The sequence below is a fragment of the Sanguibacter inulinus genome (assembly GCF_013415325.1).
GTDB lineage: Bacteria > Actinomycetota > Actinomycetes > Actinomycetales > Cellulomonadaceae > Sanguibacter > Sanguibacter inulinus.
The window spans coordinates 57,672-165,859 of record NZ_JACBYE010000004.1; the positions used below are offsets into that span (position 1 = coordinate 57,672).

100 protein-coding genes, 3 tRNA genes and 1 other RNA gene (1 of these 104 only partly in view) are annotated in these 108,188 nt (G+C 69.9%); 54 read left to right on the forward strand and 50 right to left on the reverse strand.

The window, feature by feature from the left end; translation table 11 throughout:
- On the reverse strand, nt 1–1,796 hold the 5' portion of the coding sequence (locus tag HZZ10_RS02685; RefSeq protein WP_373367311.1) for a glycoside hydrolase family 13 protein. 28 nt of this gene lie to the left of the window's left edge; only the first 1,796 of its 1,824 coding nucleotides appear in the window; it begins with the start codon at nt 1,794–1,796; the stop codon falls past the left edge of the window.
- Nucleotides 1,797–1,850: 54 nt separating this feature from the next.
- On the reverse strand, nt 1,851–2,924 hold the full coding sequence (locus HZZ10_RS02690) for a LacI family DNA-binding transcriptional regulator (RefSeq protein ID WP_056131694.1): 1,074 nt from the start codon (nt 2,922–2,924) through the stop codon (nt 1,851–1,853).
- Between the two features lie 316 nt (nt 2,925–3,240).
- On the opposite strand from HZZ10_RS02690, the gene HZZ10_RS02695 reads away from it, so the two are divergent.
- The 6 genes from HZZ10_RS02695 (at nt 3,241) to HZZ10_RS02720 (ending at nt 11,095) form a co-directional block, all read left to right on the forward strand.
- Complete coding sequence (locus tag HZZ10_RS02695; RefSeq protein WP_179912308.1) at nt 3,241–4,488, forward strand: sugar ABC transporter substrate-binding protein; 1,248 nt, start codon at nt 3,241–3,243, stop codon at nt 4,486–4,488.
- Nucleotides 4,489–4,627: 139 nt separating this feature from the next.
- Nucleotides 4,628–6,235 carry an ABC transporter permease subunit gene (locus HZZ10_RS02700; RefSeq protein WP_179912309.1) on the forward strand — a complete coding sequence of 536 codons (1,608 nt, stop codon included), beginning with the start codon at nt 4,628–4,630 and terminating at the stop codon, nt 6,233–6,235.
- Nucleotide 6,236: 1 nt separating this feature from the next.
- Nucleotides 6,237–7,136, forward strand: a complete 900-nt coding sequence (locus tag HZZ10_RS02705; RefSeq protein ID WP_179912310.1) for a sugar ABC transporter permease — start codon at nt 6,237–6,239, stop codon at nt 7,134–7,136.
- Nucleotides 7,133–8,956, forward strand: coding sequence for a glycoside hydrolase family 13 protein (locus HZZ10_RS02710; RefSeq protein ID WP_179912311.1), 1,824 nt, complete (start codon nt 7,133–7,135; stop codon nt 8,954–8,956). The genes HZZ10_RS02705 and HZZ10_RS02710 overlap by 4 nt, the downstream gene beginning before the upstream one ends.
- A 393-nt stretch (nt 8,957–9,349) precedes the next feature.
- A complete protein-coding gene (locus tag HZZ10_RS02715; RefSeq protein ID WP_179912312.1) occupies nt 9,350–9,712 on the forward strand; it encodes a hypothetical protein in 363 nt (120 codons plus the stop codon).
- A gap of 90 nt (nt 9,713–9,802) precedes the next feature.
- The gene (locus HZZ10_RS02720; protein WP_179912313.1) at nt 9,803–11,095 is read left to right on the forward strand and encodes a deoxyguanosinetriphosphate triphosphohydrolase; all 1,293 of its coding nucleotides are present in this window, start codon (nt 9,803–9,805) and stop codon (nt 11,093–11,095) included.
- Nucleotides 11,096–11,257: 162 nt separating this feature from the next.
- Here the strand turns inward: HZZ10_RS02720 and HZZ10_RS02725 are convergent, their stop codons facing one another.
- Genes HZZ10_RS02725 through cofG form a run of 4 tightly spaced genes read right to left on the reverse strand, consistent with a single transcriptional unit; the run spans nt 11,258 to nt 16,663 of the window.
- Entirely contained in the window at nt 11,258–11,899 is a 642-nt protein-coding gene (locus tag HZZ10_RS02725) for an NUDIX hydrolase (RefSeq protein WP_308507467.1), read from the reverse strand.
- On the reverse strand, nt 11,896–13,377 hold the full coding sequence (locus HZZ10_RS02730; protein WP_179912314.1) for a flavin-containing monooxygenase: 1,482 nt from the start codon (nt 13,375–13,377) through the stop codon (nt 11,896–11,898). The genes HZZ10_RS02725 and HZZ10_RS02730 overlap by 4 nt, the downstream gene beginning before the upstream one ends.
- On the reverse strand, nt 13,374–14,147 hold the full coding sequence (locus HZZ10_RS02735) for an alpha/beta fold hydrolase (RefSeq protein WP_179912315.1): 774 nt from the start codon (nt 14,145–14,147) through the stop codon (nt 13,374–13,376). The genes HZZ10_RS02730 and HZZ10_RS02735 overlap by 4 nt, the downstream gene beginning before the upstream one ends.
- Entirely contained in the window at nt 14,147–16,663 is a 2,517-nt protein-coding gene (gene cofG, locus HZZ10_RS02740; protein ID WP_179912316.1) for a 7,8-didemethyl-8-hydroxy-5-deazariboflavin synthase CofG, read from the reverse strand. The genes HZZ10_RS02735 and cofG overlap by 1 nt, the downstream gene beginning before the upstream one ends.
- 411 nt (nt 16,664–17,074) lie before the next feature.
- Between cofG and dnaG the strand changes: the two genes are divergently transcribed.
- Both dnaG and HZZ10_RS02750 read left to right on the forward strand, forming a co-directional pair.
- Nucleotides 17,075–19,045 carry a DNA primase gene (gene dnaG, locus HZZ10_RS02745; protein ID WP_179912317.1) on the forward strand — a complete coding sequence of 657 codons (1,971 nt, stop codon included), beginning with the start codon at nt 17,075–17,077 and terminating at the stop codon, nt 19,043–19,045.
- 155 nt (nt 19,046–19,200) lie between these two features.
- A complete protein-coding gene (locus HZZ10_RS02750; protein WP_179912318.1) occupies nt 19,201–19,929 on the forward strand; it encodes a phosphatase PAP2 family protein in 729 nt (242 codons plus the stop codon).
- Here the strand turns inward: HZZ10_RS02750 and HZZ10_RS02755 are convergent.
- A complete protein-coding gene (locus HZZ10_RS02755) occupies nt 19,904–20,179 on the reverse strand; it encodes a hypothetical protein (protein ID WP_156382727.1) in 276 nt (91 codons plus the stop codon). The genes HZZ10_RS02750 and HZZ10_RS02755 overlap by 26 nt on opposite strands.
- A 172-nt stretch (nt 20,180–20,351) precedes the next feature.
- Between HZZ10_RS02755 and HZZ10_RS02760 the strand changes: the two genes are divergently transcribed.
- On the forward strand, nt 20,352–21,140 hold the full coding sequence (locus tag HZZ10_RS02760) for a methyltransferase domain-containing protein (RefSeq protein WP_179912319.1): 789 nt from the start codon (nt 20,352–20,354) through the stop codon (nt 21,138–21,140).
- A 144-nt stretch (nt 21,141–21,284) separates the two neighbouring features.
- Here HZZ10_RS02760 and HZZ10_RS02765 read toward each other — a convergent pair.
- The 4 genes from HZZ10_RS02765 to HZZ10_RS02780 form a co-directional block, all read right to left on the reverse strand.
- Nucleotides 21,285–21,360: transfer RNA gene (locus HZZ10_RS02765), tRNA-Asn, on the reverse strand.
- A 16-nt stretch (nt 21,361–21,376) separates the two neighbouring features.
- Nucleotides 21,377–21,898 carry a hypothetical protein gene (locus HZZ10_RS02770; protein WP_179912320.1) on the reverse strand — a complete coding sequence of 174 codons (522 nt, stop codon included), beginning with the start codon at nt 21,896–21,898 and terminating at the stop codon, nt 21,377–21,379.
- Nucleotides 21,899–22,095: 197 nt separating this feature from the next.
- On the reverse strand, nt 22,096–22,728 hold the full coding sequence (locus HZZ10_RS02775) for a M15 family metallopeptidase (RefSeq protein WP_179912321.1): 633 nt from the start codon (nt 22,726–22,728) through the stop codon (nt 22,096–22,098).
- Nucleotides 22,729–23,054: 326 nt separating this feature from the next.
- Nucleotides 23,055–23,128: transfer RNA gene (locus tag HZZ10_RS02780), tRNA-Ile, on the reverse strand.
- A 198-nt stretch (nt 23,129–23,326) separates the two neighbouring features.
- Between HZZ10_RS02780 and def the strand changes: the two genes are divergently transcribed.
- From def to HZZ10_RS02795, 3 genes are all read left to right on the forward strand, one after another.
- Entirely contained in the window at nt 23,327–23,815 is a 489-nt protein-coding gene (gene def / locus HZZ10_RS02785; protein ID WP_056131733.1) for a peptide deformylase, read from the forward strand.
- Between the two features lie 233 nt (nt 23,816–24,048).
- Nucleotides 24,049–24,549, forward strand: a complete 501-nt coding sequence (locus HZZ10_RS02790) for a DUF3145 domain-containing protein (RefSeq protein WP_056131735.1) — start codon at nt 24,049–24,051, stop codon at nt 24,547–24,549.
- A gap of 116 nt (nt 24,550–24,665) precedes the next feature.
- Complete coding sequence (locus HZZ10_RS02795) at nt 24,666–26,720, forward strand: acyltransferase family protein (protein ID WP_228086935.1); 2,055 nt, start codon at nt 24,666–24,668, stop codon at nt 26,718–26,720.
- A gap of 256 nt (nt 26,721–26,976) precedes the next feature.
- On the opposite strand, the gene HZZ10_RS02800 is transcribed toward HZZ10_RS02795, so the two are convergent.
- The 5 genes from HZZ10_RS02800 to HZZ10_RS02820 all read right to left on the reverse strand — a co-directional run bounded on the left by HZZ10_RS02800 (nt 26,977) and on the right by HZZ10_RS02820 (nt 32,031).
- Nucleotides 26,977–28,221: a beta-ketoacyl-[acyl-carrier-protein] synthase family protein gene (locus HZZ10_RS02800; protein WP_056131740.1), complete on the reverse strand. Its 1,245-nt coding sequence runs from the start codon at nt 28,219–28,221 to the stop codon at nt 26,977–26,979.
- 128 nt (nt 28,222–28,349) lie between these two features.
- On the reverse strand, nt 28,350–28,598 hold the full coding sequence (locus tag HZZ10_RS02805) for an acyl carrier protein (protein WP_012866416.1): 249 nt from the start codon (nt 28,596–28,598) through the stop codon (nt 28,350–28,352).
- A gap of 61 nt (nt 28,599–28,659) precedes the next feature.
- On the reverse strand, nt 28,660–29,664 hold the full coding sequence (locus HZZ10_RS02810) for a beta-ketoacyl-ACP synthase III (RefSeq protein WP_056131743.1): 1,005 nt from the start codon (nt 29,662–29,664) through the stop codon (nt 28,660–28,662).
- Nucleotides 29,661–30,650, reverse strand: a complete 990-nt coding sequence (locus HZZ10_RS02815; protein ID WP_179912323.1) for an ACP S-malonyltransferase — start codon at nt 30,648–30,650, stop codon at nt 29,661–29,663. Before HZZ10_RS02815 ends, HZZ10_RS02810 begins: the two co-directional genes overlap by 4 nt.
- A gap of 187 nt (nt 30,651–30,837) precedes the next feature.
- Complete coding sequence (locus HZZ10_RS02820) at nt 30,838–32,031, reverse strand: PucR family transcriptional regulator (RefSeq protein ID WP_056131748.1); 1,194 nt, start codon at nt 32,029–32,031, stop codon at nt 30,838–30,840.
- Nucleotides 32,032–32,221: 190 nt separating this feature from the next.
- Here HZZ10_RS02820 and HZZ10_RS02825 point away from each other — a divergent pair, with 190 nt between their 5' ends.
- Nucleotides 32,222–32,908 carry a hypothetical protein gene (locus HZZ10_RS02825; RefSeq protein ID WP_056131752.1) on the forward strand — a complete coding sequence of 229 codons (687 nt, stop codon included), beginning with the start codon at nt 32,222–32,224 and terminating at the stop codon, nt 32,906–32,908.
- Between the two features lie 253 nt (nt 32,909–33,161).
- Here HZZ10_RS02825 and aceE read toward each other — a convergent pair whose 3' ends face one another.
- Nucleotides 33,162–35,906 carry a pyruvate dehydrogenase (acetyl-transferring), homodimeric type gene (aceE, locus tag HZZ10_RS02830; RefSeq protein WP_179912324.1) on the reverse strand — a complete coding sequence of 915 codons (2,745 nt, stop codon included), beginning with the start codon at nt 35,904–35,906 and terminating at the stop codon, nt 33,162–33,164.
- Nucleotides 35,907–36,351: 445 nt separating this feature from the next.
- Between aceE and HZZ10_RS02835 the strand changes: the two genes are divergently transcribed.
- From HZZ10_RS02835 to uxuA, 8 genes are all read left to right on the forward strand, one after another.
- The gene (locus HZZ10_RS02835) at nt 36,352–36,765 is read left to right on the forward strand and encodes a DUF3052 domain-containing protein (RefSeq protein ID WP_056131759.1); all 414 of its coding nucleotides are present in this window, start codon (nt 36,352–36,354) and stop codon (nt 36,763–36,765) included.
- A complete protein-coding gene (locus HZZ10_RS02840; RefSeq protein WP_179912325.1) occupies nt 36,762–37,247 on the forward strand; it encodes a peroxiredoxin in 486 nt (161 codons plus the stop codon). The genes HZZ10_RS02835 and HZZ10_RS02840 overlap by 4 nt, the downstream gene beginning before the upstream one ends.
- A gap of 145 nt (nt 37,248–37,392) precedes the next feature.
- Nucleotides 37,393–37,469: transfer RNA gene (locus tag HZZ10_RS02845), tRNA-Val, on the forward strand.
- A gap of 7 nt (nt 37,470–37,476) precedes the next feature.
- Entirely contained in the window at nt 37,477–37,659 is a 183-nt protein-coding gene (locus HZZ10_RS02850; protein ID WP_179912326.1) for a hypothetical protein, read from the forward strand.
- A gap of 77 nt (nt 37,660–37,736) precedes the next feature.
- Entirely contained in the window at nt 37,737–37,979 is a 243-nt protein-coding gene (locus tag HZZ10_RS02855) for a type II toxin-antitoxin system Phd/YefM family antitoxin (RefSeq protein ID WP_218928379.1), read from the forward strand.
- Nucleotides 37,976–38,251 carry a Txe/YoeB family addiction module toxin gene (locus HZZ10_RS02860; RefSeq protein WP_056131764.1) on the forward strand — a complete coding sequence of 92 codons (276 nt, stop codon included), beginning with the start codon at nt 37,976–37,978 and terminating at the stop codon, nt 38,249–38,251. The genes HZZ10_RS02855 and HZZ10_RS02860 overlap by 4 nt, the downstream gene beginning before the upstream one ends.
- 290 nt (nt 38,252–38,541) lie before the next feature.
- A complete protein-coding gene (locus HZZ10_RS02865; RefSeq protein WP_179912327.1) occupies nt 38,542–41,547 on the forward strand; it encodes a glycoside hydrolase family 2 TIM barrel-domain containing protein in 3,006 nt (1,001 codons plus the stop codon).
- A 102-nt stretch (nt 41,548–41,649) separates the two neighbouring features.
- Nucleotides 41,650–42,816 carry a mannonate dehydratase gene (gene uxuA / locus HZZ10_RS02870; protein ID WP_179912328.1) on the forward strand — a complete coding sequence of 389 codons (1,167 nt, stop codon included), beginning with the start codon at nt 41,650–41,652 and terminating at the stop codon, nt 42,814–42,816.
- A 101-nt stretch (nt 42,817–42,917) separates the two neighbouring features.
- Here uxuA and HZZ10_RS02875 read toward each other — a convergent pair whose 3' ends face one another.
- Nucleotides 42,918–43,817: an aldo/keto reductase gene (locus HZZ10_RS02875; RefSeq protein ID WP_056131773.1), complete on the reverse strand. Its 900-nt coding sequence runs from the start codon at nt 43,815–43,817 to the stop codon at nt 42,918–42,920.
- Nucleotides 43,818–43,899: 82 nt separating this feature from the next.
- Here HZZ10_RS02875 and HZZ10_RS02880 point away from each other — a divergent pair, with 82 nt between their 5' ends.
- Complete coding sequence (locus HZZ10_RS02880; protein WP_179912329.1) at nt 43,900–44,472, forward strand: YdeI/OmpD-associated family protein; 573 nt, start codon at nt 43,900–43,902, stop codon at nt 44,470–44,472.
- Here the strand turns inward: HZZ10_RS02880 and HZZ10_RS02885 are convergent.
- Complete coding sequence (locus tag HZZ10_RS02885; protein WP_179912330.1) at nt 44,463–45,014, reverse strand: TetR/AcrR family transcriptional regulator; 552 nt, start codon at nt 45,012–45,014, stop codon at nt 44,463–44,465. The two genes, HZZ10_RS02880 and HZZ10_RS02885, sit on opposite strands and share 10 nt — an antisense overlap.
- 76 nt (nt 45,015–45,090) lie before the next feature.
- On the opposite strand from HZZ10_RS02885, the gene HZZ10_RS02890 reads away from it, so the two are divergent.
- On the forward strand, nt 45,091–46,269 hold the full coding sequence (locus HZZ10_RS02890; RefSeq protein WP_179912331.1) for an alcohol dehydrogenase catalytic domain-containing protein: 1,179 nt from the start codon (nt 45,091–45,093) through the stop codon (nt 46,267–46,269).
- Nucleotides 46,270–46,787: 518 nt separating this feature from the next.
- On the forward strand, nt 46,788–48,299 hold the full coding sequence (locus tag HZZ10_RS02895; RefSeq protein ID WP_056131787.1) for a dicarboxylate/amino acid:cation symporter: 1,512 nt from the start codon (nt 46,788–46,790) through the stop codon (nt 48,297–48,299).
- A gap of 201 nt (nt 48,300–48,500) precedes the next feature.
- Here the strand turns inward: HZZ10_RS02895 and HZZ10_RS02900 are convergent, their stop codons facing one another.
- Both HZZ10_RS02900 and HZZ10_RS02905 read right to left on the reverse strand, forming a co-directional pair.
- Complete coding sequence (locus HZZ10_RS02900) at nt 48,501–48,797, reverse strand: DUF3253 domain-containing protein (protein ID WP_179912332.1); 297 nt, start codon at nt 48,795–48,797, stop codon at nt 48,501–48,503.
- Between the two features lie 168 nt (nt 48,798–48,965).
- Nucleotides 48,966–49,607: a maleylpyruvate isomerase family mycothiol-dependent enzyme gene (locus HZZ10_RS02905; RefSeq protein WP_308507468.1), complete on the reverse strand. Its 642-nt coding sequence runs from the start codon at nt 49,605–49,607 to the stop codon at nt 48,966–48,968.
- 122 nt (nt 49,608–49,729) lie between these two features.
- Here HZZ10_RS02905 and HZZ10_RS02910 point away from each other — a divergent pair, with 122 nt between their 5' ends.
- Nucleotides 49,730–50,182, forward strand: coding sequence for an AAA family ATPase (locus HZZ10_RS02910; protein ID WP_179912333.1), 453 nt, complete (start codon nt 49,730–49,732; stop codon nt 50,180–50,182).
- An 86-nt stretch (nt 50,183–50,268) separates the two neighbouring features.
- Here the strand turns inward: HZZ10_RS02910 and HZZ10_RS02915 are convergent, their stop codons facing one another.
- Complete coding sequence (locus HZZ10_RS02915; protein WP_179912334.1) at nt 50,269–51,714, reverse strand: hypothetical protein; 1,446 nt, start codon at nt 51,712–51,714, stop codon at nt 50,269–50,271.
- 99 nt (nt 51,715–51,813) lie between these two features.
- Nucleotides 51,814–52,494 carry a GOLPH3/VPS74 family protein gene (locus tag HZZ10_RS02920; RefSeq protein ID WP_179912335.1) on the reverse strand — a complete coding sequence of 227 codons (681 nt, stop codon included), beginning with the start codon at nt 52,492–52,494 and terminating at the stop codon, nt 51,814–51,816.
- 102 nt (nt 52,495–52,596) lie between these two features.
- On the opposite strand from HZZ10_RS02920, the gene HZZ10_RS02925 reads away from it, so the two are divergent.
- A complete protein-coding gene (locus tag HZZ10_RS02925) occupies nt 52,597–53,181 on the forward strand; it encodes a dihydrofolate reductase family protein (RefSeq protein ID WP_179912336.1) in 585 nt (194 codons plus the stop codon).
- Nucleotides 53,171–54,379, forward strand: coding sequence for a hypothetical protein (locus tag HZZ10_RS02930; RefSeq protein ID WP_179912337.1), 1,209 nt, complete (start codon nt 53,171–53,173; stop codon nt 54,377–54,379). Before HZZ10_RS02925 ends, HZZ10_RS02930 begins: the two co-directional genes overlap by 11 nt.
- Before the next feature lie 87 nt (nt 54,380–54,466).
- Here HZZ10_RS02930 and HZZ10_RS02935 read toward each other — a convergent pair whose 3' ends face one another.
- Nucleotides 54,467–54,934, reverse strand: coding sequence for a DUF6389 family protein (locus HZZ10_RS02935; protein WP_179912338.1), 468 nt, complete (start codon nt 54,932–54,934; stop codon nt 54,467–54,469).
- A 102-nt stretch (nt 54,935–55,036) separates the two neighbouring features.
- On the opposite strand from HZZ10_RS02935, the gene HZZ10_RS02940 reads away from it, so the two are divergent.
- From HZZ10_RS02940 to HZZ10_RS02960, 5 genes are all read left to right on the forward strand, one after another.
- Nucleotides 55,037–55,969 carry an endo-beta-N-acetylglucosaminidase H gene (locus HZZ10_RS02940; RefSeq protein ID WP_179912339.1) on the forward strand — a complete coding sequence of 311 codons (933 nt, stop codon included), beginning with the start codon at nt 55,037–55,039 and terminating at the stop codon, nt 55,967–55,969.
- Nucleotides 55,970–56,110: 141 nt separating this feature from the next.
- Nucleotides 56,111–59,263: a glycoside hydrolase domain-containing protein gene (locus HZZ10_RS02945; protein WP_179912340.1), complete on the forward strand. Its 3,153-nt coding sequence runs from the start codon at nt 56,111–56,113 to the stop codon at nt 59,261–59,263.
- A 93-nt stretch (nt 59,264–59,356) separates the two neighbouring features.
- Nucleotides 59,357–60,511: a DUF418 domain-containing protein gene (locus tag HZZ10_RS02950; protein ID WP_179912341.1), complete on the forward strand. Its 1,155-nt coding sequence runs from the start codon at nt 59,357–59,359 to the stop codon at nt 60,509–60,511.
- A 137-nt stretch (nt 60,512–60,648) separates the two neighbouring features.
- On the forward strand, nt 60,649–61,203 hold the full coding sequence (locus HZZ10_RS02955) for a TetR/AcrR family transcriptional regulator (protein ID WP_179912342.1): 555 nt from the start codon (nt 60,649–60,651) through the stop codon (nt 61,201–61,203).
- Nucleotides 61,200–61,754, forward strand: coding sequence for a dihydrofolate reductase family protein (locus HZZ10_RS02960; protein WP_179912343.1), 555 nt, complete (start codon nt 61,200–61,202; stop codon nt 61,752–61,754). The genes HZZ10_RS02955 and HZZ10_RS02960 overlap by 4 nt, the downstream gene beginning before the upstream one ends.
- 34 nt (nt 61,755–61,788) lie before the next feature.
- On the opposite strand, the gene HZZ10_RS02965 is transcribed toward HZZ10_RS02960, so the two are convergent.
- Together HZZ10_RS02965 and HZZ10_RS02970 are read right to left on the reverse strand one after the other, a co-directional pair.
- A complete protein-coding gene (locus HZZ10_RS02965; protein ID WP_179912344.1) occupies nt 61,789–62,037 on the reverse strand; it encodes a hypothetical protein in 249 nt (82 codons plus the stop codon).
- A gap of 27 nt (nt 62,038–62,064) precedes the next feature.
- Nucleotides 62,065–62,463, reverse strand: coding sequence for a VOC family protein (locus tag HZZ10_RS02970; protein WP_179912345.1), 399 nt, complete (start codon nt 62,461–62,463; stop codon nt 62,065–62,067).
- A 107-nt stretch (nt 62,464–62,570) separates the two neighbouring features.
- Here HZZ10_RS02970 and HZZ10_RS02975 point away from each other — a divergent pair, with 107 nt between their 5' ends.
- The 3 genes from HZZ10_RS02975 (at nt 62,571) to HZZ10_RS02985 (ending at nt 64,657) form a co-directional block, all read left to right on the forward strand.
- Nucleotides 62,571–63,545, forward strand: a complete 975-nt coding sequence (locus HZZ10_RS02975) for a helix-turn-helix transcriptional regulator (protein ID WP_179912346.1) — start codon at nt 62,571–62,573, stop codon at nt 63,543–63,545.
- A gap of 108 nt (nt 63,546–63,653) precedes the next feature.
- Entirely contained in the window at nt 63,654–63,887 is a 234-nt protein-coding gene (locus tag HZZ10_RS02980) for a cold-shock protein (RefSeq protein ID WP_179912347.1), read from the forward strand.
- 263 nt (nt 63,888–64,150) lie between these two features.
- Nucleotides 64,151–64,657: a DUF6301 family protein gene (locus tag HZZ10_RS02985; protein WP_179912348.1), complete on the forward strand. Its 507-nt coding sequence runs from the start codon at nt 64,151–64,153 to the stop codon at nt 64,655–64,657.
- Nucleotides 64,658–64,666: 9 nt separating this feature from the next.
- On the opposite strand, the gene HZZ10_RS02990 is transcribed toward HZZ10_RS02985, so the two are convergent.
- From HZZ10_RS02990 to HZZ10_RS03005, 4 genes are all read right to left on the reverse strand, one after another.
- Nucleotides 64,667–65,608: an ABC transporter substrate-binding protein gene (locus HZZ10_RS02990; protein WP_179912349.1), complete on the reverse strand. Its 942-nt coding sequence runs from the start codon at nt 65,606–65,608 to the stop codon at nt 64,667–64,669.
- A 116-nt stretch (nt 65,609–65,724) separates the two neighbouring features.
- Nucleotides 65,725–66,714, reverse strand: a complete 990-nt coding sequence (locus HZZ10_RS02995; RefSeq protein WP_179912350.1) for an alpha/beta hydrolase — start codon at nt 66,712–66,714, stop codon at nt 65,725–65,727.
- Nucleotides 66,707–68,185, reverse strand: a complete 1,479-nt coding sequence (locus tag HZZ10_RS03000; RefSeq protein ID WP_179912351.1) for an MFS transporter — start codon at nt 68,183–68,185, stop codon at nt 66,707–66,709. The genes HZZ10_RS02995 and HZZ10_RS03000 overlap by 8 nt, the downstream gene beginning before the upstream one ends.
- 257 nt (nt 68,186–68,442) lie before the next feature.
- Complete coding sequence (locus HZZ10_RS03005) at nt 68,443–69,507, reverse strand: LacI family DNA-binding transcriptional regulator (RefSeq protein WP_228086916.1); 1,065 nt, start codon at nt 69,505–69,507, stop codon at nt 68,443–68,445.
- 198 nt (nt 69,508–69,705) lie between these two features.
- Between HZZ10_RS03005 and HZZ10_RS03010 the strand changes: the two genes are divergently transcribed.
- From HZZ10_RS03010 to HZZ10_RS03030, 5 genes are all read left to right on the forward strand, one after another.
- Nucleotides 69,706–70,980 (forward strand): extracellular solute-binding protein, encoded by a 1,275-nt coding sequence (locus tag HZZ10_RS03010; RefSeq protein ID WP_179912353.1) that lies wholly within the window; start codon nt 69,706–69,708, stop codon nt 70,978–70,980.
- Between the two features lie 9 nt (nt 70,981–70,989).
- Nucleotides 70,990–71,943, forward strand: coding sequence for a carbohydrate ABC transporter permease (locus tag HZZ10_RS03015; RefSeq protein WP_218928364.1), 954 nt, complete (start codon nt 70,990–70,992; stop codon nt 71,941–71,943).
- On the forward strand, nt 71,940–72,863 hold the full coding sequence (locus tag HZZ10_RS03020) for a carbohydrate ABC transporter permease (RefSeq protein WP_179912354.1): 924 nt from the start codon (nt 71,940–71,942) through the stop codon (nt 72,861–72,863). Before HZZ10_RS03015 ends, HZZ10_RS03020 begins: the two co-directional genes overlap by 4 nt.
- Before the next feature lie 181 nt (nt 72,864–73,044).
- Nucleotides 73,045–74,337, forward strand: a complete 1,293-nt coding sequence (locus HZZ10_RS03025) for a glycoside hydrolase 5 family protein (protein ID WP_218928365.1) — start codon at nt 73,045–73,047, stop codon at nt 74,335–74,337.
- 183 nt (nt 74,338–74,520) lie between these two features.
- Complete coding sequence (locus HZZ10_RS03030; protein ID WP_179912355.1) at nt 74,521–77,529, forward strand: alpha-mannosidase; 3,009 nt, start codon at nt 74,521–74,523, stop codon at nt 77,527–77,529.
- 190 nt (nt 77,530–77,719) lie between these two features.
- On the opposite strand, the gene HZZ10_RS03035 is transcribed toward HZZ10_RS03030, so the two are convergent.
- A complete protein-coding gene (locus tag HZZ10_RS03035; protein WP_179912356.1) occupies nt 77,720–79,258 on the reverse strand; it encodes an MFS transporter in 1,539 nt (512 codons plus the stop codon).
- Between the two features lie 138 nt (nt 79,259–79,396).
- Between HZZ10_RS03035 and HZZ10_RS03040 the strand changes: the two genes are divergently transcribed.
- On the forward strand, nt 79,397–80,098 hold the full coding sequence (locus HZZ10_RS03040; RefSeq protein WP_218928366.1) for a TetR/AcrR family transcriptional regulator: 702 nt from the start codon (nt 79,397–79,399) through the stop codon (nt 80,096–80,098).
- Nucleotides 80,099–80,114: 16 nt separating this feature from the next.
- Complete coding sequence (locus HZZ10_RS03045) at nt 80,115–80,972, forward strand: sulfite exporter TauE/SafE family protein (protein ID WP_179912358.1); 858 nt, start codon at nt 80,115–80,117, stop codon at nt 80,970–80,972.
- A gap of 86 nt (nt 80,973–81,058) precedes the next feature.
- On the opposite strand, the gene HZZ10_RS19780 is transcribed toward HZZ10_RS03045, so the two are convergent.
- Nucleotides 81,059–83,971, reverse strand: a complete 2,913-nt coding sequence (locus HZZ10_RS19780; protein WP_179912359.1) for a glycosyl hydrolase 53 family protein — start codon at nt 83,969–83,971, stop codon at nt 81,059–81,061.
- Nucleotides 83,972–84,423: 452 nt separating this feature from the next.
- Between HZZ10_RS19780 and HZZ10_RS03055 the strand changes: the two genes are divergently transcribed.
- Nucleotides 84,424–84,705 carry a hypothetical protein gene (locus tag HZZ10_RS03055; protein WP_156382738.1) on the forward strand — a complete coding sequence of 94 codons (282 nt, stop codon included), beginning with the start codon at nt 84,424–84,426 and terminating at the stop codon, nt 84,703–84,705.
- 13 nt (nt 84,706–84,718) lie between these two features.
- On the opposite strand, the gene HZZ10_RS03060 is transcribed toward HZZ10_RS03055, so the two are convergent.
- Nucleotides 84,719–85,399 carry a hypothetical protein gene (locus tag HZZ10_RS03060; protein ID WP_179912360.1) on the reverse strand — a complete coding sequence of 227 codons (681 nt, stop codon included), beginning with the start codon at nt 85,397–85,399 and terminating at the stop codon, nt 84,719–84,721.
- 227 nt (nt 85,400–85,626) lie between these two features.
- The gene (locus HZZ10_RS03065; protein ID WP_179912361.1) at nt 85,627–86,196 is read right to left on the reverse strand and encodes a TetR/AcrR family transcriptional regulator; all 570 of its coding nucleotides are present in this window, start codon (nt 86,194–86,196) and stop codon (nt 85,627–85,629) included.
- Between the two features lie 96 nt (nt 86,197–86,292).
- On the opposite strand from HZZ10_RS03065, the gene HZZ10_RS03070 reads away from it, so the two are divergent.
- The 6 genes from HZZ10_RS03070 (at nt 86,293) to HZZ10_RS03095 (ending at nt 91,679) form a co-directional block, all read left to right on the forward strand.
- The gene (locus HZZ10_RS03070; protein ID WP_179912362.1) at nt 86,293–87,243 is read left to right on the forward strand and encodes a saccharopine dehydrogenase family protein; all 951 of its coding nucleotides are present in this window, start codon (nt 86,293–86,295) and stop codon (nt 87,241–87,243) included.
- A 58-nt stretch (nt 87,244–87,301) separates the two neighbouring features.
- Complete coding sequence (locus tag HZZ10_RS03075; protein WP_179912363.1) at nt 87,302–87,967, forward strand: hypothetical protein; 666 nt, start codon at nt 87,302–87,304, stop codon at nt 87,965–87,967.
- A 53-nt stretch (nt 87,968–88,020) separates the two neighbouring features.
- Nucleotides 88,021–89,103 carry an RDD family protein gene (locus HZZ10_RS03080; protein WP_179912364.1) on the forward strand — a complete coding sequence of 361 codons (1,083 nt, stop codon included), beginning with the start codon at nt 88,021–88,023 and terminating at the stop codon, nt 89,101–89,103.
- Between the two features lie 73 nt (nt 89,104–89,176).
- The gene (locus tag HZZ10_RS03085) at nt 89,177–90,127 is read left to right on the forward strand and encodes a Nif3-like dinuclear metal center hexameric protein (RefSeq protein WP_179912365.1); all 951 of its coding nucleotides are present in this window, start codon (nt 89,177–89,179) and stop codon (nt 90,125–90,127) included.
- On the forward strand, nt 90,124–90,873 hold the full coding sequence (locus HZZ10_RS03090) for a zinc ribbon domain-containing protein (RefSeq protein ID WP_056131943.1): 750 nt from the start codon (nt 90,124–90,126) through the stop codon (nt 90,871–90,873). The genes HZZ10_RS03085 and HZZ10_RS03090 overlap by 4 nt, the downstream gene beginning before the upstream one ends.
- A gap of 2 nt (nt 90,874–90,875) precedes the next feature.
- Entirely contained in the window at nt 90,876–91,679 is an 804-nt protein-coding gene (locus HZZ10_RS03095) for a histidine phosphatase family protein (RefSeq protein ID WP_179912366.1), read from the forward strand.
- A gap of 4 nt (nt 91,680–91,683) precedes the next feature.
- Here HZZ10_RS03095 and HZZ10_RS03100 read toward each other — a convergent pair whose 3' ends face one another.
- Nucleotides 91,684–92,439 (reverse strand): phosphotransferase, encoded by a 756-nt coding sequence (locus HZZ10_RS03100; RefSeq protein WP_179912367.1) that lies wholly within the window; start codon nt 92,437–92,439, stop codon nt 91,684–91,686.
- A 115-nt stretch (nt 92,440–92,554) separates the two neighbouring features.
- Between HZZ10_RS03100 and ppk2 the strand changes: the two genes are divergently transcribed.
- Nucleotides 92,555–93,475, forward strand: a complete 921-nt coding sequence (gene ppk2 / locus HZZ10_RS03105; protein WP_082543949.1) for a polyphosphate kinase 2 — start codon at nt 92,555–92,557, stop codon at nt 93,473–93,475.
- Between the two features lie 58 nt (nt 93,476–93,533).
- Here the strand turns inward: ppk2 and HZZ10_RS03110 are convergent, their stop codons facing one another.
- The 5 genes from HZZ10_RS03110 to HZZ10_RS03130 all read right to left on the reverse strand — a co-directional run bounded on the left by HZZ10_RS03110 (nt 93,534) and on the right by HZZ10_RS03130 (nt 98,164).
- On the reverse strand, nt 93,534–94,310 hold the full coding sequence (locus tag HZZ10_RS03110) for a YaaA family protein (protein WP_179912368.1): 777 nt from the start codon (nt 94,308–94,310) through the stop codon (nt 93,534–93,536).
- A 48-nt stretch (nt 94,311–94,358) separates the two neighbouring features.
- Entirely contained in the window at nt 94,359–94,688 is a 330-nt protein-coding gene (locus tag HZZ10_RS19785) for a YbdD/YjiX family protein (protein WP_179912369.1), read from the reverse strand.
- The gene (locus HZZ10_RS03120) at nt 94,685–97,051 is read right to left on the reverse strand and encodes a carbon starvation CstA family protein (protein ID WP_179912370.1); all 2,367 of its coding nucleotides are present in this window, start codon (nt 97,049–97,051) and stop codon (nt 94,685–94,687) included. Before HZZ10_RS03120 ends, HZZ10_RS19785 begins: the two co-directional genes overlap by 4 nt.
- A gap of 94 nt (nt 97,052–97,145) precedes the next feature.
- Complete coding sequence (locus tag HZZ10_RS03125; RefSeq protein WP_056131951.1) at nt 97,146–97,697, reverse strand: NUDIX domain-containing protein; 552 nt, start codon at nt 97,695–97,697, stop codon at nt 97,146–97,148.
- Nucleotides 97,698–97,708: 11 nt separating this feature from the next.
- Nucleotides 97,709–98,164 carry a DUF7832 domain-containing protein gene (locus tag HZZ10_RS03130; RefSeq protein WP_179912371.1) on the reverse strand — a complete coding sequence of 152 codons (456 nt, stop codon included), beginning with the start codon at nt 98,162–98,164 and terminating at the stop codon, nt 97,709–97,711.
- Between the two features lie 48 nt (nt 98,165–98,212).
- Between HZZ10_RS03130 and HZZ10_RS03135 the strand changes: the two genes are divergently transcribed.
- The 4 genes from HZZ10_RS03135 (at nt 98,213) to HZZ10_RS03150 (ending at nt 99,827) form a co-directional block, all read left to right on the forward strand.
- Nucleotides 98,213–98,599, forward strand: coding sequence for a tautomerase family protein (locus HZZ10_RS03135; protein ID WP_179912372.1), 387 nt, complete (start codon nt 98,213–98,215; stop codon nt 98,597–98,599).
- Nucleotides 98,600–98,677: 78 nt separating this feature from the next.
- Nucleotides 98,678–99,057: RNase P RNA component class A (gene rnpB / locus HZZ10_RS03140), an RNA gene on the forward strand.
- Between the two features lie 246 nt (nt 99,058–99,303).
- Entirely contained in the window at nt 99,304–99,444 is a 141-nt protein-coding gene (locus HZZ10_RS03145) for a hypothetical protein (protein ID WP_179912373.1), read from the forward strand.
- A gap of 65 nt (nt 99,445–99,509) precedes the next feature.
- Nucleotides 99,510–99,827 (forward strand): hypothetical protein, encoded by a 318-nt coding sequence (locus tag HZZ10_RS03150; RefSeq protein WP_179912374.1) that lies wholly within the window; start codon nt 99,510–99,512, stop codon nt 99,825–99,827.
- Between the two features lie 494 nt (nt 99,828–100,321).
- On the opposite strand, the gene HZZ10_RS03155 is transcribed toward HZZ10_RS03150, so the two are convergent.
- The 10 genes from HZZ10_RS03155 to HZZ10_RS03195 form a co-directional block, all read right to left on the reverse strand.
- Nucleotides 100,322–100,876 (reverse strand): deoxynucleotide monophosphate kinase family protein, encoded by a 555-nt coding sequence (locus tag HZZ10_RS03155; RefSeq protein WP_179912375.1) that lies wholly within the window; start codon nt 100,874–100,876, stop codon nt 100,322–100,324.
- Nucleotides 100,849–101,412, reverse strand: a complete 564-nt coding sequence (locus tag HZZ10_RS20155) for an endonuclease VII domain-containing protein (RefSeq protein WP_179912376.1) — start codon at nt 101,410–101,412, stop codon at nt 100,849–100,851. Before HZZ10_RS20155 ends, HZZ10_RS03155 begins: the two co-directional genes overlap by 28 nt.
- 41 nt (nt 101,413–101,453) lie before the next feature.
- On the reverse strand, nt 101,454–102,662 hold the full coding sequence (locus HZZ10_RS03165) for a hypothetical protein (protein ID WP_179912377.1): 1,209 nt from the start codon (nt 102,660–102,662) through the stop codon (nt 101,454–101,456).
- Between the two features lie 222 nt (nt 102,663–102,884).
- Entirely contained in the window at nt 102,885–103,307 is a 423-nt protein-coding gene (locus HZZ10_RS03170; RefSeq protein ID WP_179912378.1) for a hypothetical protein, read from the reverse strand.
- Between the two features lie 5 nt (nt 103,308–103,312).
- Nucleotides 103,313–103,441 carry a hypothetical protein gene (locus tag HZZ10_RS19340; protein WP_257152663.1) on the reverse strand — a complete coding sequence of 43 codons (129 nt, stop codon included), beginning with the start codon at nt 103,439–103,441 and terminating at the stop codon, nt 103,313–103,315.
- Nucleotides 103,441–104,319: a peptidoglycan recognition protein family protein gene (locus HZZ10_RS19345; RefSeq protein WP_179912379.1), complete on the reverse strand. Its 879-nt coding sequence runs from the start codon at nt 104,317–104,319 to the stop codon at nt 103,441–103,443. The genes HZZ10_RS19340 and HZZ10_RS19345 overlap by 1 nt, the downstream gene beginning before the upstream one ends.
- Before the next feature lie 38 nt (nt 104,320–104,357).
- Nucleotides 104,358–104,693 carry a hypothetical protein gene (locus HZZ10_RS03180; RefSeq protein WP_179912380.1) on the reverse strand — a complete coding sequence of 112 codons (336 nt, stop codon included), beginning with the start codon at nt 104,691–104,693 and terminating at the stop codon, nt 104,358–104,360.
- A gap of 2 nt (nt 104,694–104,695) precedes the next feature.
- A complete protein-coding gene (locus HZZ10_RS03185) occupies nt 104,696–105,118 on the reverse strand; it encodes a hypothetical protein (RefSeq protein ID WP_179912381.1) in 423 nt (140 codons plus the stop codon).
- Nucleotides 105,119–105,206: 88 nt separating this feature from the next.
- Nucleotides 105,207–106,067: a hypothetical protein gene (locus HZZ10_RS03190; RefSeq protein WP_179912382.1), complete on the reverse strand. Its 861-nt coding sequence runs from the start codon at nt 106,065–106,067 to the stop codon at nt 105,207–105,209.
- Nucleotides 106,067–108,188: peptidoglycan-binding domain-containing protein (locus HZZ10_RS03195; RefSeq protein ID WP_218928367.1), on the reverse strand; the 2,122-nt coding region annotated here is incomplete at its 5' end. The genes HZZ10_RS03190 and HZZ10_RS03195, both read right to left, overlap by 1 nt.

A 108,188-nucleotide genomic window follows, 5' to 3' on the forward strand; every position in this document is an offset into this window, starting at 1 on the left:
TGCGGCACGGCAGTCTGCTCGCCGACCGTGGTCAGCGGACCGCTCGTGATGAGCACCTGGGCGCCAGCGGGCAGAGCGATCGGCGACTCGCCGAAGTTCGTCAGCACGAGCACGTCGTTGTTGACGAAGGCGAGCACCGAGGCCGACCCTGCGAAGTCCTCGACCCAGCCGAGCGACCCGAGACCGAGGTCCTTCGCACGACGCGTGGCGAGAGCCGCCTTGTACATGGAGTACGTCGAGCCCTCGGTCGTGCGCTGCACGTCGGCCGCGCACTCCTTGTAGGTGTCGGGCTGGGGCAGCCAGGTCTTGCCGGTCGGGCCGAAGCCGTAGCCGGGCGCGTCGGCGACCCAGGGGAGCGGCACGCGGCAGCCGTCGCGGCCGGCCTCGGTGTAGCCGGAGCGCCACCAGGCCGGGTCCTGACGGAGGTCGTCGTCGAGGTCGGTGTGCTCTGGCAGCCCGAGCTCTTCACCCTGGTACACGTACGCCGAGCCGGGGAGGCCGAGCATCTGGAGGGTCGCGGCGCGGGCGCGGCGCAGACCGAGCTCGGCGTCGGGCTGCGGGTCGGTCTTGCCGATCCCGTTCGGGCGCACCGCAGCACCGGTGAGGCCCATGCGGGAGGCGTGACGGACCACGTCGTGGTTCGACAGCACCCAGGTGGTCGGCGCGCCGACGGCGTCCGAGGCCTCGAGCGACGCGGTGACGACGCCGCGCAGCGCGGCGGCGTCCCAGGCCGTCGTCAGGTACGAGAAGTTGAAGGCCTGGTGCATCTCGTCGCTGCGCACGTAGCGTGCGAGGCGGCTCAGCGGCTCGACCCACGCCTCGGCGACGAGGGCACGGTCGCCCTCGTAGGGTGCGAGGACCTTGTGCCAGGCGCGGTAGATGTCGTGGACACCCTCCTGGTCGAACATCGGCCCGGAGTTGCCGGCACCCGTCGAGCCGTCGTCGGCGGCCTCGTGGGAGTCCTCGGGGCCGGGAGCCTCGGAGGAGCCCTCGACCATCGCGACCTCGCCGTCCCAGTCGGGCAGACCCGGGGCCTTGACCATGCCGTGGGCGACGTCGATGCGGAAGCCGTCGACCCCGCGGTCGAGCCAGAACCGCAAGATGTCCTCGAACTCGCTGCGCACCTCGGGGTGGTTCCAGTCGAGGTCGGGCTGGCGCGTGTCGAACATGTGCAGGTACCACTGGCCGTCGGTGATGCCGTCGGTCGCGGCTGCGGCGCGCTCGCTGACGCGCGTCCAGGCCGGTCCGCCGAAGATCGACTTCCAGTTGTTCGGCGGGAGCTCGCCGTGCTCGCCCTGGCCCTCGCGGAACAGGTAGCGGGCCCGCTCGGGGCTGCCGGGGCCGGCGGCGAGGGCGGCCTGGAACCAGGCGTGCTCGTCCGAGGTGTGGTTCGGGACGAGGTCGGCGATCACCTTGAGGCCACGCTCGTGCGCGCCGGCCAGGAGAGCCTCGAAGTCGTCGTTCGTGCCGAACAGCGGGTCGACCTCGCGGTAGTCGGCGACGTCGTAGCCGGCGTCGGCCTGCGGGGAGCGGTAGAACGGCGAGAGCCAGATCGCGTCGACGCCGAGGTCGACGAAGTGGTCGAGCTTCGAGGTGATGCCGGGGATGTCACCGATGCCGTCGCCGTCGGCGTCGGCGAAGGAGCGCGGGTACACCTGGTAGATCACGGCGGTGCGCCACCACTCACGGGCTGCGTCGCTCGCCGCGTGGATCACGGAGACTGTGGGGCTGGTGCTGGTCAGCTCGAGGGCGTCGGCGGCCGGGGCGGCAGCTGAGGTCGAGTCGAGGTTGGTCACGGCGGAGAGGTCCTTCGTGGTCGGAGACGGTGGATCGGGGGGTGGCGTGGGGGCTCAGCTCGGGCGCTGGGCGGCGTGGATCCGCATGTCGGGCGAGGCGCCCGTGGAGTTGCGGACGATGAGCTCGGGGTGGAACAGCAGCTCGGACCTCGGTGCGCTGCCCCCGTTGAGGAGGGCGACGAGAGCGCTGATGGCCGCGTGGCACATGGCCGAGACGGGCTGGCGCACCGTGGTCAGGGGCGGGTCGGTGAAGGCGATGAGCGGCGAGTCGTCGTAGCCGACGACCGACAGGTCGTGCGGTACCGTCAACCGGCGCTGGTGGGCGGCGCGCACGACGCCGAGGGCCATGAGGTCGGAGCCGCAGACGATCGCGGTGTGCCCGGAGTCGATGAGGTCGCCGCCGGCGGCCTGGCCGCCCTCGACGGTGAACAGCGAGGTCGCGACGTGCGGGCTGGCGTCCTCGATGCCGAGGTGGCGCTGCACGGCGTCCTGGAAGCCCTCGAGCTTGCGGCGGGCCGTGATGAAGCGGTCCGGGCCGGTGGCCAGGCCGATCTTCTGGTGCCCGAGCGAGACGAGGTGGCGCACGGACAGCTCCATGGCGGCGGTGTCGTCGGCCGAGACGAAGGGAGCCTCGATGTCGGAGGCGAAACCGTTGATGAAGACGAGCGGGATGCCCCGGGCCAGCAGCCTGTCGTAGCGCTCGCGGCTGGCCTGGGTGTCCGCGTGCAGACCGGAGACGAAGATGATGCCGTCGATCGAGTGGTCGAGCAGCATCTCGATGTACTCGTCCTCGGTCGTACCGCCGGGGGACTGGGTGCACAGCAGCGGGGTGTACCCGCGCTGGGACAGCATGCTCTCGATCGTCTGCGCGAAGGCCGGGAACACGGGGTTGGTGAGCTCTGGGACGATCAGCCCGACGAGCCCCGCGGACCGGTTGCGCAGCTTCTCGGGGCGCTCGTAGCCGAGCACGTCGAGGGCCGCGAGCACGGCCTGTCGCGTCTCGGACGCGACGCCGACCTTGCCGTTGAGGACGCGCGACACCGTCGCGGTGCTGACCCCGGCCTGCTGGGCGAGGTCGGTCAGGCGGGTCTTGCCGGCACCTGAGCCTTCGGGCGGGATGAGAGACACACCAGACCTCCTTGTCGTGCGTCAGGGCTGTCGTAGCGCTGATGGGCGTGGCCACGGAGGGTGGCCCCCGAGGCATGTTGCAAGACGTTGCAGAGCGACGACCGGCGCCTCATGCTACGACAGATCCGCGTGATCAGTGAAGAACTGGGTGATCTCACCCTCTCGCCTGCAAGGACTCTCGCATCGTTGCCTGAAAGTTACTGCAACGGCTTGCAAGGGGACGCCGGGACGGGCTACGGTCTGGTCCATCAGGGCCAAGGACGGTGGATCTCGCCGGAGGAGGCCGGGTTCATCACTCATCTTTGGGAGCACAACGATGCGACGGAGCATCCTTCTCGCCGGTGCGCTGGTCACCAGCCTCACCCTCGCGGCCTGCGGGTCGAGCGACGACAGCAACGACGACACGGCCTCGGGCGACGCGACGACGGCTGCCGCCGGCGGCGCCGGTTCGCTCACGATCTGGGTGGACGAGACCCGTGAGGCAGCCGTCGGTGCTGCCGCCGAGTCCTTCACTGAGGAGACCGGGGTCGAGGTCGACCTCGTCCAGAAGAACTTCGCGGACGTCCGCCCAGACTTCCTCGCCCAGGTGCCGACCGGTGAGGGCCCCGACATCACCGTCGGTGCGCACGACTGGCTCGGAGAGTTCGTCAACAACGGCGTGGTCGCGCCGATCGAGATCGGTGAGAAGGCCTCGGAGTTCGACGAGGTCGCGCTCCAGGTCTACACGCTCGACGGCCAGCTCTACGGTCTGCCCTACGGCGTCGAGAACGTCGCGCTGATCCGCAACACCGCACTCGCTCCCGAGGCTCCGGCCACCTGGGACGAGATGGTCGCTGCTGGCCAGGCCGCCGGGACGAAGTTCCCCGTGCTCATCCAGAGCGACGGCGAGGCAGGCGACCCGTACACGCACTACCCGATGCAGACGTCCTTCGGCTCGAAGGTCTTCGCCCAGGACGCTGACGGCCGCTACACCTCCGAGCTCACGCTCGCCGGCGAGGAGGGCCAGGCCTACGCCGCATGGCTCGCCGAGCAGGGTGCTGCCGGGATCCTCGACGTCGACACCACGTACGACATCGTCCTCGAGGAGTTCAAGAACGGGAACTCGCCGTTCATCATCGGCGGACCGTGGATGGTCGACTCCTTCGAGGGCCTCGAGCTCGCGATCGACCCCGTCCCGTCCGCCGGTGGACAGCCGTCGCAGCCGTTCATGGGTGCCCCCGGGTTCTTCGTCAACGCGCAGAGCGAGAACCAGCTGCTCGCCAACGAGTTCCTCGTCGACTACATGTCGACCACCGAGGCCCAGGTCGCCCTCTACGAGGCCGGCAACCGTCTCCCGGCGCTGACCGCTGCTGCCGACGAGGTCGCTGCCAAGGACCCGATCGTCGCGGGCTTCCGTGACGCTGCCGCCGACGCCGTCCCCGCACCGTCCATCCCCGAGATGGCATCGGTCTGGACCTTCTGGGGCAACACCGAGGCCGCGATCGTCTCCGGCAAGGCCGCCCCGGCCGAGGCCTGGGACAAGATGGTCAGCGACATCCAGGGCGCGATCGACGCCACGTCCTGATCCTCCGTACCACCTCCGTGGCGCGGGCTCCTCGTGGGCCCGCGCCACGCCTGGGCTCACGCAGCCGTGACCCCCACCCCCGAACTCCCGCTCCACCTCGTGTGCGACGCGGTCCGCAGCACGTCGCACGGAGGAACAGATGAGCTCGACCCAGCAGAAGCCCGAGGCGCAGGTGGACGGCCCTCGGCGGACGCCCTCGTCCCTGCTCTCGCACGCGCGAGACTTCCGTCCAGGATTCCTCGTCAAGCTGGCGGTCATGGCCGTCCTCGACGCCCTCGGCGTCTACGTCGTCATCACCGCCTTCACGGTCGGGTCGACGATCATCGCCTGGAGCATGATCGTGCTCCTCCTCGTGGCGAACGTCGTGTACTTCACCAAGCGCGCGCTGCCGATGAAGTACCTGCTGCCAGGCCTCGCCTTCCTCTTCGTCTACCAGGTGTTCACGATCGCCTACACGGGCTACATCGCGTTCACCAACTACGGTGACGGCCACAACGGCACCAAGCCGCAGGCCATCGAGGCTCTCCTCGCGCAGAACGAGAAGCGGGTCGAGGGCACCGACGCCTACCCGCTCGTCGTGGTGCGCGACGGGGACGAGCTCGGCTTCGCGATCATCGACGGCGACGAGGTCCGCGCGGGCACGGCCGAGGAGCCCCTCGCCGAGGTCGACGCCGAGGTCTCCGACGGTGCGATCACCTCGATCTCCGGCTTCGACATCCTCGACCGTCAGGGTGTGCTCGCCGAGCAGAAGGCCGTCGCTTCGCTGCGGGTGGCCTTCTCCGACGACCCGAACGACGGCTCGATCCGCACGCAGGACGGCCGCAACGGCTACATCTACGAGTCGATCCTCGAGTACGACGAGGCCGCCGACACCATGACGAACACCGAGACCGGAGTGGTCTACTCCGAGAACGACTCGGGTCAGTTCGCCTCGCCCGACGGCGAGACGCTCAACGTCGGCTGGCGCGTGTTCACAGGGCTCGACAACATCAAGACGGCCTTCGGCGACGAGCGCTACTCCGTGCCCTTCGTCAAGGTGCTGATCTGGACCTTCGTCTTCGCGATCACCTCGGTCGTCGGGACCTTCCTCATCGGTCTCTTCTTCGCGATCGTCCTCAACGACCCGCGCCTGAAGTACCGGCGCATCATGCGCTCGCTGCTGATCCTGCCGTACGCTTTCCCGGCCTTCATGTCCTTCTTGCTCTGGCGAGGGATGCTCAACACGAAGTACGGCTTCATCAACGAGACGTTCTTCGGCGGTATGGACATCAACTGGCTCGGCGACCCGACGCTAGCGCGGCTGGCAGTCCTCGGCGTGCAGATGTGGGTCGGCTTCCCCTACATGTTCCTCATCGCGACGGGCGCTCTGCAGTCGATCCCGGGGGAGACCATCGAGGCGGCCAAGATCGACGGCGCCGGCGCGCTGCGCATCTGGCGCTCGGTGACGATGCCGCTGCTCCTCATCGCCGTGACACCGCTGCTCATCGCGTCGTTCTCGTTCAACTTCAACAACTTCAACATCATCGAGATGCTGACAGCAGGTGGTCCGATGTTCTCGGACGCCTCGGTGCCGATCGGCTCGACCGACATCCTCATCACGATGGTCTACTCCATCTCCGGGCTGGACGGAGGAGCGCCGAAGAACTACGGCCTCGCCAGCGCCCTCTCGATCATCATCTTCGTCATCGTGGCGACGATCTCGGTGATCAGCTTCAAGAAGTCGCGGACCCTCGAGGAGATCAACTGACATGTCGACCACCACAGCGTCTCAGACTGCCCTCGCCCCGGACCGCGTCCGCTCCTCCCGCCGCCGCTGGTGGCGCGAGGTCGGGTGGCGCTACATCGTGGGTGTGCTCGCGATCGCCTACGCCGGCTTCCCGATCCTCTACATCATCTCGGCCTCCGTCTCCGACGGCGGCACGCTGACAGGCTCGACCACGCTGTTCAGCTCCTTCTCGACCGACAACTTCACCGCGCTCGGGGACACCCGGTTCTGGACCTGGGCCGTCAACACCCTGGTCATCGGCACCGTGACGGCGATCGCGACGGTGCTCATGGGCGCGGCTGCCGCGTACTCCTTCTCGCGCTTCCGCTTCAAGGGCCGTCGTCTGGGCCTGACCAGCCTGCTGGTCATCCAGATGTTCCCGCAGGTGCTGGCCTTCGTGGCCGTGTTCCTGCTGCTCATCAGCCTCGGAGAGGTCGTCCCGCTGCTGGGGCTCAACTCCCGGGTCGCGCTCATCATGGTGTACCTGGGTGGGGCGCTCGGCGTGAACACCTTCCTCATGTACGGGTTCTTCAACACGATCCCGGGGGAGCTCGACGAGGCCGCGAAGATCGACGGCGCGACCCACGCCCAGATCTTCTGGACGATCATCCTGCGCCTGGTTGCACCGATCCTCGCTGTCGTCGCGCTGCTGTCCTTCGTCGGGACCTTCTCCGACTTCCTGCTGGCCAAGCTGATCTTGCAGTCCGAGAAGAACTGGACACTCGCGGTCGGTCTGTACCAGTGGGTCTCGGACCAGCTCTCGGCCAACTGGGGTCTGTTCGCGGCTGGCGCCGTGATCAGCGCGATCCCCGTCGTCGCTCTCTTCATCTTCCTGCAGAAGTACATCGTCTCCGGCCTGACGGCCGGCTCCGTCAAGGGATGACCGTGCCGCACCTCCTCGACCACCCGCACCACGACGGCTCGGCGCTCTACGTCTCGAACCAGACGCCGAGCCTGGGGGAGACGGTCACCGTGCGGGTGCGTGTCCCGCTCGCCTGCACCGAGCGCGGCATCCACCTGCGTGTCGTGCGGGACGGCGAGCCGCGCATGTCGGCCGCCGCGCTCGTGGAGACCACGGCGACAGACCGGTGGTACGAGGCCCAGGTGCTGGTGCACAACCCCGTGACGAGCTACAGGTTCTTCGTCGACGAGCCCGGTGGTTACCGCTGGCTCAACGGCAAGGGGCTCTTCGCGCGCGAGGTCCCCGACGTCTCGGACTTCAGGCTGACCGTCTACGAGCCGGCGCCGTCGTGGATGACCGGGTCGCTCGTCTACCAGGTGTTCCCGGACCGCTTCGCACGCGGCATTGCCGAGAAGCCGACACCCGCGTGGGCGCAGGACGCCGACTGGGGCGACGAGCCGATCGGCTCGGGCCCTGGCGTCGGCACGCAGCTGTACGGCGGCGACCTGCCCGGCATCGAGCAGCACCTCGACCACCTCGTCGACCTCGGCGTCAGCACGGTCTACCTCACGCCCGTGTTCCCGGGGAGGTCCAACCACCGGTACGACGCGAGCAGCTTCGACCACGTCGACCCGCTGCTCGGCGGCGACGAGGCGCTCGTGTCGCTCTCGGCAGCCGTGCACGAGCGTGGCATGCGGATCATGGGCGACATCACCACGAACCACACGGGCGACGGGCACGAGTGGTTCGTCCGTGCGCAGGCCGACAGGTCCAGCCCCGAGGCGTCCTTCTACTACTGGCAGGACGCCGAGCCCGGCTACGTCGGCTGGCTCGAGCACGCCTCGCTGCCCAAGCTCGACTACACCTCGGAGGAGCTCGCGCGCCGGATGATCGAGGGTCCCGACTCCGTCATCGGTCGGTGGGTCGCCCAGCCCTTCGCCCTCGACGGCTGGCGGGTGGACGTGGCCAACATGACCGGCCGCTACGCCGACCAGGACATGACCCACGAGGTCGCCCGGACCGTGCGGCGCACGATGCAGGCCATCAACCCGGACGCCGTGCTCGTCTCCGAGCACTTCCACGACTCCGGCCTCGACATGATGGGCGACGGCTGGCACGCCAACATGAACTACTCGGCCTTCACCCGACCTGTGTGGTCCTGGGTGGTCGCCGAGGACAGCGAGGTGCCCGCGCTCGGGCTCCCCAGCACGCTGCCGCGCCGGTCCGGCCACGACATGGTGGCCGCCATGCGCGACTTCGACTCGGTCGTCCCGTGGAAGGTCGTCGCCTCGCAGTGGAACATGCTCGGCTCGCACGACACCCCGCGGCTTCGCTCCCTCGTCGGGAGCCTCGAGATGGTCGAGGTCGCAGCAGGTCTGCTGTTCACGTACCCAGGGACGCCGGTGGTCTTCGCCGGCGACGAGATCGGGGCCGAAGGGGTCAACGGCGAGCACGCGCGCGTCACCATGCCGTGGGACGAGCCCGAGCGCTGGGACGGTGACACCCTCGACGTGTACCGCCGCCTCGTCGCTCTGCGCAGGTCCAGCGTCGCGCTGCAGACCGGTGGTCTGCGCTGGGTCCTCGTCGAGGACGACGCCGTCGCGTTCCTGCGCGAGTCGCCTGAGGAGACCGTGCTCGTGCTCGTGGCCCGTGCGCCGTGGGGCGGGGCGGTGCTGCCCGAGGCCGTCGCTCCTGGCGCGCTGCCCGTGACCGTCTACGGCGACGTGCAGCTGGTCGGGGATGGCGACGGGTACAGGCTTCCCGGCGACGGTCCTGGTGTGCACGTGTGGCGGTTGCGCTAGCCCGTCGTCGGGCGGAGCGCTGAGACGAATCTCGTCGTCCCCAAGGGCGAGGTTCAGACAAGTATCCACAGCGAGGGTTTTGCCTTGATATGTCTCGACAGGGGCGAATCATGCTATTAGCATGTCGATCATCTGGAGCTCCGCAGCAGACAAGCACGGGATCCCCCGTGACGAGGCGATCTTCGCGATGAGTCGTGCTCACCTTGTCGTCGACCCGTTCGGCCCGCGACCGAGAGGGCGTCTTCGGCCCCCAGCGCTGTATATCGGGCCGTCACGAAGCGGGACGTTGGAGATCCTCGCGATGCACGAGCCACCCCGTCACGTCTTCATCTTCCACGTGATGCGCCTACGACACTCGACCGCTGCGGCTGTCGGCTACGAAGGAGAAGGAACATGAACGGCTCTCACCCCCAGGGGCTGTCGTCAGACGATGTGGCAGAGCTCGAGGCCTGGGCCGAGGCTGGAGACTTCGTCGGAGTCTCCGCGGGTCATGCTCTCGTCGGCGACGAGGCTCGCTCTGCTGGCCGGGCGCTCCTCGCAGCGGCAGGGATCGATGTCGATGCGCTGGACCACGAGCGGCTGTCGACGGCGTCATCGGAGGAGGCCGCAGCGCAACCCGTCACCCCAGGACCGGAATGGCATGTCCAGGCACCCGGTCCTCTCGATCGAGCTGCTCGCGAACGGGCGGCCAGGGAGGGCAAGGACCTCTCGACCTTCGTCCGTGACGTCGTCGACCAGTATCTGGCTGCGAGCTGAGTGCCGGGTCGCCCCGTGCCCGAGAACAGTCCGTGAAGTGCTGCAAGACGCGCGTCGACCAGCCGTCCATCGCGTCGTTAGGCTTGTCTCGTGCCCCACACCACCGAACGTGAGACTGCCGAGTCCGGCTACACGCAGGCCGACCGTCTGCGCTGGGTCGACGAGGCGCCCAAGAGCAAGGCGCGGACCCCCTTCGAGCGGGACCGTGCGCGGCTCGTGCACTCCTCAGCGCTGCGACGGCTCGGCGCCAAGACGCAGGTGCTCGGCCCTGCCTCGGACGACTTCATCCGCACCCGGCTCACCCACACTCTCGAGGTCGCGCAGGTCGGGCGAGAGCTCGGCAAGGCGCTCGGCTGCGACCCTGACGTCGTCGACACAGCATGCCTCGCGCACGACCTCGGTCACCCGCCCTTCGGGCACAACGGCGAGCGTGCCCTCGCCGAGATCGCCAAGGACATCGGCGGCTTCGAGGGCAACGCCCAGACCTTGCGGCTGCTCACCCGCCTCGAGGGGAAGGTCTTCGCCGAGGACGGCCGGGCTGTGGGCCTCAACCTCACGCGCGCCAGCCTGGACGCCTCGGTCAAGTACCCGTGGGCGTACCGGCAGGGACCGCTGCGCCTCGACGGGCGCCCGACGCACAAGTTCGGCGTCTACGCCGACGACATGCCCGTGTTCGAGTGGCTGCGCGACGGCGCCCCGGACGGTGTGAAGTGCCTCGAGGCGCAGGTCATGGACCTCGCCGACGACATCTCGTACTCCGTGCACGACGTCGAGGACGGGATCGTCGGCGGCCGCTTCGACCTCAAGATCCTCGAGGGCGACGAAGAGCGGGCTCGCGTCATCGACGCCGTGCAGACCTGGTACGGGCACCTCGTCTCGCCCGAGGGCCTGCGCGACGCGATCGACCGCCTCGACGCTGCCGGTCTGCTGGTGCAGGGCTTCGACGGGTCGCGCCGGGCGCTCGCGACGCTCAAGGACACCACGAGCCAGCTCATCGGGCGCTTCGCGAAGGCTGCCGAGCGTGCGACCCGGGCGCAGTACGGCGACGGTCCGCTCACCCGCTATGCGGCCATGCTGATCGTGCCTGAGGAGACCCTCGCCGAGATCCTCGTGCTCAAGGGGCTGGCCGTCGCGTACATCATGGCGCCGCGCGAGGGCGAGCCGCTGTACATCCACCAGCGCGAGCTCATCGCCGATCTCGTCGAGGTGCTGAGCGACCGGGCCCCCATCGCCCTCGAGCCGGCCTTCGCGATCGACTGGAAAGAGGCCGACGACGACGCCGCACGGTTGCGCGTCGTCGTGGACCAGGTGGCGTCGCTCACCGACGTCTCGGCAGCCCAGTGGCACGCTCGCCTCGTCCAGCCTGGGAAGCTCGACGACTGACGGCTGACGGCTGACGGCTGACGGCTGACGGCTGACGACTGAGGACTTACGACTGACAGCGGACCGCGGTGGACTGGCGTCCGACGACTGACGGGTGACCGACCACAGGCCGCAGCTGCCGGGAGTCTCGCTGCTGACGGCGTGAGACGGACGACTGACGGCTCAGAGACCGATGCTGAGCTCTGCGAGGACGCGGGTCAGACGCCCGACGAACTGTTCTGGCACCTCGACAGGCAGAGCGTCGACGGGCCACCAGGCGACGTCGTCGCTCTCGTCGCTGACCACCGGGACGCTGTCCGCGGGGGCGAACGCCACGTAGCCGACGTCCCAGTGAACGGCGCAGCGGCCGAAGCCGTCGCCGAGACTGTGCCGGTCCAGGTCGACCGGGACGAGGCCCGTGAGCTCGAGACCTGTCAGGCCGCTCTCCTCGTGGGCCTCGCGCGATGCTGCCGCAGCGACCGACCTGTCGCCGGGCTCGACGTGACCACCGAGCTGGACCCAGAACCGGCCCTTGCGGTGATAGCACAGCAGCACGTGCCGCAGGTCGGGGCTGAGCACGAAGGTGCTCGCGGTGAGGTGCTGGGGCGACGCGTCCCGGTCAGCGGTCCCGCCGCCGGCGAGGTACGCGAGGTACTCGGTGCGCAGCACCTGGAGGTGCTCTGCGCGAGGTTCCCAGGACGTGAGGACGTCGGCGAGGGCGTCGGTGCGCGGGTCCGGCTGATGGGCGTCGCCTGCGACGTGGGTGGGCGGCGCCTCCGCGACGGGAGCAGCGGTGGGGGAGTCGTCGGGGTGGGTCGCGTTCACCCCAGGACACTACCTGTGCCGGCGTACCCGGCCGGGTCGAAGGTGCCGAAGCGCTCGCGGAACGTGAAGGCGAAGTCCGGCCACAGCAGTGTGAGGCGCCCGTTGCGGTCGTCGCGGTACCAGCTCGTGCAACCACCGGTGCGCCACACGGTGCCCTCTCCAGCCTCGTCGAGCCACGCGGAGTACTCCTCCTCGGCGGTGCGCGACACCTCGAGCACCCCGGAGGACCGCACGTGCTCGAGCGCCCCGAGGACGTGCTCGATCTGCGTCTCGATCATGAACACGGCCGAGTTGTGCCCGAGGCTCGCCTGCGGTCCGTTGATGACGAACAGGTTCGGGAACCCGTGCACGCTCGTCGACGCGTAGGCGCTCATCCCCGCGGCCCAGTGCTCGGCGAGCGTCCCGCCGTCCCGTCCGACCACACGCTCAGCCCACGGTGGGCGGGTCGACTCGAAGCCTGTGGCGAGCACCAGGACGTCGAGCTCGTGCTCGCTGCCGTCTTCAGCCACCACGGTCGACCCGTGCACCTCGCGCAGGGCTGCCGGGACCACGGTGACGGTGCTCGACGCGACGGCGGGGTAGTAGTCGTCGGAGAGCAGCACGCGCTTGCAGCCGATCTCGTAGTCCGGGGTGAGGACGGCCCGCAGCGACTCGTCGGGCACCTGCTGGGCGAGGTGCCCGAGCGCGGTCGCCCGGAGGCTGTCGATGAAGCCTGGGACGGCGCGACGAGCCGCCAGGCCTTGCTCCATGTCCCAGAACATCCGGGACCGCAGCCGTTCGACAGCACCCGGGACCCTGCTCAGACCCCGGCGCTCGGCGGGTGAGTACTGACGGTTCTGCCGCGGCACGACGTACGGAGCGCTGCGCTGGAACAGCACCACCGAGCCGGCATCCCGGGCCACCTGCGGCAGGATCTGCACTGCAGACGCCCCGGACCCGACGATCCCGACCCGCTTCCCTGCCGTCTCGACGCTGTGGTCCCACCGGGCGGAGTGGAACACGGGCCCGTCGAAAGACCCCAGGCCAGGAGCCGCCGGGACACGCGGCTCGGACAGTCTCCCCGCGCAGACCACCACGGTGCGGCAGCTGTACGCGCCTGTCGTCGTCTCGACCGACCACCGCTGGGCGTCGGCGTCCCAGCGCATCGACAGGACCTCGGTGCCGAGCCGCAGATACGGGGCGAGACCCTCGTCCTCGACAGCCTCGGTCAGGTACTCGCGGATCTCCTCACCTGGCGCGAAGACCGCCGACCACTCCGCACGTGGCCTGAAGGAGTACGAGTAGAGGTGCGACGGCACGTCGCACCCGACCCCTGGGTAGTGGTTGTCCCGCCAGGTGCCGCCGACGCCCTCGCCGCGCTCGAGCACGACGAAGTCCGTGCGCCCGGACCGCAGGAGCCGGATGGCTGTCCCCAGGCCTGCGAAGCCAGCGCCGACGATCACGGTCTCGACCTGCGTCACGGTCGCAGCGGTGCTCATACCTGGGCCGCCTGGACAGGACCTGGCGCGAGTCGGCCGTCGACGAAAGCCTCGACGAGGGAGAGGACCTCGGCGGGACGTTCCGCGAGCAGCGCGTGACCGGCGTCGAGCTCCGCGTGACGGACGTCGTCGAAGGTGCCGACCAGCTCCTGCGAGAGGGCGGGGGAGACGAGCGCGTCTGCTCGCCCGGTCACGACGAGGACCGGGGCCGTCACATGCACGTGGCGCAGGTCTACGGAGCGTGCCCACGCCAGGCGTCGGGCTGTGAGCTCGCCTGCTGGGATGAGAGGAGGCGCCGCACCGCTCGGAGCCGACGGGCTCAGCAGCAGGAGACGCGCGACGGCATCGAGAAGGTCCGGGGTGCGCTCGCGGACGGTGAGCAGGTGGTCGAGGGCGTCTCGGAGACGGTCGTCCGGCGCGAGCCACCCGCCGAGCAGGACCAGCCCGGTCACACGCGGGTCGGCCGCAGCGACGGCCGTCGCGACGAGCGCACCGAAGGACGAACCGACGAGGACGATCGGGTGCGGGCCGTCGTCCTCCTGCTCTCCGATCCCGCCGTCGTGCTGGTGGCGCTGGTCGGCGAGGTCGTCGATCGTGCGGCGGACGTGCTCGACCTGCGCGTTGAAGGAGACACCAGCAGCCTCTGTCGAGAGGTCGACGGTGACCACGCGGCCGCGGCGAGCCAGCATCGGGTGGACGAAGGCGAAGTCGTCAGGGCTCCCGGAGAGGCCGGGCACCAGGACGACCGTGCTCGGCCGAGGGTTCGCCATCACGGCAGGCGTGCCCCGCTGATGAGGTCGGTGCGCTCGCGGTCTGCGGGCGCGGCGACCCCTGCGCCGCCGTCTCCTCCGTGTGCTCCGGTGCCGGTCGAGCCAGCTGCGCCAGCCTCTCGACCGGCATCTGTCCCGCGTGCCGTGGTCGGATCCCGGTCCGCAGAGGCAGCCCCAGACGTGGAGACGGAGGGCGTGGTGACCGGACCGTAGTCCGTCGTGCGCTGACGGACCGGGCGACCGATCTCGTCGGCGAGGCGGGCGACGTCGCTGCGGTCGAGCGCCCTGTAGGCCTCTGCACCGGCCTCGGGATCGAGCGTGCCGTCGAGCAGCAGCCCGCCGAGGTCGTTCGCCCCGCCGAGCAGCAGCGTCTGGCTCGTGCGCATGCCGAGCTTGGTCCACGCCGTCTGGATGTTGTCGATCCGACCGGTGAGGACGAGCCGCGCGACGGCGTGCAGCGCGCGTGTCTCACGCAGCGACGGCCCGCCTCTCGTCCCGGTGACGCCCGGGGCGTCCAGCGGGACGAAGGGCATCGCGATGAGCTCGGTGAACCCGCCCGTCGCGTCCTGCAGCGCGCCGAGACGACGCAGGTGCGCCAGCTGCTGCTCGGGCGACTCGACGTGCCCGTAGACGATCGTCGCGGTCGACCGCAACCCCGCCCCGTGGGCTGTCGTGATCGACCGCTCCCACTGCTCGACCGTGAGGACCGACGGACCACCGAGCACCTCACGGACGCGCTGGTCGAGCACGAAGGCACCCGTGCCGGGCACGGTGTCGACCCCGGCTGCTCGCAGCGCAGCGAGATACTCAGCGAGCGAGAGCCCGAGCCGTGCCGCACCCTCGTGCACCTCGGGTGGTCTGAAGGCGTGCAGGTGCATCTCGGGTGCCTGGGCGCGGATCGCCTCGACCAGGTCGAGGTAGTCGTAGCCGGGTCCGCCGCTCACGGCGCCCTGCGCGCAGATCTCTGTCGCGCCGAGCGAGCGTGCCTCGGCGACGAGGGCACCCACCCGCTCGACCGTCAGACGGTCCGGGGAGAACAGCGACGCGTCGATGTTCCGGTTCACCACGAAGGTCACGTCGTCACCGACGGTCTCGCGCCGGACCTCGTCGGCGAGGGCCGCGAGGGCGTCGAGGTCGGCTCCGTCCGCCTCGAGCAGCAGGAGGTAGTCGTCGTCCGACAGACCGGCGGGCGCGCTCGCGGCCCGGGAGAGGACGTCGGCGACAGCGGGGCTGAGTGCGGCTGTCGACGCGCGGGTCGGCAGGACAGGGAGGACCCGTGGGTCGAAGGGCCGACCGACGACGGGCGCGTCCTCGATCGCGAGGTAGGTGTCGGGGTCGACGAGCGGGTCGAGGTGCGGGCGGATGCGGTCGTCGACCCAGGTCCTGGCGTCGGCGAGATAGGGCGGGTGGGCCGTGAGGCGTTCGCGCAGCTCGAAACCGGCGGTCGCGGTCAGGGCTGCGAGGTCGCCGATGTGCGGCCAGGGACGCTCAGGGTTGACGTGGTCGGCGGTGAGCGGGCTGACGCCGCCCCAGTCGTCGATCCCGGCGCGGACGAGCAGCCCGAGCTCGTGCGGGTCGGTGAGGTTCGGCGGTGCCTGGACCGTCGCGTCAGGACCCATCACCACACGCGCCACGGCGACCGCGGCGATGTACTCCTGGAGCTCGAGGTCAGAGTCGTTCTGCATCGCGGTCCGCGGCTTGGCGCGGAAGTTCTGGACGATCGTCTCCTGGATGTGCCCGTACCGCTCGTGCGACGCACGGATCGCGAAGAGCGCCTCGGCGCGGTCGGCGTGGTCTTCGCCGATGCCGAGCAGGACACCGGTGGTGAAGGGGACCTTCGAGCGGCCGGCATCCTCGAGCACACGCAGCCGCAGCGCCGGGTCCTTGTCCGGGGAACCGTAGTGCACGCCGCCCTTCTCCGACCACAGCCGGGTCGCGGTGGTCTCGAGCATCATGCCCATCGAGGGTGCGACGGGCCGCAGCCGCTGGAGCTCGGCCCACGACATGACCCCGGGGTTGAGGTGGGGGAGCAGACCGGTCTCCTCGAGGACCAGGACAGCCATGGCCCGCACGTACTCGAGGGTCGAGCCGTAGCCGTGCTCGTCGAGCCACTCTCGCGCCGACGGCCACCGGTCCTCGGGACGGTCGCCGAGGGTGAAGAGCGCTTCCTTGCAGCCGAGCGCGGCCCCGGCGCGCGCCACGGCGAGGATGTCCTCGGGCTCCATGAAGGACTGCTCACCCGAGGCGCGCAGGCTCCCGGGCGTCTCGACGAACACGCAGTAGTGGCAGCGGTCCCTGCACAGCTTGGTGAGCGGGACGAAGACCTTCTTCGAGTACGTGATGATGCCCGCGCGACCGTTGCGCTCGAGGCCCTCGTCGCGGATCCGTGAGGCCAGGACGAGCAGCCGTTCGAGGTCGTCGCCGCGCGCGCCGAGCAGCAGGGCAGCGTCTGCCTGCGTCGTCGTGCCGGTCTGCTCGGCCCGGTCCAGGGCTCCGCTGATCGCCTCGCACGTCATGTGTCCTCCGCTCCCGGGCGCGCCCGGCCTTCTCTGTCTGTCGTGCTGCCGGCGGGCCGCGGAGGGCACCTGCTCGCGGCCTGTGACGACCGCTCCAGAGCACTCGGGAAGGCTCTGGGCAGGTGCCTGCGACGGCGAGGGCAGCTCTGAGCGACTGTACCTGCGCCGACGTGCCGAGGTCGGACGAGACGAAGGCCCTGTGGACTCAGCGCGATGTGCACAAGGAGGGCGCGAGCCGGAGCGAGGGCTGTGCTGCCCCGCGAGCGTAGACGTCTCTCCGGGCAGGCGCGGAAGCTCGAAGGGCCGGACGTGTGTTCCAGCCGCGTCCACAGGGGAACTTGGACGACTCGGCGTCCACAGGCCGCAGCGACGAGGTCATCCGGAGCGTCGGGGACGCCTAGACTCGACGACGTGGCTGGTCTCATCAAACGCGAAGACGTGGACGCTGTCCGTGACAAGGCGCGCATCGAGGAGATCGTCGGCGAGCAGGTCACCCTGCGTCCCGCTGGCGTGGGCTCCATGAAGGGCCTGTGCCCCTTCCACGACGAGCGCTCCCCGTCGTTCCACGTGCGCCCCCAGGTGGGCCGGTGGCACTGCTTCGGCTGCAACGAGGGCGGCGACGTCATCTCCTTCGTGCAGAAGATCGACGGGCTCGGGTTCTCTGAGGCTGTCGAGTACCTGGCCGGTCGTGTCGGCATCCAGCTCCGCTACGACGAGGGCAGCGGCCCGCGTCGCACCGAAGAGCCGGGCAAGCGCCAGCGCCTGCTCGAGGCCAACCGCATCGCCGGGGCCTTCTTCGCCGAGCAGCTGCTCAGCCCCGAGGCAGCCACCGGGCGCGCCTTCCTCGCCGAGCGCAGCTTCGACCGCAACGACGCCCTGCACTTCGGCATCGGTTATGCCCCCAAGGGCTGGGACGGGCTCCTCAAGCATTTGCGCGGCAAGGGTTTCACCGAGGCCGAGCTCACTGCCTCGGGTCTGGTCAGCCAGGGCAACCGGGGGATCTACGACCGCTTCCGGGGCAGGCTCATCTGGCCGATCCGCGACGTCACCGGCGAGACCATCGGCTTCGGGGCACGCAAGCTCTACGACGAGGACCAGGGTCCCAAGTACCTCAACACCCCCGAGACCGCGCTCTACAAGAAGTCGCAGGTCCTCTACGGCATCGACCTCGCCAAGCGCGACATCGCCAAGAACAAGCAGATCGTCGTGGTCGAGGGGTACACCGACGTCATGGCCGCGCACCTGTCAGGTGTGACCACAGCGGTCGCGACCTGCGGCACGGCCTTCGGCTCCGACCACGTGCGCTTCGCGCGCCGCCTCGTCGGTGACACCAGCGCTGGCGGCGGCGTCCAGCTCGCCGGGGGTGGCTCCTCGGGTGGCGAGATCATCTTCACCTTCGACGGAGACGCCGCCGGGCAGAAGGCCGCCATGCGCGCCTTCGGCGAAGACCAGAAGTTCTACGCGCAGACCTTCGTCGCCGTCGAGCCCTCCGGCATGGACCCCTGCGACCTGCGCCAGGCTCGCGGCCCCCAGGCCGTCCAGGCTCTTGTCGAAGGACGCCAGCCGCTCTTCGAGTTCGTCATCAAGACCACCCTCGCGACCTACGACCTCGACACGGCCGAGGGGCGGGTCGCAGCACTGCGGGCCGCCGCGCCGGTCGTCGCAGGAATCCGGGACACTGCCCTGCGCCCCGAGTACGCGCGCATGCTCGCCGGGTGGCTGGGCATGGACGGAGAGTCTGTGCTGCGCGCCGTCCAGTCCGCCGGCCGCGGTCAGGGCGGGCAGAGCTCACAGCAGCGAGGCAACGACCGTGGCCGCCCGTCGGGCACCGAGCAGAGCGGCGACGGTGGCTCACGTCTGCCGGGAGCCGACACCGGCGACGGGTTTCAGCGCCCGAGCCAGTCTGACCCGATCGCCCGCCTCGAGCGCCAGACCCTCGAGGTGATCCTCCAGTACCCCCACCACATCCCGGCTGCTGCTGTCGACGACCTCCCCGGCGACGCCTTCACCGTGCCTGCCTGGCGAGCCGTCCACGAGGCGATCCGCGCGGCTGGCGGGCTGGCGACCGCCGCTCAGCGTCAGGACTCCGAGTGGGTCGGCCTGATCACCGAAGAGTGCTCGCCACCCGTGCTCGCCCTCGTCAACGAGCTCTCGGTCGCGCCCCTGCCCGAAGACCGCCCCGGGGCGATCGACGACTACGTCCAGGGCGTCGTCCGGGCTTTCGTCGAGCTCGGCATCACGCGCAAGATCGGCAACGCCCGCAGCCGTCTCCAGCGCCTTGACCCCGTCGCCGAGGCTGAGGCCTACAACCAGGCCTTCACCGACCTGCTCACCCTCGAGCAGCAGCGCCGCGAGATCCGCGAGCAGGGTGCCCGGGACTGACGCGCGTTCTCCCGAGGTCGTCGGGAAGGGTTCGGCCTCGTCAGGACAGGCACGGCCTCTTCCAGACGGGTGTGACCGAGCGGATGTGCAGACCCTTCGCAGGCACGACACCGACTCTCCCGAGCACCTGTCGACGGCCCTCGTAGCCTCGCGCCATGACCCAGCCACACCGGGGGGACCGGCTCGCCCCGATGCATGACGCCGACAAGAGTCCGGACAGGACGCCGACCCGGACCTGGACACGGAAGTCTGCCCGTACCCGCGTGCTGGACGTCACGGCGCTCCTGGTCGTGTGCGCGGCCGGGATGGGACTCGCCTGGGCACTGCGCGGACCCAGCAGCGAGCTTGCCCGGAGCATCGCCCCGACGACTGCAGGCATCTGGGGTGCCGGCCGTCTCGCCGAGGTCCTCGTGATCGTGCTGGGCCTGGTTGCTGTCACCGTCGGGTGGCGTGCACTGCGCTCCGGCGTCCACCGTGCGGCGCTCGCGGTCTCTGCCGCGGTTGGGGCCGTCGCGGCCTACGCCGCCAGCGAAGGGATCAAAGTCGTCGTCGCGGCGGACCGTGTGTGCAGGGACATCACGGCGGTCGACTGCCCGGCCCCGGGGGACTGGGGCTTCCCCAGCAGCCACACGGTCGTCGCCGTGGCGGGTGCGACGGCGATCCTGCTCCTCGTGCGCAGGTGGCCTCCAGCAGCGCGCTGGGCCGTCGTGGCGCTCGCCGTGGGTTCGGGTGCGGGACGTGTGCTCCAAGGCGTCCACGCGCCGCACGAGGTCATCGCAGGCGCCGTGCTGGGTTGCGTCACGGTCCTCGTGGTCGTGCTGCTGCTCACGCCTGTCGTCGAGCGGGTTGGTCTGGGTCTCAGTACCCGTCAGCTCGTTCGATGACGTTGCGGAGCTCCGCGATCACCTGGAGCCTGTCGACCTCTCGTGCATGGCTGAGCATGGTCACCGCAGCCTCGAGCGCGATGAAGCCCCCGAAGAACACCGTGCTGGTGTCCGGGGTCGGGGTGATGAACGACTCGAGGCCCGACATCGCCGTGGCGATCCCGAGCACCGAGGCGTCGTGGTCGCTGTCCTTGGCGGTCAGCGCGTCGAGGTAGACCGTGCTGGCCTTCAACGGGTCACTGGCGCTCATGGGCCGACAGTAGCCGTGGCTCGCGGAGCACGACAGGCGAGACAGAGGTGAGAGGGAGGTGAGATCGGGGTGATGTCGGGGTGAGAGTGTGACGACGGCCCGTCCCAGCACAGACGTCCCACACTTCGAGGCCACGAGGGGGAGGTGACGGCCACTGGTCTAGCCTCCCGGCATGACGACGACAGGCCTGGCCAGAGGATGGAACGACGCGACGACCTACGCACGGACCTTCGGGCGGCTGTGCGACGGGACGATCGACCCGATCCTCGACGAGGTCGAGCCCTCCGGCGGCAGGTTGCTGGACGTCGGCACGGGGCCTGGGCGTCTGCCGCTGGCAGCGGCCGGGAGGGGATGGGACGTCACAGCCGTCGACCCCGAGGCACAGATGCTCGCGATCGCGTCGGTGACCGCTCCTCCCGCGACGTGCATCGAGGCGGCGCTGCCTGATCTGCCCTTCCACGACGACAGCTTCGACGCCGTGGTCGCCGGATATGTGGTCAACCATCTCCGTGACCCACGAGCAGGTGTCGCGGAGATGGTCAGGGTGCTGCGTCCCGGTGGTGATCTCGCTGTGACGATCTGGCCCTCCGAGCTCACGGCGATGAACGCGATGTGGGCCGAGGTCGTGGAGCGCGCAGGCGTCGAGCGGCCTGCGTCGACCGCGACGCCCGCGCGGGACGACTTCGCCCGTACCGAGGACGGGCTCACCCAGCTGCTGGCCGGGGCCGGGCTGGAGGCCGAGGCGCACGTGGTGACCTGGGACTTCGAGATGGACGCAGATCTGCTGTGGACAGGGGTCGAGGCAGGGATCGCGGCCATCGGCGCGACCTATCTGGCGCAGGACGACCGCGGACGCTCAGCGATGCGCGCCGCCTACCGAGAGATCGTCGACGCGAGGTTCGGGACGGCTCCGCTCCGTCTGGCCTCGCGTGCGCTCCTGGGGCGAGGGACACGCCGCTGAGAGAACGCGATGGTGACCAAAGCCACTCGGGGCAGTGTCGCGGTGGTGACTCCGGCGCCGTTCTGACCTCACCATAGGGCCGATGCTCGGCGGACACGACGAAGGCCCTTGATCAGCAGTGCTGCTGATCAAGGGCCTTCTGTGTGGCTCCCGCGACTGGACTCGAACCAGTGACCGTCCGATTAACAGTCGGATGCTCTGCCAACTGAGCTACGCGGGATCGACCGGAGAAAACACTACCAGGCTTCAGGTGGTGCTCCTGACGCCGACCTCAGACGGGCCAGCGCGGACCGCACCGCGGCCTGGGCGAGCGGGGCAGACAGGTCTGCTCCCGCGTCTCCGACGACCTGGGTGAGCAGGTTGCCGACGTGATCTTTGCGCACGGCGACACGTGCGGTCAAACCGGCGCCCAGAGGAACCGTCTCCGACATCACGACCGAGGCCTGGACCCGCTCCCGGAAGACCCGCATCAGGGAGGTCTTCGTGGGTTCGGCGATGCGCAGCCGGAGCGGGGCGTGGCCGTCAACCCACGTGACCGTCAGGGTCGACGACTCGGGGTCCCACGAGCCACGATCGACGTCGCACCACGTGCACGAGGCGGTCGAGGTGCCGTCGGACCGGATCAGCGAGGCGCTGGTGGCGACGACCCATGAACCGTCATGGAGCCGCCCTTGAGCCAGGACCCGATCTGCGCGTTCGAGGTCGAGCGCAGCACGGACGTCGGCGGGGAGTTTCTCGGGACGTGACAGGAGACCCATCCCGCCAACCTAGCGTGCGGGTGGGAGCCGTGCTCGATCGTGAGCCGGCTGCCGACCGAGACGCCCGGCACGCCACGGCGAGTCAGACCACCGCAGTGCTCTGACTCGCTCGACGCAGGGAGCGGTGCCCCGCGCACCATGGGTGGGCGGGGCACCGTGGTCGACGAACGACGCTGTCGATCGTCTCTGAGGTGGGCCTACTTCTGGCGGAGCACGGAGTCGTGGACCGTGGCGACGTCTGCGCGGGTGCGAACGGCGGTGTCTTCGATGCGGGCGAGTCGCTTGAAGATGTCACCGTCGAACTTCACGCCTGCGACGCCGGGGGTGAGCAGGTCGAGGATTGCGGTGAGCTGTGCTGCCTGAGTGGGTGTCATGTCGTCCTCCTGGTTGAGTGTGCTGGCCGCGTCTGCGACCTGCTGTGCTGTGGTGCTGGGTCGGATCTCGAAGTGCATCTCGTCGACTGAGGCGTCGTCCCAGTCGCCGCCCCAGTCGATGACCTTGGTGGCTGCGAGGATCGTGCGGATCTGAGCAACCTGGGCTGCTGTGAACGTGCCTCGGCGGAACTGCGGGTGTCGACCGCCGTTGAGGTCGACCGCCGTTGCTGAGGCATGGTTGGAGTACCAACCGGTGGAGCCGATCTTGGCGCCGGGCCTGTGCGAGCTCGTCGAGGTGATCGCCTCGACCCGGGCGTGGAACTCCGTGGCGACGTAGCCGAGAAGTGTCGCTACGGGCCCGGCCAGCGCGACCGGTCCGGTGGGGACCCCTGGGAGCTGCGCCAGCTGTGGTGAGCCAGCGGGCACCAGGGGCCAGCCGTTGACTGATGTGGCCATGTCTCTCCTTCGTTGAGTAGTAGTGGTGGAAAGAAGTCGTGTTCGAACACATGTACGAATCTAGGGTGCGGGGCAGCGGGGCCCTAGACCCTGGTGGGCTGCTGCTCGGCCCTGGGGCTTCGGCGTGCTCGGCCGAGAGCAGCCTCGGCGGTCGCTCATCACCCGCGGAGGGAGCGGGGAGTGCGCATGACGCAAGAAGCCCCCGACCTCGCGGAGAGGTCGGGGGCTTGGTCGTGCGGAGGCCCATGTCGGAGACCGCGCACGAGTGCGGCGGGCGTGAAGACTGATCGACGGTCGGACCACCGCGGGTTCCGGGTCGTCTTCGGTGCCCCGTGCCGGGCTTGAACCGGCGACCAGCCGATTATGAGTCGGACGCTCTGACCATCTGAGCTAACGGGGCTCGCGCACGATCCTAGCGGGCGGGTGCAGGAGTCGGCGCAGGTCGGCGGGTGCGTGACGCGCGGCCCACCGGGTGTGGGCACGCCGTGGACAGGGCTGGACGGCGTTCGCTCGCGAGTTCGCGGTGGCATCGCTGGGGACGCGCCGGTGCGCGCGGTCAGTGATGCAGACGCTGGTGCTGTCGTGGGAAGATACAGCCATGGCTATCCGAGAGATCCGCGTCGTCCCCGACCCCGTGCTCCGCACCCCGTGCGAAGAGATCACGACGATCGACGACAGGGTCAGGGGCCTCGTCGAGGACCTCCTCGACACCGTGAACGACGACGGACGCGCAGGCCTCGCCGCGAACCAGATCGGTGTCAGCCTCCGGGCGTTCTCGTGGAACATCGACGACGAGATCGGCTACGTGCTGAACCCGAAGATCGTCGAGCTGTCCGAGGACGAGTACCAGGACGGCGACGAGGGCTGCCTCTCGGTCCCCGGTCTCTGGTACCCGACCGAGCGCGCCTGGTACACCCGCGTCGAGGGGACGGACCTCGACGGCAACAAGGTCGTCGTCGAGGGCACGGAGCTCATGGCGCGCTGCCTGCAGCACGAGGTCGACCACCTCGACGGCTACCTCTACCTGGACCGCCTGGACAAGGCCGTCCGGAAGAAGGCGATGCGCGCGCTCCGCGAGTCGCTCTGACATCTATGCCGGACCCGGCCAGCGCCCCGCGCTCACAGACTGTCGCGTGACGCTGGCGTAGGCCGGCGAGCCTGGTGCGCTCTGTGCACAGGGTGCGCCGCCCTGCTGGTCAACCGCGGGTCCGTGAGGCATGATGTCCTCAGCAGTACATATATGTCGTGGAGCATGTGACTTCTCGTCCAGATGCTCGAGGTCGTTGGGGAAGACGAATCTCGACTCTAGGAGGGACACACATGGCTGGTGCCATCACCCGCGGCGTGCTTTTTGTGCATTCATCACCGCGCGCGCTCTGCCCGCACCTGGAGTGGGCGGCGAGCAACGTCCTCGACTCCAGTGTGTCTTTCGACTGGATCGAGCAGCCTGCTGCGCCCGGACTCTTCAGGTCCGAGTACTCGTGGCAGGGCCCCCAGGGCACGGGTTCGCGCATCGCCTCGGCGCTGCGCGGATGGACTCACCTGCGCTACGAGGTCACTGAGGAGGCCAGCCCTGGCGTCGACGGTTCACGCTGGAGCCACACCCCTGAGCTCGGCATCTTCCATGCTGCGACCGACGCTCACGGGAACGTCGTCGTGCCCGAAGACCGCATCCGTGCGGCCCTCGTGCACGCTCACGACCCGCACCGCCTGCAGGAAGAGCTGGGCCTCGCGCTGGGCCAGGCCTGGGACGACGAGCTCGAGCCCTTCCGCTACGCCGGTGCGGGTGCACCGGTCCGCTGGTTGCACCGCGTCGGCTGACGCACGCGGCCCGGGAGGGCGTCATCGCTAGCGCTCTCTCGCGTCCCGACCCGGACGCCACGACAGCCGTCGGCGTCCCGCGGCGGTCGACGACGATCGTCCCGGAGATCCAGGCGCTGCGTGCCCTCGCCGTCGCCGGGGTGGTGCTGTACCACCTGTGGCCGACTCTGCTGCCTGCTGGTTTTGTCGGTGTCGACGTCTTCTTCGTCATCTCCGGCTACCTCATCACCTCGCACATGATCGGCGAGGTCGAGCGGACCGGACGGCTCGGCCTCGCCCGCTTCTACGCCCGACGCGCCCGACGGATCTTGCCGGCCGCCACCCTCGTGGTCGTCTCCACGACAGTCGCGGCTCTCGCGCTGCTGCCCGAGCTCCGCTGGGCCGAGGTCACCCGCCAGGGCACGGCCTCGCTCCTGTGGGTGCAGAACTGGTTGCTCGCCTCCGACTCGGTCGACTATCTCGCCGAGGGCACCGCACCGAGCCCCTTCCAGCACTTCTGGTCTCTGTCGATCGAAGAGCAGTTCTACGTGGTCTGGCCCGTGCTGCTCGTCGCGCTGCTGTGGTGGAGGTCCCGGACCCGCACGGCACGCGCGGCCTGGGGATCTGCCGACGCCCGCAGAGCCGCTCTGACCCTGGTCCTGGTGCTGACCGTCGTCTCCTTCGCCTGCTCCGTGGTGATCACCCGGAGCGGCGACCCTGCGGCGTACTTCGTCAGCCACACCCGGTTCTGGGAGCTGGGCGTCGGTGCTCTGCTCGCGCTGAGCGCCCTGCGCACGCCCGGGGCTGCAGCCCGCGCCGTCTCTGCGTGGGTCGGTCTGCTGCTCATCGCCGGTGGCATGGTGCTCGTCCCGCTCGACGGCTTCCCGGGGGCCCTCGCGCTCGTCCCCACCGTGGGGGCCGTACTGGTGATCTTCTCCGCGCGCGCTGGCAGCACCCCGGCCGTCAGGCGCCTCAGCTCTGTCCGGCCGGTGCTGTGGCTGGGTGACGTCTCCTACTCGGTGTACCTGTGGCACTGGCCGCTCCTCGTCCTGGCCCCCTACGCGGTGGCTCGGCTGGTCGGGAGCTCGACCACGAGCGAGGCCTCGACCGTCGTCCTGGGCGTGGTGCTCGTCCTCTCGCTCGTCCTCGCGGGGGTGTCCCGCAGGGTCGTCGAGGTGCCCTTCCACCGAGGGCTCGCCCCGCAGGCCAGCGCTCGGCGGGTCCTCGCTGTCGCCGCAGCGGTGCTCCTGGTCAGCGTGGCTACCGTGCAGGTTCCGGGGGCGCTCGGGGCCGCACGCGCCGAGGAGCGTTCGGCGCTGGCCGAGACCCTGCTCGCCTCGGCGCCGACGGAGCTGGGGGCCGGATCGCTCTCGTCGGCCGGGATCGTCTCCTTCGCCCCGGGAGACCCTGTGATCGTCCCGGCACCGGAGGACGCCCGCGACGAGCTCCCTGAGGGCGCTGAGGGGCGCTGCAAGGCGTCCGAGAGCCCCGAGCCCGCCCCACGCTGCGAGTTCGGTCCGGCAGATGCAGAGCACGTGGTCGCGCTCGTCGGCGACTCGCACGCCGAGCAGTACCTGCCAGCGCTCCAGGAGGTCGCCGAGCAGCAGGGTGTCCGGGTCGTCACGTACCTCCGCAGCAGCTGCCCGTACACGACTGCCCAGCCGGTCTCCGACGTGGAGCGTGACGGGGTCTGCGAGCGGTCGAACGAGGCGACCACCCAGGCGCTCCTCGACGACGCGAGCATCGACGTCGTCGTCACGTCCAACCGGACCGACGTGGACTTCGTCGTCGGTGACGGAGCTGTCGGGCCTGTCGAGGGCTTCGTCGAGGCCTGGACCGGGCTGGTCGACGAGGGCCTGCCGGTCGTCGTGCTCGCTGACAACCCCCAGATGCTCCAGGAGGACGCGACGACGGAGTGCGTGGTGGCCAACGCCGACGACCCGACGGTCTGCGCACGGCCTGCTGCGGAGGCACTGCCGCTCGACCTCCAGGTCGAGGCTGCGGCGGAGGCCGACGTGACGCTGGTCGACACCCTCGGCTGGTTCTGCGCCGACGACACCTGCCCGGCCGTCATCGGCAGCGTGCTGGTCTACCGCGACTACCACCACATCACGCCCGCGTACTCACGGACGCTCGCACCGCTGGTGTGGGAGAGCATCAGCGAGGTCGTCGACCCGGCCTCGGCCGGCTGAGAGAGCCGAGCGCGCCTCCGAGGCTGGTCCGGCCCCCCGGGCCATAGGTCGTGCCTCGCAAGACCACGGGGACAGTCCCTCGAGAAGCGGAGGGGCGTCCAGACGGGTTGCCCAGGGGCCCGGGCAACCTGGCTGCGGCACTTGCTCCCGACGACGAGAGCGGCCCCGACCTCGAAGGTCGGAGCCGCTCTCGTGTCGTGACGCCGTGGGTGCCGTCCGGGCTGCTAGCCCCCTCGTCGGCCGACCGCGTCAGGTATCAGGCGTTGCGGACGATCAGCGCGACGTTGTGGCCGCCGAAGCCGAAGGAGTTGTTGATCGCCGCGATGTCGCCCTCGGGCAGCGCACGCGGGGTGTCGCGCACGAGGTCGATGTCGAGCTCGGGGTCCGGGTCGGACACGTTGATCGTGGGCGGGGCCGTCCGGTTGTGGACTGCGAGGACTGTGAAGACCGTCTCGAGCGCACCCGCGCCACCGAGCAGGTGGCCGGTCATCGACTTCGTCGCCGAGAGCGCGACGTGGTCCGCCTCGTCGCCGAGGAGCGTGCGGATGGCGCGGGCCTCGATGAGGTCGCCGACCGAGGTCGACGTCGCGTGGGCGTTGACGTGCACGATGTCGCGCGTCGTCTGGTCGGCGTCGGCGAGAGCGGACCTCATGGCTGCGATCTGGCCACGACCCGTGGGCTCGGGGGAGGTGATGTGGTACGCGTCCGAGCTCAGGCCGACACCCGTGAGACGGGCGTAGACGCGGGCTCCGCGGGCCGCGGCGTGCTCGGCGCTCTCGAGCACGACGACAGCCGCACCCTCTCCGAGCACGAAGCCGTCACGGTTGACGTCGTAGGGCCGCGAGGCAGCCGCCGGGTCGTCGTTGCGGAGGGAGAGCGTGCGCGAGGCCGCGAAGGCTGCGAGGGGCATCGGGTGGATCGCTGCCTCGGTGCCGCCGGCGACGACTACGTCGGCGCGGCCCGAGCGGATCATCTCGATGCCGTAGCCGATGGCCTCGGCACCCGAGGCGCACGCGGAGACGAGAGCGTGAGCACCCGCACGGGCACCGATCTCGAGCTCGACGTACGCGGTCGGGGAGTTCGGCATGAGCATGGGCACGGTCATGGGCAGCACACGACGGCCGCCGCGCTCGCGCAGCGTGTCCCACGCGTCGAGGGTCGTCCAGATGCCGCCGATGCCCGACGACACGACAGCGCCGATGCGCTCGGGGTCAGTGTCCGGGCTGCCGGCGTCGGCCCAGGCCTCGCGGGTCGCGATGATCGCGTACTGCGCGGACGGGTCCATGCGCTTGATCTCGGGACGGGGGAGGACCTGGTCGGGGGTCACCTTGAGCTGCGCGGCGAAGTCCACGGCGATGCCGTACTTCTCGGCCCAGTCGTTGTCGAGGGTGCGTGCGCCGGACTCACCAGCCAGAGCGGCCTTCCAGGTGGACTCCACGTCGCCGCCGAGAGGCGTGGTGGCGCCGAGACCGGTGACGACGACATCGCGGGCGTTGCTCATGAAGTGCTCCTGGGTGACGGGGGGAGAGGGGCGAAGTGTGGGGGGCGGCGCCGGCGCTGGTGTGCTGCCAGGGCGACCGCTGGGCGCGGGGCCGGAGGTGGACCTCCGACCCCGCGGTCAGGCGTTCGTCAGGCCTGTGCGCCGTTGATGAAGCTGACGGCGTCGCCGACGGTCGAGAGGTTCTTGACCTCGTCGTCGGGGATGGTGACGGAGAACTTGTCCTCGGCGTGCGTGACGATGGTCATCATCGAGAGCGAGTCGATGTCGAGGTCGTCCGTGAAGGACTTCTCCGACGTGACGGAGTCGGCCGGGAGGCCGGTCTCCTCGGCGACGATCTCGGCGAGGCCCGCGAGGATGTCCTGCTCGGTGTAAGCCATGGGTGTGTCTCCTTGTGTTGGTGAACTGCTGGGGGGTCGAGAAAAGAGGTACTGGTGAAACCTACGGCAGGACGACGACCTGCGCGGCGTAGACGAGGCCGGCGCCGAAGCCGATCTGCAGCGAGAGGTCGCCGGACTTCGCCTGGCCCTCGGCGAGCAGCCGGTCCGTCGCGAGCGGGATCGAGGCCGCCGACGTGTTGCCGGTGTCGGCGATGTCACGTCCGACGACAACCGTGTCAGGGAGCTTCAGCTGCTTGATGAACTGGTCGATGATCCGCATGTTGGCCTGGTGGGGCACGAACACCTGGATGTCGTCGGCCGTCACACCGGCGGCGTCGAGCGCCTGCTGGGCGACGACGGGCATCTGGAACGCGGCCCACTTGAAGACCGTCTGGCCCTCCTGGCGCAGCGTCGGCCAGCCGAGCTCGGGCTGCGTGCGCAGGTCCTGCCAGGAGTGCGTCTGGCGGATCGTCTGGGCCTTCGAGCCGTCCGAGCCCCAGATGGTCGGGCCGATGCCGGGCGTGTCGGAGGGGCCGACGACTGCAGCGCCGGCGCCGTCGCCGAGGAGGAACGAGATCGACCGGTCGGTCGGGTCGATGAAGTCGCTCATCTTCTCGGCACCGATGACGAGCACGTTGCGGGCGCCGCCGGACCTGACGAGCGCGTCGGCCTGCCCGATGCCGTAGGAGTACCCGGCGCAGGCGGCCGAGATGTCGAAGGCCGCGGCGGGGGTCGCGCCGATGCGGTCCGCGACGAGCGCGGCGCCGGCGGGCGTCTGGTGGAAGTACGTGACTGTCGAGAGGATCACGGCGTCGATCTCCTGCGCCGTGATGCCCGCTGCGGCGATCGCCTTGAGGGCGGCCTCCTCCGCGAGGTCGATGACCGTGACGTGGGCGTCCGAGCGGCGGCGGGTGATGATCCCGGTGCGCTGCTGGATCCACTCGTCGGAGGAGTCGATCGGGCCGGCGATGTCGTCGTTGGTGACGACGTTCGTGCCGCGCGCGGCACCGAGGCCGAGGATGCGGGAGAACTCGGGACCTGTCGACTGCTTGATCTGGAGGGTCACTGCGCGTCCTCTGCGGTGGGGAGGGTGGTCGTGCCGGAGTGGCGGGCGACGAGGTCACGGGCTGCGTCGAGGTCGGCGGGCGACTTCACGGCGACTGTCTCGACACCGGGCAGCGCGCGGCGCGCCAGGCCTGTGAGCACCCCGCCCGGCATGAGCTCGAGCAGACCGGTGACACCGGCGGCCGCGAGGCTCTCCTGGCAGAGGTCCCAGCGGACCGGCGCGGTGATCTGCGCCGTGAGGCGGTCGAGCACGTCCCGGCCGCTGCCGAGGGGCAGCGAGGCGTCGTCGGCGATGCCCGCGTAGGACGCACCGTCGGCGTTCGACAGGAAGGTGACGCGCGGGTCGGCGGCGGCCCACCCGGCAGTCACCTCGGCGAAGGCGGCACGAGCCGACTCCATGAGGGGGGTGTGGAAGGCACCGGCGACCTTGAGGGCGATGACGCGCGCCTTGGCCGGCGGGTTCGCCGCGAAGGCCGCGAGGCCGTCCAGGGAACCGGCGGCGACCACCTGGCCGCCTCCGTTGACGTTGGCGGGCCAGAGCCCGGCTGCCTCGATCGCGGCGAGCACCTCGTCAGGGTCTCCGCCGAGCACGGCGGACATCCCCGAGGGGTTGGCGGCTGCGGTCTCGGCCATGACGGCGGCGCGGCGCGTCACGAGGGCGACGGCGCTCGCGTCGTCGAGGACCCCGGCGACAGCCGCAGCGGCGAGCTCGCCGACCGAGTGGCCAGCCGTGACGTCGACGACGTCCGCGGCGTCACGACCGTCGAGGACGGCGCGCAGCGCGATGATCGACGAGGCGACGATGAGCGGCTGGGCGACGCGCGTGTCACGGATGGCGTCGGCGTCGGCCTCGGTGCCGAGGGCACGCAGGTCGAGCCCGTCGGTCGAGAAGGAGGCGAGCTGGTCGGAGACACCCGGCAGCTCGAGCCACGGGGCGAGCATGGCGGGGGTCTGGGAGCCCTGTCCAGGGCACACGATGGCAAGCACGGTATTACTCTGCCCGATTCTCTGTGGGTCCGGGCCGTCACGACCCGCACGAAGTGTCTCTGCGGTCCTTGTGCACACCCTACAAGTCGAGGGTGATCAGGTGGCCGGGCCGCTCACGGGGCGGTCGCCGACGGCTGGCCTCGGTGCGTGCGCTCTGGCCGAGGGCCGTGGCGCACGCACGCGAGGGTCAGCGCGCTGCGGCGAGCCTGCCGACGGCCAGGGCCACCTGCAGGACGAAGGACTCGCGCGCGTCGAGGGGATCCCAGCCCGTGAGCTCGGCGACCTTGCGCAGGCGGTACCTCACCGTGTTGGGGTGCACGTAGAGGTCGCGCGCCGCGGCCTCGAGCGAGCGCCCGTTGCCGAGGTAGGCCGAGAGGGTGTCGAGGACCGAGCCCGTCGCCTCGGACAGCGGTGTGTAGGCCAGGCGCACCAGGGTGCGGCGCGCCTCGTGGTCTCCGGTGAGCAGACGCTCTGGCAGCAGCTCGTCTGCGAGCACAGGCCGTGGGGCCTGCGGCCACGCAGGGACGGCGCGCAGCCCGGCGAGGGCCGCGGTCGCCGAGCGCCAGGCGTCGTCGAGGTTCTGCATCGACGGGCCGATGATCACGGGGCCGGGACCAAAACGCGGGAGGAGCGAGTTCGCGACCCCGATGAGGTCGCCCTCGCCGCCGAGGACCAGCACCACACGGTCGCCCTGGATGCCGACGAGCACGTCGCACGCCGCGCGGCTCGTGGCCCTGCGGAGCTCGGCCGCGCGGATGTCGTCGAGCGGGGAGACCGTCGTGCCGACCATGACCAGCACCTCACCGAGGCCGGACCACCCGAGGGCGGAGACCCGTGACCGCAGCGAGTTGTCCTGGTCGCCGCGGATGATCGCGTCGACGACGAGCGCCTCGAGGCGGGCGTCCCACGCGCCGCGGACCTCGGCGGCCCGGGCGTAGACCTCTGCCGCCGAGAAGGCCACCTCGCGGGAGTACCGGAGCACTGCCTCGCGCAGGTCGCGCTCGCCGCCGGGGGCCGCGAGCTGGTCAGAGTGGGTCTCGACGACCTCCACGACGATCCGGACGAGCTGGAGCGTGTGCTGGAGCGAGATGGACCGCGTGAGGTCTGTCGGCGCCGCAGCGAAGATGTCCCCGACCCCGTGGGGTGTCATCGTCCGGTCGGCGTACCAGGTGACGAAGGACGTGATGCCGGACTGCGCGACGAGCCCTACCCACGACCGCTCGTCGGCAGGCAGGGCTCGGTACCAGGGGAGGTCTTCGTCGAGACGTCGCAGCGCGGCGGCGGTGAGCAGCCCGCTGCCGTCACGGACGCGTTGCAGGTTCGCGGCAGTCCCGGGGGTGCTGGCCGCCGGGACGTTCGCGTTCTGAGCAGCGGGTGGCATCCCCAGAGCATACGACCTGCGAGGTCGCAGGCGGGAGCAGAGTTGTGGGGAAGCGACAAAGCCGGGGCCCGTCCGGCCTCGCGGTGACGGCCCCACGACTCGTGCCTGCGGGCGCGTCGCGAGCCTCTGACGAAGACCGGCCACAGCCTTCCGACCGGTGCTCTCGGCCCTCACCGGCTATCGTCGGCGTATGGCACTCATGCCCAGACTCCGTCAGCTCATGCGCCGCAACCACTCGGCGTCCACGATCGGTACCCGTCGACCGACCAAGGGTGACCGCCGCGGCGACACCCTCCACGAGGACGCGCTGCGCGCGATGCTCGTCGACGACCCCAACAACATCCGCGCCTTCCAGGCGCTGTCCGAGGTGGTGCGCCGTCGTGCGGCGGACAGCACCCACAACGAAGACCCGCTCGCGGCCGAGGTCGCCGACCACGAGAAGCAGCGCGCTGCTGATCTCGCGGTGTGGGCCCTCGCCGAAGAGCTCGCGGGCAACCCGCGTGCCTGGTACCCGCTCGTCGAGCTGGCCCGGCTCTCCCTCGACGACGACCCTGAGGCAGCGATCCGTCGTCTCGCGACGGCCGCAGACCGGGACCCGAGCGGCGAGGCTCTCGTCGAGGCCATCTCGACGCTCCGTGATGCCGGTCAGCCCGTCGAGGGGCTCGGGCTCGGTGTCGGCCACTGGCGCGCGAAGGAGCACACGCCCGAGGTCGGCCGTCAGGTGGTCCTGGCAGCCCTCGAGGCCGACAGGCTCTTCGACGCCCGTCACCACCTCGACTCGCTCTCGTACAGCCCCGACAAGCGCGCCGTCGCGAAGATCCGTCCGGAGCTCGAGAAGGCCATCGCCCAGGCCGAGCAGAAGCTCTCCGGGACCTGAGACTCTGATGGCTCAGCTCGGCCGCGGTAGCTCCGCCGGCCAGCTGGGTCGGCTGGTTTTGATGTCCGGGTAGGCAAACGTGCGAGATCGGCACTTCGGAGCGAGATCGGTCCTTATGAGGGTCGATCTCGCTCCGAAGTGCCGATCTCGTCGTGCGTGAGCGGGCTCGGGCATGCCCGGTGCCCGGCACGAACGCAGAAGGCCCGCATCCTCCGAGGAGGGTGCGGGCCTTCGCGCTGTCAGCGGGGACCGGTCAGGCGTCGCCGCCCGCGTTGCCGGAGGTGCCGGCGTTCACGTCGTGGAGCTTGTACTTCTCGATCGCCTGGGCGGCTGCCTCAGCGGGGACCTCGCCGCGCTTGGCGAGCTGCTGGAGCGTGCGCACGACGACCGAGGGGCCGTCGATCTTGAAGTAGCGGCGTGCTGCTGCGCGGGTGTCGGAGAAGCCGAAGCCGTCCGCACCGAGCACCGCGTAGTCGCCCGGGACCCACTGGCGGACCTGGTCGGGCACGAGGTGGTCGAAGTCGCTCGTGGCCACGAACGGCCCCTGGGCGTCCTTGAGCTTCTCCGTGAGGTACGCCTCGCGGGCCGGCTCGGACGGGTTGAGGAAGTTGTGCTGCTCGGCGGCGAGACCGTCGCGGCGCAGCTCGTTCCAGCTCGTCACCGACCACACGTCGGCCTGGACTCCCCAGTCCTTGGACAGGAGCTCCTTGGCCTCGAGGGCCCACGGCACACCCACGCCGGACGCGAGGATCTGGGCCCGGGGGCCCTCGCCCTCGGCGGTCGCGACCTTGTGGATGCCGCGCAGGATGCCCTCGACGTCCACGTCCTCCGGCTCGGCCGGCTGGACCATCGGCTCGTTGTACACCGTGAGGTAGTACATGACGTTCTGGTCGCGGGACTCGTCGGTGCCGTACATGCGCTGCATGCCGTCGCGGACGATGTGGCGCAGCTCGTAGCCGTAGGCCGCGTCGTACTGGACGATCGCGGTGTTCGTGCCGGCGATGAGCGGCGAGTGGCCGTCGGCGTGCTGCAGACCCTCACCCGTGAGGGTCGTGCGGCCTGCGGTCGCGCCGATGATGAACCCGCGGGTGAGCTGGTCGCCTGCGGCCCAGAACTGGTCGCCCGTCCGCTGGAACCCGAACATCGAGTAGAAGATGTAGAACGGGACGGTGACCTCGCCGTGCGTGGCGTACGAGGTGCCCACGGCCTGGAAGGCCGCAGCCGAGCCGGCCTCGTTGATGCCCGTGTGCAGGATCTGCCCGGCCTCGGACTCCTTGTAGGAGAGCATGAGGTCGCGGTCCACAGCCAGGTAGTTCTGCCCCTGGGTGTTGAAGATCTTCGCGGACGGGAAGATCGAGTCCAGACCGAAGGTGCGGGCCTCGTCGGGGATGATCGGCACGATGCGCTTGCCGAACTCCTTGTCCTTGATGAGGTCCTTGAGCAGGCGCACGAAGGCCTGCGTCGTGGCGACCTCCTGCGTGCCCGACCCCTTCTTGAGGATGTCGTAGCGCGAGGCGTCCGGGAGCGTGACCGGGGTCGAGACCGAGCGACGCTCGGGGACGAACCCGCCCAGCTTCTTGCGGCGGTCCAGCATGTACTGGATCTCCGGCGCGTCAGCACCCGGGTGGTAGTACGGGGGTGCGTACGGGTCGGCGTCGAGCTGCTCGTCCGTGATCGGGATGTGCAGCGAGTCGCGGAGGGTCTTGAGGTCCGCGAGGGCGACCTTCTTCATCTGGTGCGTCGAGTTGCGGCCGGCGAAGCCGGAACCGAGACCGTAGCCCTTGATGGTGTGCGCGAGGATGACCGTCGGCTGGCCGGTGTGGGCCGTCGCCGCCGCGTACGCCGCGTACAGCTTGCGGTAGTCGTGGCCACCACGCTTGAGAGCCCAGATGTCGTCGTCGGAGAGGTTCTCCACGAGCTGCTTGGTGCGCGGGTCGCGACCGAAGAAGTGCTCACGGATGAACGCGCCGTCCTCGGCACGGTACGTCTGGTAGTCGCCGTCGGGCGTCTCGTTCATGAGGTTGACGAGAGCGCGGTCCTTGTCGGCGTTGAGCAGCACGTCCCACTCGCGGCCCCAGATCACCTTGATGACGTTCCAGCCGGCGCCGCGGAACTGCGCCTCGAGCTCCTGGATGATCTTGCCGTTGCCACGGACCGGGCCGTCGAGGCGCTGCAGGTTGCAGTTGACCACGAAGGTGAGGTTGTCGAGCTGCTGCTGGGCAGCGAGCTGCAGCATGCCGCGGCTCTCGGGCTCGTCCATCTCGCCGTCGCCGAGGAAGGCCCAGACGTTCTGCTGGCTGGTGTCCTTGATCCCGCGGTTGTGCAGGTAGCGGTTGGTCCACGCCTGGTAGATCGCCGACGCCGGGCCGAGGCCCATCGAGACCGTCGGGAACTCCCAGAAGTCGGGCATCTGGCGCGGGTGCGGGTACGACGGCAGGCCGCCACCCTCGTGCGAGTGCTCCTGGCGGAACCCGTCGAGGTCCTCCGCCGAGAGGCGACCCTCGAGGAAGGCACGCGAGTACACACCGGGGGAGGCGTGACCCTGGAAGTAGATGTGGTCTCCGCCGCCCGGGTGGTCCTTGCCGCGGAAGAAGTGGTTGAGGCCGACCTCGTACAGCGTCGCGACGGACGCGTAGGACGAGATGTGCCCGCCGACGGCGATGCCGGGGCGCTGGGCGCGCGTCACCATGACGGCTGCGTTCCAGCGGTTCCAGGAGCGGTACTTGCGCTCCATGACCTCGTCGCCGGGGAAGTACGGCTCCTCGTGGACACCGATGGTGTTCACGTAGGGGGTGTTGATCGAGGTCGGGATGGCGACGTTGCGCTCCCGAGCCCGCTTCAGCAGGTTGAGCAGGATGTACCGAGCCCGCGGCCCGCCACGCTCCTCGAGCAGCCCGTCGAAGGAGTCGATCCACTCCGAGGTCTCAGAGGGGTCGATATCAGGGACTTGGCTCAACAGGCCGTTGATCAACGGCCTCGTCTCGTCATGCGTTGCCACCAGCAACCTCACATCGTGTTCAGAGCATTGTGGGGCGGTGTGCCCCGTCGCTCGCCTGGCCCGGTCGTCGCTCCCTCGCGCTCGTGTGTGCTGCGCGCAAAGGCTTCGTCAACTCCGGTCGATCCGTCCATTCTCATCGCATCGCGAGGGGTAAAGCCACCTGCCGGGCTGTGGAGAGCACGTGACGTTCGTGACAGCGGGTGTTCTGGGATGATCTGCGGTGATTCCGCGCTTGAGGCACGGGCTGCGGGCTCGTCGGCGCGCCCGGGCTCCCCGGGTCGGGCGACGTCTCGAGAGGGGCGATCTGCTTGCCAGGTGGGCGACACGTTCGCGATCCTTGAGGCATACCGGGAGCGACGTGGCGTGAGGTGGGCTACGTTTGCCACCATCGATCTATCCGGCGCGGACCTGCGACCGGCACTCGCGTGAAGGGAACGACATCACCGTGGTAGCGACCACTGAGCCTCAAGATGCGGACCGTCTCGGTTTCGCCTCAGGGCTCGTTGTCCAGGAGTTCGGCTGGGGCGAGGACGTCGACGACGACCTCCGAGAGGCCATCGAGGAGATCACGCAGACCGATCTTGTCGACGAGGACTACGACGACGTCTGCGACGGGGTCATCCTCTGGTGGCGCGAAGACGACGGTGACCTCACCGACGCCCTCGTCGACGTCCAGACCGTCCTCGACGACGGCGGGATCATCTGGATCTTCACGCCCAAGCCCGGACGCGAGGGCCACGTGGGTCACAGCGACATCCAGGAAGCCGGCACCACGGCAGGCCTGCACGCCACGACCACCTTCGCGATCGCACCCGACTGGGCGGCGACCAAGCTCGCCACCCGCGGCCGCGGCAAGTGAACCAGACGACCAGCACGGAAGACGTCGCAGCCCCCGTCGTCGGTGACCTCGCTCCCGACTTCGAGCTGAAGGACACGCACGGCACCCCCGTGCGCCTCAGCGCACTGCGCGGCACACCCGTGCTGGTCGTGTTCTACCCCTTCGCCTTCTCGGGCATCTGCACAGGAGAGCTGTGCGAGCTCCGCGACAACCTGTCGTCTCTCGAGACGGCCGGGGTGCGGCTGCTCGCGATCTCCTGCGACGCGATGTACTCGCTCAAGGCGTGGTCCGAGCAGGAGGGCTTCGGCTTCGACCTGCTGTCGGACTTCTGGCCGCACGGGGAGGCCGCCCGGGCGTACGGCGTCTTCGACGCGGAGCGCGGGCGATCGGTGCGGGGGAGCTTCCTCGTCGACGCCGAGGGTGTCGTGCGGTGGGCTGTCGTCAACGGCAGCGGGGAGCGACGGGATCTCTCGGGGTATCTCGATGCTGTCGCGGCGCTCTGACGGCACCGAGGCGGTGCTGCTCGGCTGCTGCGACGCCTCAGTCGGTCCGGCATCGCCAGTCGGGTGACGAGAGGTACTGATCGTCGTACGGGTGGTGGCTGCCGCAGAGCCGTCCGACCAGGTAGTGTGTCGACCGCTCGTTCAAGGGCCTGTAGCTCAGCTGGTTAGAGCGCCACGCTTACACCGTGGATGTCGGGGGTTCGAGTCCCTCCGGGCCCACCATCACGTCGTGCTCGATCCACTGGCCTGCTCCGAACGTCCGGAAGTCGCCCTTGGTGATGTCGGCACAGAAGCCGAGGACCGCTGGACCGCCGACGAACCGGACGTGTCCGGAGTGGCCTTCGCCGCCGGAGGACGTCACGAGGCTCTCACTGAGCTCCAGGATGTCAATCGCTCACTGCGCTTGTGGTGATCGTGCCGGAGAAGAGCTGCCGAGCCCTGGTCTGCCGACGTACAATATCCTGTACCCAGGAGGTGCTCGTGAAGACCATGACCTACTCGCACTCCCGTGCGCACTACGCAGAGACTCTCGACGCGGTCCTCGACGACCGGGAGGAGGTCGTCATCACCAGGGCTGGGCGTGAGCCCGTGGTGATCGTGTCCTTGGCGGACTACGAGTCGCTCAAGGAGACCGCGTACCTCCTGCAGAACCCGGCGAACGCGCGGCGGTTGCTGTCGTCGATCGAGAGGCTCGAGTCAGGCCAGGGGGCCGAGGGCGAGCTGCTCGAGTGAGGTACGTGTGGGACCAGGACGCCTGGTCCGACTACCTCTACTGGCAAGGTCAGGACCGACGCGTCCTCCGGCGGATCAACGATCTGCTCCGGGACATCGCCCGCGGTGCCGCGGACGACTCCCCGAATGTCGGCATCGGCAAGCCCGAAGCCCTCAAGCACGGGCTGCACGGCTACTGGTCGCGACGCATCACGGACGAGCACCGGCTCGTCTACAAGGTGGTCGGAGACGAGATACGTGTCGCCGCATGCCGGTTCCACTACTCCTCCTGACAGTCTCGACCCACCGCGTGCCGGACGGCGGCGGTGCTGCCGGGAACTCCTCGACGAGGTCTTGACCCCGTAGCTCGCGGACGTGACGGGCTGTCTCTCTACGGTCGATCGGATCGAGTCGCCAGTCTCGATCAGAGAGACGTGCCGGTTGAGCGCTGTCGACGAACCCGGATAGTGTTCATCGTTGAACACGGCGACGACGCCCTGGCTCTCTCTGCTCTGACCTGCGGCACCATCTGGTGCGGTCGACTCGGGTGGTCGTCGCTGACGCCGACCTCTGAGGAGCGCCCGTGACCCGTCACGACACCGTCAGCCTGCCGACCGGGACCGTTCCCGCGAGGTTCCGCCCGCCGATCGGAGCTTCCGATGCCGCTTCGGTGAGTCTCGACGGGTCATGGCGCTTCCGGCTCTTCCCGTCGGCGGAGACTGGTGCGGACCCGGCGGACCGTGGCGACGGATGGGACACCATCGAGGTCCCCGGACACTGGCAGCTCGCCGGTGCGCCGGACGCCTGGCCCTACGGCACCCCGGCGTACAGCAACGTGCTCTACCCCTTCCCGGTCGAGCCGCCCTTCGTCCCGGACGCCAACCCGACGGGGGAGTACCGCCGCACCTTCGAGCTCCCCGAGCGGTGGGCGACCGGCGGGCGCGCCTACCTGCGCTTCGAGGGTGTCGACTCGTGGTTCAAGGTGTCGCTCAACGGGACCGTCATCGCCACCTCCCACGGCTCCCGACTTCCCACCGAGATCGACATCACCGACGTCGCCGTCCCGGGCGAGAACCTGCTCGCGGTGCGCGTGACCCAGTGGTCGGCGCTCAGCTATGTCGAGGACCAAGACCAGTGGTGGCTGTCGGGGATCTTCCGTAGCGTCACGCTCGAACACCGTCCCGAGGCTGGTGTCGCGCACGCCCGCGTGCTCGCAGGCTTCGACCCCCTGACCGGCACGGGTTCGTTGACGGTCGACGTCGAGGGACCGACCGGCGCACGCGTCACCGTGCCCGAGCTCGGGATCGACGTCGCTGCGGGGGAGGCCGCCACGGCGAGCGTCGAGCCGTGGAGCGCCGAGCGCCCGCGACTCTACGACGTCATCGTCACAGCACCGGGGGAGACCATCACGCTCCGCGCCGGCTTCCGCACCGTGTCGATCGAGGACGGCGTCTTCCTCGTCAACGGCGCCCCCGTGAAGCTCCGCGGCGTCAACCGTCACGAGTTCGACCCGCTGCGCGGACGGGCTGTGACACCCGAGCGCATGCTCGAGGACGTGCTCCTCATGAAGCGCCACAACGTCAACGCGGTCCGCACCAGCCACTACCCGCCGCACCCGCACTTCCTCGACCTCTGCGACGAGCACGGGCTCTACGTCGTCGACGAGAACGACCTCGAGACCCACGGCTTCATCGACGGCGGATGGACCGGTAACCCCGTGGACGACCCCGCGTGGGAAGAGGTCCTCGTCGACCGCGTGACCCGCACGGTGCGCCGAGACGCCCACCACCCGAGCATCATCCTGTGGTCCCTCGGCAACGAGGCCGGCAGCGGTCGCAACGTCAGCGCCATGACGGCTGCGGTGCGCGCCCTCGACCCGACCCGCCCGGTCCACTACGAGGGCGACTGGTCCTCGGACGACGTCGACGTCTACTCCCGCATGTACGCCACGAGCGAGGAGACCGAGCTCATCGGGCAGGGTATCGAGGCGCCGCTCGCCCGCGCCGAGGCCGACGCGCGCCGACGGCAGATGCCCTTCCTGCAGTGCGAGTACGCGCACGCCATGGGCAACGGGCCGGGTGGCCTGAGCGACTATGACGCGATCTTCGACCGCTACCCGCGCCTCATGGGCGGGTTCATCTGGGAATGGATCGACCACGGCCTCACGCGCCGCGACGCCGACGGCACAGAGTTCGCGGCCTACGGCGGGGACTTCGGCGAGGCCTTCCACGACGGCACCTTCATCGCCGACGGTCTGGTGCTGCCCGACCGCACACCCGCACCGTCGCTGATCGAGGTGGCTGCGGTCTTCGCGCCCGTCCGGATCGACGAGGTCCCGGGTGGTGACGCGCTGCTCGTCCGGAACCGCTACGCCTTCCGGGACACCTCGCACCTGACCTTCGAGTGGACGCTGCACCACGGCGACGACGTCCTCGCGTCGGGCACCCTCGACGACCTGCGGCTCGCGCCGGGTGAGGAGACGCGCGTCCGCCCACCGACCGACCTGCCGCTGCCGACCGAAGACCACACACCGACGTGGTGGACCCTGCGAGCCGTGCAGCACACGGCCGACGCGCTCGACGAGCCGTGGTTCGACGACGCGGCCGGACCCTTCGTCGTCTCGACCGGGCAGGTCACGGTGACCCCGGCCGTCGCCCAGCCCGTCGCGACAGGTCGAGCGCACCAGGCAGCCGACGGAACCGTGACCGTCGGGCACGCGCGCTTCGACGCGCGTGGCACCCTCCTGGAGCTGCACGGTCGTCCGGTCGCCGAGCTGCGCGTCGACGCGTGGCGGGCACCGACCGACAACGACCGCCGCGAGGGCAGCTGGACCGATCTCTCCGACGAGAGCGTCTGGAAGGAGAGCGGGCTGCACCTTCTCGCCGAGCGGAAGATCTCCGCCGAGATCACCGACGACGGTGCGTTTGTCGTCACCGCCCGGACTGCGGGACCGCGGACGCGCAACGGCTTCCGGACCGTCTACACCTGGCGTCCCGTCACGCCCAGCGCTGAGGGGCCCGACGGAGCCGACGGCTCTGGCAACGTCGACCTCCACGTGTCGATCGTCCCGGAGGGGCGCTGGGGCCAGAGCATCGCCCGCCTCGGTGTGCTGCTCGTCCTCGACGAGCCCGGGGCCGAAGACGTCGAGGTCCGGTGGCACGGCCTCGGGCCTGAGGAGTCCTACGCCGACTCGCGCCTGGCCGCGGTCGGCGGGTCCTACGAGCACACGGTCCGCGAGCTGCAGACGCGGTACACGCACCCGCAGGAGAACGGCGCGCGGCGTGGCGTCACGCATGCGGCGCTGCTGTTCCCCGACGGCTCTGACCTCACGCTCGACGCGAGCCCGAGCCGGGTCGGAGGGCAGAGCGTGGCCGGGGTCGAGCTGTCGCTGCGCCCATGGTCGGACACCGCCCTCGACGCAGCCGCGCACCCGCACGACCTGGTCCCGGACGGGAAGCTCTGGGTCCACCTCGACGCCGCCCAGCACGGACTCGGCAGCGCGGCCTGCGGGCCAGGTGTGCTGCCGAACGCGCGGCTGCGTGCGACGACGGCTGAGGTGTCCGTGCGGTTCGTGTCGCGACAGGGCTGAGGACCCAGCTCCACCACCCCGCACCACAGGCCGGACGGTCGCCCCGCGCGACTGTCCGGCCTCATAGGATCAGGACATCCCCGCCACAAGGAGAACTCTGCGATGAAGCACACCTGGCGCTGGTTCGGGCCCACCGACCCGATCACCCTGGCCGAGGTCCGGCAGACCGGCGCGACGGGCATCGTCACCGCCTTGCACCACCTGCCCAACGGGGCGGTGTGGCCCGTCGAGGAGATCCGGGCCCGCCAGCAGGAGATCGAGGCAGCGGGGCTCACCTGGTCTGTCGTCGAGAGCGTGCCCGTCCACGAGGACATCAAGACAGGCGGCCCGCGCCGCGACGAGGCCGTCGCCGCGTACCAGCAGTCGCTGCGCAACCTCGCGGCCTGCGGGCTCGACACGGTCTGCTACAACTTCATGCCCGTCCTCGACTGGACCCGCACCGAGCTCGCCTTCCCGATGCCCGACGGCGCCCTCGCGCTGCGCTTCGACGCGACGGCGCTCGCGGCCTTCGAGCTCTTCGAGCTGCGCCGTCCCGGCGCGGAGGCCGACTACACCGACGCCCAGCTGGAACGAGCCTCTGCGCTGCACGCCTCCCTCGACGCCGAGGCGCGAGCCCGACTGCAGGCGACGATCCTCGCCGGGCTCCCCGGGGCTGAAGAGCACTACGACCTCGTGCGGTTCCGTGAGGCGCTCGCCACCTACGACGACGTGCCGGCCGAACGGCTGCGCACCCACCTCGCGGAGTTCTTGCAGGCCGTCGTCCCCGTCGCCGAAGAGGTCGGCGTCCGGATGGCCATCCACCCGGACGACCCGCCCCGGCCGATGTTCGGGCTGCCGCGCGTGGTCTCGACCGCTGACGACGCCCAGCAGGTGCTCGACGCTGCGCCCTCGCCGAGCGACGGGTTGACGATGTGCGTCGGGTCGTACGGGTCCCGTGCGGACAACGACGTCTCTGCGATGACGACGCGCTTCGCCGAGGACATCCACTTCGCGCACCTGCGCAGCGTGCTGCTCGACCCGGACGGGTCCTTCACCGAGGCGCCGCACCTCGACGGTGACGCCGACATGGTCGACATCATCACCACCCTGGTGGTCGAGGAAGAGCGGCGCGGCGAGCAGATCCCGATGCGGCCCGACCACGGTCACGTGCTGCTCGACGACGCGACGCGCGTGACCAACCCGGGCTACTCGCTCGTCGGTCGGCTCCGCGGCCTCGCCGAGCTGCGCGGGGTCGAGCGCGCGGTCCGCCGGTCGCTCGGGCTGGCCTGAGCCGTGCCCGCGGTCCCTCCGGTACCCGCGACAGCATCGGGGCACGACGGCGACGAGGACACGCTCGCGCCGCGCCTCAGTTCCTGACGTTCCAGGCGCGCTCAGGCCTCCGGGATCTCGAGGTGGTACCTCTCGAGCGTCATCGTGGCGGGGTCTGGACCGCCGCGCACGCCGGTGTCGAGTGCGTCGATCGAGGCCAGCTCTGCTGCGGTGAGCTCGATGCCGGTGACTGAGAAGTTCTCGGTGATGCGGTGCGGCGTGACCGACTTGGGGATCGCCGAGCGACCCTGCTGCAGGTGCCACGCGAGCATCACCTGGGCCGGGGTCACGCCGTGCGCCTCGGCGACGGCGGTGATGGCCGGGTCGTCGAGGGTGCTGCGGCGCTGCTCGCCCCAGCCTGGGTAGAAGGTGATCCCACCGATCGGTGACCACGCCTGGGTGAGGATCCCGTGCTTCTCGCCGAGAGCGCGGACCTCGGGCTGGCTGAAGTACGGGTGCACCTCGATCTGGTTGACGGCCGGGACGACCGTCGTCGCCTCGAGGAGGGCCGTGAGGTCTCGCTCCATGAAGTTGCTGACGCCGATCGCCCGGACCTTGCCGGCCTCGAGCAGCGTCTCCAGAGACTTGTAGGCCTCGAGCGTCAGGTCGAACCGGGTGGTGAGCGGCTGGTGCAGGATCAGCAGGTCGATCTGGTCGAGCCCCAGCTTGCCCGCGCTCTTGTCGAAGGCGTGCAGCGTCGCGTCGGTGCCGTAGTCGCTGATCCAGACCTTCGTCTCGACGAACACGTCCTCGCGAGCCAGGCCGGACTGACGGACCGCCTCGCCGACCTCGCGCTCGTTGCCGTAGCCAGCAGCCGTGTCGACGTGGCGGTACCCGGTCTCGAGCGCGGTCTGGACCGCGGTGCGCGTCTCGTCAGGAGACGTCTGGAAGACGCCGTAGCCCAGGGCGGGCATGGTGACGCCGTTGTTGAGGGTCAGCGTGGGGATGGGTGTCTGTGCCATGCCTCCCAACCTAGGCACAGTCTGTGCAGCCCGGGAGGGGCTGCTGGTACCCCTGTCAGCACCCGTCGCTACGATGACGACCATGGTCAGTGTCGCCGACAAGCCCGTGCTCGATGTCACCGTCGAGCAGTGGGAGCAGTACCTCGCCGGGTCGCCCGATCCCGGCGGAGTGCGCCTGAAGCTGCGGAAGAAGACGTCCAAGGCCGTCGGCATGACCTGGTCCGAGGCGCTCGACGTGGCGCTCTGCTATGGGTGGATCGACGGCCAGGCGCAGCGCCTCGACGACAACTTCATGCTCAACGTGTTCACCCCGCGCCGCAAGAACAGCCCGTGGTCGCAGATCAACCGCGAGCACGTAGCGCGGCTGATCGAGGAGGGGCGCATGCAGCCCGGTGGCCTTGCCGAGATCGCCCGGGCTCAGGCTGACGGTCGCTGGGATGCCGCGTACCGACAGAAGGACGCGGTCGCGCCTGCCGACCTGCTCGCGGCCCTCGCAACGAACCCCGCCGCGGCGGCCTTCATCGAGGGCCTCACCAAGGTCGAGAAGTTCCGCATCTACTTCCGGCTCAGCGGGATTAAGACGCCAGCGGTCCGCGCGGCGCGCATCCAGGACGTCGTCGAGAAGGCGGCGCGCGGGGAGAAGCACTACACCTGACGGAGGGCGGACCAGGCTCGGTCGAGCTCGTCTTGGAGCGACGATCCCTCGGAGTCCAGCCACCGCCGCAGGGCGAGGTCGAAAGCGAGCGCGGCGACCTTCGAGGTCACGTGCGCCTCTGCCGCCGGTACCTCTCGGGCCACGAGTCCCTGCTCGATCGCGGCCGCGAGGTGGTCGAGCTTGAGGAGCTCGCGCTCGCGCAGGTGCTCGTCGGTCTGGATGATCGCGTCTCGTCGGCTGATCGGCGCATGCCACTGCTCGAGCTCGACCGCAGCCCGGCTCAGCCCCTGCTCGACGAGCTGACTGCTGCCCAGGCCTGCGGGAAGGGCGTCGAGGATCGTGCGCACCGCGGTCGGGAGCTCCCGGTCGCGTAGGAACACGACCTCCCGCTTCTCGGAGAAGTGCCGGAAGAACGTCCGGGTCGTCAGCCCGGCGCGCTCGGCGATCTGCGGGACCGTCGTCTCTGCGTATCCGTGCTCGGCGAACAAGGCCATGGCGGCTTCTTCGAGGACGAGGGCGGCGTCGGGTGACCATCGGGGCATGGCTCCATGATGACACGGAGTGACATCGGACCTAGAGTGATGTCACACCGTGTCATCACCAATCTCTGGAGCCCCCATGATCAGCAACTCCGCCGCGTGGATCGAGGCTCCCTTCGCCGACCTGGTCGTCCGGCCGTCACCGGTCCCCACTCCGGGCCCTGGTCAGGTGGTGGTCCAGGTGCGTGCCGTCGCGGTCAACCCGCTCGACGCCATCATCCAGTCCAACGGTCGCCTCATGTACAGGTGGCTCGACTACCCGGTGGTGCTGGGTGAAGACGTCGCGGGGGTGGTCGTGGCCGTGGGTGAAGGGGTGCACCGGTTCGCCGCCGGAGACCGGCTGGTCGCCTACGCGACGGGTCTGGAGAAGGGACGCGACCACGTGTCCGGCGGAGGGTTCCAGCACCTCGTGGCTGTCGACGAGGCGCTCGCGGCACCGATACCGGACCACGTCGCCTTCGAGGATGCCGTGGTGCTGCCGCTCGCACTGTCCACGGCTGCGGCTGCACTCTTCGAGACGTCGCAGCTGGGTCTCGACCACACCCGGCTCGACGACATCCGGCTCGACCAGGACCGGACCGCCGACGACGAGGTCGTCGTGGTGTGGGGCGGGTCCACGAGCGTGGGCGGCAACGCCGTCCAGCTCGCCCGCGCTGCCGGGTACCGAGTGATCACCACAGCCTCGCCGCAGCACCACGGGACGATGCAAACGCTCGGAGCGGAGGCCGTCTTCGACTACCGCGCCGACGACGTCGTCGCGTCGGTCGTCGCTGCGACCCGCGGAGCACGTGTGGTGGGCGTCGTGGCGATCGCCGTGGGCTCGGCCGAGCCCTGCGTCGAGATCGCTGCGAAGACCGGCGCCCGGCGGGTCGCGCTGACCAGCCCGTCGGTGTCCTTCTACGACCAGCCTCGCCGCCCCGGTCTCGCCTGGTCGCGGGTGAGCCTGATGGCTCGCCTGGTCTGGTCGAACGTCGCGCTCCAGGCCCGCTGCCTGCGGCACGGTGTGCGGGCGCGGTTCGTCTGGGGGAGCGCGATCGCGACCAGCGACGTCGGACCCTCCGTCTGGTCCCGCTATCTCCCGCGCGCTCTCGCCGAGGGCCGGCACCAGCTGCTTCCTCGGCCGCAGGTGGTCGGGACGGATCTAGGTGCTCTGCAGGGCGCGCTCGACACGCTGCGTGGTGGGGTCTCTGCTCAGAAGCTCGTGGTGTCCCTCCCAGAGATGAGTGGCCCCCTGGGCGATACGACGCAGGTGCCCTGACCGGCGCACAGGAGTGCTGAGAGTGCTGGGTGGGGAGGGCTCGGTGCACTACGGAGCAGCTCGTCCCTCCCACCTGTTGAACAGGTCGGGGGTAGTGGCTAGCATGGCTTGTCGCGGGTACTCCGCGCCACGATCCCTCAGGAGACAGACTGTGACACTCGGGTGGAACGACCCCGCTCACCGCGCCGCTGACCTCGGTCACGCGAGCCCGCTGACGGAGTCCACCTGCTGTCTGCCCTGCTGCTGTTGTTGACCCTCGGCTGAGTCTCACCTCGCGTCGTCGCCAGCGCTCCTGCGCCACCCTCGACGCCTGCTCGCCGTCGCCGCACCCCGAGTCGAGTCCGCGCTCGCCCGTGCCGCCCTCGCGTCGCCCCTGACCTGAACAGTCCGGTCCGGCGCGTCCCACGCATCGTCTGCGCCCTCTGGCGTGCCCGCCTCCACGACGTCGGCTCCCGTCGTCCTGGCTGCGCCACGATGCCCGCCAGCCTGCTTGCCTGCCACCATCCGAAAGGCTCCACGTGACCAGCTCGACCACGACGGAACAGACCCCGTCGACCCGCAGGCGCCGCCTGCGTGCCCCCTCCTTCAGCGTCCAGATCATCGGCTCGCTCGTGCTCGGAGTCCTGCTCGGCTGGTGGGCCCTGTCCATGGGCACCGTCGACGACGGCACACCCGAGGGCGGCGCCAACTGGTTGACGACAACCCTCGACACCATCGGCTCGTCCTTCGTCCTCCTGCTGCGCACCCTCGTGCCGCCGCTCGTGTTCACCGCGATCGTCGCCTCGATCACCAACCTCCGGCACGTCGCCGACGGCGCCCGCCTGGCCGCCAAGACGCTCATGTGGTTCGCGATCACGGCGCTCGTCTCGGTCGCCGTCGGCATCGCGCTCGGCGTCATCATGCGCCCGGGGCAGAACACCACCCTCGACATCGCCGACGGCTCCGAGCCGAGCCGGACCGGTTCATGGCTCGACTTCCTCGACAGCCTGCTGCCGGCGAACTTCCTCGGGCTCGGGGCGAACACCAGCACGCAGGTCGCCGAGAGCGGCAGCGTCACCGCCAGCACCTCGCTGTCCTTCAACGTGCTGCAGATCGTCGTCATGGCGCTCGCCGTCGGTATCGCTGCGCTCAAGGTCGGGCGCAAGGCCGAGCCGTTCCTCACCTTCAACAGGTCGGCCCTCGAGATCATCCAGAAGATCCTCTGGTGGGTCATCCGCCTCGCCCCGCTCGGCACGCTCGGTCTCATCGGCAACGCGATCGCCTCCTACGGCTGGGACCTGCTCGCACCTCTGGGTACCTTCGCTGCGGCGATCTACATCGGTCTCGCGATCGTCCTGCTCGTGCTGTACCCGGTGCTCCTGCGCATCAACGGCCTCCGCGTCCTCAGCTACTTCCGCGGCGCCTGGCCCGCCATCCAGCTGGCCTTCGTCTCTCGCTCGTCGATCGGCACCCTGCCGCTGACGCAGCGCGTCACCGAGCGCAACCTCGGCGTCCCGAGCGCCTACGCGTCCTTCGCCGTGCCGCTCGGTGCGACCACCAAGATGGACGGCTGCGCCTCGATCTACCCGGCGATCTCCGCGATCTTCGTCGCGCAGATCTTCGGCATCGACCTCTCGGTGACCGACTACCTGCTCATCGCCTTCGTCTCCGTGATCGGCTCGGCTGCCACCGCCGGGCTCACCGGCGCGATCGTCATGCTGACCCTGACGCTCTCGACCCTCGGCCTGCCGCTCGCGGGTGTCGGTCTGCTGCTCGCCATCGACCCGATCCTCGACATGGGCCGCACCGCGGTCAACGTCGCGGGCCAGGTGCTGGTGCCCGTCATCGTGGCCAAGCGTGAAGGCATCCTCGACGAAGAGCAGTACCGTGCCGCGACGTCCGAGGACCTGTTCGCGGACGACGACGAGGCCGAGGCCGAGGCCGTCGTCGAGGACGCGCAGGCGGAGTCGCGGACCCCGGTCACTGTCGGTGCGCCGACGGTCACCGGCGCTCCGGTGCCCGAGGGCACCGACGGGGACCGCAGGTCCTGACTGCCGCAGCATAGAGAGCGTCCTGACGGGACACTCGTCGACTGAGCCCGCTCGCACCCGCGCGAGCGGGCTCAGTGCGTCTGGGGGCTGTGAGCTCTCTTCTCGCCAGCGGCGAATCCTCGGAACCAGCAGTGCGTCCGCCGCGCCGACAGCGCGCCCGCTGCTGCCGCTGCTCCCGCTGCGCGCGCCCTGCGCGCCAGGTCAGGACCCGCGGGGCCAGCGGATCCGGATCGGGCCTCGAGCCTCGAGAGGGTTGACGACCTTCCCGCCCTGCGTGATCTGCACCCGCCCCTCGGCGACGAGCCGGCGTGCGACGCGACGGGTGTCGTCCATGAGGTCCCGCCAGCCCTCGCCGCCGATCGACCTCGCTGCGTCCGACGGGCAGATCGACGAGGTGTCTGCCCGCTGGGCCAGCAGGTCGAGGATCGTCGCCTCGATCGAGGCGTCGTCGACAGGGCCGGATGCTCTGGCCTGGGTCTGGTGCGTGTCGTCGTCCATCCCGACGAGTATGCGCCCGCCTGCGGCGTGCTGCGAGACCACCGTGAGGCGCTCGTCCGCGGACCTACGAGGGATGGGCAGCGGGTGCCGGCCGTCGAGCTCTCACCGCCTGCGCCACATCACTGCGCGGCTTCGGCGTCTCGGAGGCTCGCTCTCTCGGGCTCCTTGTCAGAGAGGCAGGCGCTCGACGAGCACGGAGGCACCATCCCCGCGCAACCGCGACGCAGCGGTCGGACGCCCGGCCATCGCGAGGACGAGGTCGAGGGTCGTGCCCTCGACCGTCGGCCCGTCGCCGGCGCGAAAGCTGCTGTCGGTCGCGACGAGCCGGAGGCCTCTCGCCGTGGAGCGGGAGGCGACAGCGAAGTCCTTGCGGATGTATCCCTCCGCGACGACGAGGACCGCGTCAGGATCCGGTGCAGTCTTGATCCCCAGAGGCTCTCTGACGTCACAGCCGTGCACGACCACCTCGCCCAGCCACGCCCACAGGTCGCCGGTCGGTGCGACGCGCGAGTCGACGACACCCCGGAAGCGGTCGAGGGTCTGTGCAGGCGTCGGACCCCGGTGCTCAGCGAGGCGCCGCGCATTGTGGACTGCGGGCCGGAAACCTGCCCCCGCGATGCTCCGCAGCCACCCCCACCGTCCGATGCTCGCCCCAGCGGTCAGGTGGGCGACCACGTCCTCGACCGACCAGTCTGCGCACAGGGTCGGTGCGGACCACTCCGCAGGCCGCAGAGCCTCGAGGTCGTCCCCAAGACGCCCGCGCTCGGCGCGGATCATCTCCCAGTGCTGCTCGCTGGTCGTGCGCGTCACGGGAGCTCCTCGGGCTGGTCTGACGGGGCGACGTGTGCGTGATGCTTCCGTGCGGGGAGCGACGCGTCAAGAGCGCTCAGCGGGCACCGTCCGAGATCATCGAGACTGGCTAGGTTGGGCTGATGCCACGCATACTCATCACAGGCATGTCCGGAGCGGGCAAGTCGACCCTCCTGGCCGAGCTGGCCAGGCGAGGCCACGTCACCGTCGACACCGACCACGACGGGTGGACGGACGGCTCAGGAGGCCCCTGGGACGAAGCCAGGATGGCCGCCCTGCTCGCCGCACGCGCTGATGTCGTCGTCTCAGGCACCGTCGAGAACCAGGGGCGCTTCTACGACCGGTTCGAGCACGTGGTGCTGCTCTCGGCCCCGGTGGACGTCCTCGTAGAGCGTGTCTCGCGACGCTCCGACAACCCCTACGGATCGTCGGCGGCTGAGCAGGACGAGATCCGCCGGTACACGGCCGAGGTCGAGCCGCTGCTCCGCCAGACAGCTCACGTCGAGCTCGACGGCCGCAGGCCTGTCGACGACCTGGCTGACGCCGTCGAGTTGCTCGACAGCTCCTCCCGCTGATCAGCCGCGTCACGGTCGAGCCTCCTGACGGGCGCGCTGCCCGGAGGCATCTGGGCGACCGCGCGGGACCGCTCAGGTCCACCTGCTCAGTGCAGCTCGGGGAAGCAGGCCCGGGCAAGATGACCCAGGTTCTTGGCCGCACCGTTCGAGGTCCGGTCCGGGGCGGGAGACGTGACCATCGGTGCCGGAGCGTCCTGCAAGATCCGCCGGGCCCCCGGTGTCTTGTCCAGGGAGTGCGCGAAGAACCACCACCGACCGTCGTAGCGCGGCTGCACCTCGGGCCGCTCTGCCGGGCTCGGGAAGGCGGAGGAGAGACCCACGAGGAACTCGACCCGCGCGTACGGGCGACCGCCCAGCTCCTCGACAGCCCACACGTAGAGCGTGACCCACGCGTCGGGAGCGACCCGCATGGCCCACACGTCTCCGGCAGCGGCCGGGCCGGACCCCACCGATCGAGGCACCGACGTCGTCGCCGGCCGGGACAGCGCGCGCTCGCGGGCACGGCCCGCGGCTGCGACGGTCGCACCGCGAGCGGGGACCGGCGTCGGGTGCGGGCTGTCGAGGTCGACGTCCGTGGACAGGGTCTCAGGCGGCAGCAGCCCCTCGAAGACCTCGCGGAGGACGTGGTCCCGCAGCCCGTCGGAAGAGCTCCACCACGCGAGGGGCGCCTGCACCTCGACCCGGACGCTCGGACGTTCGTCTCGTTCCGAGTAGTCGGACCAGCGTTCGGCAAGCCCCGGTCGTGACGCGGTCGCCACGACGCCGACGAGCGCGAGCTCTTCGAGGACCGAGCCGACGGCGTAGGGCGCGACCGTGTCGAGGAGATGCGCCTGCTTGAGTGCCGCGCGTGCCTTCGACTGGCTGGTGCCCTGCGGCAGCGTCCGCAGGACCGTGAGGATCGCGCGGAAGGTCCAGAGGTCGTGCTCGGTCGGCACAGGCCGCTCGTGACCCTCGAGCTCGCTCAGCGCGAGGACGTGGCCGACGACGTCACCGTCGATCGGTGCACCGTCGAGATGGCGCATCGACCAGGCGTCGGTCACCGCGACGTTCGTCGTCCCCTGCGTCCCGCACACCCGGCACGGCGACGTGCTCGGGGCCGCCGCAGAGATGGGGTCCGGCGCGGGTGACCGGCCGTCGACATCGTGCGCGCCACCAGCCGCGTCGACGCCGTACGGCGTGAAGGGGTGGTCGGGGAGCCGACTCGCGAGCAGGGTCCCGGTGAGCGCGGGGCGCCACGACCATGGCGCCGACCAGAGGCCCGCGACCCAGACCGAGGCTGCCTCAGCCACCGACCACTGCGTGCCCAGACGTCGAAGCTCCGCGACGGCCTCGTCGTGCCCGAGGGTGCGGACGGCGTCGTGCGGACGCCCGGCTGCAGCGAGGATCTCCGCATCTGCTCGGCTCGCGTCGGTGACACGGGGGAGCGAGAGCTGGAGCGACTCGTCGTACGAGCGCGCTGCGGCGACCCGGCGGTAGCGCGCGAGCAGGTCGACGAGCGTCGATCGGTCGGTGGTGGTGTCTTCGGTGGTCACGGCGTCATCGTAGGGCGGGCTCGTCTCGACGGACAGAGGCGATCGCGGACCTGTGGACAGCGCCTCCGCGGCATGCAGGTGGTGACCAGCCGACCAGTCTCAGGACGACGACGTGGTCGCGGCCGCCGTGGTCGCGACCATCACCGACGCCATGATCGCGGCCTGCACGGCGCTGATCGCCTTGCGGACGCTCTCTGCGGCCCAGCTGCCCTCGGAGACCTGCTTCGCGCGCTGCTTGAGCGCGCGCCGGTCCTGCCCGGGGAGCGCCTTGTGCAGCGAGTCTGTCGCGAGCAGCAGCGCCACGAGCGCGGCTGTCGGGGCGTCAGGATCCTGCTTCAGCACGAGCGTGGACCAGAGGCGCTGCCGGACGGTGTCTCCGGCGAGGGGGGAGGTGACGGGCCAGGCTGTGCTCGGGAAGATGCCCAGGACCTTCCGCTCGTGGCGCCGGACGATCCCTCGTGACTCGAGCGACGCGAAGACGGCCTCACGCAGGTTCTTCGACAGGCGGGAGACGACGGTCTCGGGCTTGTGGGGCTTGTCGCGGGCGATGATCGACAGTGCGGTGTCGAGCACGGGATGACCGAGAGTCGGTCCAGGGATGATCACGACCCGACCGGCGTCGGGCGCTCCGCGCTCCGGGACGGTGACCCTCCCGGCGAGCGAGAGATCGAGCAGCACACCTCCGGCCAGACCGAGGGAGAGCGACGAGCTGTCGAGCCGCGGCTTGCCCGTCGCCCCGTCGAGCACCAGCAGCAGGAAGTCTTCCGTGATGGTCGTCATGGGCATGGAGCCTAGCGGTGATGGATGGCTGAGGTCGGTCGGACGAAGCCGTCGCGTCGTGGTGTGGTCCTCGTGTCGGTGGCCCGCTCTACCGTCGCGGTCATGGGACAGATCATCTTCGACACGGCCACCACCATCAACGGCTGGATCGCCGACGAGCAGAACTCCTTGGCATGGTTGTTCGCCGTCGAGAACGGCGACACCCCGGACGCGGGCCTGTTCCCGGCAGACGCCGGCGTGCTCGTCGAGGGCTCCACCACCTACGAGTGGATCCTCGCTGAAGAGGACATCCTCGCCCACCCAGAGAAGTGGCGAGACTTCCACGGCGACAAGACGACCTTCGTCTTCACCACCAGAGACCTGCCCGTCCCCGAGGGGGCAGACGTCAGGTTCGTCAGCGGGTCTGTCGCTGATGCTCTCCCGGCGATCCGCGAGGCTGCCGCCGACCGAGATATCTGGGTGGTGGGCGGAGGTGACCTCGCCGGCCAGTTCCTCGACATCGGGGAGCTAGACCAGATCTGCCTGTCAGTCGCACCCGTCGCGCTCACCGGTGGCGCGCCGCTGTTCCCACGCCGCATCGAGTCCGACCGCCTGCACCTCGTCTCCGCGACGGCGGTCGGTCAGTTCGCACGGCTCGTGTACGAGGTGCGTCCCGCTGTAGCGACGGACGAGCATCATGCTCGGTGAGCGCCTAGCGGTGCAGGAGGGGGGAGTTCTCATCTCGCCGAACTCAGATGAGAGCGACGAGGGAGAACGTCTCCCATGGGCGACGAGTGAGTTGGAGGCCTGCCGGGAGAAATGGCCCGAAGGCCTCGCGGGCGTGGGGCGGGAGATCTCGGTGCTGCGAGTCGATAAAAGACGCAGACGGGATTCCGAGACTCGGCTAGGGCGGGCAGGCGTGAGGTTGGGAAACTGGCTGTTGGGTCTGACGCCTTTGATTGCGATCGTGCTCGTAATTCTCACCTTTCCCGACCCAAGGCTACTGCCATCGTACTTCAGTTCGTATGCCACGGCTTCAGCGATTCTCTTCTTTGTGACCGTCCTGGCGACTATGGTGCTTTTTGGTGACGTAGCCTTTGCTCGCACCACTGCGGTCCTTTGGCTAATCTCTGATATTCTTCGGTCAATCTTCGTTTACGGGTCCCGATTCGTTTCGATGATTTTTGCGCTGCTCGGACTGCTCTATGTGACGATCTGGGAGTCGGAGGGCATGCCGGAGGTTGGACTGACTGCGCTGCTCATGCTTCAAGGACTCGTTTCTGTCCTCGCGTATATCGGGTTGGCAATGGCCCCGCCCTTGCTTGGCCTAAGGCCGAAGGTGGCGCGAGTGTCAAGCATCCACTCGGCCTGCCTTTCTGCATACATGGCGATTTTTGTGTTCTTGGGTCTCGCGATCCTCGCGCTTGGGCGCGACGCAATTAGTGGAGCCGTTCCTCTTGCTTTGCTGTTTGCGGTTTCGACCTGGGTGCTTGTTCAGATATCAAGCGCTCGGAAAGAGATCGAAAATTCATCGGCCGAGGTGCTTGATGCAATGACAGATCTTGAGGTCGTTTTCGGCAGGATTCGTCGGGAAGGCGCGCGCATGGAGTTCGATCCAGAGTTCCGCAGTGGGGTGCTCAAATTGCAGAGCGTGGGCCACAAGACGCTCTCTGGGTTGGCTCCCGGACATAAGGGGCGCCCCAGGGCTGATCATCCTTCGATGGTCGTCATGGATTATCTTGCCGTCCGAGTGGCGACATCGGATTCGACGAGACGTGTTATGAACAGAGAGCTGTTCCTTGAGGAGAGAATGGGTGAGGCGACCGACCGGGAACTTCAGTACCTAATCGCCGATTTCGTTTCGGAACTCCGGGTGCAGGCGTTGTCGCCTGGATCCTTGGTGTAGGACTGCTTGATTCAGAAGAGTCCGATCCGCTGACAGGGTGCTCTTCGCCATGGGAATGCTGAACGATCCGCAGTTCCGAACCCAGGACTAGATCATCCGCGGCGTCGTCCTCCCGTAGCCGTGCTCGCCGTCGATGCGACAGGGGAGGGTCGTGCGTCCCTCTGTGACCTCGCGCCAGAGCGACTCGACCCAGTCGGCCGCGGCGTCGACGACCACGTCGCGCACGTCGACGTCCGGGGTCCTCTGGAGACACGGGAGCTCGGGGTCGGTGCTGGTCTCCGTCCAGGTGACCCCGAAGAGGTGGCGCCACGGGTCGACGGCCTTGTTGAGGACCCAGGCGTCGGGTCCGTCCAGCCGGAGCCGCACGTCGAAGGTGCCTTCGCCGTCGGGGTCCGGGAACACATCCACCCCGACCTCGCGGGCGGCTGCCGGCATCGCGTCGAGCACGTGCCGCATCTTCACGCGGACGTCGTCCGAGCGGGCGGCGAGCTCAATGCGGAGAGCACTGATGTACTCCGCGAGCGGGAGAGCGGCGGTCGCGAGCCCGTCGTCCATGCGGGAACGATATCGCCCACCTGTTGACTTACCCGGTTAAGTCCGATTGCGTGGTGAGTGGTCGGCATACGGTCGACGACACACGCTCAACGGGGAGTATCGATGTCATCATCACTGCACGAGAACAGTCCGCGACGACCGACGGTGGTCCTCGCCACGCTCACCGCGGCGGCGCTCGGCCTGACGGCCGCAGCGATCGCGCCCGCCGCAGCCGCGAGCCCCACCGCGTCGGACCAGGCGTCGGAACCCGTCTCGATCGCCTATGTCGAGGTCAACAGCAACGACCTCGCGAACGTCGGCCGGTACGCGCTCGAGGACGGCTCGCCAGCCTTCGACGTCGCGATCATCTTCGCGGCGAACATCAACTTCGATGGCACGAATGCCTACCTCCACCTCAACGAGCAGGTGCAGGCGACGCTCGACGACGCCGCCACGCAGATCCGCCCGCTGCAGGAGAAGGGCATCAAGGTGACGCTCTCGCTGCTCGGCAACCACCAGGCCGCTGGGTTCGCCAACTTCCCGTCGCAGGCGGCCGCGGAGGCCTTCGCCGACCAGGTGGCTGACGTCGTCGAGACCTACGGCCTCGACGGTGTCGACATCGACGACGAGTGGGTCGCCTACGGCACGGGCAGCACACCGCCCGCCAACCCGGACTCCGCGGTCTGGCTCGTCGACGCGCTCGGCGAGAAGCTCCCGGACGACAGCCTCATCACGCTCTACGACATCGGAGAGACGGCCGAGACCCTGCAGCAGGCACCGGCTGCGACCCTCGACACTCTCGACTACATCTGGAACCCGTACTACGGCCAGTTCAACCCGCCGCAGTTCCCCGCGGTCGACAGGTCGAGGCTCGGTGCCGCCGCGGTCGACCTCAACCAGACACCCGTGACCCTCGCGTCCGACCTCGCAGCCCGGACTGTCACCGAGGGCTTCGGTGTGTTCGTCAGCTACGACCTGCGTGCCGGCGACCACAGTGCCTACGTATCTGCGGTGACGCGCGAGCTCTACGGGCAGGACACCACGTACACCGAGTGAGGTAGCCCAGGTCTGCACGATCACACGACCGGACGCCCGCTCCTCCGTCCCAGACGGGAGAGCGGGCGTCTGCGCTCCAGTTGGCACGGACATGCTCTCGTGGCGTTGACTAATACGGTTAAGTCGACCAGCCTGATCCGGGTGAAGACACCGTCGCCGTCACTGTCCCGAGCCGTCCCCACCTTCGCGCCCGCTGCCACCGAAGAGCCTGACCCGAGCCGGTGCCTCCAGGTCGACATGCCGCCGGGTGGAGGTGAGATCGAGCTCCTCGACCTCCCAGGAGAGCGAGGCGTCGCCATCCGGCCCGGTGACGCGCTCGTCTACGACGTGCTCCCTGTCGCCGGGAGCGGCGACCGCTACGCCGCCACCGCTGTCGCCCTCGACCTGCGCCTCGACGACGGGACCAGGTTGTCCACCGGCACCCCGGCCCCTCGAGACCAGCACGGCACACCTCTCGACCCCGCCGCCCAGGCTGCCGACAAGCGCCTCTGGGTCGACCAGTGGAACCGTCGCACGGTCGACCTCGCGCCCTGGGTCGGGCGGCGCATCGACGCCGTGCTCGCCGTCGTCGGCGCCACCTCCGAGGCGACCACCGTCTTCGTCGGCGGCGTCCGCGTCCGTCAGGCACCGCAACGTCCTGACGACCTCCTCGGCTGGGTCGACACCCGCCGCGGCACGCACTCCTCCGACACCTTCTCCCGCGGGAACACAGCCCCGGTCGTCTCGATCCCGCACGGCGGCGTCTTCGGCCTGCCGATGACCGATGCCTCGGCAGGGAACTGGCCGTACCGCCACCAGATGGCCGCCCCCACGATCCAGGCCTTCGCGACGAGCCACATCCCGAGCCCGTGGATCGGCGACCGCGGCGTCTTCCAGCTCATGCCCAGCGCGTCGGCGACCCCGCCGACCGACCGGGACGCGCGGGCGCTCCGGTTCGAGCGCGACGACGAGCACGCCGGGCCCGACCGCTACGAGGTCGAGCTCGACGGTGTCTCCGTCGTCCTCACCGCGGCCCGGCACGCCATCGGGCTGCGCGCCCGCTCCCACGGCGACTCCCTCTCGCTCGTCGTCGACCACCTCGGCGAGGCCGCCGACGCCCGCTGGGTCGTCGAAGGCGGGGTGCTGCGACTCGACGTCCTGCTCCGCGACGGTGGGGACCGCCCCGACCACCACGTCCACGCGGTGATCCCCGACGTCGTGAGTCACACCCTCACCCATGCCGACGGTGAGCTGCGCGGGTCCGTGACCCTCGCGCAGACCGAGGCCGACGTGATCATCGGCGTCTCGACGATCGACGCCGACCAGGCACGGGTCAACGCGACGACGGCCGGGACCGTCGACGACATGCTCCGCGAGGCCGCGGCCGCGTGGCGCCGCGCGCTCTCGGCCGTCGAGGTGCACGATCCCGACCAGGTCTCGCCCGACGCCCTCCGCTCGCTCGCGGGGAGCCTCGGACGCGTGCTCACCTACCCCAACGCCTACGACGAACCCGGGCCCGAGGGGCCGCGCTACCGCAGCCCGGTCGACGGCGAGCTGCGCCCCGGGAGCTTCTCGGCGACGCACGGCTTCTGGGACACCTACCGCACCGCCTGGCCGCTGCTCGGGCTGCTCGCCCCGGACCGTGCCGGGGCGCTCGCCGACGGCTTCGTCCAGCACTTCACGGACGCGGGATGGGTGGCCCGCTGGAGCGCGCCCGGTCCCGTCGACTGCATGACGGGCACGACGAGCGACACGGTCTTCGCCGGGCTCGCCGCCCAGGGTGTGCCGTTCCGCCTCGACGAGGCGTACCGCTCCGCGCTGCACCACGCCACCGTCCCGGCGTCAGACGCCCGGGTCGGCCGGAAGGGGCTGCGGCCCGGGATCTTCCGCGGCTACGTCGACACGCGGGTCCACGAGGGCATGTCCTGGACCCTCGACAACGCGATCAACGACGCCTCGGCGGCGCGCCTGGCGCTCGCCCTGCTCGATCAGCCGGACGCGCAGCCCGGTCCGTCTGCTCTGTCCACCACCGCCGTGTCGACCAAGATCGCCGACGCCGACGCCTCCGCTCAGATCGACAGGCTGACCGCGGAGGCCGACTACCTCGCGCGCCGCGCCCTCGGCTACCGCTCCGTGTTCCACCGTGGTCTCGGCTTCTTCCTCGGGCGTGACGAGGACGGCAGGTGGCGTGTGGCCGAGGCGGACTTCGACCCGGCCGAGTGGGGCCACGACTACACCGAGACCAACGCCTGGGGGACCGCCTTCACGGCGCCGCACGACGGCGCCGGGCTCGCCGAGCTGCACGGGGGAGAGGTGGCGCTCGGCGCCGCCCTGGACGCCTTCTTCGCGACGCCGGAGACCGCCGACCCGGCCCTCGTCGGGTCCTACGGCTTCGTCATCCACGAGATGTCCGAGGCGCGCGACGTCCGGATGGGGATGCTCGGGCTGTCCAACCAGCCTGCGCACCACATCCCGCTCACGTACTGCTTCGCGGGCCGCCACGACGAGGCGCACCGGGTGGTCGTCGAGGCGCGCGACAGGTTGTTCGTCGGCTCCGAGATCGGGCAGGGCTACCCGGGGGACGAGGACAACGGGGAGATGTCCGCGTGGTACCTCTTCGCGGTGCTCGGGCTCTACCCGCTGGTTCCGGGGACCGGGGAGATGGTGCTCACCCCGCCGCTGCTGCCGCGCGTCACGCTCCACCCGCAGGGGCGCGACCACCCCCTCGAGATCACCGCGGAGAACGCCGGGGCGCCGTACGTCCGCGAGGTCCGCGTCGACGGGCAGGTCTGGGAGCGCGTCGCGGTGCCGGCGGACGTCCTCTCCTCCGCGCGGCACATCGCCTTCGTGCTGTCGGACGAGCCGACGGGCTGGGCTCGCGACAGCCGACCCACGTCGATCAGCACCGAGCTGGGCCTCCGCGAGCCCCTGCGTGACTTGCTCGTCGTCGAGGCGGGAGGTGTCACCGACGACCGCGGTGACACCGTCGTCGCCCTCGCTGCGGGTGAGCAGGTCGAGCTCGCGCTCACCGAGCCCGCGGTGGTCTCGCTCTACACGGTGACGCTCGCGGGGGAGCCCGCTGGCCTCCCCGCCGTCCCCGACCCCGTCGTTGCCGCCTGGCGGCTCGAGGGTGTCACGGCGGACGGCACGGTCGTGCCGCTCGACGTGCGCGAGGAGACCTTCGACCTCGCCTGCCAGACGCGTCCGTTCCGCACGCGACCCGATGAGGGCGGGGGAGGGGCGGTCGTCGCCGTGCGCCTCACCGCGCTCTCCCAGGTCGAGCTGTCACAGATCGAGGTCTTCGGCCCGGTCTGAGAGGCGGGCCCGGGCCCGGGTTCGCGGACGTGTCGCCTGCATATCGAGAATCACAGACGTCCTGGCAACACGCCTCACGATGGACTCGTGGGCATGAGCACATCTCTCACGCCACCTCTCCCTCAACCCCTCGACGTCTCGAAGAGACCTCGCATCGCCTCGCTCGACGTCATCCGTGGACTTGCCATCCTGGGCACGCTGGCCAGCAACATCTGGTTGTTCCAGGCCTTCTTCGGCGAGCGTGTCATCGACGTCCGGTGGGCCGAGCTGCTCTCGTGGACGTCGGAGGGCAAGTTCCTCGGGCTGCTCACGATCATGTTCGGGATCGGTCTCGAGATCCAGCGGCAGGCGGCGTCGAGGCGTGGCCTCCGGTGGCCGGGCACCTATCTCGTCCGTGCCGGCCTGCTCTTCCTCGACGGAGTGCTGAACTACATCTTCGTCGTGCAGTTCGACGTCCTGCGCGTCTACGCGATCCTCGGGTTCGTCGTGGCCTTCGTCCTGCTGATGCCCGAGAAGCGCCAGTGGATCTTCATCGGCGTCGCACTCACGACACACGTCTCGCTCGTCCTCCTTCCCCTGGTCGTGACCGACTACCAGGGCACCCCAGGCATCGTCCTCCCGGGTGAGTTCTGGGTGACGGAGGGGAGGCCGCCCTATACGTACGAGATCCACAACAACGCTCTGACGGTGCTGAGCGACCTGACGACCGGCAGCGACACCGGCTCCATCTTCACCCTGGGTCTCGTGTGCTTCACGCTGGGCGCCATGGTGTACCGCCACGGGATCCTCGACGCCCGAGGAGCACGGTTGCGTCGCTGGGTCATGGTCGTGGGCTTCGGGGTCGGGATCCCGCTGGACCTGGCCTTCTTCCTCTCCCAGGAGTCGTACGGCTTCGGCCGGTTCCTGGCTGCGCCGTTCACCGCCTTCGGGATCCTCGCGCTCATGGCCGCGTTCTACCAGCGGCGCCCGATCGGTGTGGCCGGGCGACACCTGTCTCTCGTGGGCCGGATGGCACTGAGCTGCTACGTGCTCCAGAACGTCCTCGGCCGGGTGGCCCAGCGCTGGATCGGCAGCTCTCCTCTCTCACCGATGCTCGACCCCTTGATCGGCACCATCCTGATGTTCCTCGTCATCGGCGCTCTGGTGATCCTCTTCGCCAAGGTCTGGCTGCGGTTCTTCCCCAGGGGACCGCTCGAGTACGTCTGGGACGTCAGCTTCCGGTTCCTCACGCGCCGTCGACTCCGCTGACCCGTGCCCGTGCCCGTCCTCGTCGTCGGAGCCACAGACGGCATCTCCGCGCTGGGCGTATCTCGTCGTCGGAAGACACCGCTGGCGCTGAGAGTGGAGAGCGCGTCTCAGTTATTCAACCGTGGTTTACTAACTGCATGAGTCGCCCTCCCCGATCGACGGACGCCGAGCTGCTGGACCGCATCGACACCGCCCTGTCCCAGCGCACCTCGACCGAGCCCTGGGGTCTCGGCGACGTCGCGCCGGCCGCGGGGATCAGCGCCGCGGGCCTCATCAAGCGGTTCGGGTCCAAGGAGCGCCTGCTGCACGCCCTCACGCGACGCTGGATCGACACCGTGCCGTCCGCCCCGGTCGACCCCGAGCACGCACTCGACGAGCTCCGGGCGTACGGCCGGGCGAACTTCGCGACCGCGTCGTCGTCAGCTGCGATCACCGGGCTCGGAGAGCTCATGCGCGACCTGTGGTCACCCGAGGCGGTGGCGCTGCTCCGTGAAGGCTGGGACAAGCAGGCGCGATACATCGAGAGCCTCCTCGCGCAGCTCTCCCTCCGCGCTGACCTCGATCACCGTGCAGCCGCCCTCACCGTGCTCGACGCCCTCCACGGGAGTCTCTACAGGCAAGCGGTCTCGCTCGACCCGACCTCACCCGAAGAGACCATCGACAACCTCCTCAAGGAATGGACACGACCATGAACCGCACCTGGCGCGGATGCGTCTTCATCGGGACGAGCCTCGACGGTTACATCGCCAAGCCCGACGGCGACCTCTCCTGGCTCACCGCCCCCGAGCCGCGAGAGCACGCAGCCGACGAGGGTGATCACCCTGCTCTCGTCTGGGAGACGTTCTTCCCGACCGTCGACACCCTCGTCATGGGACGGACGACGTACGACACGGTGTCAGGATTCGAGGAGTGGCCCTTCGAGGGCAAGACCGTCATCGTGCTCAGCACGACACTCGACGCCAGCGGCCGCGCCCAGGTGGTGCGCTCCGTCGACGAGGCGAGCGACCTCCTCGCCCGCGTCGGAGCCGAGCGCGTCTACGTCGACGGGGGCCGGACCATCCAGTCGTTCCTCTCAGCAGGTCTTGTCGACGAGATCACCGTGTCCATCGCCCCGGTCCTCCTCGGCCGCGGCAGCCGCCTCTTCGGAGACCTCGACCACGACGTGCTGCTGACGCTCCGGGGCCATCACGCGACCGCTGGCGACGGGCTCGTGCGGGCGACCTACGACGTCGCGCGGCGCTGAACCGATCGAGGTTCGAGGCACGGTTGAGCTGTGGTCAGGGGATTCGAGTGCCCGAGACCCCGGGGTCGATGTAGACATCGTCACGCTGGAGGCCGCCGACGAGCGGGTCTTCGGTCGAGCGGTCGGTCGACTGGCTTCTCGTCGAGGCCCGCGCGTCGCCGATCGACGTACCCAGGGCAATCTCCAACGTGTCTTGCGACGTACGGCTGAGATTCAGGGTGTTGCGCTCACCGCCTGAACTCGCCGCGGCCGCCACGCCCGCGGTCGCGGATGTGGAACGCACACCGCCCATCTTCCCGTCGGACGTTCCTCACTCCTCAGCTCGAACGTCGCTGTCGATCCTCACCGGGGTGAAGAAGTTGATCAGGTTGCCGTCCGGGTCGCGGAACAGCAGCGACCGGTTGCCCCAGGGCATGGTCGTCGGCTCGTTGACGAACTCCTCGACGACGTCCCGCAGGGTGAGGTAGAGCGCGTCGACGTCGTCGACCAGGAAGTCCAGCATGACTGAGGAGTTGGCGCGAGCACGTGCCACGCCGTCACCCAGGAGCGGGACCGTCTGCGAGCTGGCGACCGCGAGCACACCCGATGACGTGCGGATCTCGGCGAAGAGCGGGTGCAGGCGGTGTGCGGGCGTGTCCGTTACACGTTCGTAGAAGGTGACCAGGGGTTCGAGGTCGTCAGTGATGATGCGGGTCGCTGCAAGTCGCACGATGTCTCCAGTGAGGTTGGTCGACGGCACCGCGGATCAGCGCCGTCGTCCACGCTAGGCGTGATACCGGACGTGATCCGCCCGGTATCAACGGGCATGATGAGTCCATGTCCGATGTGGTCTCGCGCGCCCTGCAGCTGCTCGACCTCCTGCAGTCAGGGGGAACGCGAACGGTGGTCGAGCTGTCGTCCCGCCTCGGCGTCGACGAGCGGACCGTACGCCGTGACATCGAGCACCTGCGCGCACTCGACGTTCCGATCGAGGGAGTGCGGGGGCGGTACGGCGGGTACCGCATGGGGTCGGGGTACCGTATGCCGCCCCTGGTGCTCACCGACGACGAGGCGGTGGCCCTGCTCCTGGGCCTGCTTCGTGCGGCAGGCGACCCGGCGACGGGGATGACGTCCGCGGCGGCCACAGCACGGGCGAAGATCCGTAGGGCGCTTCCCGACGCGACGGCGCGGCGGTTTGACGCGTTAGCCCGCGCGGTCACCTTCGTGGGCGCGACGCCAGGAACGCGTTCAGCGGACGTGGAGTCGTCTCTGCTCCTCACCGTGGCCGATGCCGTTCGGAGGCATCGTTCCTTGTCCTTGCGCTATCGGTCAGCGGCCGATCGGCTGTCCCAGCGGGAAGTCCATCCCTATGACCTCGTCGCCTACGCGGGCAGGTGGTACCTCTTGGCGCTCGACGTGGGCAAGGCTGAGGAACGGACGTTCAGGCTCGACCGCATGGTGTCCGCACGGACCCTGCCTGGGTCCTTCCCTGATCCGCCGGCTCGGGACGCCGAGGCTCTCCTCGTGGACGCGCTCCAGCGCGCACACCATACGTGGCACGTCGTCCTGCGTATCCAAGCCACTGCGAGCCACATCCGCACTCTCATGCCGGCGAGCATCGCTCAGCTGGAACCGGACCCCACCGGTGCGCCCGGGCCGTGGCACGTCGCAACGATCCACGCTTCGCACCTGGACTGGATTCCTGGTGTCATCCTCGCCCTGAACTGCCCGGTGGTGATCCACGAGCCACCGGAGCTGGCGACGCTCACCAGAGGTGCAGCTGCACGGCTCCACGCCGCCTCCCTCGAGTGAACGAGCGCGCCGTGCGGAATCGGCTCTCACGTCCGTGGCGCGGTATCGACCGGTGGTACGACGATCTACATGTGCAAGACCTTCAAGATCACCAAGTAGAGGCGAGCGATGGACAACCTAGAGCACGGCAAGGGCGTCGTCGTCTCCTGGGACGCCGAGGGCGGCTTCGGTCATCTCCAGATCGACGACGGTCCTGCAGTCTGGGGCTTCTATTCGAACATCGAGATGGACGGCTACCGGACGCTGGAAGCAGGCCAGAGGGTCGAAGCGACCTACGAAGCCGTGGAGGACCAGGATGGCTTCAAGTGGCGGACTGTGCACATCAAGCCCGTCAGTTCCTGACCGTGGTCGTTGTTTCTGCTGAGCTGGTCTGACCTCATGAGGTGTCGTACCAGACCGGTGCTTGCTCTTCAGGGGACGCGCCGGGCCTCTCGGCAGGGGCGGTCCGCCCTTCCGGCACGCGCACCTGCTCACCATGGGCGGCCACAGGCGCACCTCGCAACGCAGAGGTTGCGAGTTCGCCATCGCGGGGGTGCACGGAGGTCTCTGCCGGCTGGACGGGCCCGACGAGGTCCAGGACGTCGGAGCCGCCCTAGGATCGTCGGATGGACGCGCTCTCCAGAGTCACCGACGCTCAGATCGACACCATCTGCGAAGCCTTCGTCTCGGTGTCGTGGCCGCTCGGTCGGGACGACTTCAAGGCACTCGCGGAGCGCCTCGGATGGCAGCTGAAGCTGGAGACGTCGAGCGGAGTCCACCACCGTTCTGGGTATTCCGTGAACCTGCCGACCGTCCGTTCCCTCGTCGCAGATGATGCGCTAGCCCAGGTCACGATCGCGGTCTCCGACAAGAGCGACGACTCGAGGGGGCTGCGGAGCGCCGCAGATGGGCTGCAGTCAGCGCTGAGCGAGCGATTGGGTCAGCCCTCCGGATCCCAGCACGGAGACCACTACTGGGAGCTGGACAACGGCGGCAGGATCTGGCTCAGGACGGTGCCCAAGAAGGTGCTGCTCGTCGTGCAGGGGCAGCGATTCGCCGACGTGGAGCGGGGCGAGGAGCGTCTGGGTATCGGCCCGGACCTCACGCTGGGTGCCGGTGGCGGCACCGACTGACGCCGTCGGTCAGCCGGTCGTCAGGGTGTCGAGCAAGGCCTGGGCGGTCAGGACGTTCCCGAACAAGACGTCCTTCGACGGGATCTGCGAGTAGGTCGCGTCCGGGGCCATGACGCGCAGCAGGTCTTCGACCTGCTGCGCGGAAGCCTCGGCGCCGGCGTCGACGAGGATGACGATGTCGTCGGCGACGAGCAGGTCGAGCCGCTCCAGGCTCACGTCGACCGCCTGCGTACCGTCCTCGCCGAGGTCCTGGACCGCCGGCGCCTGGCGGCCGAGGTCGAGCGCGACCGACCACGGGAAGGATCCTTCCTGCGTCATGTACCGGACCCCGTCGGTCCGTACCCGGACGATCGACAGCGTGCCCGCGTCCTGGGGCGCGGTCGCTGCGGCCTCGGCGGCTCGTTCGTCGTACGCGGCGACGAGGTCGGCTGCAGCGTCCTCCCTGCCGAGGAACCCGCCGATCTGGGTGAGCGTGTCCTTCCATCCGGAGGGCGTGTACTCGACGGCGACGGTCGGGGCGATCTGGGAGACCTGCTCGTAGAGATCCTCGGCACCTTCGCTCTGCATGACGATGAGGTCGGGTTCGGCGGCAGCCAGCGCCTCGAGGTTGATGCCTCCGTCGGAGGTCCCGATGTCGGCGGGCTCTCCGTCGAGCTCCTCACGCACCAGGGGCGCGTAGTCGCCAGTCAGTGGCGGGACGACGGCAGCGACAGGGTCGATGCCGAGTGCGACGACAGCCTCGAGCGTGCGGTCGCCGTCGAGGACCGCGACGCGGTCTGTGATACCCACGTCGGTCGCACCGAAGGCGTGCGTGATGGTCGTGGTCGCGGCAGTCGCAGACGACTCAGGAGGCGAGTCGGTCTCGGTGCTGCACGCGGCGACGAGGCCGACAGTCAGAGCTGTGAGAAGAGCGAGTGCTGGGCGTGGGCGTGGGATCGCCGTGAGGTCCATGACCAGAAGGTTAGCCTGCCCTTACATCTGGTGGTGACGGCGGCCGAAGACATCTCTCATCCCTTGGGATGCGAGCCCGCTCGTCCGATCCTCGGCCGCCGACGGGTACAGCCTGCCTAGTCGAGCGCGGCGACCGGCGTCGGCGTCGCCAGCAGGCGTCGCGTCCAGTCGGCCAGCGCCGCTGTCGCGCTCTTCGAGACAGCCGCCTGCGGCACCATGCTGGTGAAGCCGTGGAAGGCGCCCGGCCAGACGTGCAGCTCCGCATTGACACCAGCAGCCCACATCGCGCTGGCGTAGGCGACAGTCTCGTCGCGGAAGACCTCGGCGCTGCCGCAGTCGATGTAGGTGCGCGGCAGTTCTGAGAGGTCTGTCGCGCGGGCGGGGGCGGCGTACACGGACACGTCGTCGGTCGCGCGGCGCTCTCCGAGGTAGGCGTCCCAGCCGAAGCGGGTCATCTGCCGGTCCGCGACCCCGACCCCGTCGATCTGCTGGGACGAGACTGTGGCGTCGCGGTCGTCGAGCATCGGTGACACCAGGATCTGGGCCATCAGCGCCGGGCCTCGACGGTCGCGCGCGAGGAGCGCGACGCCGGCGGCGAGCCCAGCGCCTGCGCTCTGCCCCGCGACGACGATGCGCTCGGGGTCGATACCGAGATCCTCGGCGTGCTCGGCCACCCACACGAGCCCGGCGTAGCAGTCCTCGACCGGGTAGGGGTCCGGGTGCTCGGGGGCGAGGCGGTAGTCGACGCTGACGAGCACGACGTCGTGCTCGAGGAGCCAGTCGTAGGAGTCCATGTTGGACAGGTAGTGGCCGAACATCATCCCGCCTCCGTGGATGCCGTAGACGGCGGTCGTCGCACCGGTCCGGTCGGCGCGCTGGATGACGGCGAGCTGGATCGGGTCACCGAGGTGTCCGGGGACCGTCACGGTCTGTCGTGCGTAGCCGTGGGCCCGGAGGCGCTCGTCGAGGACCTCCTCGGTCACGTCGAGCTGGCGCATGTGCGGCAGCATCTCGGCGGTGAGCGTGAAGGGGCCACGTGCCTCGAGAGCGGTGAGGAAGGTGGCGAGCTCGGGGTCGAACGGGGGGCGGGCAATGGCGTCAGACATCGGAGGACTCCTGGGTGATCGGGGTGGTCGAGGTGGTGGTGCGGCGAGCACTGACGGTGCCGAGACCGACGAGCGCGGCGGCGACGGCAGTGAGGGTGAGGCCGGCGACCGAGATCGCCGCCTGGAACGAGTGGGACTGGGCCGGGGTCCACGTCGTGGCGGTGATGCTGCCGCCGACGAGGGCGGCGAGGATCGTCCCGGTGGCGGCGATACCGACCGCCGTCGCGAGCTCGCTGGCGGTGTCGACGAGCGCAGCCCCGACGGAGGTGCGGTCCGCTGGCAGGCCACGGAGGACGGTGGTGCCGGCGACGACACCGACCACCCGCATCCCCGCGGCGACGAGCACGAGTCCTGTCAGGACCCAGGGATAGCCGAAGCGCCCGAGCTTGGCGAAGACGGCGAGGCCGGCGACGACCGCTGCGGCGCTCGTCCATGCTGCGAGGTCGAGGCCCACTCGTCGCACGAACGGTCCGACGAGCCGTCCGCTGGCGAGCAGGACCACGACCTGCGGCAGGGTGCCGACAGCAGCGAGAGCCGGCGACCACCCCCAGGCGAGCTGCAGCTGCAGGGCGACCATGTACGACAGTCCCGCCATGGCCAGGCCGGCGGCCGCCTTGTACGCGAGGCCGCTGGCGACCAGCGGCTGGGTGACGAGCCGCAGGTCGAGCAACGGGTGCCGTGCGGTGCGCTCCCGGACCACGAACCCGGTCGCCGCGACGACGGTCGCGGCCATGGCGAACCAGGCGGTCCGGTCGGAGGTCGAGACGACGAAGAGGGTCGGTGCGACGAGCGCCCCGATGACGGTCGCGGTGCCGAGGAGGGCGCCCGCGACGTCGACGGGGTCACGGTGCAGGTCGTCCGGCCGGTCAGCGGAGATGCCGGCCCGGATGCCGAGGAAGGCGATCGCGGCGATCGGCGCGTTCGCGACGAGGAGCACCTGCCAGGGGGCCACGGCGAGGACGAACCCGCCGACGGTCGGTCCGACCGCGAGCCCGACGAGCCCTGCGGTCGAGATGACCGTGAGCGCCCGGACGCGGAGGTCCTCGGTCGAGAACAGGCGGAAGGCCAGCGCCATGGATCCCGGCGTCGTCATAGCGGCAGCGACCCCCATGAGCCCGCGGACGACGACCAGCTGCTCGACGGAGGTGACGATCACGGTGAGCATGCTCGTGCACGCGAGCAGGGTCAGCCCCACGAGCATGACGCGGCGGCGGCCGACGCGGTCGGAGACCGCACCGAAGAGCAGCATGAGTCCGCCGAAGGCGACCGAGTACGCCCCCGACACCCACTGCAACGACCCTGTGGAGGCCGCGAGGTCGCGGCCGATCGTCGGGAGCGCGACGTTGAGGACCGAGTTGTCGAGCATCTCGAAGAGGAACACAGCGGAGAGACCGGACAGCGCGACCCACGCGTCTCGGAGGCGTGGAGGGGACGACGAGACTGTGGTGGTGGCGACGGTTCGCACGGGCATGGGCGCACTCCTTCGATGAAGAAGTGGCGACTCCGGTGAGACGCGTACGCGGTTCCGCTCGCCGGGGCGAGGCGGGTTTTTTCCCTCTGCGGCAGACGATAGCCCATCCGGGCTCAGATCTACCAGTACGCCCCCTGCCGCGACCTGCGGCGCTCTACCCGACGCAGGAGTGCGGGCGCAGCAGCGGGATCGCGACGTGGGTGGTGAGGCGTGTCGCTCGTCTCACAGGCGACGACGCAGGACGGGCCGGCGGCAGGTCACCCCTGCGCGTCGAGCGACGGCGCCGTGCTCTCCCGCACCGACAGCGTCGGCGTCATCCCCGCGACAGACCCGACCATCGCCTCGGACCCCGCAGCCGTGACCACCTGCATCAGCGTCCGCGCAGCGAGCTCCCCGAGCGCGTACGTGTCACGCGTCAGCGCCGTGATGGACGGCCGCACGAGCCGCATCGCGATCGAGTCGTCGAAGCTCGCGATCGACAGCTCGCGGGGGACCGTCACCCCCTCTTCCTGCGCGACGCGCAGCCCCGCGAGGGCCATGACGTCGTTGTCGTAGACGAGGGCGCTCGGGCGGTCGTCGCGGCGCAGCAGGTCGAGGGTCGCGGCGGCCGACTGCTCGGCCGAGTAGTCGGTCTCGACAGAGACGGGCGTCCCGGCGTCGTAGCGCCCGACGCAGTCGTGGAAGGCCTGGCGACGCAGCTCGGTGTGCTCGAGGTCGAGCGGACCCATGACGTACCCGACACGTCGGTGCCCGAGGGCAAACATCGCGTCGAAGAGGCGGGTGGCGACCTCGTGGTCGTCGACCCAGACGGTCGGGACCGTCGGGTCGAGGCTCGGGTGGCTGCCGATCTGCACGGCGGGGAGCCCGAGCTCCGCCACGAGGGCGACGCGCTCGTCGTCGCGCCTCGGGTCGATGAGGATGACGCCGTCGACCCGCTGGGTGGCCTGCCACGTGCGGTAGGCGTCGACCTCCTCGGCGAGGGACGCGACCACGAGGGTCTGCAGGCCGGTGTGCGTCGGGGCGAGGCCGGCCTGGATGCCGGCCATGAGCTCGGGGAAGAACGCCTCGGTGCCCAGGGTCCGGGCGGGACGGTTGAGGACCAGCCCGATGACGTCGGCCTTGGACCCGCCGAGGGCGAGCGCCGCGGAGCTGGGGCGGTAGTGGAGCTCGGCGGCGACCGCGAGCACCTGCTCGCGCAGCTCCTCGCTCACGCCGGGGCGCCCGTTGAGGGCGAAGGAGACCGCCGCCTTGGAGACGCCGAGCCGCACGGCGATGTCGCTGAGCGTCGCGCGTCGGCGCGGTGGGGTGACCCGGGGACTCATCATCGATCCTCACCTCAGTCGGCACTTAACCGGTTGACACGGCCTTGACTTACTCGGTTTAGTTGCCAAAGATACACCTCATCACCCAGCGTCACCGCGGTCATCTACCCGGTGTCCCGACGGTCACCTCGGCCCATCACGGCACGCCGCTCGACGACGAGCGCCGCCGGCCGGCCCCTCCAACGAAGGAGCAGCACCATGAGGTTCTCCCGCACACCACTGGCTACAGGAGTCGGCGTCCTCGTCGCCTCAGCCCTGCTCGCAGGCTGCGGCGGCGGAGGGTCGTCAGGCGGCTCCGACGCCGACGGAGAGGTCACCGGCTCGATCCGGTTCCAGACCTGGTCGCTCACGCCGACCTACAAGGAGTACCTCGACGGTGTCATCTCCGACTTCGAGGCGGCCAACCCGGGCACCTCGGTCGAGCTCGTCGACCAGCCGGGCGACGGCTACTCCGAGAAGGTCCTCTCGCAGGCCTCCACGAACACGCTCCCGGACGTCGTCAACCTTCCGCCGGACTTCGTGCTCCCGCTCGCCGAGCAGGACCTGCTGTACGACGTCAGCCAGAGCACCGACATGGACTCCACCTACGTCAACGGGTCGGTCGACGCGTTCCGCTTCACCGGCAAGGACGGGGTCTACGGCTACCCCTGGTACCTCGGCACGGACGTCAACTACTGGAACGCCGAGCAGCTCGACGCGTGCGGTCTCGACTCCTCGGCGCCGCCCGCCACCACGGACGAGCTGTTCGAGCAGGCCTCGACGATGGCTGAGAACTGCCCCGAGAACTACCTCATCAGCCGGGTGCCCGGGGTCGGAGACTTCACGCTCGAGGGCATCGACATCCTCAACGAGGACGGCACGGAGTTCGTCTTCAACACCCCTGAGGCCGCCGCGATCATCGACCGCTATGCCGCGGCTTATGCCAACGGCGAGATGCCGCCGAGCGTGCTCAACGCCGACTACCTCGGCAACTCCCAGCTGTTCACCCAGGGCAAGGTCGCCTGGACTACAGGCGGCGCGACGTCGATCGACGACTTCCAGAAGGACAACCCGAGCCTCGAGGGCAATGTCGCGATGAGCAAGGCGCTCAACATCTCCCCGCTCTACGTGCAGGGTGTGAGCGTCTCGGCGAACAGCGAGAACCTCGCGACCGCGATCGCCTTCGGTGAGTTCGTGACGAACGCGCAGAACCAGAACGACTTCGCCCGCGTCGCCAACGTCTTCCCGTCGACCCTCGGGTCCTCGGACGACTCGTATTTCACCGAGACCGACGGCACCCCGTCGGGTGACGCCCGGGTGCTGGGCTTCGCCTCCCTCGAGACCGCCGAGGTCCTCACCCCATACACCGTGAACGGTGCGATGAACGACTACCTGGCCCAGCAGATCGCGCTCGCGATCCGCGGTGACATCACCGGTCAGGAGGCTCTCGACGCGTCGGTCGAGAAGCTCAACGACCTCCTGGCCCGCCAGTAGGACGCGGCGATGACCGTCACCGACGTCTCCGCTCCCGCCGCGGGAGGACCGGTCTCCGGTCGTCCCCGGCGGGACACCGGGCCCACACGCACCACACGCCGGATCACGCCGTGGTTGTTCCTCGCCCCCGCGCTCGGGTGGCTCATGGTGTTCTCGATCTGGCCGTCGCTCAACACGGTCCGGATGGCCTTCACCAACGCGAAGCCTCTCGGCGGCACCGAGAAGTACGTCGGCTTCGAGAACTTCGCGCTGATCCTGCGCGACGACCAGGTCGTCAACGCTCTCGTCAACAGCGTGGTCTTCATGCTGGTGTGCCTGCCGCTGCTGACAGTGCTGCCGCTGCTCATCGCGCTGCTCGTCGAGAAGAAGATTCCGGGCATCACGTTCTTCAGGACGGCCTTCTACACGCCGGTCATCGCCTCGGCCGTAGTCGTGGCCCTCATCTGGACGTTCATGCTCGACGACCGCGGGCTCGTCAACGGCCTCGCACAGGAGCTCTCGATCATCCAGGGCCCGCTGCCGTTCCTCACCGACCGGTGGCTCATCGTCCTCAGCGCGGTCAGCCTGACCGTCTGGAAGGGCCTCGGCTACTACATGATCATCTACCTGGCGGCCCTCGGGAACGTCGGGAAAGACCTCCACGAGGCCGCCGCGATGGACGGCGCCGGCGCCGTCCGACGCTTCTTCGCCGTGACCCTGCCCGCCGTGCGCGGCGCGATGCTCCTCATCGCGGTGCTCGTCTGCGTCGCCGCGCTGCGCGTGTTCAGCGAGGTGTTCATCATGACCGGTGGCACGGGCGGCGCCGGAGGTGAGGCCATGACCCTGGTCATGCTCATCCAGCAGTACTCCCGCGGGTTCACCGGCGACCTCGGCTACGCGAGCGCCCTGAGCATCCTCATGTTCTTCATCACGCTCGTCCCGCTGCTCCTGCTCGGCAAGCTCAACGGAAAGGGCAGCGCATGAGCCCCGTGACCGACCAGAAGACCCCCGCCGTCGTCCCGTCCACGCCCGCGCCGCCGGAGAAGAAGACCCGTCGCCGCCAGTCGAAGGTCTTCGGGTCGGTGACCCGGCGCGAGCTCGTGCTGCGGTACGTGCTGCTCGTGCTCGTGCTGCTCATCTCGATCGGACCGTTCCTGTGGCAGCTCTCGACCTCGCTCAAGAGCACCGGCGAAGACATCTACACGCGGATCCCGCAGCTGTGGCCGAGCGAGCCGACCCTCGACAACTACACCCGCGTCATGGACGCGATCCCGGTGCTCTCGTTCATCGGGAACTCCCTGTTCGTGGCCGCCCTGGCCGTCGCGGGCAACGTCGTCTTCTCGACGCTCGCCGGCTTCGCGCTCGCACGGCTGCGGTTCCGCGGCCGCAAGATCGCGCTCGGTCTGTTCCTCGCGACGCTGATCCTGCCCGGCGAGGCGACGATCATCGCCAACTTCGTGACCATCCGGAACCTCAACCTCGCGGACACGCTGCTCGGCGTCGCCCTGCCGGGGATGATCGCCGCGCTCAACGTGCTGCTCATGTACAACGCGTTCCGCCAGCTGCCCGGCGAGATCGACGAGGCCGCCGTCATCGACGGAGCCAACGCGTTCCAACGGTTCTGGAGCGTCTCGCTGCCGTCCGTGCGAGGCACGGTCGCCGTCATCGCCATCTTCAGCTTCATCGGTGCGTGGGACGACTTCCTCTGGCCGCTCATCGTCCTCACCAGCCCCGACCAGTTCACGCTGACCATCGGGCTGCAGTACCTGTCGGGGACCTTCGCCAACGACCAGCGGATGATCGCGGCCGGCTCGATGATCGCCTTCATCCCGATCGCCATCGTCTTCGCGACGCTGCAGCGGCACTTCTTCAAGGGCATCGAAGAGGGCGGCGTGAAGGGGTGAGCGCCTACCCACCGAATCCGCTGCCCGCAGCCGAACCCGGCACCGGTACCTCGCACCCATACCCCCGGAGCACACCCATGAGATCCGTCCTGCCCGACCGGCTCGACCGGCACCCTCTGCACGAGCCCGGTCGGAACCCGGCACCCGGGACTGCCGAGCATCCCGACAGGAGGTCCGAGCGATGAGGTTCGGCGTCAACTACACGCCGCGCGTCGGCTGGTTCCACTCGTGGCTCGACCTCGACCTCGACGAGGTGCGCCGAGACTTCGAGCAGATCGCCGGGCTCGGCCTCGACCACGTGCGCATCTTCCCGCTGTGGGACCTCATCCAGCCGAACCGGGGGCTCATCCGCCCAGCCGGTCTCGCCGCTGTCGCCGACATGGTCGACGCCGCGGGGGAGGCTGGGCTCGACGTGAACGTCGACGCCCTGCAGGGTCACCTATCGAGCTTCGACTTCCTGCCCGCGTGGCTGACCACCTGGCACGAGCGCAACATGTTCACCGATCCCGAGGCGCTCGCCGGCCAGGAGAGCTACGTCCGGGCGCTCGGCGAGGTGCTGCGCGGCAAGCCCAACCTCTTGGGGCTGACGCTCGGCAACGAGGTCAACCAGTTCGCCGCCCGGCCGCACCCCCGGCCGCACGAGATCGACGCGCCCCAGGCGCAGGCCTGGTTGGAGCGGCTGCTCGGCGCCGCGCGGCAGGTGACCGACGGGATCGTCACCCACGCCGCCTACGACGCGACCTGGTACGACGAGCGTCAGCCCTTCGTGCCCCAGCACGCCGCCGAGCTCGGCGACGAGACCGTCGTGCACTCGTGGGTGTTCAACGGCGCGGCCCAGCGGCACGGCGGGCTCGGGACCGGGTCGGTGCGGCACGCCGAGTACCTGGTCCAGCTCGCGGCTGCGTGGCACACGGACGCGCAGCGCCCGGTCTGGCTGCAAGAGGTCGGGGTCCCCACGACAGTCGTCGAGCCTGACGACGCCGTGTCCTTCCTCGAGCAGACCGTCCGGAACGCCGCAGACGTGCCGGGGCTGTCGGGCATCACCTGGTGGTGCTCGCACGACGTCTCGCGCAGCATGCTCGACTTCCCGCCGGTCGAGTACGACCTCGGGCTGATCGACGAGCACGGACGTGTGAAGCCGACGGGTCACACCTTCGCCGAGCTCGCCCGCGAGCTGCGCGACGCCCCTGCCCCTGCACCGTCCGCGACAGGGTTGGTGCTCGACGACTCGGCGCCGTACAGGGCGTCGTGCGCCCCCGGCGGCAGCTTCTTCGACGCGTGGATGCACGCCGCCGACCGAGACGGCCGGGGACCGCAGGTCGTCCTGCAGTCCCGCGTGGACGACGGGGTGCTGCTGGACGAGCGCGGGGTCGCCCGGCTCGAGAGACCGGCCGGCGGACCTGACGGCTCGACCGAGACCGTCGGAGACGACTCTGCGCTCCTCGGGGGAGCGGCAGCGACGTTGTCGACCTGATCGGCGCGCGTCGCAGGACCCGCACCCACCGGGCGAGGCTCGCACCTCGTCCACCTCGACCCGACCAGAACGCCTCGACCTCGCCTCACTGACCTGCCAGACCCCGACCACCGCCCCGAGCCAGCCGACCCGCCGCCCGCAGTGCTGCGGACCACCGCTCCCGACGAACGGATCACCCAGACCATGCACGACGACATCCCCCTCACCACAGGACGGGCCGCCCGGGTCCTGACCGAGCGCATCCGCCCCGCCATCCACTCTCACCGCACGCCTGTCGACGTGTCGCGGCACGAGCTCCCCGGGGAGCCGATCGCCCCGGCCGAGGGCCGGGCGCTCGACTTCAGCCCCTTCGAGGTCGGGTCCCTCTGGGGACCGGCCTGGGGGACCACCTGGTTCCACCTCGCGGCCACGGTTCCTGCCGAGTGGGCCGGCCGCCGGGTCGAGCTGCTCGTCGACCTCGGCTTCGACCAGAACATGACGGGCTTCCAGTGCGAAGGCCTCGTCTACACCGCCGACGGTGAACCCGTGAAGTCGCTCAACCCGCGCAACCAGTGGGTGCCGGTCACCGACCGGGCCGACGGCGAGGAGGTACTCGACCTCTACCTCGAGGCCGCCTCCAACCCTGTCCTGCTCGACTACCACCCCTTCCTCCCCACCCAGGAGGGCGACGTCCGCACCTCCTCACCGAAGCGCCTGTACACCTTCCGGCACGCAGACCTCGCGGTCTTCGAGCCAGAGGTGCACGAGCTCTCCCTCGACGTCGAGGTGCTGCTCGAGCTCCAGGCCGAGCTCCCCGAGAGCTCGCCGCGCCGGATGCGCATACTCCAGGCTCTCGACGACGCCCTCGACGTCCTCGACCTGCAGCGCATCCCCGAGACGGCTCCCGACGCCCGTGCAGCGCTGGCCCCGGCCCTCGCCTCGCCAGCCGAGGCCAGCGCGCACGTCGTGTCGGCCGTCGGCCACGCGCACATCGACTCGGCCTGGTTGTGGCCCGTCCGCGAGACGATCCGCAAGGTCGCCCGCACCACCTCGACCATGACCGAGCTCATCGGGCAGACCGACGACTTCCTCTACGGCATGTCGAGCGCCCAGCAGTACGCCTGGATCAAGGAGCACCGCCCCGAGGTCTACGCCAAGGTCAAGGCTGCCGTCGCCGACGGACGGTTCCTGCCGCTCGGCGGCATGTGGGTCGAGTCCGACACCGTCATGCCGACAGGCGAGGCCATCGCCCGGCAGTTCCTCTACGGGCAGCAGTTCTTCGAGCAGGAGTTCGGGGTGCGGTCCGCAGGCGTGTGGCTGCCCGACTCCTTCGGCTACTCCCCGGCCCTGCCCCAGCTCATGCGCCGCGCGGGCTTCGACTGGTTCTTCACGCAGAAGATCTCCTGGAACCAGGTCAACAAGTTCCCGCACCACACCTTCGCGTGGGAGGGCATCGACGGGTCCCGGATGTTCACGCACTTCCCGTCGATGGACACCTACAACTCCCAGCTGTCCGGCATGGAGGTCGCCAAGGCATCCCGCCAGTTCCGCGAGTCGCGCGTCGCGACAGGGTCGATCGCCCCTGTCGGCTGGGGGGACGGCGGTGGTGGCACCACGCGTGAGATGACCGGCAAGGCCGAGCGCCTCGCCGACCTCGAGGGCAGCGCACGCGTGCGCTGGGAGCACCCCGACGTGTTCTTCGAGCGGGCCAAGAGCGAGCTGCCGAAGCCGCCGGTCTGGGTCGGCGAGCTCTACCTCGAGCTGCACCGCGCCACCCTGACCAGCCAGCACAAGACCAAGCAGGGCAACAGGCTCACCGAGCACCTGCTCGTCGAGGCCGAGCTGTGGAGCGCGACGGCTGCCGTCCGGGCCGGGCTCGACTACCCGCACGACGAGCTCGACGCCCTGTGGAAGCAGGTGCTGCTGCTGCAGTTCCACGACATCCTCCCCGGCACGTCGATCGCCTGGGTGCACCGCGAGGCCGTCGAGCAGTACGCCCGCGTCGCCGCCGAGGCGACAGCGATCATCGAGCAGGCCCAGGCTGCACTCGCGGGTGAGGGCCAGGAGCGCATCGTCTTCAACGCCTCGCCGCTGCTCCGCGACGGTGTGGCCGGGCACTCGGCGGCTGTCGCGGCGCCGGCGACCGGGACCGTCTCCCTGACCCAGGCCGACGGGACGCTGGTGCTCGAGAACGACCTCGTCCGCGTGACGATCTCGGCCGAGGGTCTCATCACCTCGGCCGTCGACCTCACGACAGGGCGTGAGACCGTCGCGACAGGACAGGAGGCGAACCTGCTCCAGCTGCACCAGGACTTCCCGAACATGTGGGACGCGTGGGACGTCGACAGGTACTACCGCAACCGCGTCGACGACCTCCGCAGGGTCGACGCCCTGCACCACGAGACGCGCGACGGTGCGGCACACGTGCGCATTGAGCGGTCGTTCTCGGCGTCGCGTGTGGTGCAGGAGCTGGTGCTCAGGCCTGGGTCGCGGACTGTGGAGATCACCCAGTCCACGGACTGGCGCGAGACCGAGAAGTTCCTCAAGATCGCCTTCCCGCTCGCGATCCAGGCCGAGCACACGTCCGCCGAGACGCAGTTCGGCTACGCCAAGCGCGTCACGCACACCAACACGAGCTGGGAGGTCGCGAAGTTCGAGACCTCGATGCACAGGTTCGTGCACGTGAGCGAGCCCGGCTTCGGCGCTGCGCTCGTGACCGACTCGACCTACGGCTACGACGTCACCCGCGACGCCGACCCGGAGACGGGTGTGACAACTACGCTGCGGCTCTCGCTGCTGCGTGCACCGCGCTTCCCCGACCCGGAGACCGACCAGGGGGAGCACACGCACCGCTACGGCTTTGTCATCGGTGCGTCGACGGCCGACGCGACCGAGGCCGGCCTCGCCCTCAACCTGCCGGCACGCGAGCGGACCGGGTCGCCGGTCGAGGCCCTGGTCTCGGCCACCGACGGGATCGTCGTCTCGGGCATCAAGCTCGCGGCCGACCGCTCGGGCGATCTCGTGGTCCGGGTCTACGAGCCTGACGGGTGTCGCGTGACCGGGACCGTGCAGGTCGCGGCTCCTGTCGCGGCCGTCCACGAGGCGTCGCTCATCGAAGACGTCGCGGCCGAGGTCTCAGCACCCGGCGGCGAGATCGCCGTCGAGCTCACGCCCTTCGAGGTGCGCACGTACCGGGTGCGTCTGGCGGGCTGAGCCGAGAGGAGCGGGGACCGCCGGTCTGGAGCACGACTGACAGCGTCACCAGCCGTCGCGCCGGACCGACGCGCCTCCGGGCCTCTTCTCGCCCGCCTCTCACACGACGACGACGCGCCTGCGAAGATCTCGCAGGCGCGTCGTCGTCGTGCTGAGCTGGGTCTGGTCACGGCCCGGTGCAGGGCGATCGTCAGTGCGCGACGACAGGGGCCTGGACGCCGTCGAGCGGTGCGCTCGCAGCGGCTCGGGCGGCACGGTCGGTGCGGGTGCGGAACAGCGACACCGTCGCGATCCCGCCGAGCAGGAAGATCACGGCCGAGGCCGTGTAGGCGGTCGAATAGCTGTGCAGGGCCGCCTCGGCCATGACCTGCGGGGTCTGGGAGGACTGCGTCGCGATGTAGCTGGTCGCGGCCGTCGCAGCGAGCGTGTTGAGCAGCGCTGTGCCGATCGCGCCACCGACCTGCTGCGAGGTCGAGACCATCGCCGAGGCCGCTCCAGCCTGGCGGCGGTCGATGCCGAGGGTCGCGATCTGGAAGGACGGCGGCATGATCGAGCCCATCCCGACACCCAGCAGGATCAGACCTGGCAGGACGTGGATGTAGGTGCTGTCGACCTCGAGGAGCGTGAAGGAGAACATCGCGAGGGCGCCGAGGGCCATGCCGATCGGCACGATGATCCGCGGGCCGAGGCGCGGCAGCAGGATGTTGTTCTGGATCTGCGCGGTGATGATGATCGACACGACCATCGGTAGGAAGGCCGTGCCCGTACGCATGGGGCTGAACGCGAGGGTCGCCTGCAGGTAGTAGGTGAGGAACAGGAACACGCCGAACATGCCCGAGCCGGCGACGAGGATCGCGATGAACGCGCCGCCGCGGTCGCGGTCCAGGATGATGCCGAGGGGCAGGACCGGGTTCGCGGAGGTCCGCTGACGCAGCACGAAGGCGACGAGCAGCACGACGCTCAGGGCGAGCGAGACCCAGGTGACGGGAGCGTCCCAGCCCTGCGGCTCGGCCTGGGAGAAGCCGAAGACGAGGGCGAAGAGCCCGACAGACCCGAGCAGCACGCCCGGGGCGTCGAGGGACTGACGACCCGAGTGCCCGCCGCGGGGGAGCAGCACGGTGCCCGCGACGAAGGCGATCACCGCGATGAGCACGTTGACGTAGAGGTTCCAGCGCCAGTCGAGGTTCTGCGTGAGGAAGCCGCCGAGGAGCAGGCCGATGGCGCCGCCCATCCCGGCGATCGCGCCGAAGACGCCGAAGGCGCGACCGCGCTCCTTGGGGTCGGTGAAGGTGGTCGTCAGGACCGAGAGAGCGGCCGGTGCGAGCACGGCGGCGAAGACGCCCTGGAGCGCACGGGCGCCCACGAGCATCGGGAAGTTCACGGCTGCTCCGCCGAGGGCGGAGGCGAGGGCGAAGCCGACGAGGCCGATGAGGAACATGCGGCGGCGGCCGAGCATGTCGGAGAGCCGCCCGCCGAGCAGCAGCAGGCTGCCGAAGGCGAGGGCGTAGGCGGTGACGACCCACTGGCGGTCGTTGTCGCTGAAGACCAGGTCGAGCTGGGCCGAGGGGAGGGCGATGTTCACGATGGTCGCGTCGAGCACGACCATGAGCTGGGCGAGGGCGACGGTCGCGAGGACGAGCCAGCGGCGCGAGCCGTGCGTCGACGTCGGGGTCGCCGCCAGCCCGGCGGGCGGAGCCGCGGGCTTCTGGGGCGTGGAGGGTGAGGGCATGGGTGTCTCCGGGGACGTCGTGGTCGGAGCACTGACCGTAATACAGAACTGACCAGTTCCGGAACCCCTCGGTCTCGATTTGTTCTTCGCGGTGCTCTCTGCCCACAATGGGCACCGACGAGAGGGAGCCTGATGGACGTGGAGCACGAGGACGTGACAGCGACGTCGCCCGAGCGCGCACGCCGGCCCGGACGGCGCCGGGACGAGTCGCGCGACGAGGCGATCCTCGACGCGACCCGCGAGCTCCTCGTCGAGCGCGGCTTCGAGAACATGACGATGGACGCCGTCGCCGAGCGCGCAGGCGCGGGCAAGGCCACGCTCTACAGGCGCTGGCCGTCCAAGACGCATCTGACCGTCGACGCGATCACCTGCCGGCGCTACGGCGACCTCACCGTCGACGACATCCCTGACACGGGATCGCTCCGCGGGGACCTGCTGAGCATCCGGCAGGTCAAGCACCTGCGCTCGGACACCGAAGACCTCATGGCCGGCCTGACCGCCGTCATCCGCGAGGACCCTCAGGTCGCCGCGGCCTTCCAGCGCCAGTTCGTCGAGGCGCGGACACAGCTCATGCGTGACCTGCTCGACCGCGCCGAGCGCCGGGGCGAGATCCCCCCGGGGCGCGACCTCGACATGATCGCGACCATCGCCCCTGCGATGATCTCCTACCAGAAGGTCACCACGGGCAAGCCGCTCGACCCCTCGTACCTGGAGAGGCTCGTCGACACAGTCCTCGTCCCGCTCGCGACGGCCGAGCACCCAGGGTCCCAGGACCTGGCCGACGGGGCCGGCGCCCTCTGGACCTCCGCCGACGAGCAGGCAGGGGTGCCTGGGCGCTGAGCGTCCTCCACCCTCCATGACTCTCACGACCTGGCTCGTCCTCGCCCTCGTCGCGCTCTCTGTCGGCGTCTCCAAGTCCGCGCTGCCGGGGCTCTCGACGCTCGGCGTCGCGCTGATCGCCACGGTCATGCCTGCGAAGGAGTCGACAGGGCTGCTGCTCCTGCTGTTGCTCTGCGGGGACCTCGTCGCGGTCAGCAGCTATTGGCGCCAGGCGGACTGGCGTTTGCTGTCCAGGATGCTGCTGCCCGTGCTGGGCGGTGTGCTCGTCGGGGTGGTCTTCCTCGCGCGGGTCGACGACCTCGTCATGCGCCGGACCATCGGCGGGGTGCTGCTGGCGCTCCTCGCGGTCCGCGCCGTGCGCTGGTTCGTCGACCGTCGGTCGGCCCGGCGGGCGGAGCGCGATGCCGCGCAGGACGGGTCCGGCGACGCCGGTGCCGCTGACACCGCTGCCGCTGACGCCGCTGACATGCCGGTCGCGGTCTGTGCGTCGGTCTCCGCAGGGGAACCGGCTGCTCAGCGTCCGCACCTCGGGGTCGGTTCGGTCTACGGGACCCTCGCCGGGTTCACCACCATGGTCGCCAACGCCGGTGGGCCCGTCATGAGCCTCTACCTGCTGTCGGTCGGGGCGACCAAGCTGCGGTTCATGGGGACCGCTGCGTGCTTCTTCTTCGCGACCAACCTCGTCAAGCTGCCCTTCTCGATCGGCCTGTCCCTCGTCACCGTCGACACCCTGCGCACGGCTCTCGTGCTCGTGCCGCTGGTCCTGCTCGGGGCTGTGATCGGCCGGCGCCTGCTGCGCTCGATCGACCAGAAGCTCTTCGAGAGGCTCGTCATCGGCCTGACCATCACCGCGAGCATCTTCCTGCTGCGCTGACCGACGGCGCAGACGACGACGGGACAGGACCCGAGGAGTCGTGCTCCTCGATGTCCCGGCCCGCCGTCCGGTGCTGCAGCTCCTCGTCAGCGCACGGGTGAGGTACCCGCGCGGTGGCGGCGCAGGACGAGCACCGTGGCACCCGCCGCGACGAGCAGCGTGGTGAGCCCGGCGAGCAGTGCCACGTCGGCACCGGTCTGGCTGAGCGTCCCGGTGGCGGTCGTCACCGTGCCCGAGCCGGCGGCAGGTGTCGCGGCTCCGGTCGGCTCGGTGGTGCCCGGGGCGGACGGGTCCGTCGGTGTCACCACGGCCGCGGCGACCGTGATCTCTGCCTGGGCCAGCACGGTCCCGGAGGCGTCACGCGCCTGGAGGATGTGCGTCCCGGCCTCGAGGGTGGCCGGGATCGTCACCGTCGCGGACGCGGTGCCGTCGGTGACCGTCACCCCGGCCAGACGCTGGTACTCGCTCTCGATGCCGATCTCGACCTCCGGGAGCTCCAGCCCGGTGACCGTCACGGTGACGTCGTCGCCCGCCGTGACCGACGTGGTGCTGAGCGTCATCACCGGCGTGACCGGGACCTCGGGGGTCGTGGTCCCGGTGACCGTGACGACGACAGTGGCGGTCTGGTCCTCGAAGGTCACCGTGAGCGCCTTGGTCCCGGGGGTCGAGAAGTCGGTCCCGGTCACTGTCGCCTGGGCGGTGACGTCGGCCGTCGAGCCATCAGCGTAGGTCGCGGTGACCGTCATCCCGGCCGGGTCGAAGGTGTCGCCGACCGCGTAGGTGGTGCGGGTCGGCGGCGTCACGGAGATCGAGACGAGCTCCGCCTCGATCTCGACGAGCCCGGCGACCGCCGCGTCGACGAGGGCCGTCGCAGCGTCCACGTCGTCCTGGGTGGCGCGCGAGCCGGAGAGCACGACACCGGCCGTCTCGACCGCGAGGTCGAGGCTCGCGAGCGACTCCGGGGTGTAGAGGGAGCGGTCGACCGTCTTCGCGGCGGCGAGGGCGTTCTCGAGGGAGCTCGTGTCGACGCTGCCTGTGGTCTCGACCTGCGTGAGACGCAGGTCGTCGAGGTTGCCCCACGCACCAGCGCTCAGCGAGTAGCGGGCGGCGATCGTGACTGTGCCGTCTGCCCCGACCACCACGTCGTCGACCGTCGCCGTGCTGAACTGACGCCAGCCGGCGAGCGTGATCGGCGCCGTGAGCTCGGTCCCGCCCGAGGACGCGCTCAGGGTGAGGGTGTCGGTCGGGCCGACAGCGCCGCCCTGGCTCTTCGCGGTGAGGGTGTACGCCCCGGCAGGCACGCCGGTGATGGTCTGCTCGACGGCGAAGGAGTATGGGGCGTCGTCCCAGAACTTCAGGGCACGGGCGCCGTCAGCGGCGTCGCCGTCAGCCGTGATCGAGGCGCCGGTCCCGGCTCCGGGTCCACTGAGGGTCCAGGGCGCGGTGCTGGCGTCCTCGAAGCTGTGGTTGACCACGTGGTTGACGGCGGTGACCGTGACTGTCGCGGTGACGACGGTCCCGTCTGTCGTGCGGCCTGTGACCGTGTAGGTGCCCGGTCCACGGATCCAGTCGGCCGAGGTCGACCACGTGACGGGGTGCGCCTCGACGCTGCCGTCGTTGTACGTCACCTGCACGGTCGCAGGCAGGGCGACGGGGGAGCCGTCGGCCACGGTGACCGCGACCTGCTCGACGCCGACGACCTCGCGAGGGGCTGTCGCACCGGTGCGGGCGTACTGGAACACGCGCAGGGACTCGAGCGGTGCACCCCGGAAGTCGAACATCGCCTGGTTGTCCCAGGACGAGCCGCCGAACCACTCGCCCGCATCCTCGGGGTCGTACTCCGCGGCGTAGCTGGACGCCCAGCCTGAGCCGTGGGCCTCCCAGAGCAGCTTGTTCTGCTCGAGCTGGTCAGGGGTCCCGACGGGCAGCCACGCGGGCTCCCAGTAGAAGACGCCGATGCCCTCGGGGCCGACGTCGGTCACGGCCTGCATGACGTCGCGGACCGCGGTCGCCTGACCCTGGACGGACGAGGGGTACTGCGTGAAGCCGGAGGTCGGCTTGATGGTGTTCTCGTGGCCGTCGCCGTCCTCGAGGGTGTAGTTCCACGAGGTCTCGGCGACCATCACCTGCTTGTCGTAGGTGGTCGCGACCTGGTCCAGCACCGTCGTGAGGTTGCTCAGCGACCCGTGCCAGAAGGGGTAGTACGAGCTCGCGAAGACGTCGTAGTCCACGCCGTAGGTGTCGAGCTGCTTCGCGATGCTCGCGTAGGAGCCCGCGCGCTCAGGGTTGGTGAAGTGCACCGCGACGAGGGCGTCCGGGTAGACCTCGCGGACGGCGCTGCTGCCCGCGCTGAAGATCTGCGACATGCCCGCCCAGCCCGTGACCCCGGCGACGCCGTTGTTGGTCTCGTTGCCGACCTGAACCATGCCGACGTCCACGCCGGCGTCCTTGAGCTGGGTGAGGGCGTCGGCCGTGTACTCCTCGGTGGCCTCGGCCTTCTGCGCGACCGTCATGGCGGACCAGGCCTTGGGGGCCTTCTGCTTGGCAGGGTCGGCCCAGAAGTCGGAGTAGTGGAAGTCGACGAGCAGCTTCATGCCGTGCGCTGTGGCGCGCTCACCGATCTCGACCGCCGCAGCGATGTCGTTGTCCCCGCCGCCGTAGCCGTTGCCCTGCGCGTCGAAGGGGTCGTTCCACACTCGGACGCGCACGTAGTTCACGTCGGCCGACTCGAGCACGTCGAAGACGTCGGCGGTCTGGCCGTCCCAGTCGCGGAACGTCACGCCGCTCTCCTCGAGGGCCAGGATCGAGGAGATGTCCACGCCGTTGATGAAGTCCGCGGGGAGGCCGTCGACCTTGTCGACCACGATCCCGGCGTCGACGGGTCCGGTGGGGTCGTCGGCTGCGCTCGCGGAGGTCGCGAGGAGCGGGGTGAGGAGCACGGCACCTGCCGTGGCCGCCGCCGCGAGACCGCGGGGGAGACGTCGTCGTGCTGGGTGCATCGGGGGGAGTCCTTTCCTGTCGAGCATCTTTGTTCGAAGGTGACCCGGGTCCTCCGGCGGGCACGGCCGTGCGCCGAGGGGCCGGCGGTCGTCCATGACCTGGCCTGGAGGATGTGTCGCGGTGGACTGTACACGGTCACAGTCCCAGAGGGCGAGGCTTTCGAGGCAGGAGAACGTTCTGTGCGTGCCCGGCGCCGCACGACTGAGTCACGGACTGTGACCGCGCACAGTTGATGGCCCACTCCGACGAGGTGTCGGCCGAGACGCTACGGTCGTCGACGGAGGTGAGACCAGCGAGCCAGGACGGCCCGGGACACAGCGGTGGGGCCGTGCCGACGCTCTTCTCGGGCGGGTGACGAGCACTGCGCCTAGGGTTGGGTGTCCGACCCGTGCCCGGTCCGTCCTGGCGGTCGGCGATGCGCGGGACCGAGACCCCGACCACAGGAGCCGACATGACGTACGACGCCAGACCCCCGCTCCCCGACGCGCCCCGACCTGCCCGGCCCACCGGCCTCGACGGGCTCGCGCAGCTGCGCCCCGCCGTCGCCGTGGCGCTCGCGGTCCTCGGGCTCGCCTTCCTGGCCTTCGGGATCGTCCAGGGTCAGCTCTGGGCCGGGGCGATCGGTGTCGTCCTCCTCGTCGACAGCGCACTCCTGCGCTACATCGCGACCCGTGCCCGCCGCGCACCGGGACCTGACGGCATGCGGCCGGGCAAGACGCCGGGCCTGCTCTAGCCAGCCCCCGGGGTCAGCCCATGAGGTCGAGCACTGCCACCCCGGCGCCCAACGCCCACTCCTCGGTTAGTGCTGCCAGCTGGGGGACGTCCTGGAGTGCGACTCCGCCCGAGGTGAGGACGACGACCACGCCGTCCCGCACCACCTGGACACCCGTCGCGTCGAGCTGGGCGCCTGGGTCGTAGCCTCCACCGACCTTGAGGGCCCAGGCGCCTGCGGCCGACACCGCAGGGTCGTCGACGACCCACCCCAGCGGCTCCATGCTCTCCGCGGTGTACTCGGGGTCGTGGGACACGCCCAGGGAGATGAAGCCGTACCGATCGAGGGCCGTGCTCGATCCGTCCGTCTCCGGCGTGTACCAGCTGCATCCGAGGGCGGCGCCGTCGGACCCGGTGGCCACACCGTTCTCGCTCTCGTCGAGCTCGACGAGGCCTTCGACCACGGGTCCGAGCACTGCCTTCACCTCGTCGCAGGTGGGGAAGTCTCCGGCCGTCGCGCCAGGCGCATCGTCGGTCGCGGTCGCGGTCGCGGGCTCGGCGCTGGGCTCCGGTGCCGAGGTGCTCGTCGCTGCCAGGCTTGCTGCGGGAGCGGGTGTGGCCTCGCTGTCTGCTGGGCCGCTGCACCCGCTGAGGAGGGCACCTGCCAGCGCGAGGGCGAGGAGCGAGCCTGTACGGGGCGTCGTCGTCGGTGTCATGGGACGGACCGTTCCTTGTGCGTGATGTCGACGGGAGAGCCGCTGCCGTGGGCCCGCAGCCTACGACGGTGGTGTACCACCCTCTCGCTCGTCGGCACACCCCCTGTCCGCTGCGTGAGCACGTCGCCCCGCGGCGTGCGCAGGTCAGTCCGCGGCGCGAGCAGGTCGCCCCGCGGCGTGGACAGGTCGCTCCGCTGCGCGAGCAGGTCGCCCCGCGGCCGTCGTGGTCAGGCGACCAGGGCGCTCGTCACCGTCGCGATGATGGCGCTCTCCGCCTCGTCTGCCGCCAGTCGGCCCGACGCGACCTCCGCGCAGGCTGTGTGCAGCGTCGAGTAGACGACGGCCGTGAGCCAGTCCGCGCTCAGGTCGGCGCGGAACGTCCCCGAGCCCTGCCCACGCTCGATGATCTCCTGCACCCGGGCGAGCACACCGTCGTGCGACGCACGCACGTGATCCGTTCCGAGCGCTGCCAGCGCCGCGTCGAGCGCGGCGCTGTTGGCCTCGACCTGGCGCCACGAGGACCTGATGAGCCGGACGAGCGCGTCGAGGGGGTCGCCGGACAGGTCGACCTCGGCGAGCAGCCGGTCTGACTGCTCGACCGCTGCGGCGAGCGCAGCCTCGACCAGCTCGTCGCGGCCGGCGAAGTGCCCGTAGAGCGTCACCCTGCCGACGCCTGCCGCCGCGGCGATGGCCGACATCGACGCATTCGGGTCCCGCGCGAAGAGCGTCAGGGCGCTCGCGAGGATCGCCTCGCGGTTGCGTCGGGCATCCGAGCGTCGTGGGGAGGTGGTGGTCACAGGCTCAGGCTAGCCGACGTCGCACCGATCTCAAACAGCGGTGTTCATGTTGTGCTAGGTTCCATCTCAAACACCACTGTTTGAGAAGAGAACCTGATGACACTCCCCGTCCCACACCAGCCCCAGCCCAGCAGCCCCGCACTCACGGTCCTCGCCCTCGGCGGTTACGGCGCAGCCGGCAGCTACGCCGTCGAGCACCTGCGCTCCCGCGGGCACACCGTGACGACAGCCGGACGGGATGCGACCCGCGCCGACCTCGTTCTCGACCTCGGCGACCTCGCCGCCGTGGCACGCGCCGCTGCATCGGCCGACGTCGTCCTCAACACCTCCGGACGCGAAGACCCGCGCGTGGTCACCGCCGCGACAGGAGCCGGAGCGGCCTTCGTCGACATCACCGCGACAGCGACCTACATCGCCGGCATCGAGGCTCTCGACCTCGCCGCACCTGTCGCGCTCAGCGTCGGCATCGCCCCGGGGCTGACCAACCTGCTGGCGCACGCCGCAGCCAGGCAGAGCACCCTCCCGCTCGACGTCGCGATCGTCCTCGGTGCCGGTGAGCAGCACGGTGCTGCCGGGGCCGCCTGGGTCTACGGGATGCTCGGGCAGAGCTTCGTGGACCCCGCGACAGGGTCGCCGGTCCGCAGCTACACCCGCCCTGCCACCTTCGACCTCCCCACGGGGCGCCGCCGCCTGTACCGCACAGACTTCTCCGACCAGACGACCCTGACCGCAGAGCTCGACCGCCCCGTCCGCAGCTATTTCGGCCTCGACTCACGGTTCGCGACGACCTCCCTCGCCGCGCTCACCTGGGTACCCGGAGCACGGCACCTGCCGACCAGCATCCCCATGCCCGGCGGTGAGCGCTGGTACCTCCAGGTCCGCGACGCCGAGCGCGTCCACGGCAGCGCCACGGGCGTCGGGCAGTCCCGCGCCACGGGGCTCATGGCGGCGCTCGCTGTCGAACGGGTGCGGGCCGCTGGTGCCGGGGTGCACCACCTGCCGTCGCTCATGAGCGTCGAGGACGTCGACCTCACGGTCTTCGGGTAGCCCGGGCAGGGTCCTACGGCCCTGGTCCCCGGGGGCTGATCACGGCTAGGTTCGGTCCATGACAGCCGCCGCCATCGTCGACCTCAGCGCGCTCGCCCCTCTGACCGGGCTCGTCGAGCAGGAACGCCAGGACCGCCTGTCTTCCGGCACGGAAGAGACGACCCCCGACTCCTCCGCTCCTGAGATGTCCGACGAGAAGATCCGCGCGGGAACTGGACGCGGCTGGGACGAGTGGGTCGCGCTCGCCGCGGACGGTCCGGGCCGGGGAGCCTCGCACTCAGAGATCGCCACCTGGGCGGGGGAGCAGCACGGCCTCGCCGGGTGGTGGGCGCACGGCGTCGCCGTCGGAGTCCGACGGCTCACCGGGCAGCGGGTCCCCGGCCAGATGGCCGACGGGTCCTTCGCCGTGAGCAAGACCGCGACCCTCTCGGCGGACGAGAGCGACCTCCGGGCGGCGCTCCTCGACGAGGGCACCCGTGCCGCTCTGCTCCCCGGTCTCGACGTCACGCTCCGGTCCAAGCCGACCTCCAAGGCGCTGCGTCTCGCGCTCGCCGACGGCAGCGGTCCGCTCGGCAGCATCCTCTTCACCCTCGCGACAGCGGGGGACGGACGCTGCCGGGTCACGGTCAGCCACGAGAGGCTCACCTCGGCAGCCGACGGCGAGCGGTGGAAGACCTTCTGGGCTGGGTGGCTCGCCGTGGTCGCGGGTGCGCTCCGCACCTGACCTCACCCGCGCCCCTCTTCGGTCCGGGCAGACGCCCGTGCCAGGATGGTCTGATGGTCATCGCTGACTCCCGCCCCGACGTCGTCCCCGAGGTCCTCGACGACAGGAGCTACGCCGCGTGGTCGTCACGCGTGGTCGCCGTGATCATCGACGGCTTCGTCCTCGGGGGCTTGATCTTCCTCGCCGCTGGGGCGGCGTACGGGACCAGCACCTTCACGCTCCCCGTGCCGTTCCCGGACTCTGACGGCCTCACCCTCGCAGGCCTGACATGGGGGAGCAAGGTCGCCGTCGCCGCCGCCGTGCTCTCCCTCGTGCTGCTCCAGGCCTACGGCGGTGCGACTCCCGGCAAGCGCATCGTCGGCATCGCGGTCGTCGACGCCCAGACCGGCCAGCCCGTCGGGCCCGTGCGCACGGTGCTGCGCTACCTCGCCCACCTGCTCGACGCCATCCTCTGCATCGGGTACCTGCGTCCCCTGTGGCACCCGGAGGAACGCACCTTCGCCGACTCGCTCCTCGGGACTGTCGTCCTGCGGACACGGACCGTGCGCGCGCACCCGCTCGTGGCCCGGCTCGCCACACGCCGTGACGGCACCTGGACCGGGCGGCCGGGCTCGCGAGGGACGATCGGCGAACCGGCGACCGGCGAGTGGGAGAACCGCGTCACCGGAGGGGTCGCCATCGTGAGCGTCGTGCTCGCGTGCTTCTCGTTCCCCTGGTCGACCGCGGGATCGAGCAGCTCCGACATGGTCGACTGCGGCTTCCCGATCCTCGACTCTGGCGCCTTCGCGCCGACGGGCGTGACGATCCGGGCGGACAGCAGCGTCACCTCCGAGCGACGGTTCTGGGTCGAGCGGACGACCTTCAACCCGGCGCAAGAGGTCACAGCGAGCTGGACGTGGCACCGCAGCACCGCAGAGCCGACCACCGTCGAGCTCGTGGTCACCGGTGCCGACGGCACCGAGGAGATCACCAACACGGTCTTGCCTGCAGGGACCCCCGACGGCGCCGCGGACGTCGACGGCACCCCGTTCGGCGACCTCGCCCTCGACGTGAGCGACCTCGGGCCGGGATGGACGGCGGAGTCGTCCGTGATCGTCGACGGTCAGGTCGTCTCCAGCTGTTCGCTCACCACGTGACGGACGCCCGTCGGCGGGTCGTGCCTCGCGCCGGGTCCAGCGCCAGCCACCCGCCGGACGGTAACCTGCCACAGTGACCGACGAGCCAGGACAGCCCACCGACACCAGCCCGTCTCCGACGCTCGCCCGCGTCGTCGACCTGCTCGACACGCGCTACCCGCCGTCGACCGCCGAAGACTGGGACGCCGTCGGGCTCGTCGTCGGCGCCCCGCAGCGCCGGGTGCGCCGCGTGCTCTTCGCCGTCGACCCCGTCGCGGACGTCGTCGACGAGGCCGTCGCCTGGGGTGCCGACCTCGTCGTCACCCACCACCCCCTCCTGCTCAAGGGCGTCCACTCGGTCGCCGCCACGACGGTCAAGGGCTCGGTCGTCCACAGTCTCGTCGAGGCCGGGTGCGCGCTCTACGTCGCGCACACCAACGGCGACGCCGCCGAGCGCGGCGTCAACGACGCGCTCGCAGACCTCTTGGGGGTCGTCGACCGCCGGCCGCTCGACCCGCACGAGCCCGGTGCGGCGACAGGCCTCGGGCGGGTCGGTCGCCTCGCCGCCCCCACGACGCTGCGGGCCTTCACCGAGCACGTCGCGGCTGTCCTGCCCGCGACGGCCCAGGGCGTCCGGGTCGCCGGTGACCTCGACGCGACGGTCGAGACCGTCGCCGTGCTCGGCGGCTCGGGCGACTCCTTCATCGGTGCCGCGCGCGCTGCCGGGGCCGACGTCTACGTCACCTCCGACCTCAAGCACCACGGGGTGTCCGAGGCCCGCGAGCAGGCGCGCCTCGACGCTCTGGCAGCGGGAGCACCGGCGGGCAGCGGCACGCCGTTCCTGATCGACACCGCGCACTTCGCGAGCGAGTGGCCCTGGCTGGCCTACGCAGCCGAGGACCTCGTGCACGACTGCACCGCCGACGGCACTACGGTGGTGACCAGAGTCAGCGTCCTGCGCACCGACCCGTGGACCGCACGGTTCGGCTCGCCTGACGCCGACGACCTGACCTCTGAAGACCCAACGGAAGGACACCAGCTGTGACCAAGGCCCCTGTCGAGGACCAGCGCCGACTCCTGGACGTCCAGGCGCTCGACACCCGAGCCCAGCAGCTCGTGCACCGTCGCACCACGCTCCCCGCGCTCGCGACGGTCAAGGAGATCGACGGACAGCTCGCCGACCTCAACAGCGCTCTGGTCGCGTCGAGGACCGCTGCGAGCGACCTCCGCCGCGAGCTCGCCAAGGCCGAGGGCGACGTCGAGCAGGTGCGCACGCGTGCCACCCGCAACCAGCAGCGCCTCGACTCGGGCGCCGTCGGCGCCAAGGACGCACAGGCCCTCGTGAGCGAGCTCGAGTCGCTCGGCCGCCGCCAGGAGGCGCTCGAAGAGGTCGAGCTCGAAGTCATGGAACGTCTCGAGGCGCACGAGGACACCCTCGCCAAGCTCGACGAGGCGCACCAGAAGACCGCCGACGCGAAGGCCGCCGCCCTCGCCGAGGTCGACGCCCAGACCGCGGAGATCAACGCCCAGCTCGAGGTCGTCCAGGCTGACCGTGCGAAGGCCGTCGACGGGCTCGACGCCGCGCTCGTCACGCTCTACGACAAGATCCGCACGCAGCTCGGTGGCCAGGGTGCCGCAGCGCTGCGCGGCGGTCGTTGCGAGGGCTGCCAGCTCGACATGAACCAGACCGACCTCTCGGCGATCCGTGCCGCAGCCCCTGAGGACGTCGTGCGCTGCGAAGAGTGCGGGCGCATCCTGGTCCGTATCAAGGACGACCGCCCGAAGGAGTGACGATGAACCAGACGCCGGAGACCACCGGGGGAGCAGGACCGCGTGAGCCGGGAGAGACGATGACCCCCGACGAGGCTGCCGATCACCAGGTCTCCGGCGGGGACGTCGGCCACACCCGGCTCCAGGTCGCCCGCCCGACGGGTGCGACGTACCGCCCTGACACCGACGAGCCGCTCACCGCGATCCTCATCAGGCACGGCGTCACGCCCCACACGACGAGCGGTGCGTACTCGGGCGGCGGGGTCCCCGGACCGAGCCTGAGCGGGCACGGCCGGATCCAGGCCGCGCAGGCCGCCGACCTGGTGCACCGCATCGGACGGCAGATCTGGCCGGACGTCCCGCGTGCCACGTCGATCGTCGCCTCCCCGATGATCCGCACGCAGGAGACCGCGACGGCGATCAGCCGCCGCCTCGGCCGCGCTGTGGTGACCGACCCGCGTCTGGCCGAGGGCGACTTCGGCGAGTGGGAGGGGCTGACCTCCGACGAGATCGAAGAGCGGTGGCCCGGTCAGCTGCGCGACTGGCACGAGACCGGCACCTTCGCGATCCCCGGGGGAGAGTCCATCGCCCAGACCGGGCAGCGCCTCGCAGGAGCGATGGACGACCTCATCGCGAGCAGCCTCGGCAAGACCGTCGTCGTGGTCTCGCACGCCGTCGCCCTGCGATCGGTGATCGGGACGGCCTTCGGGGCGCCGGCCTCGCAGTGGCACCGCATCCGGATCGCCCCGGCGTCGGTGAGCATGATCCGGTACTGGGCCGACGGCACGTCGGAGATCACCGCGATCGGCATCCCGCCCGAGATCTGACCGGTCAGCGCCCGCGCAGCGCGAGCCGCCAGGTCTCCTCGTGCGCGCGGGCGTACCGGGTGGCCTCGAGCCAGTGCGCGCCGTGGCCTGCGGTGTACATGGTGCCCCAGGGCTCGCGGCCCGTCTCGTGCGCAGAGCGCAGCAGCTCGTGCATCGCGGCGGCGCGCCGCCCGAGCGCCTGCGGGAGCTCGTCCCGGAGCCTCTGGTCGGCCCCGTATCCCTCGACGAAGGCTGCCAGTCCGGCGGCGGCCTCGTCAGGGTCGATCCTGGAGTCGTTGATCGTGAAGGACTGGGCGGCGTAGGCGAGGTCCCACAGCCGGGTGCTCGGCCCGGCCCCGTCCCAGTCGATGAACACCCACCGCTCACCGACGATCAGGTTCCAGGGTGCGAGGTCGTTGTGGCACACGAGGTCCGCGCCTATGGTCGGGAGCAGGTTCTCCCACGGGACCGCCGGTTCGGGGACGAGGTCGCGGGTCGCGTCGTGGATCGACCTGACCAGCCGTCCGACGCGGGCGAGCTCCTCGTCGGTCAGCGGCGGGGAGTCCATGGCGAGCGTCCCCGGGACCATCTCGAGCACCTGGCGGCCCTGGTCGTCCTGGCCGAGGACCTCGGGGACGTCGACACCAGCCGTGCGGACCCGTCGCATCACCTCGTGGACGGCGGGCGTCGCGGCGGTCCACGGCTTGCGGACCGTCGCCCCGACGCGCACGACGCCCTGCGACGCGTTGCCCCCGGACAGCGGCTCTTCGGTGTCGGTCATCCTCTGAGGCTAACGGCGTCTCCCGGCCGGGCCGTGCAGGCGGGCGGGGGTGCATGATGGGTCGCAGCACGACACGTCGGCCCTGCTCGTGGGCCCGCACCGAGGAGGACGTCCGATGGCGAACGACACCAGCTCATCCCGCTCCCGCCGCTCGAAGGCGACCGAGCCAGTCCCGGCCACGGAGGCCGGCGACGTCCACGTCCCCGGAGGTCCGCAGGACACGGGCGACGACTCTCCGCCGAAGCTGCCCAAGCTCAAGAAGTCCGTCTACGAGGCAGAGCTGTTCAGGCTGCAGTCCGAGCTCGTCAAGCTCCAGGAGTGGGTGCGCGAGTCGGGCGAGCGGCTGGTGATCGTCTTCGAGGGGCGCGACGCCGCGGGCAAGGGCTCGGCGATCAAGCGCGTCACGCAGTACCTCAACTCGCGGCACGTGCGCGTCGCCGCGCTGCCGGCACCGACCGAGCGGCAGAAGTCGCAGTGGTACTTCCAGAAGTACGTCGAGCACCTTCCGGCCGCGGGCGAGATCGTCCTCTTCGACAGGTCCTGGTACAACAGGGCGGGCGTCGAGAGGGTCATGGGCTTCTGCACGCCTGCCGAGCACAAGCGCTTCATGGCGCAGTGCCCGGTGTTCGAGCAGCTGCTCATCGACGACGGCATCATGCTCCGCAAGTACTGGTTCTCCGTCTCGGACGCCGAGCAGGAGAAGCGTTTTGCGTCGCGGCTCGAAGACCCGATGCGGCAGTGGAAGCTGTCGCCGATGGATCTCGAGTCGATCGCCCGCTGGGAGGACTACTCCCGCGCGAAGGACGACATGTTCATCCACACCGACACCCCGGCCTCGCCGTGGTTCGTGGTCGAGAGCGAGGACAAGAAGCGGTCGCGGATCAACATGATCTCCCACCTGCTCTCGACGGTGCCCTACGAAGAGGTGACCCACCCGCCGATCTCCCTGCCCGAGCGCCCGGCGTCGACCGGCTACAGGCGCACCCCGCGCGAGCTCCAGACCTACGTGCCGGACCACGCGTCGACGCTGGGGTGAGTCGCGGAGGACTGCGACGGCGCTGCGCTGAGGAGCGCGGCGCCGGACGGCGTCCGGATCAGGCGACGACGAGCTCGAGGGTCGACGCTCCGTGCTTGCCGTCGATCAGCGTCGCGTCGAGCAGCGCCCCGCCGACGAGCTCGTGCGCGGCCTTGAGGACCTCCTCGGCTGTGCGCGGCTGCTCACCCTCGCGGGTGAGCAGGTGGCGGGTCAGTACCCCGCGAGTGTGCTTGGCGTTGTGGGAGACGACAGACCGTTTCCCGTCGAGCTCGCGCAGCACGCGGACGCTCACCCAGTCGGTGCCCTTCGCGGGCTTCCACGCGGCGAGGTAGGCGGCCGAGCGGCAGTCGACCACGACGTCGCCGGTCGCGAGCGGGCTCAGCACCTTCTCGAGGTGGGGCCGCCACGTCGGGGCCAGCGGGCCGACGCCCGGGAGGTCGGTGCCCATCGACAACCTGTAGGCGGGGATCACGTCGTCAGGGGAGACCGCACCCCAGAGGGCTGAGACCGTGCGGACCGAGGCTGCGGCCAGCGCAGCCTGCTCGACGGGGAGGTCGTCGAGCCCGGCGGCCGCGTAGAGGACCCCCGTGTAGACGGTCGCGGCCCGAGCGGCCGGCTCGGAGTCGAGCCGGGTGTTGCGGGCGACGTCCTCGGCCAGGCTCGGGCCGACGCCGAGGACGTCGAGGGCATTCTTGCGGGCGCTGACCTTGGCGAGGGCCCGCATGACCTTCGTGCGGTGCCGGGTGAGCGACGGGGCGCTCAGGGCGGCGAGGTCGACGGGCGTCCCTGCGGTCGCCGGAGACTTGCCTTCAGACGGGGGCAGCAGGATCAGCACCCGGAGAAGTCTAGTCAGCGGCGAGAGGTGGGGACGCCCGTCGTCGGCTCAGCAGCAGCGGGCGACGGGTGCCCGCTCCGCCTCGTCGGTCCGCTGCCGCCAGAACGCCCGCTCGGTCAGCGGTTCGACGCCCGGGTGGAGCGCCTCGTGCCGGGCGACGTATTTGGCGTAGGCGGTGTCGCCCATGAGCTCGTGCACGTACCACCGGATGCCGGAGGCGGCCCGGGTCACGTGGTGCCAGGACTGGCGGAGCAGACGGGTGACGGGGCTCCGCCGGGACGCCGGGTCGTGAGCCGCGGCGTTCGACCCTGTCGTCGCGTCGACGTCGTGAGCGACGACCTCGGGGTCCGTCCCCTGCGCACCTCCCACGCTGCTCATCGTCCCGCCTGGTCGTGTCCGTCGGAGCCGCCGGGCGAGCGACCACCGGGACCGTCACCACCGTGACCGCCGCGCCTTGGCGCCGGTCCTGCGGATGCCGCGACCTCCGCCTCGAGCTCCTTCTCTGCTGGCGTCGCGAGCAGGTGCTGCGGTGCGAAGAGCGAGGACTCCTCGAAGGGGTCCTCCGAGGTCGTGACCTCCCCAGGGGACCTCAGTGCGACCCAGATCGCCCGTGCCGCCGTGACGAGCAGCGCGGCGACCATGAGCACGAAGATGATCGACAGCGTCCCCTGGACCGTGGTGTTCCGCACGACGGCCTCGGCGTCGGCGAGAGCCACCGCGTCGGTGAACTCGCCGGCGGCGATGCGGTCCTGGTAGAGCGAGCGCTGTGCGAAGTATCCGATCGCTGGGACGTCGGAGAAGATCTTCTGCCACGACGCCGTGAAGGTCACGACCACGTCCCACACGAGCGGCACGAGCGGGATCCACACCCACCGCACGTACCCGCGGCGCACGACCATCACGGTGACGATGGTCAGCGCGGCGGCGGCGAGCAGCTGGTTCGCGATGCCGAACAGCGGGAAGAGCGTCCGGATCCCGCCGAGGGGGTCTGTCACGCCCATCATGAGCAGTGCACCCCACGCTCCGACGACCACAGCGGTCGACAACCAGCTGCCGAGCCGCCACGAGGGGTTGCGGAACCGCGGAACCCAGTTGCCGAGAGAGTCCGAGAGCATGAACCGCGCGACCCGGGTGCCGGCGTCGACCGTCGTGAGGATGAACAGGGCCTCGAACATGATCGCGAAGTGGTACCAGAACGACATCATCGCCTTGCCGCCGAACACGTTGTGCAAGATGTTCGCCATGCCGACGGCGAGGGTCGGAGCGCCACCGGTCTTGGAGACCACCGAGGGCTCGCCGACGTCGGAGGCGACGGCGTCGAGAGCCTCGGCCCCGGTGAGCGTCACGAGCTCACCGTCGATCTCGGTCTCCCACGACACCTCGACGGGCTCGCCCGCGATGTCGGTGATCCCGAGACCGTCGACGGCCTCGACAGCCCCCTGGGTGGTGCCCTGCGTCATGGCCTCGGGCATGTTCATCGCGAAGTACACGCCCTGGTTGAGCGAGATCGCGGCGACGAGCGCCATGATCGCCACGAAGGACTCCATGAGCATGCCGCCGTAGCCGATGAGCCTGACCTGCGACTCCTTCTGCACCATCTTGGGCGTGGTGCCTGAGGCGACCGTCGCGTGCAGCCCTGAGAGCGCCCCGCAGGCGATGGTGATGAACAAGAAGGGGAACAGCGAACCCGAGAACACCGGTCCCTCGCCGTTGCTCGCGAACTCGGTGACCGCGGGCATCTGGACCATCGGCATGACGACGACGATGCCTGCGGCGAGCACGAGGATCGTGCCGACCTTCATGAACGTCGACAGGTAGTCGCGCGGGGTGAGCAGCAACCACACGGGCAGCACTGCGGCTCCGAAGCCGTAGATGATGAGCGCCCAGGTCAGAGCGACGGGAGAGAGGTGGAACACCTCGCCGAAGGAGCTCTCGGCGACGTAACGACCGCCGACGATCGCCGCGATGAGCAGCACGAAGCCGACGAGCGAGATCTCGGTGACCCGCCCAGGCCGGATGAACCGCAGGTACACGCCCATGAACAGCGCGATCGGGATGGTGCAGCCGATCGAGAACACACCCCACGGGCTCTCGGCGAGGGCGTTGACGACCACGAGGGCGAGGACCGCCAGGACGATCATCATCATGACGAAGACGACGACCATCGCGATGGTCCCGCCCACCCGGCCGATCTCGTCGCGAGCCATCTGACCGAGCGACCGGCCGCCGCGCCGCAGCGAGAAGAACAGTACGAGCATGTCTTGCACGCCGCCCGCGACGACCACGCCGAAGATGATCCACATGGTCCCCGGCAGGTACCCCATCTGTGCCGCGAGGACAGGCCCGACGAGCGGCCCGGCGCCGGCGATCGCGGCGAAGTGGTGGCCGAAGAGCACCCGACGGTCGGTCGGGTCGAAGTCCTTGCCGTTGTCGATCCGCTCGGCAGGTGTAGCCCGGCGGTCGTCAGGACGCATGAGGCGACGCTCGATGAAGCGCGCGTAGAACCTGTAGGCGAAGGAGTACGTGCAGACCGACGCGACGATGAACCAGATCGTGTTGACCTGCTCACCGCGGACGATCGCGATCATGGTCCAGCCCAGACCTCCGAGCAGACCGATCGCGACCCAGAGGGCGATCTTCGGCGGGGTCCACCGATGCTTCTCGACGATCCCGACAGGGGCGCCGGCATCGTTGCGCAGCACCTCAGGGGCGGAGTCTGGGTCGGTCAGGGAGGTCGTCATCGAAGCTCCTTCGCTCAGCGCGCACCGGTGAGGTGCGGTCCTGGAGGAAGGCTAGCCGACGTGGACGAGATGTGCGCTTCGTGTGTGAATCGTCCTATCGCACCCGACCGAGGGCGAGCGCCGCGTACATGAGCGCGGCGACCGTCTCGCCGTCGGTGATCGTCCCGTCCCGGACGAGGTCCAGGGCCTGTGCCCACGGGACCGTCCGCGTCCCGACGATGCCCTCCTCCGCCTGCTCGTGCGCCTGCGCGGAGGGGCGCAGGCCCCGTGCGAGGAACACGTGCTCTGGGGCGTGGCACACGCCGTTGAGCGTGAGCATCGAGCCGATGGGCTCCCACGAGTCGGCCTCGAGCCCGGTCTCCTCGCGCAGCTCGCGCTGCGCGGCGAGCAGCAGGTCTTCACCGTCGGAGCCGCCCGCCGGGACCTCGAGCGACATCTGGCCGATGGTGTAGCGCTCGAGCTCGACGAGCACCACCTCGTCGTCGTCCGTGAGGGCGACGACGAACACCGCAGGGTTGCGGATCTCGACGACGCCGTAGATGCCTTCGGAGCCGTCAGGCCTCTCGACGGCGTCTTCGCGGACCCGGATCCACGGGTTCTCGTACGCGACGGTCGACGACAGCGTCGTCCAAGCAGAGGTGGTCATCGTCAGGCCTCTCAGCTGAGGAACGCAGGACGGCCGTCGTGCAGCCACTGCTCGTAGCGGTAGGAGATCATCGGACCGACGCGGTCGTAGCTGTCCTGGGTGTCCGGCACCTTGTACAGGGTGTCGATCCCGGGGACGTCCGAGAAGGCCTCTGCGTAGTCGGACAGGAAGGTGACGTCCCCGCCGGCGCCCTCGTAGTACGCCATCGCGAAGTCCGCGCCGGTCTTCGACAGGACAGCGTCCCCCAGCTGACCGTCGAACCAGGTGAGCAGGAACTCCGCACCGGACATGGTGCCCGCCTGCACGGCGAAGATGTCCTCAGGTGCGTCGGCGAAGACCTCGTCCGAGAGGTGCTGCGCCCGGATCAACCAGGTGAGGAACATGCCGATGTGCGTCGCACCGGCCTCGGGTGGGAGACCCGCGGGGAAGTCTCCCTCGGTGTGCCAGGAGGCGTCGTCGAACTTCATGCACACAATCCTTGCACGGGTCCCCGGCGCGCCCCTAAGGTCGCCCGCATGGGTCAGATCATCGTGCACGGCAGGCGCTCGCAGTGGCGCGACCAGCGTCAAGAGCTCTCCGACGCCCTGCACGCCGCGCTCGTCGACGCCTGGCAGTACCCGCCCGAGAAGAAGTTCCAGCGTTTCGTCTGGCTCGACGACGACGACCTCGTCGCCCCGCAGCGCGGCCCCCGGTACCTCGTCGTCCAGGTGGTCGCCTTCACCGGACGCAGCCGTGAAGCCCGGCGAGAGCTGATCCGGCAGATGTACGAGCGCGTCTGCGGTCCGCTCGACCTGCCCGTCGACGACCTCGAGATCGTCGTCATCGAGAGCCCCCGCGAGAGCTGGGGCATCCGCGGGGTCAGCGGCGACGAGCTAACGCTGGGGTACACGGTCGAGGTGTGAGCCTCGGCGGGGGACGAGCTCGGGAGCCGGGAGGTGCGGCCCCGACCACTCCGGGTCGCGTACCCTTGGGGACGCGGATGAGTTGGCCAGACGACCGCGTCAGGGCTCCGGCCCTGCCGAGGAACGTCCGGGCTCCACAGAGCGAGGTGGTGGGTAACGCCCACCCGGGGTGACCCGCGGGACAGTGCCACAGAGAACAGACCGCCACAGACGTCCGCGTCTGGGGTAAGGGTGAAACGGTGGTGTAAGAGACCACCAGCGCGCCAGGTGACTGGCGCGGCTAGGTAAACCCCACCTGGAGCAAGGTCAGACAGGGTGTGTTCGAGGGCTGCTCGCCCGAGCACCCGGGTAGACCGCTAGAGGCGTGCGGCAACGTACGTCGTAGATGGATGGTCGTCACCCGCGTGCGGGCAACTGCGCGCGGGACACAGAACCCGGCGTACCGGCCAGCTCATCCGCATATCAGGTCGCTGACCTGCGAAAACGCTCGCCCCGCGGCCTCTTCGGGGGCTGCCGGGGGTCGGGTTGTTACTACAGAATCCTGCGGCTTTCGGCAGGCCGCTAGATCTTTGAGCCCCCAGGGAGCCCCCAGGATGCAGCCCCCGCAGATGCCCGCTCGCCGGACGGCAGAAGGAGTCGTTGCGGCTGCCAGGGCGATGGACCAGGCTCGAGCCGAAGGACTCCCCGACCGGCTCCTCCTCGTGATGCTAGCCGCCCGCTCCGCATGGTGGGGCGACGCCGAGTGGCCCCCGCACGCCCAGCTCGTCGAGGTGCTTATGGACCAGCGGTCCCGCATTATCGACGAGGTCGTGTTCGCGGCCATCAAGAAGCGCGTGCGGCCCTGACCGAGTTATCCACAGATCACGGCCGCCTCTAGCTCCAGCGCAATGTGCTGCGCGATGGTGGGGGCATGGACACCCGACTCGCGGCAAACCCGCTCCTGCCCGACATCACCACGACGCTCGACCGACTCACTGCCTCCCGAGCGGGGCTTGCGCCGATCAGCGACGTCCTGCTGGTCGAGGCCGGCTGGACGCCCCACGACAGCAGCCGAGCGGCTGAGGTCGCCGACCTCTGGCACCTCACGCTCGGGGCGGACTCTACCTGCGGGCTCCTACGGACTGGCAGCGGCTCCTGGCTGCTGTCCGACCCCGTGCCCTCGATAGCCGCCGCCTACTGGCTCATGCACGAGCCGGAGCTGTGGTGGGCTGAGCTGGTCGCGCCCTGATCGGAGCGCTGGTGGCGAGGAACTCAGCTGCGACGAGGTCCTGTCCGCCACCGGGAAGCGCGTGCGGGACCGAAGTCTGAGGACTGTCGGTCGACACCGCTACCGTGTGAGAGAGCTCATGCGCATTGGGCGCGACTGTCGAAGGGGATAGCTATGACGTCTGTTGAGACCGACTACCGAGACTTCACGTGCCCGGCCTGTTCCCGTGTAGGGACCGCGAAGGTGCGGTCGTTCTCCTTGGGGGGCAGGCCGGCGCACAAGGTAGAGGTGACCGCACACGACGAGTGTGACGTGCCAATCCGCCGGGTGCGGCTCGCGCTTGGTGTGTGCCCGGAGTGCTCACGGACACTGCGGACCCGTGCGATGCCTGGAGAGGCTTCGCTCGCCGGAGACGTGCCGACCGGACTCTGGTGCGATGACTGCCGGGCATACAAGGACTAGGACGACGGTCGGAGGCGCCCAGCGCCGTGACCTGAGTGTCACGACTGCGATCGTCAGAGACCGGCAGCAACGCGGTCGGCGATCGCGTGCAGTTCGTCGACGGTTCCGTCGTTGAGGACCAGGTCGTCGAACCGGTAGCGGTCGAGGGCGCTCTCGGAGGGGTGCGGGTCACCGTCGTCAGGGAACGCAGGCCTGTTCACGCGGAGGACCTGTCCGCCGGCGTCCCGGATCGCGTCGGCCTCGTTCGGGAAGCGGCAGTCGGTGAAGACGACCCGGCCCCCGAGCGCGCGGGCGTAGCGCATCGCTGTGTCGACCCAAATACTGTCCCCGAGGATGCCGCGGCCAGCCTCCGTGCCGAGCCGCTGGAGCGTGCGGCGCACCTCGGGGTTGGCCTTTGCCTCCTCCCACCCGAAGGTCTCCACGAGGGCGGAGAGGCGCCAGCCCTCGGAGATGATCGGGTCCAAGGCGAGCGCCATCTCGCGCATGGGGTCGGCGAACGCGACGCGCGTGAAGCCGTGGCGCTCGACGAGGCAGGCTGCGAACGTGTCCTTGCCGTGGCGAGCCTTCCCGCTGACGCCGATCAAGAGGTGATTGATGTGCTCTTGCATGCCCACTCCTCCACGTATGTGGCGGCACTTCGGATGGTTTTCGGGTCGTGCGCGAGCAACCCGATCGCGACGTTGCACCGCTGGCACAGGAGGGCTCGGGTCTGGCCGGTCTCGTGACAGTGGTCGACGGCCAGCGGCTTGGTGGTGGCGGTAGCGGGATCAACCACGGTCTCGGGCTTCCGGCAGATCGCACATGCTCCCTGCTGCTCCTCGAGCATTTGGTCATAGAGCTCCGGAGTGAGCCCGTAGCGCCGAAGGCTCGAGCGCCGCTCGCTCTCCCGCACACGCTCGGGGTGCCGAGCGCGGTAGCGGGCGACGTAGACGCGTCTTATCGCCGGGTCCACGGGGTTCGCTGTCTGGCTCGCAGCCTTGGTTGTGACCCGGCATGTCTTGCACTGTCGCCCTCGGCCGTCGGGCTGGTCAGCAGCCCGGTCGAACTCGACTGGAACCTTGTCTGACCTGCACTTCGAGCACCGCTTCAGGCCCGCCGGCACGGGAGGCTCGAGCGCTCGCTGGGCTGCGGTCAGACGAGGCATTGGGGCGCTTCTCTCATGTGCTCATCGTCGGCCTGGGGGTGTCAGAAAACCGACGCGTGTGACCACCGGCGTCCGGCCTTGCCGCCGATGAGCAACCCGAGCATCCCGGGCGGCGACCAGACGCCGTACTGGTTGAGCATGTACTCGCTCGACCGCTCCGCTTCGAGGGCCGGGCAGCCGAAGACGGTGCGGCCCTCGAACTCGTTGCTGTAGGCGTGGTGATAGTGAGCGAAGAACCACAGGGGCGTCATACCGAGGGTGTCAGTTCGCCCGAGGATCTGGCGCTCGATCGCGGCGCGCGTGCGGGTCTCCGACGAGGTGCCGCGGCCCTTCTCGATGTACCCGTGGGAGAAGTAGCACTCGACGCCGGAGAGACGCACGACGACCGCGGGGTCACCGCCACCGATCGTCCAGGCGACCTTCGGGCCGCCGTGGGGCTCGAGCTCGGCGAAGAGCTTCGCGACCTGCCTGGCGACGTGCGTGGAGGTGTTGTCGCCCTGGGACGTGACGGGCTCCTTGGAGCCGTTGCGCGTCCACTCGCCGTGGTTGCTGATGACCGACGACGCGGAGATCGGCAGACCGAGCGTGGCGACCTCTTTGATCGTCCAGACCCGCAGGTCGAAGTCGAGCTCGATCTGCGCAGACTGGTTGAGTTCGATCGTGTGGGCCTGGTTCCCGTAGTTGTTCGCCACACCTTCGGTCTCGTCGCCCTGCCAGGCGACGTGCACGCCGCTGACCTTGACGCCCGAGGCGATCAGCCGGCGGATCTCCACGAGGTGCCCAAGGACGCCGCGTCGCCAGTTCGCGACGGCCTCCTCGGTACCCTTCTTCCCGAGCTGAGGATCAGCGACCAGCATCAGGTACGTCCCGCCCACGCTGACCTTCCGGGCTGCTGTGGGCGCGGTGCGTTGGAGAGCGCGTCGCCACCGCTCGATGGACGCCGCGGGGATCATCTCCTTGTCGACCCGGCGGAACCTGGCCGAGTAGGCGTAGAGCTGGACGCCGTCACGGGAACCGTCGTCGGTCCGCTTCGACTGCTGCCACGTGGACATGCGCACGGTCTCGTCGACGACCTCGAACTTCGTGGCGTCGAGGTTGAACAGCGCGAAGACCGCGGTCCAGTCGTCGCTGATCGGGGACGTGACCACGACGTTGTTGATGGTCGCACCGTCAGGGGTGACGTCGACCGACCCCTTATCGCGGCCAGACGCGCGGTCTTCTTCGCCGGCGAGGGCGTCAGCGAGCGTCACAGCGGCACTCTCCTCGACGGTGTCGAGCGATCGTCGAGGACGCGAAGCGGTGCCCCTCGGACGTCAGCGCGCGGGCGATCGCAGCGTGCTCCATGGGCGACGCCAGTGCCGACCGCAGCTCGGCGGCGTCGTCTGCGGAGAGCGTCTCGAGGAGCAGGGCAACTGAGCATCGCCCGCCACGCTGCACGGGTGCGGCTTCGCGGCTGAGCGCCGCGGCGAGGCTCACGCCTGACCCGCGTCGACGATGACGTCCTCGTTGACGATGAGCACCGCGACGGGCGTCCCGTCGGCCGCGATCGACCCCGGGCCAGCCACGGGCCCGTCGGGACTCTTCACGGCCACGGCATCGTAGGCAGGCACCTGAGCGGACCCGAGCACGAGACGCGTGACCCAGTCGGTCAGGTGCGGCTCAGCCCAGCGAGCCACGGCGTACCAGACGGCCGTCGCCGCGCCGGCGAGGACGAGCGGGTCGACAGCGGCGACCAGATCGACGACGGGCTGCCAGGTCACGTGGGTCAGCAGCCAGCTGGAGGCCGACCCCCACGCGACGGGGACGACGGTGCGCAGCCACGCCGGTGCGATGACGGACAGGCGCGTCCATGCCTGCGTGGTGAGGTCGGCGAGGAACTCGCGGAGGTGCTTCATGGCGGTCATGCTCCGATCAGGTGTGCCACGGCCCGCACGGGTGCGAGCGCGATGTAGGTGATCAGGACCAGCAGCAGCCACGCGAGCCCGCACGACACGATGGCGACCGCGAAGTACAGGCCCGCGCGGCGCATCAGAAGGTCCCGGCGTTCAGGCGACGCTGGAGGGCCTCGATCGCCGCGGAGGGGGCGTCGAGCACTCCATCGGGCGTGGTGCCCAGGTAGCGCTGCAGGGCTACCTGCGTGCGCGTCTTGATCGTGCGTCCGTGGGTGTTCGGGTAGAGGCCCTGTCCGTCGACCTTGCCGAGCTCGTGCCCCTTGCTCAGGAGGTAGAGCTGCAGCTCGGCGACGAGCTGCGAGCCGTCGGGGCCGGTGGAGATGATGCCGTCCACGGTCGTGCCGAGAACGTGCTGCAGCTCGCTGATCGTGGCCGATCCGAGGAACCCGTCGAGGTCGAGCAGCGGACGGCCGGCGGGGTTCGTGGTCCGTGCGGGGGTGGGCTTGACCGGGGCCGGCACGGGCGGTGCGGCGGGCTTGGTGCCGCCACCGCTGGCGCCGGATGATCGTGCGAGCCGGTCGAGGCGGTCGAGGTCCCACTTCCCGGGGCAGGCTGTGGCCTTCCACGAGGAGTGGCGCACGAGGGGCAGGTCGCCGAACGCAGCCCGCAGTTCGCGGATGAGCTCGGCCGCGGTGGCATAGTCGCCGTCGGTCGCCTCGGGGCGGAGCTCGAGGCCCACCGAGGTGGCGTTCCCGGCGTCGCTGCCCGAGTGCCAGGCGGCGTCGCGTGGAGCAACGATGCACGCCACGCGTCCGTCCTCGACGATGTAGTGCGCCGAGCTCTTCCCGCCGGGCCGGCAGAGGTAGTCGACGACGCCAGCGAAGCGCTGGCCGTAGACACCCCAGTGGTGGATGGTGATGGACTTGATCACGCGTGGGCGGCCGAAGACCTTCTGGACGGCGCCGGCCGGGGTGAAGTTGCCGCTGTTGCGGTCGGTGATGGACTCGTAAGTCACGGGGTGCCTCCTGGCATCGTGGATCTTGGTGGGCGGGCTCAGAGCCCGGCGGGGCGCTGCGGCGGGGGCGGGGACTTCTGCTTCCAGATCCAGTCCTCGAGGATGTCGATGTGGTCTCCCTGCGCCCGGAGCAGGAGGGCCTTGGCGACGTTGCCGTCCTCGGCTGCCGACAGGCGGTCCTCGACGCGCTCCAGTCGGTTCTCGAGGCGCTCGATGAGACGGTCCTGGGCTGTGGCGTGGGCGGTGTCTTCTGCGATGTCGGTGGCACGCACGCCGTTGCGCTGGTCATGGCGCACCTTGAGCAGGGTCGCGAGCCCGCCGCCGCCGATGACGCCGACGATGAGCGTGGCGATGGTCTGAAGGGCGGTCTCCACACTCAGGCCTTCCTGGCGTGGTCGGCGCGGAGCTTGGCAGCGTGCGCGGAGAGCTCGGCGGCGCGGACGAGCAGCGCGAGGGTGAGCCCGGTGCAGACGGCAGCCTGAGTCTGGCGGGTCGCGGCCTCGGTGGCGACGAGCGACCAGACGGTGACGGCGTAGGCCGAGGTCCCTGCCGCGGCGAACCAGACCGCGACCCATTCGAGACGGTAGGCGTCGCGGATCAGGCCGACGAGAGCGAGCCCTGCGCCTGCGATCGCGAGCACCGCCCACGAGTAGGTGATGCTGACGCCGAGCGCTCCAGCAATGGTCCGGGGTGTCCACAGGATCGCTGCCAGGCCTGCATAGGTCACGGCCGCGTAGACGAGGGCTCGCAGGATGCGCAGCGTGGTGCGCCAGCGCGGCGGGAGGTTGCGGTCAGGCATGGGGTCCCCGGGGTGGGATCGTTCACCCTCGGGGTGTCCACGTGATGACCGTGGTGTCTCTTACGGGTCGATCATCACTCGTGGGGTGTCACATGCCGGTCTGTCGCTGGCGCAGGGGCCAGGAGCCGGTCGCACCGCCGTTCTGGCGCTGCCGGAGTGGCCAACCGCCGGTGACGCCGGTCGCCCCCTGCCTCTGCCGTGTGTTCCACATTCCCCCTGGGTAGGTGACCCGGTTGGTCACCGTGACGGGGTAGATGCCGCCAGGGTTGACCTCCACGAAAGGTGGATCGAAGATCGGCTCTCTCCATCGCGCCCGTCGGTTGCCGATGGTCGTGGGCAGTCCGTCCAGCTGTTCTTCGAAAGTCACTAGCCCGCGGCTGATGACGATCTGCACGGGCTCGAGCTCTCCCCGCCAGGTCACCTCGGGGAAGCCGATCACTTCCTCGCGGTCGTTCCGCGCGAACACGGGGAACCCGACGCCGGTCAGGTCTCTCAGATCTGCGCCCTCTACGTTCTTGGTGAGCTCGATGGTTCCGGCATCGCCCGGATCCTCCTCGGCCGTGTAGGTGAGGGTCACGGAGCTGATCTGGACGCGGTTGCGGGACCATGTCGACCGTTCCGAGAGGAGGCCGAGGTACCGCGGCTCCGGTGGGATCGGGCCGAAGTTGCCGACGGAGAACTGCGACCAGGCGGCGGTGTCGGGGAAGTTGAACTCAGCGTTGAGGACGGAGGGCGTGCCGCGGATCTCGCTGGGTGAGTTCATCAGCCACGGGCTGCACGAGACGCGATCCAGACCGTCGGTCTGCTGGAGGTACATGTCTACGCGGATCGGATATGCCCACGCGATCGCGGGCAGCGTCGGTACGAGGAACAGGAACCCCTCGTCCCAGAAGCGGTCGCCGGTCTGGGGGGCGCCGACGAACGGCATCGCGACGGTCTTGAACGCCATCAGGACACCCCGTGCCAGAAACGCCCCTCGATGAAGGTCGACCCCTCAGCAATCATGGCGACCCACAGCCACGGGGGCTGCGTCGAGGAGTAGTCCCAGGAGGCGTCATCGAGCATGCGGCCGGTCACTGGTGATGCGTCTTCGCCGTCGGGGTCGGAGTACTGGCCGGGGTAGTAGCCTGCGGGCTGCTTGGCCCATCCCCAGGACATGAGCAGTCCCGATGCGTCGAGGGCATCAGAGGAGTCCTGCCAGGGGTTGGTCAATCCTCCTTCTGGTGCGTCGTCGGCGTCGGGGATCCAGAGTGGGTTGCCGACCAAGCTGACCAGCCCTGCGGCGGTGATGGGGCGGTCGAACACCGCGACACTGAAGGCTCGGGCTGGGCCGGTTGACGTGAACTCGGTGCGCACGATTGAGCCGTACTGGGCGACGGGGATGCGGATCACGGTCCACAGGTTCGAGAAGAGGGCGAGGCGCGGGATGCGACCACCGGGGGACTCTGCGTCCCAGGTTGCGCGGTCACTTGAGAGCTCGCCCGTGTTGGTCGACTTCCGGTAGGAGCGGGCGGGGTCTGTGGCTTCGCGGTCTCGGTCGAGGATCGCGTCGAGGGTGGGATAGTCCCGCGCGTTGGTGTCGACCGTGGCCGTGACTGATTCGGCGCTGTACTCCACCCTGGCGACGTGGACCTTCAGGTCTGTCCCGCGGAAGTTGCGGATCAGCCCGTTGGTGCCCTCTCGCACGGTCTCGAGGCGGGAGCCTTCTTCTGGGTCAAGGCTCATCGTGACGGTGCCGACCCAGCCTGGGTTGGAGTCTCGAGCAAGGATCTCCTCGGAGGCGCGCACGCCGTCGGAGCGTGTGGCTCCCGCGCCGTAGTTGATGTATCGCTCGACCCGCAGGACACCGGGTGCGTACTCGGGGTTCGCGCCGAGGTCGTCGCCGTCTGGGCCGAAGAGGCGAGGCTCGACGCTAGGGGAGTAGGCCACGGGCATGATGAACGCGCCGTCGAGCGTCCCCGTGTTGGCCCCGGTGTCGAAGGTCATCGCCCAGGACTGCGGTCCGAGAACACCGTCCACGAGTACTCCGGCGGCCTGCTGCATGCGCCGCAGGGCCGCCCGGTCCTGCTGGGAGAAGCGGCCCGTGACCGGCTGGCCGGCCTTCGCCTGCCACGTCGAGACTCCAGAGCCAGAGGTCGTGCGTGCGTCCGTCCACCCGACGGTGATCGAACGGATCGGAGTGTTGGGGTAGTCCGGCGTGGCATCTGGTGCCCAGTTCGGGTACCTCGCGTTGCGCCAGCGCCCGCCGTCTGGGCCGATGCCCTCTGCATAGATGACGTTCGGTGCCTGGGTGGCGTCCCGGGTGAGTTCGACGTCGATGCCGCGTTGGCCGTTGGAAACTGACCAGGAGATGTGGTCGACGTTCTTCGTGAGCAGCTGGGGTGAGCGTTCGTCGCAGGCAATCGTCCACTGGGAGCCGCCGGTCACGAGTGTCGCGAGCGCGCGCTGGACCCAGCCGGAGGCGCGCGATTCCCATCCTCCGAGGACAGAGACGGGGATGCCGGTGAAGACCTCGGGGATCGCTTCGAAGCGTCGGCCGATCGCGGCGTTGAGGACGGCAGGCACGATCCGCCCGGCGTCCTGCGGGGTGGTCAGGAACGGCGGGGGACGCAGCTGTAGGTCGGCGGCGAAGACCACGCCGAGGCAGTCGAGGGAGAAGACGCCCGACTCCTCGTGGTGTCCGAGGGCGACGACGACGCCGGCGAACATCGAGCTTGTCGAGCCGTCCGGGCGCGCGAGGCGGATGTCGACGTTCGCGCCCTCACGGCACCACCAGAGCCACCCCTCGCCGGGCTGGTGGAACGCGGTGATGGTCGGCAGCTGGATGGACGCCTGGTCGGAGCCGAACGGCTCGACCCGGGAGAACGAGGGGAAGGGGGTCTCGGCGTCGCCGTGGTAGGTGATGTCGATGCCCTCGACGACGATCTGGAGGTGGCCGACGAGCCCCTGGCGCACTTCTGTCGGCTCCCAGTGGATCGGGTTACCGCGCTGGTCGAGGTTGGGGGCGGGCATGACCTCTGAGACGCGGCGGATCGGGTCTACGGCGATTGACGCAGGCGGGGCCTGGGGC

Coding starts and splice junctions, on each gene's coding strand:
- HZZ10_RS02695 (WP_179912308.1), top strand. CDS start 3,241: ATGCGACGGAGCATCCTTCTCGCCGGTGCGCTGGTCACCAGCCTCACC.
- HZZ10_RS02700 (WP_179912309.1), top strand. CDS start 4,628: ATGAGCTCGACCCAGCAGAAGCCCGAGGCGCAGGTGGACGGCCCTCGG.
- HZZ10_RS02705 (WP_179912310.1), top strand. CDS start 6,237: ATGTCGACCACCACAGCGTCTCAGACTGCCCTCGCCCCGGACCGCGTC.
- HZZ10_RS02710 (WP_179912311.1), top strand. CDS start 7,133: ATGACCGTGCCGCACCTCCTCGACCACCCGCACCACGACGGCTCGGCG.
- HZZ10_RS02715 (WP_179912312.1), top strand. CDS start 9,350: ATGAACGGCTCTCACCCCCAGGGGCTGTCGTCAGACGATGTGGCAGAG.
- HZZ10_RS02730 (WP_179912314.1), bottom strand. CDS start 13,377: ATGAGCACCGCTGCGACCGTGACGCAGGTCGAGACCGTGATCGTCGGC.
- HZZ10_RS02735 (WP_179912315.1), bottom strand. CDS start 14,147: ATGGCGAACCCTCGGCCGAGCACGGTCGTCCTGGTGCCCGGCCTCTCC.
- cofG (WP_179912316.1), bottom strand. CDS start 16,663: ATGACGTGCGAGGCGATCAGCGGAGCCCTGGACCGGGCCGAGCAGACC.
- HZZ10_RS02750 (WP_179912318.1), top strand. CDS start 19,201: ATGACCCAGCCACACCGGGGGGACCGGCTCGCCCCGATGCATGACGCC.
- HZZ10_RS02755 (WP_156382727.1), bottom strand. CDS start 20,179: ATGAGCGCCAGTGACCCGTTGAAGGCCAGCACGGTCTACCTCGACGCG.
- HZZ10_RS02760 (WP_179912319.1), top strand. CDS start 20,352: ATGACGACGACAGGCCTGGCCAGAGGATGGAACGACGCGACGACCTAC.
- HZZ10_RS02770 (WP_179912320.1), bottom strand. CDS start 21,898: ATGGGTCTCCTGTCACGTCCCGAGAAACTCCCCGCCGACGTCCGTGCT.
- HZZ10_RS02775 (WP_179912321.1), bottom strand. CDS start 22,728: ATGGCCACATCAGTCAACGGCTGGCCCCTGGTGCCCGCTGGCTCACCA.
- def (WP_056131733.1), top strand. CDS start 23,327: ATGGCTATCCGAGAGATCCGCGTCGTCCCCGACCCCGTGCTCCGCACC.
- HZZ10_RS02790 (WP_056131735.1), top strand. CDS start 24,049: ATGGCTGGTGCCATCACCCGCGGCGTGCTTTTTGTGCATTCATCACCG.
- HZZ10_RS02800 (WP_056131740.1), bottom strand. CDS start 28,221: ATGAGCAACGCCCGCGATGTCGTCGTCACCGGTCTCGGCGCCACCACG.
- HZZ10_RS02805 (WP_012866416.1), bottom strand. CDS start 28,598: ATGGCTTACACCGAGCAGGACATCCTCGCGGGCCTCGCCGAGATCGTC.
- HZZ10_RS02820 (WP_056131748.1), bottom strand. CDS start 32,031: ATGCCACCCGCTGCTCAGAACGCGAACGTCCCGGCGGCCAGCACCCCC.
- HZZ10_RS02825 (WP_056131752.1), top strand. CDS start 32,222: ATGGCACTCATGCCCAGACTCCGTCAGCTCATGCGCCGCAACCACTCG.
- HZZ10_RS02855 (WP_218928379.1), top strand. CDS start 37,737: ATGACCTACTCGCACTCCCGTGCGCACTACGCAGAGACTCTCGACGCG.
- uxuA (WP_179912328.1), top strand. CDS start 41,650: ATGAAGCACACCTGGCGCTGGTTCGGGCCCACCGACCCGATCACCCTG.
- HZZ10_RS02875 (WP_056131773.1), bottom strand. CDS start 43,817: ATGGCACAGACACCCATCCCCACGCTGACCCTCAACAACGGCGTCACC.
- HZZ10_RS02880 (WP_179912329.1), top strand. CDS start 43,900: ATGGTCAGTGTCGCCGACAAGCCCGTGCTCGATGTCACCGTCGAGCAG.
- HZZ10_RS02885 (WP_179912330.1), bottom strand. CDS start 45,014: ATGCCCCGATGGTCACCCGACGCCGCCCTCGTCCTCGAAGAAGCCGCC.
- HZZ10_RS02890 (WP_179912331.1), top strand. CDS start 45,091: ATGATCAGCAACTCCGCCGCGTGGATCGAGGCTCCCTTCGCCGACCTG.
- HZZ10_RS02900 (WP_179912332.1), bottom strand. CDS start 48,797: ATGGACGACGACACGCACCAGACCCAGGCCAGAGCATCCGGCCCTGTC.
- HZZ10_RS02910 (WP_179912333.1), top strand. CDS start 49,730: ATGCCACGCATACTCATCACAGGCATGTCCGGAGCGGGCAAGTCGACC.
- HZZ10_RS02920 (WP_179912335.1), bottom strand. CDS start 52,494: ATGACGACCATCACGGAAGACTTCCTGCTGCTGGTGCTCGACGGGGCG.
- HZZ10_RS02925 (WP_179912336.1), top strand. CDS start 52,597: ATGGGACAGATCATCTTCGACACGGCCACCACCATCAACGGCTGGATC.
- HZZ10_RS02930 (WP_179912337.1), top strand. CDS start 53,171: ATGCTCGGTGAGCGCCTAGCGGTGCAGGAGGGGGGAGTTCTCATCTCG.
- HZZ10_RS02935 (WP_179912338.1), bottom strand. CDS start 54,934: ATGGACGACGGGCTCGCGACCGCCGCTCTCCCGCTCGCGGAGTACATC.
- HZZ10_RS02940 (WP_179912339.1), top strand. CDS start 55,037: ATGTCATCATCACTGCACGAGAACAGTCCGCGACGACCGACGGTGGTC.
- HZZ10_RS02950 (WP_179912341.1), top strand. CDS start 59,357: ATGAGCACATCTCTCACGCCACCTCTCCCTCAACCCCTCGACGTCTCG.
- HZZ10_RS02955 (WP_179912342.1), top strand. CDS start 60,649: ATGAGTCGCCCTCCCCGATCGACGGACGCCGAGCTGCTGGACCGCATC.
- HZZ10_RS02960 (WP_179912343.1), top strand. CDS start 61,200: ATGAACCGCACCTGGCGCGGATGCGTCTTCATCGGGACGAGCCTCGAC.
- HZZ10_RS02975 (WP_179912346.1), top strand. CDS start 62,571: ATGTCCGATGTGGTCTCGCGCGCCCTGCAGCTGCTCGACCTCCTGCAG.
- HZZ10_RS02980 (WP_179912347.1), top strand. CDS start 63,654: ATGGACAACCTAGAGCACGGCAAGGGCGTCGTCGTCTCCTGGGACGCC.
- HZZ10_RS02985 (WP_179912348.1), top strand. CDS start 64,151: ATGGACGCGCTCTCCAGAGTCACCGACGCTCAGATCGACACCATCTGC.
- HZZ10_RS02990 (WP_179912349.1), bottom strand. CDS start 65,608: ATGGACCTCACGGCGATCCCACGCCCACGCCCAGCACTCGCTCTTCTC.
- HZZ10_RS02995 (WP_179912350.1), bottom strand. CDS start 66,714: ATGTCTGACGCCATTGCCCGCCCCCCGTTCGACCCCGAGCTCGCCACC.
- HZZ10_RS03000 (WP_179912351.1), bottom strand. CDS start 68,185: ATGCCCGTGCGAACCGTCGCCACCACCACAGTCTCGTCGTCCCCTCCA.
- HZZ10_RS03005 (WP_228086916.1), bottom strand. CDS start 69,507: ATGAGTCCCCGGGTCACCCCACCGCGCCGACGCGCGACGCTCAGCGAC.
- HZZ10_RS03010 (WP_179912353.1), top strand. CDS start 69,706: ATGAGGTTCTCCCGCACACCACTGGCTACAGGAGTCGGCGTCCTCGTC.
- HZZ10_RS03015 (WP_218928364.1), top strand. CDS start 70,990: ATGACCGTCACCGACGTCTCCGCTCCCGCCGCGGGAGGACCGGTCTCC.
- HZZ10_RS03020 (WP_179912354.1), top strand. CDS start 71,940: ATGAGCCCCGTGACCGACCAGAAGACCCCCGCCGTCGTCCCGTCCACG.
- HZZ10_RS03025 (WP_218928365.1), top strand. CDS start 73,045: ATGAGGTTCGGCGTCAACTACACGCCGCGCGTCGGCTGGTTCCACTCG.
- HZZ10_RS03030 (WP_179912355.1), top strand. CDS start 74,521: ATGCACGACGACATCCCCCTCACCACAGGACGGGCCGCCCGGGTCCTG.
- HZZ10_RS03035 (WP_179912356.1), bottom strand. CDS start 79,258: ATGCCCTCACCCTCCACGCCCCAGAAGCCCGCGGCTCCGCCCGCCGGG.
- HZZ10_RS03045 (WP_179912358.1), top strand. CDS start 80,115: ATGACTCTCACGACCTGGCTCGTCCTCGCCCTCGTCGCGCTCTCTGTC.
- HZZ10_RS19780 (WP_179912359.1), bottom strand. CDS start 83,971: ATGCACCCAGCACGACGACGTCTCCCCCGCGGTCTCGCGGCGGCGGCC.
- HZZ10_RS03055 (WP_156382738.1), top strand. CDS start 84,424: ATGACGTACGACGCCAGACCCCCGCTCCCCGACGCGCCCCGACCTGCC.
- HZZ10_RS03060 (WP_179912360.1), bottom strand. CDS start 85,399: ATGACACCGACGACGACGCCCCGTACAGGCTCGCTCCTCGCCCTCGCG.
- HZZ10_RS03070 (WP_179912362.1), top strand. CDS start 86,293: ATGACACTCCCCGTCCCACACCAGCCCCAGCCCAGCAGCCCCGCACTC.
- HZZ10_RS03075 (WP_179912363.1), top strand. CDS start 87,302: ATGACAGCCGCCGCCATCGTCGACCTCAGCGCGCTCGCCCCTCTGACC.
- HZZ10_RS03080 (WP_179912364.1), top strand. CDS start 88,021: ATGGTCATCGCTGACTCCCGCCCCGACGTCGTCCCCGAGGTCCTCGAC.
- HZZ10_RS03095 (WP_179912366.1), top strand. CDS start 90,876: ATGAACCAGACGCCGGAGACCACCGGGGGAGCAGGACCGCGTGAGCCG.
- HZZ10_RS03100 (WP_179912367.1), bottom strand. CDS start 92,439: ATGACCGACACCGAAGAGCCGCTGTCCGGGGGCAACGCGTCGCAGGGC.
- ppk2 (WP_082543949.1), top strand. CDS start 92,555: ATGGCGAACGACACCAGCTCATCCCGCTCCCGCCGCTCGAAGGCGACC.
- HZZ10_RS19785 (WP_179912369.1), bottom strand. CDS start 94,688: ATGAGCAGCGTGGGAGGTGCGCAGGGGACGGACCCCGAGGTCGTCGCT.
- HZZ10_RS03120 (WP_179912370.1), bottom strand. CDS start 97,051: ATGACGACCTCCCTGACCGACCCAGACTCCGCCCCTGAGGTGCTGCGC.
- HZZ10_RS03125 (WP_056131951.1), bottom strand. CDS start 97,697: ATGACCACCTCTGCTTGGACGACGCTGTCGTCGACCGTCGCGTACGAG.
- HZZ10_RS03130 (WP_179912371.1), bottom strand. CDS start 98,164: ATGAAGTTCGACGACGCCTCCTGGCACACCGAGGGAGACTTCCCCGCG.
- HZZ10_RS03135 (WP_179912372.1), top strand. CDS start 98,213: ATGGGTCAGATCATCGTGCACGGCAGGCGCTCGCAGTGGCGCGACCAG.
- HZZ10_RS03145 (WP_179912373.1), top strand. CDS start 99,304: ATGCTAGCCGCCCGCTCCGCATGGTGGGGCGACGCCGAGTGGCCCCCG.
- HZZ10_RS03150 (WP_179912374.1), top strand. CDS start 99,510: ATGGACACCCGACTCGCGGCAAACCCGCTCCTGCCCGACATCACCACG.
- HZZ10_RS03155 (WP_179912375.1), bottom strand. CDS start 100,876: ATGCAAGAGCACATCAATCACCTCTTGATCGGCGTCAGCGGGAAGGCT.
- HZZ10_RS20155 (WP_179912376.1), bottom strand. CDS start 101,412: ATGCCTCGTCTGACCGCAGCCCAGCGAGCGCTCGAGCCTCCCGTGCCG.
- HZZ10_RS03170 (WP_179912378.1), bottom strand. CDS start 103,307: ATGAAGCACCTCCGCGAGTTCCTCGCCGACCTCACCACGCAGGCATGG.
- HZZ10_RS19340 (WP_257152663.1), bottom strand. CDS start 103,441: ATGCGCCGCGCGGGCCTGTACTTCGCGGTCGCCATCGTGTCGTGCGGG.
- HZZ10_RS03185 (WP_179912381.1), bottom strand. CDS start 105,118: ATGCCTGACCGCAACCTCCCGCCGCGCTGGCGCACCACGCTGCGCATC.
- HZZ10_RS03190 (WP_179912382.1), bottom strand. CDS start 106,067: ATGGCGTTCAAGACCGTCGCGATGCCGTTCGTCGGCGCCCCCCAGACC.